Raw genomic sequence first — 115,343 nt, forward strand, 5'->3', positions numbered from 1 at the left:
CACCTGGGCAACCGACTGGCTGGTCTCGATCCTGTTCGCGCGGCCGGGGCAGATGCTGCTCAGCGGCACCAGCGCATTGTTGCGCTGGCAGCTCATCGCCAAACATGTCGAAGCGCCGGGCGAACCCCCCGCACTCATCCCCGATCCCGCAGTCCGCGCATGGCTGATGGAAGAGTATGGAATACCGCTGCGGCTGTCGGGCAAGGCGCGGTTCGTCGACGTCCTGCCGCCGCTGTCCAACTGGCCGGTCGCCGAAACCGTCGCCAGGCTGCGCCGCGCGTTCGATCGCGGCCTGCCTGTCCTGATGAGCGTGGCCGGGCTCGAAGGGGCGGGCCGGACAAGCTTTGCCGCTCAGGTCGCCGACAGCTTCGGCCTGCACACGATTGCGATCGATCCCGCGACCGACGGCACGCCCTGGACCAGCGACGACACGGTAGTGATCCAGCGCCTTGCACATGTCGCCAACGCCGCTTTGGTGTGGCGCAAGCCGCCTCCAGCGGGCAGCCTCGCGCCCGGCGATCGCGGCCCGCCGCCATTGCAGGCGATCACGCTCGGGCCGGGTGATACGGCGCCACCGCCCGGCAGGCTCGCGCCGTTCGAGGTGATCCTGCCGGCAATGCCACCGGCCGAACGCGCCAGGATGATCAAGAAGCTGGTGCCGACCGCCGAGGGGTGGACGTCCGAGACGCGATCGCTGCTGGCGTCGCGCGCAGCGCTGACCCCGGGTGCGATCACGCGGCTCGGGCAGGTTGCGCCGGAAAACGATGCCGAGGCGATCGCCGCGACCAATGCCACGCAGTCGGCGGTGATGGGTAGCCTGGCCGAGCGGATGACCGGCGAAGTCGGCTGGGACGACCTGATCCTGCCCGGGCAGCTCGCCAGCGACCTGAAGGACCTGGCCTATGAAGCGCGCACGCGCCATGCGGTCTGGGAAAGCGCTGAGATGGCGCGGCTGTTTCCGCGCGAACGCGGGCTGGTCGCCTTATTCTATGGCGCGCCCGGAACCGGCAAGACCATGGCGGCGCAGGTCGTCGCCGGCGAGATGGGCGTCGATCTGTATCGGATCGACTGCAGCTCGGTCATTTCCAAATATATCGGCGAGACGTCCAAGAATATCGCCGCGATCTTCGCCCGCGCGCGGCAGATCGATGCGCTGCTGTTCTTCGACGAAGCCGAGGCGCTGTTTTCGAAACGCACCGACGTCACCGACAGCAATGATCGCTATGCCAATACCGATACGGCCAATTTACTCCAGTTGATCGAAGGCCAGTTCGAGGGCACCGCGTTGCTCGCCACCAATCGCAAGGCGGACATGGATTCGGCCTTTCTGCGCCGCATCCGCTATACGTTCGAATTCCCGCGCCCGACCGAGCAGGCCCGCACCACATTGTGGCAACGGTCGGTAACGGCACTTGCGCCCGACCGTGCAAAGGCACTCGACAATCTCTGGCCAGTACTCGGTGCCGCGCTCGACTTCACCGGCGCGCAGATCAAGACGACCTTGCTTTCCGCGCATTTCGCCGCCGCCCGGCGCGAGGATGTGCTTGGCCCCGAACAGATCCTGCGTGCCGCCGAGCGCGAGCTGATCAAGGACGGGCGGTCATTGGGCAATCGCGACCGCGAAAGGATCAAAAGCGCATGCCCGACCCGCTAATCTATCAGACCGGCTATTCGCGGGCGGGCCGCCTGCTCAACGGCGCGTTCGTGCAGCTGCTCGAAGACGTGGTCGGCTTCCTGCCCAATGTCGTGACCTTCCAGTATAATCCCGAGACGATCACCCGCTCGCTCGAGCCATGGAATCCGATGGCGGTCGACCAGGCCGATCGCGGCAGCCAGGCGCCGACCGTCCAGCCGTTCGACGTGCCGGAGAAATTCACCGGCTTCCAGCTCGAGTTCGACGCGACCGACGGCATGGCGGTCGGTCATCCGGTGTATAATCAGTTCGGGGTCGAGCCGCAGCTGGCGGCGCTGCGCAAGCTGGTTCAGGCCAGCGAGGGGCTGATCGGCGATCTCACCGCGAGTTTCAAGGATCTCGCGCAGGGCGGCGGCGGCGAGGCGAAGCGGCCGACCGTCGCGCCGACATTGCTCGTGCTGGGCAAGCGCATCATCCTGCCGGTGCGCATCACCTCCTTCTCGGTCGACGAGAAGATGCACTCGCCGACGCTCTATCCGATCATGGCGACGGTCAGCCTCGACATGGAGGTGATGACCCCGGATATGTTCCGCTGCTCGATTTCGCCGACCGGCAAGATCTGTACTGCGGCCTATAAGCTCACCCGGCTTCAGGAAGACGCCGCGGCCGTGCTCAACCTCACCAACATGCCGAGCGCGATCAGCGCGCTCGTGCCGTTCTAGGGGGCCGCGAATGTCGGTGTTCGATCCCAAGAGCCGCTATGCCCGCTTCGCGACCGCCTATGAAACGGTCGACGGCCGCGGCCGAAAGGTGGCCGCGGTCGGACCGGCGGCGATCCCCGAGCGGCCGCCGCTCGGCGACCATTTGCTGCGCAGCGAGCAACGGCTCGATCATCTCGCCGCGCATTACCTGAGCGACGCCAACGGCTTCTGGTGGATCGCCGACCATAACCGCCGGCTGCTCCCCGACGCCGCGCTGGCGGCGCCGAGCGTCAAGATCCCGCGGGAGGGCTGATGGGCTTCGATCTCCTCCTTGGCGGCGGCCCCGACAATCGGCTGTTTTCCGACGACCTGCTGTCATGCCTGGTCGAAGTGCGGGTCGAGCAGTCGCTTGACCAGCCGAGCCGGTTCGCGATTCGCTTTCAGGACGATATCGAGGACGGGAAGCTCAAAAAGACCGGCCTGCCCGATCTGCAGATCGGTCAGCTCGTCACGGTGGTCGTCGATCGCGGCGACGGGCATTATACCTGCCTGTGCCGCGGCCCGATCCTCGAGCATGAGAGCCAGGTGACGCGCGGCGGGCCGGGATCGTCGCTGACCGTGCTTGGCCCCGACCGGCGCGATGAATTGTCGCGCACTGTTCGCGACCAGAACTGGTCGGGCCGCGCGTCGGAGGTGGCGCAAATGCTGATCGCGGCCGCCTATCCACTGGTCGAAGTCGATTCGACCGATGAAGTCTATGACCTCAACGGCAATTCGCTGACGCAGCGGGCGAATGACCTCGAATTCCTGACCCGTACCGCTGCCGATAACGGCCTGCATTTCTGGATTGCCTATTCGGACACCACCCAGCTGCCGACCGGCAGCCTGTCGATCACCGAAACCGCGAAGTGGAAGGCATCGCCGCCGCTCCAGACCGGCCTTCCCGCCGGCGTGCCGCCGATGCTGCCGCTGGCCGACGACGCCATCACGCTGCGCTACAATGTGCCGCACGACGAGTGTCCGAACCTGACCAGTTTCGCGCTCAACACCGATGGCGCGCGTCCCTCGGCCGCGGCGGCCACGACCACCAACCTCACTGATGGCGGCACTGACCCGGTGCAGGCGAGCGACCAGGCCGCACCGATGGGCGGGCAAGGCCAGGGACTGGCGCAGCGCGCCCCGGCTCGCACCATGCAGCCGCGGCCCTTGTCCGGCGCGCGCAATATTCGCCGGCGCAGCGAAGCCGCGTTGCGCGATGCCGGCTTCTTTGTGAGCGCCAACATTTCCACCACCCGCTACCTGCTCAAGAACGTGCTCGAACCGCATCAGGTGGTGGCGATGGAGGGCCTTGGCGGCGCCAATGCACGCACCCCGTTCCGCGTCAAAAGCGTCACGCATGTGATCAACGGCATCGGCCATTTCATGGACGCCGTGATCGAAACCAATGTCCAGAACCCGAGCTGAGAGCGAAACATGGCCACCTCCTTCATGCAGCCAGCGGCGGGAACCCGGCAGGACCGGTTCTTCGGCAAATATCGCGGCGTGGTGACGGCCAATACCGATCCGGAATCGCGCGGGCGGCTGCAGGTCAGGGTCCCCGAGGTGCGCGGCGACAGCGTGACCGAATGGGCGCTGCCCGCCAGCCCCTATGCCGGCAGCAGCGTCGGCTTCTTCGCCGTGCCGCCGGTCGGCGCGAATGTCTGGGTCGAATATGAGGGCGGTAATCTGCAGGTGCCGATCTGGGCGGGCTGTTTCTGGGCCGATGGCGAGATCGCGAGCGCCGACGCAGCACCCGAGATCATGTTTCTCAAGACTGCCCAGGCGAGCATCCGGATCGACAATAATGCCGGCGAGGTGAAGATCATGATCCAGGGCACCACGATCACGCTCACCTCCAGCGAAGCGAAGATCGGATCGCCGCAGATCACATTGTCGGCGAACGGCGCCCAGGTTCAGCTGACCCCGGCCGGGTTCGATGCGCTGCAGGGCGCGCTGAAGGTGATGTGAGATGAGCGGAATCGAAAGCCTGCCCACCGGCATCGTCGACGGCACCTCGGTCCCGGCAACCGCCAAGGTCCCGGCCAATTTCCGCGTCACGGCGGGGGGCATGCCGGTCGGCGTGGTCGGCGACGTGATCACCTTCACCGGCGTACCGACGGTCAGCGGCACCTGGGCATCGGGCAGCCTGCGCGTCTCGATCAACGGGCTGCCGGTGATCAACCAGTCGTCGACCGGGGTGACCGTGCTGGCGGTCGGTTCGCCGGGCGGGCCGCCGCGGCTCCAGATTCCCAGCACCCGAGTCCAGGCGCAGTAGATGTTCCACGGCTTCCCCTATCCCTTTCAGGTCTCCAAGGCGTCCGGCCGGATCGCGGTGGAGCGCGATTACGAAGCCTATGTGAAGGGCCTGATCCGCCAGCTGCTGCTGACGCGGCCCGGTGAGCGGATCAACCGGCCGCGCCTTGGCGGCGGGCTCGCCGCGCTGGTCTTTGCGCCCCTGTCGGACGCCAATGCCGCGATCGCGCAGACCGCGATCCACGCCACGCTGACCGAATGGCTCGACGCGATCATCCGGCTCGAGGATGTGCGCATCACCGCGGTGCCGCCGTCCACGCTCGACGTCACGGTCGTCTATCTGATCCGCGCGACCAATGAGCGCACCTTCCTCAACCTGGAGGTGACCGAATAATGGTTGGGCCGGGCCGCCGCGAACTGCTGTGCCACCAGGCCGTGCTCGCGCTGACCGGGCTCGATTTCCTGTGGGTGAACCCGGCCAACCACCGCGAGCTGGCGGTGTTCTTCGTGATCGAACCCGGCGCATTGGTCCGCCCGGTCAATACCGCACTCACAGAGTTTACCGCCACGATCACCGGGCTGGAGGACGGCCGGGTGATTGCGATCGACAGCTATAGCTGGGTGAGCCGGGTCGACGCGACCGGTGCCGCGCGGCTGACACTGACCTTGCTGGCGCATGAGGATGGCGGTTTCCAGACCTACCGGCTCGATGCGATCGACACCCCCGCCGATGCCGGGCCAAGCCGGATCGACCCGTTTTCGGCATCGCTCGACTTCAGTTTCAAGCAGAGCTGTCCATCGCCGTTCGATTGCAAACCCTGTTGCGGCTGCCCGCCCAAGACGCTTGACGATTATCCGGTCGATTATCTCGCGCGCGACTTCGAAAGCTACCGCACCGCGCTTTCGGCATTTGCGCGCGATCGCTATCCCGACTGGGAGCTCGACACGCCGGCCGATTTCGGCGCGATGGTGGCGGAGATGTTTGCCGCGCTGGGTGATGAATTCGCCTTTGTGCAGGACGGCATCCAGCGCGAAGGCTATATCGACACGCTGCGCGAACGACGCTCGTTCAACCAGCTTGCACGGCTGCTCGATTATCGGATCGAGCCCGCGCAGTCGGCAAGCGGGCTGGTCGTACTGCGGCTCTATGCCGGGGATACGCGCCCCCCGGCCCTCCCGGCGAACCTGATCAAGATCCAACCCGGCGCCCGCATCTGGGCCTATCAGGAGGATCGGCCGGCGATCCCGTTCGAAATCGGCGACACGATCGCGCAGATGGTCGCACAGACCAGAACGTGGCCGGCGCATACGCACTGGACCGACCTGGCGGTCTATCAGCCCGATCCCGACACGCCATGCCTGGAGATCGGCGCGCGCGAACTCGTCCTTGCCAATGCCAGCCTGTTGTCGACGCCCTTCCCGGCCGAAGTGATCGGCACCGACATCGCGGGCTATTGGAAGGGCAGGCAGGTGCTGATCGAGACGCGCCCGACCGCACCCGACGAACCGGTGCGGCGTCAGCTCGTCACGCTTGACCGCGCAGTCGTGCAATTGTCCGATCCGCTCACCGGCGCCGGCCCGCTCACGCGCCTCCACTGGCGCGAGCAGGATGCGCTCACCTTCGGGCTCGATCAGGGCAACGCCTTTGTCAGCGCCAATCTCGTGCCGGTCAGGGGCGGCGAGCAGCACACCGCAGACTTCGTCATCGGCGACAGCAGCAACCCGCTCCTGGCGGATGTACCGCGCACGATCGAGCGTCAGGGCGCAATGCAGGCGGACGGCTATCGCCCGGTCATTCATCGTTTTCCGCTCGATGCGACGGCCGGCGACGGGCTCGACTGGATCGGCGCGACCGATGCGGCCGGCGCGGTTACCTATGTGCCCGAGGCCGTGCTGCGCCAGCTTGACCCGTCCACCGCCACTTTCACCACCTGGACATTGGGCGACGTGCCGCTGTCGCTCAATGCGAGCGACGAGGCGGCGACGATCGAGCCCGGCCTGTACGGCGAGGTCGCGCGGTTCGAGCGCAATGGCGAACGCATCGTCCACCGCGACTATATCGGCGATCCCGGCTACACGCTACGCTTCGGCGACGGGATGTTCGGGCGATTGCCCGACGATGGCGATCATTTCTTCCTGGTCTGGCGCAGCTCGCCCGGTCAGGGGTCGAACGTTCCGGCCGATACGATCACTCGCATCGATGCACCGCCGGGCGCCGCGCTATCGCCGATCATTCTGCCCGGCGCGGTCAAGGGCGTGCGCAACCCGTTCCCCTTCACCAATGGGCGCGATCCGCAGTCGCTCGATGTCGCGCGGAGGATCGCGCCGGCCGCGTTCAAGGACATCGTGTTCCGCGCGGTGCGCAACGAGGATTATCGCGCACAGGCGGAGCGACTCGACTGGGTCTCGGCCGCCGGCGCTGTCACGCGCTGGACTGGTGCCTGGAGCACGACCTTCGTCGCCGCCGATCCCAAGGGCGCGTTCGTCATTTCGGACGAGCAGATGGCCGAACTCGACGCGCGGATGGGCGCGGTGCGGCAAGTCGGCCGGCCAGTCATCGCGCGCCAGCCGGTGTTTGTGCCGCTCGACCTGTCGATCGCGATCTGCGTGACGCCCGGCTATGCCTTTGGCGATGTTTCGAAACGCATCCTCAATGCCTTGTCGGCCGCGCCGGGACGCTTCTTCCATCCCGACCGCTTCACCTTCGGCATGCCGCTGCGCCGTCCCGATCTGGAAGCGGCCGTCGCGCATGTCGAGGGCGTGCGCGCAGTCATGCAGGTCGCGGTGCGGCAGCGCGGCCAGACCGGTTGGCGACTGTTCGACACGCCGCAAATCTCCGCCGCCGCCAACCGCATCCTGAAGGTCGAGAGCGATCCCGACCGCCCTGGTCAGGGCTCGGTCCGCGTCTATGACGAAGAACTGCCCGCCTCGCTGGGAGTGGGATCATGACGCTCTGCCGCTGCGATCATCCCGACGCCCCCGTGCTCGCACCGATCGCGCCGGGCCTGATCAAGCTGCCGCGCCAGATCGGTCGGTTCGGGCATTTTCGCGCCGACCTGCTCGCGCGGATCCGCCGCCATCCCGCACTGGCCGACTGGCGCGCGCGCGATGCGGAGGATTTCGGGCTGATGCTGCTCGATTTCTGGGCCTATGTCTCCGACGTCACGGCGTTCTACACCGCCGAATTGTCGCAGGATCTGTATCTCCAGACTGCGCGCGGCGATGCGGCGCTGCGCCACATCGTCGCACTGATCGACCATATTCCCCGCCCGGCGATCGCGAGCGAGGCGATATTGGCGGCGCTGCTCGACGGGACCGATGTGGTGACCGCCCCGGCCGGCGCAGGATTCCTGTCCGACGCGATCGACGATACGCCGCCGCAGCAATTCGAGCTGTCCGAGACGACCGCGCTCGACCCGCTGCGCAATGGCTGGACCTTGCTTCCGCCGCGCGACACGCTGTTCCGGCGCGACGCGCTGCTGATCGACCCGGCGAGCCGCAATATGGCCGAGGGCGGGATGATCGTCATCGACGCCGGCGCCACCTGGCGCAAGGCGACGCTGGTCAAGGCATTGACGAGCGAGACCGCGCTCGACGGCGGCACCTATTTGCGGCTCGACGTGGCCGACCAGACAGCATTGCCGACCGGGGCGTTCGATGTGGCGGCGATCCGCCTCTGGTCATTCACGCAATCGGCGCCGGTCTTCGCGATTTCCGGTACGACCCTGACCCTGACCGGACATTATCCCCAGTTGCGCGAAGGCGATCTGGTCGTGGTCGAGGATACCGGGCTCGAGTCCCCGCACGCGCCGGAGGTCGGTGCGGTCGGATCGGTCACGCTGGGCTATGGTGCGTCGGCCACATCGGGATCGGGCACGAGCGCCGTCACCGTGCCCGGACCGCCGATCACCACGCTGACCCTGTCCTGGAGTTCGGCGATCACCGCCGCCCGCGCACGGCTCCATTCCGGTCGCACGCGCGCCGGCCAGCTCGCCGCGCCGTTCAAGCCGTTCGTGACGGGGAACGACTTGCTGGTGCCGCGGCCACTCAAGCTGCCGGCGACCCCGCCCAAGCTTTCCGGGACTGGCGAAGTGCTGGTCAAGGGTGTCGCCGATGCCGGCCTGCGCGTACCCGGTGAGATGCAGATCGACCCGGCAACGGGGCGCGGCAAACTGCTCGCCGGCGCCTCCTTTGCCGGTGGTGATCTCGCCATGCAGGCGCCGATCGTCGCGCATGGCAATGTCCTGCACGTCACGCGCGGCAAGAGCGTCGAGGAAGTGCTCGGTTCGGGCCAGGGGCCGGCAGTATCGTTCCAGACATTCACGCTGACCAAATTCCCGCTGACCTATTTGCGCGACAGTAGCGCCAAGGGCGGGCGGCGTTCGACCCTGCGGCTATGGATCGATGGGATCGAGTGGCGCGAAGTGACCAGCATCTTCACCGCGGGCCCGGACGATCGCGTATTCACCGTCCGGCTTGACGCCGCGGGCAAGGCAACCATCACCACTGGCGGCGGCGGGTTCGGCCGCGCCGCGCCGCTTGGCGTGCGGAATGTCTATGCATTGTACCGCTTCGGATCGGGCGAGCCGGCACCGGGCCCCAACCATATCCGCCAGGTCGCCGGGCCGGTCGCAGGGCTGCGCCGTGTGTTCAACGTCACATCGGCATTCGGTGGCGCGCCGGGCGATCAACCCGAGGACATCCGTTTCAACGCGCCGGCGACCTCCGCCGCATTCGACCGTGCGATCTCGGCCGCCGACTTTGCGGCACTGGCCTGCGATTGGGGCGTGCTCGCCGCCAGCGCCGTGACCGAATGGGTGCCGCGCGCCATGCGCGAGGGCATCGTCGTGACCGCGATCTTCGCGGCCGACGCCGCGCCCGAGGACCTGATCGAACTGCAGGCGCATCTCGCCGCCCGCGCCGCCGAAGCGACACCGATCCGGATCGTCGCGGCTATACCCGTCACCGGCACATTGCGGCTGGCCTATCAGGTCGCCGACGATGCCGATCCCAAGGCAGTCAAGGCAGCGCTGGACTCGGTGTTCAGCCATCCCTTCACCGGCCTGCTCGCGCCGCGCCGTGCCGAGGTCGGCGGGCCGGTGTTCCGATCGCGCATCGTCGGCATGGCGGCGCTGCCCGGGGTCGCCCATATCCTGTCGCTCGACTGGAACGGCGCGACCATGCCGGTGCGGCTCAGTCTGCCGGCACATGGCTATTTCGCTCCCTCGCTGGTGCTTGAGGCGGTGGCGCCATGAGCCAGGAGCTGCGCCTCTCAACCCCACCGCGCGACGGCTATGATGTCTATTATGCGGAAAAGCTCTGGTCATGGGTGCCCGAGATGTACCGCACGCTGGACGCATTGCCGCCCGCGAACGGTGCATTGCGGGCGCTGGTCGAGATCGTCGCGCAGGAAGCGGCGATCCTGCGGCGCGACATCGACCGGTTGTGGGACGATCAGGCAATCGAGCTGTGCGACGATTGGGCGGTCGCCTATCTCGGCGCGCTGGTCGGCGCCAAGCCACTGTCGCGGGCCGATCCGCGCGGATCACGATTGGCGGCGGCGCGGGCGATCGCCTATCAGCGCCGCAAGGGCACGCTCACCGTCATCGGCATGGCGATCCGCGATATCGGCGGCGTCGAGGGTGTCGGCGTCGAGGCATTTCGCCGGCTCGCGCGCTTTCCGCACCGACTGGATAGCGACGCCATTGCGCGCGGCGCGGTGACACGCAGCCCCGGCGGCGGCTTCGCACGGATGACATCGCCGCGGATCAGCGGCCTGATCGACACTGCGTTCGACGAATTTGCGCACTTCCCCGATCCGCGCCGCCTGCGCGGTCCGCTGGGTCGTTATGGGCTGCGCAAATGCAATCTTCACCTCTACGCATTGCTGTCGCAGCCGATCGACCTGCCCACCCCGCAGCGCATCGGGCCGAACAGATACACGCTCGATCCGTCGGGTCGCGAGGTGCCGTTGTTTCAGCGCGGCCAGGCATCGGATCGCCCGCCCGATGCGATCCGCGAGACCGATCTGCCGCTGCCGATCCTGTGCCGCCGTTTCAACGCAACGGCGCATCGCATCACGGCGGAAGCGCTCGCGCTGATCAACGATCCCGGGCTCGATGTCGCGCTCGCCCCGTTGCTCGGCATCCGTTTCGACAGTGGCGCGGTGTTCCGCCGGCTGGTCGCATCGCGCCTGACCGCGGGCCAGATCACGACCTTCATGGGACGGTTGCTCGACGTCACATTGCTGCCCGAGGCGCCCAAGGCATTGCTGTGGGAAGACAGTCTCGCGCTGGTCAACGATACCGAACATACGCTGTCGCCCTTGCCGCCAAGCGCCGTCTGCTCTGCCAGCCTTACCGACTGGCAGGCCGGGCTGACGCTCGATCCCTATATCGCGCTTGCGATCGATCCGGACAGCGGCCGGATGGTGCGCGGCGCGGCGATCACCGCCAACCCGGTGTTCACCACCAGGCTGCATCTGGGCTATTTCGATGCGATCGGCGCGATCGGCCTGCGCCATGAACCGCAAAAGCTGCCCACGCCCAATCTGGTGGTTTCGCCCGGTGCGACCGGCCCCAATGCCGGCTTCACCAATCCGGGACCGGTCGGGATGACCTTCCCCGCGCCACTGGTCGGCGTGACGCGCTTCACCACATCGCGCACCTATCGCCCGATATTGCCGGCCGGCCGTAATTTTTCGGGCATCACCCAGGCACGGCTCGACGCCGAGCAGGGCGCGCGGCCTTTTGTGCGGTTCCTGGCCGACAGCGCCACGCTCGACATCACCTTCACCGCCGCACCGGCGGTAGCGGGGCAGACCCGCAGCCTGATCATCGACGGGCTGTGGATCGGCCTGCTCGCATCGACCGTCGTGCCTGAAGTGCTGGCGGATGCGGGCGACGCCGCGACGCCGATCCTCTCCAGGATCATCCTCGACGGCGATTTCGACGAAGTCATCATTCGCAACGCGACGCTCGACCCTGGCGGCGAGCGCGCGCGCTCAACCCCGCTGAGCGCCGTCGCGATCCCGATCGTGCGGCTCGAGATCGAGGGCCAGGTCGACCGGCTGCTGATCGAGCGCTCGATCGTCGGGCCGATCTGGGAAACAAACAATAACCCGGCGCTGTGCAGCCCCGGCAGCATCGAGATTTTCGACAGCATCGTCCAGTCGATCGACCCTGCGATGAACGCGATCCAGACGCGCCTGTCGCGCCTGAGGCTGGTCCGCTCGACCGTGTTCGGCGGAGTCGAGGTCGCGCGGCTCAATGCGACCGACTCGATCATCGTCGGGCGGACCCGCGTGACCGACAGCCAGCATGGCTGTTTCCGCTATTCGGCGACCAACAAGCAGGGCGCGGTCCTGCCACCACAATTCGAATCCTTCGTGCCCGATAGCGGATTGCCAGTCGACTGGTTCCAGTCGCGCCGCTTCGGCGACCCCGATTTCGCGGTGCTGTCGGCAATCGCGCCCGAGGCGCTGAGCGCGGGCGGCGAGAATGGTGCCGAGATGGGCGCGTTCAACGCACGCGCGCTGACCGTGGCGCGCGCCGATCTCGCCACCATGGTGCGCGACCTGCTGCCCGTCGGGCAGACCCCGCAATTCATTCTTGCACAACCAGCGTTTCGGAAGGGAAGCCAATGAAGGGCGACATCTCTGCGGACTTCCACGCGCCGGCCAAGCGGTTCTCCGGGGTCCGCGCACAGGCCGGACGCGTGCTCACCGATGCGGATTTCAACGCCGCATTCGACGTGCTCGACGACACGCTCGAGACATTGGTCAGGACATTGCTGTGCGCTGCCGGCTCACCCGATAGCGGCCTCAAGATCCTGGCGGCCTCACCCGCGAGCGTCGCGCTGCCCAATGGCAGCAATGCCGACACCTATGAGGTCGACCTCTCACCCGGGACATTCGTCCTGGGCGGCCGTGCCTCGGTACTGAGGATGCCGATCGCCTCGCTCGATCAGATCGACTGGCTCTCGCAGCCGCTCACGCCCGACGTTCTGCCGCCCAAGCCAGTCAACGGACGCACCGACCTGGTCTGGGTCGAGCAGGTCGAGGCGCCGGTCTTCATGGTCGAGGATCGCGAACTGCATGAGCGCGCGCTCGGATCGGCCGACACCACCACGCGGTTGCGGCCACAGATCCGCATCCGCGTGCTCGACGATGTGCCACCGGAATGCGGACCTGCCGCGGAAACGCTGGTCCAGACGCTCGCGCTCGGCGGCCATCAGATGAGCGACGACCATACCGAGACGCTGTCGGCCGCCCGCCTCGGCATCGCATTTGTGTCGGGTGGCCCGAACCTGGACCCGTGCGCGCCCGCCGGGGCGGCCGGGTATCTGGGGGCCGAGAACCAGACGCTGCGCATCATGCTGACCGCGCCCAACCGGTTCGTCTGGGCCTATGACCATGGGACACCGCTCTACCGCGTGAACATCGATGCGGCGAGCGGCGAGGTCGAGTTCCTGACTGAACCGCCCGACCCGGTGCTCTTCCCGCTGCCCGGCCAGGTCATCGAGATCCTGCCCTGGGACGTGCTGCTGCCCAATCGTGAAAAGGCGGCGGCGCCGCTCGGCCATCTCGCGCGGCTGACCGGCCATTATGATCCGGCATCGCGGCGCATCGCCTATGACGGATCGATGCCGGCCGCCTGGCAGACCTGGCTGAACGCCATGCCGCCGATCGCGCTGGGCCGCGAGGACGATCCGCCGCGCTTCTTCTTCGCGCGCGTCTGGCAGCCGCCTGTTTCCGGCGCAGGCCCCGATCAGGCGACGGGCATCAACATCGTCCTGCCCGAAAGCGGGATCGCACTGCATTTCGCCGGACAGGGATTGCCGGGCGATTACTGGACCGTCGCGCTGCGCCCCAATGCGCCCGAGCTCATTCAGCCATGGAACCTGATGATCGAACCCGCGATCGGTGAAGTGCCGGTGGCGCCGCCGATCGGCCCGCGCCGCTTCCATGCGCCGCTCGGCCTTCTGACCTGGTCGGTATCGGGCGCTGGTGTGGCGACCGCCGAAATCCACGACTGCCGCAACCGCTTCCGCCGGCTCTGCAAGATCAGGGGCTGCTGCACCTATCATGTCGGTGACGGGCAATCGAGCTTCGGCGACTACCAGAATATCCAGGAAGCCATTGATGCCCTACCGCCGGAAGGTGGTGAGCTGTGCCTGCTGCCTGGTACCCATCATGGCCGTATCGACCTGCGGGGACGGCACGATATCAAGATTTCGGGCTGCAGCCGCCGCACCAGGATCGAAATCGATGCCGATCCGGCGCATCCGCACCGGCCTTGCGTATGGCTCGACGGTGCCAAGGCTATTCGCTTTTCGGACTTCAACATCACCGGCGCCGGCGGCCCGGTGTTCGGTGCCCACGACCTGTGCGAGGATATCAGCTTCGAACGGCTGCATATATTGGCGCGCGACAGTGCGGCGATCGCCCTGGCCCATGCCGATCGGATCTGCGTAGCGCACTGTGTCATTCGCGCCGACAAGCTGGCCGAAGCACTGACCGAAGACATGCTCCTCGCCCTGCTCCCCCTGATCTATCTCGCGGGTGAGGAACTGAGCATCCAGCACAACGACATCATCGCCGACCATGTCGCCCAGAACCGCAACCGCATCGCACTGGGCGGGATCCAGATCGGCGGCGACAGCCGCAACGTGCGGATCGAGGACAACCGGATCGAGGGCGGCAATGGCCATGGTATCACGCTCGGTTCGATTATTCCGGGCGGCAAGCAGCCGGGCGGCGATGTCGTGATCTGGTTCCCGCCCTGGGTCGTGGTCGACAAGGACGGCTGCATCAAGATCAAGCCGGGCGGCACCACCACCATCCCCGGCCCCGATGGCGAGAAACCGCCGCAGAGCGCAGGCCCGGTCCGCACGCTACGCATCCGCGGCAATGCGATAACCGAGCATGGCGGAAGCGGCATTTCCATCGCGCACTGGTTCATGGCCGACCCGAACGCCAAGATCGAGGAGCTGGACGATATCGAGGTCGAGGACGCGAAGATCGACGATAACCGCATCCATCGTTGCTCGCTGATCGATCTCGTCTCGGCGCTACCGGTCGATGCGGCGTTCAGTTCAGGGTTTGGCGGGATTGCGCTGGCGGCCACCGCCGATCTCGTCATCGACGATAATGACATCCGGGAGTGTGGTGGCGACGGACGGTCGCCGATCTGCGGCATTTATATCCGCTTCGCCGAGCGGCTGCGCATCACGCGCAACCGGATTTCGGACAATGGCCGGCCCGCCAGCCTCACCGATCCGCTGCTGGTCGGCAATATCGGCGGCATCGTGATCAGCCATGCCGATGGCGTCGAAGAAGCCGCGGGATCGGCGGTGCGGGAAATCCCCGCAGCGTTCATCGCCGAAAATCACGTCGTCAGCCCTGAAGGCCGCGCGCTCGAACTGCTCGGCACCGGCACGATGATGGTCCAGGAAAACAGCCTGACCTCGCACGGCAACAATATCGTCGGGCTGATTCTGCAATTGCTCGCCAGATTGCTCGTCCCGAAGGACGATGTCGGCGGCAAGCTTGCTGCGGACGAGGAGCTGAAAGGGCAGCTGCGCGCCGTGCTGGCGCAGATTGGCGGGTCAGCGGTGCTGATCCTCAATACCGGCCGCAACCCCAATCTCGCTGCCTTTGGCTACGCCACGACACCGCTCACCGGCGAACCTGTCACGCATAACAAGCCGCCCCCGCCGGCACCCGTCGCGCAGCCCGCAGCGGCGCCCGCTGCCACAGGGGTCAGCACGCAGCCGGTCGACGGCCCGGTACAGCTTGAGCCGGTGGTAGTGGTCGGATCGAAGCGCCGCAACGAGTCGGTGCTCGGTGCCATGGGTGTCAACAACCAGGGCGCGGCCCCGTTGCCGCCAGGCGGCCAAGTCTCGTTTAGCGACAATATGGTTGCGTTCGACGCCCGGTCGACCGCGATCACCATCTCGCTCTGCTCTGTGGCGATCCTGTCTTTCGACGATGTCGGGATGCACGACAATGTTTGCTCGGTCGACCTGATCGACGACTTCGTGCTGATCAATGCCCTGGTGTTCGGCTTCGCCTCATGCCGGACGATCGGCAATCGCTTCCGCGAGACGATCAAGGAAAACGGGGTCGGCGGTACGGGCATCGCCCCGACCTTCCTGTCGGCGCTGACCTTCGGCATCCTCAACGCGACCGAACTCAACCAGGGCGATTATTGCTTCCTGGTCCTGGGCAAGAAGAAGCCGCGCGTGCTGATCGACACAACGGCAGCGGGCACGGTCGCCTATCTCGACACCAACCGTCACACCATCGACGAAGATTATTGCGCCAAGTTCCAGCGCATCAACTTCGACTATGGCACCGATTTGAAGGAGCGTTTGCATGGCTAGCGACATGGAGTCACGGCTCCTCGACCTGCTGAACGATTCCGCCGCGGCGGCGCTGCAAACCGATATGGCTCAGGCAGTGGCGCTCCGGCATCAGCAGTTGCTGCTGCGTCAGCGGGTCGGCGCGGCGGCGGCGCGATTGCGCCGCGCCACGGAGGATGGTGCGCCGCCCGATCAGATCAGCGCGCTCGAGGCGCAAGTTGCGCGGCGCAGCGGGCGCCTGGACGCGACGACCCGCATCGCCGAGGCCGCCGATATCCGCCGGCCGCCGCCGGCACCGAACCAGGCGCAGATTTTCGGCCGCGCGACTGGATCTGTCGAGAAGCCGCCGGTCACCGCAGCGGTGCTGGCGGCGTCGGGCACGATATTGGCGCGCGCCGCCGCCAACGCCGACGGGGTCTTTCATCTGTCGGCCGATGGCGCGCTGGAGGATGTCATGCTCCAGCTGTCCGACAAATCGCGCCGCATCCTCTATCGCTCGCCCGAGCCGTTCAACGTCGCGGCGGGGGCGGTCCTTCAGATCGAGGTCACGCTTGGCAAACCGGACCCCAAACCGGGCCACGTCCCCGACAAGCCCTTCATGCCCGATCTGATCGGACAGAACGAACGCGTCGCGCTGGTGCTGCTCGAACGGCTCGGGCTGAAAGCCAAGGTCAAGGATGCCCAGGGCGAAGGTGACGCCGATATCGTGATCGAGCAGGCGCCCGAAGCAGGGCACGCCGTATCACCCTCGACGGCGGTCACACTGACGGTGCGTCGCGTCAAGCCGCGCAAGACGATGCCCGTTACGAAGACCGAAACCAATACGGCCGACTTGCCCGACATGGCCGGAGCGCCGCTCAAGGAAGCACGCGACATCCTGCGGCGGTTGAAGCTGAAAGTTGTGGTCGAACGCAGAGCCCATCGCGGCGCCGCCGATATCGTGATCGAACAGGTTCCTGGCAAAGGCACGCCGGTCGACGGGTTGAAGGAGGTCCGGCTGGTGGTTTCCAAAGCGGCTCAGCCGGCAGTGAAACGACGCGTCGCCAAGGCGCCTGCCCGCCCAGCGGCGAAGCGATCATGATCCCGCCTGCCTCTCTCCGGAGGATCATGGTCTGATGGGCTATGCGGCGCCGATCCGTAAGGCGGCCGCAACGCCGGCTCCCGCGGCCGCCCCGGCGCGACCGCGAGCACGCCCGGCATCCACCGGGTCGGGCGCCAGATCGGGCGCCGGCATCCTCCAGGCGAAGTTCGCGCTTGGCCCGCGTGCCGACGCATTCGAACGCGAGGCCGACAGCGCCGCTGCGCATGTCGTGGGTGGCCAGGCTGGCGTACCGAGCCTGTCGCCGCTGTTCGCCAGTACCGCGCTGACGCAACGCGCCTGCGCCGCCTGTCAACTGGGCGACGATGACACGCACGGCGCCATCCAGCGCAAATGCGCCGGCTGCGGTGGATCGGGGGGCTCGTGCGGGTGCAACGACAAGAAGCAAGAGGAAGATCCGCATCCCGAACTGCAGATCGATCGCGCCGCGAAACGCTCCAGCGACGGTGATGGCAGCGCGCTTCGTGCGGTCGAGAGCGTCATCGCAACACCGGGCCGGCCACTGCCCAATGCCGTGCGCGGCGATATGGAACAGGGGTTCGGCCGCGACTTCAGTCAGGTACGCGTTCATGATTCGCCGCGCGCCGCCGCATCGGCCGAAGGGATCGGCGCGCATGCCTATACGGTCGGCAATCACATTGCCTTCAACCAGGGCCAGTTTCGCCCAGACACCAGCAGCGGGCGCTTCCTGCTGGCGCACGAACTGGCGCACACCGTCCAGCAGGCCGGCGCGCCGAGCGCGCGGCCCGACCGGATCAGCCGCCCGGCCGACCGCCATGAGGGCGAGGCGCACCGCGCCGCACATGCCGCCGTCTCGGGCGGGCCGATGCCCGCACTGACGGCTGGCGCCGCACCAGTCAGCCGTTACAGTTTCGACGATTTTGCCAATGACGTGTCCGATGTCGGCGGCGCGGTGGTCGATGGCGTGGTCGATGCCGGCGGCGCGGTGGTCGACGGGGTCGTTGATGTCGGCGGGGCGGTGGTCGACGGCGTGGTCGATGTCGCCGACGCGGTTGCCGACGCGATCAGCGCGATGTGGGACACCGCGATCCAGATCGCCAGCGCGATCGGCGGCGCGGTCTCGCTCGACGGCACCACCATCGTGATCGACGTGCCCCAGTTCGAGCCATGCCCCGAATTCGAGTTCCAGTTTTCGCTCAGCGATATCGGGATCGAGCCGAGCTTCTACTTCCCGATTGTCGCGGGCGCACTGACGATTGGCGTGCTCGACGTGATCGGCACGGCCGGCATCGAAGTCACGGTGGATCCCGGCATCGGCTTCCGGCTCGAAGGCTGCAGCTTCGGCCCGGCGCAGATCCGCATCGACCCGCTGTCCGCCAGCACGACCGTGATGGGCGCCGCGTCGATCACCACCGCGTCGGAGGTCAGCCTGGGTGCGGATCTTGCACTGAAAGCGCAGCTGGTCGGGGTCCTGACCATCCCGTTCGAGCCGCCGATCATCCTGATCGCACCGGTCGTCGGCATCGCCGCGGGCGGTACGATGGCGCTGATGCTGCAGCAACGCGACATCATCGATCATTATTTCAGCGTGACCATGGGTCTTGGCGGTTTCTCCGAATACAGCCACACCTATGCCGAGATCGGCTATGGGCTGGATTTCGCTTATGGCTTGTTCGGTGCGGTCGACATCATGGGGCTCAACATCTGCCGCGTGGGCTGGCCGCTGGGCAGCCTTCACGAACAGATCGCGGCCGGCCTGACGCTCGACACCGCAATGTCGGTCGGTACCGGCGGGATCGGCTTCTCCTTCTCCGCCAGCGCCGTGCCGCTCGCGCATAATCCGCTCGACGACCTCTCCTTCGCATTCGACCAGTCGCGGCTCGAGGATGATTGTCCGCTGTGCGATTTCTTCACCAGCAATAATCTGATGCCGGGCCAGAACGGCTATAACTGGGCAGCGCACGAGCCGACCCTGCCGCGCTGGGGCGGGCCGTTGTCCGGCATCTATGTCCGCAATCCGGGCATTGCCAGCGGTGCGTCATGCCGCGGAACCTGCGGCGTCGACTGCCCGCCCGAACCAACCTGCGACGCGCCCTATGATCGCACCGTATGCGAGGATGTCGGCGACCGCCACGTCTGGCACGTCTACCGGGGCTATGCGACCTGCGGCACCGCGCGGGGCTGCCGCGATCATGACGCCTGTTACGACTTCGCGGCGATGGAACCGATCTGGGGATTTGGCGGCTATCTGATCGGGCCAATGTACCGCGCCTGCGATCTCGAGGCGATGTGCGGCTACACCTTCAAGCAGGCCGTGACCTGGGCGATGGGCGGCGGCCCGTTTGACGAGGACCGGATGGCCTATGCCGATCAACACGATGTCCTGCCCGGCTGTCTTGGTCCCTGCCCACAGAATACCGCAGCGGCGGGCGAGCCGGAGGTCCAGGAGACATGCCTCGACGACCGCGAACTTTGGCCCGGAGTTCAGACCGAGGACCATTGGGAAAAGCATTTCGGCAACTGGCGGCTGATCCAGGGCTTTGCCGAAGTGCCGTGGATCGGCGGGGTTCATTATGGCGTGGATGCTCAAGCGGACGGCCGGATAGATGTTTTCGGCGAGCTCGGCCCGCTCAATCTCGAAAATGCCTGCCTGACCTATGACGCAGCAGGCCGACTCTATACCGGCTCCGCCGAACTGGCACTGCATTACTATATTGGCGGATCGGCCATGATCCGCGCGGCGCTCGACGGCTGGCTCGCCGATCTGTTCTGCCTCGCGCAGTGGGTGACGCTGCGCGGCACGCTGAGCGCGCTTGCAACGATCGGAATGCCGGGAAATGTCCGTGCCCGCGTGACGCTGGAATGCGTCAATGGCGAGTTGCGGGTCATTCCCGATCTCTCGCTCACGACCTGCTTGGACGTGTCTGGCGAGATCATCGCCGCGCTCGACTTCTTTCTGCTCAACGTCAACGTCTGGAGCCAGGAATGGCCGCTGTTCCACAAGGAGATTGAGCGGTGCTGGCAGATCGGACTGGAGTTCGATCCGTTCATCGTCGGCGAACAGCCCAATTTCCGAATGGACAGCAGCTGGCTCGATATCAACGACCTGCTGTTCGATCTCTTCGATCCGGCACAGGTCCGCGACGTCGACCGGGGGTCGCGGCGCAACCCGTTGCCCGACCCAAGCGTGCTGCTGCCGTGCCTGCGTGGAGGAGACGATCCGCCACCGGTGCCCGATGACGACCAGAATTGTCCGACCCGGGCGACCGGCGCCGATGCGAGGCGACTGAAGACCAACCCCGAACGCTTGCCGCGGTTCGGCCCGGTGAGCAATCTGACCATCACCGCCGGCGCCAGCGCCAATGTGGCGAGCTGGATGGAAGCGCCTTTCCTCAGCACACCGCATCCGCCCGGCTCGCCGACCCGCGATGCGGTGCAGCGCGGCATCTATCGCCAGCCGGGCCTTCCCACCCAGGGCTGTGTGCGGTCGGGTTCCAAAAAGAGCCAGGTCTATGCGAAGGGCCATTTGCTGAACGAGAACGTCGGCGGCCTTGCGGAGGAATTCAATCTCTTCCCGATCACCGAAGAAGCGAACAAGGCGCATGAACGTCAAGTGGAACAGGGCGGGCAGAGAGTGGTCCCGCGCGTCGAGGTCGGTGACGAAGTGCTCTACTATAAAGTGACGGTGCAGGATGTGTCCGCGCCGCAGGAAATCATGCGGCGGGACGGCACGGGGACCAATTTGTTCGAAATAAGCTCAACGCTTCACTGCGAAGTCGCCGATTATCAACTCTGCTCGAACGACACGTTGCGGCGCAATCCGATCCAGACGGTCGATGTCCCGTCCGTGTTCAGGTTCCATCCCTCGGGCGGACGGCCGTTCGACGATGTGATGAAGCCCTGCCCGCGCACCTAGAATCTTTTTCGGCTGAGCGGAATCAAACTCTAGGCAGGCGACGGCCCGGCGCTTTCGGCCAGAAACTTGAGCGTGAACAAGGTGACCCGATCAGCGTCGGACACAGTCATCTTCCACGCTTCACAATTCCAGAAACGTTCCGGCATTTCCTTGAGGACCTCGGCCGAATACCGCACCGCCTCCATCCTGGCCGCGGCCAGATCGGGCAATTCCGATCCGTGCAAATCGGGCAGATCCTCACCGTCTGCAATGTCGAAAAAATAATGGGGCATGGCGGCTTTCAAATCCCAGCGGGAGCGCTTCAAAATCTCGGCTGCCCCTTGCCCTCTGCGTAAGAAGGCGATCGCCAGAATCTGCAACAAGGCACCGTTCCGGACAATATAGTGAATTTCCATAGGGACAACTGCAAGAAAAATTAACCATGGTTATCCAGCTTGTTCGTCCCAATACTGGTCACGCTTCGCATGAGGCAGTGATTCGCGGACTATCCAGGCGGAACGAGCCCTGCCGCAAAAGCGATGCGCAATGCCTCGGACAGCGTGCGCACGCGCAGTTTGGTCATTAAATTGGCACGGTAGATTTCGACCGTTCTTGGGCTGATGTCGAGTTCATGGGCGATGACCTTGTTGGCCCGCCCCTCGATCAGTCCGGTCAGCACCTCCCGTTCGCGCGGCGACAGCACGGCGATCTTGGCCACGGCCTGCCGCATATGCGCCGCGCCGGCGCCGTCCTCGGTCAGCTTGGCAAACGCGACCTCGATCGCAGCAAGCAGTTTTTCGGCCTGATAGGGTTTTTCGATAAAGTCGGTCGCCCCCGCCTTCATCGCTTGCACGGCAAGTCCCACATTGCCTTCGCCAGTCACGATGATCACCGCAAACGCCTTGGCGCCCTGGTCGCGAATTGCCTGAAGCACATCGAGTCCATTGGCCCCCGGCATGTGAAAGTCGAGCAGCACAACGCCCGGATCGAGATCTGGCACCTCTGCCAGAAAATGGTCGCCGCTGGGAAAACTGCGCACCACGAGATCGGGCTGCGGCGACAATAGGGTGTGAAGCGACGCGCGCACCGCGTCGTCGTCGTCGACGAGATAGATTGAGTGTGTCATCTCCCTAACTCCTCTAACTCTCCCAGCTCCTCAAATTCCTCCAGTTCTTCGAGCGCCGGCAGCGTGAAGCTGAATTCCGCGCCGCCGCCGATCCGGTCCGTCGCCACCAGCGTGCCGCCATGCGCCTCGACGATGCGCCGCGAGATCGACAAGCCAATGCCCATGGCGGAGCCTGACTTGGTCGTCGCGAACCGCGCGTAAAGTTCATCGCCGATCGACTTGGGCAAGCCGCGGCCATTGTCGCTCACCGACAGCTCGTTCATGCCATCCGCCACCCGGCGCGAGGCAATGACGATCTCGCGCGCGCCCTTGGGCTGCTCGCGCAACGCGTCGACCGCATTGCGCAGGAGATTGACCATCACCTGTTGCACCTGGATGCGGTCGGCGAAGACCATGTCGGCGGCAGGATCGAGGCAATAGCGCAGCTTGATTCCGAACTGGGCGGTGCCGAACAGGACGAGGTCCACCGCCTCCCGCACCGTCTTGGCGAGCGATTCGGCACGCATTTCCGTCTCGCTCTTGGTCAGGAAATCGCGCAATCGCCGGATGATTTCGCCCGACCGCAGCATCTGTTCCTCGCCCATCCTGAGCAAGTCGGCGACCCGCGCGCCGTCTTCACCGCGTTCGATCGCCATGCGCGCCGAGGCGAGAAAATTGGCGGTCGCGCTGAGCGGCTGGTTCAGTTCGTGCGCCAGGTCGGCCGCAACCTCGCTCATCGCGCTTTGACGCGAGATATGGGCCAGTTCGGCATTGAGCTCGCTCAACCGTTGTTCGGTGGCGCGCCGGTCGGAGATGTCGCGAACAATGCCGGTAAACATGCGCTCCCCGCCAAACCAGGCTTCCCCGACATTCAACTCGACCGGAAAGGTCGACCGATCGACGCGCCGGCCGGTCAGTTCACGAGCGGGTCCACCCGCATGCCGTCGACCCGGATCGAGCGCCTGCACGATCGACTGGCCGTGTACCGCGGTAAACACCTCCGGGATCAGCCGTTTGACGTCGCTGCCGATCGCCGCCGCGCTGTCGCAACCGAACATCCGCTCGGCCGCCGCGCTGAAGCTGCGGATCGTGCCGGCCATGTTGAAAACGATCGTCGCGCCCGGCACGACATCGATGATCGATTGCAATTGCTGCGCCGCGTCGCGTTCATTGCGTTCGGTGACATCGACATTGGCCGCAACCACCGAGGCAAGCCGGCCACCCTCCCGATAGATCAGCCGGGCAGTCCCCTCGACCGTGCGCAGGGCGCCGTTCGGCTGCCTGAAGCGATACTGGAAGGTGATCCGTTCATCGTGATTGGCGGCCGCGCGCGCAACCGAGTCCATCACCCCTTTCGCATCCTCCGGCTCGACCAGCGCCTCCCATTGCGCAAAGCTGCTCAGGCTGCCGGGTTCCAGACCCAGCCGCTGCTCCGACCCGGATGACCATTCGAGTTGCCCGGTCATGACGTTCCAGTCGGATATGCCGAGCTGATAGGCCTCCGCGGCAATCGCGAAACGCGCTTCACTGGCGCGCAGTGCCTCCTCGGCGCGGACGCGATCGGAAATGTCCAGCATCCTGACCACGAACAGCGGTTCGTGCCCTGCACGTTCAACCACCTGAGTATGCTGCAGCACCCTGATCCGCGATCCGTCGCTGCACCGCACGCTCAGATCGAGTTCGCCGGCCAGCGGCGTCCGGGGGATCTCGCCGCCAGTCACCCCCATGCTGCGCGGCTGCAGCAAGGCTTCCTTGTTTCGGCCGATCACCTCGCTGGCGGACCAGCCATAAAGCTGTTCGCAGCCGCGCGACCAATGGACGATCTCTCCACTGGGCCGGGTCAGGACGATCGCTGCGACATCCAGCGCGTTGGCGATCTCCTGCGACCTGGCCTGTTGATGCGCGAGCCGGTCGACCGACAGCCGGACCAGCAACCCGATGACGCCGATATTGCAGAGAATGGCGATCAGGTCAGTCGCGAGCGGCGATCCGTGCAGCGTGGCCGGTACCCAGCGCGTGACGACCATGGGCAGGACCGGCAGCAGCACGACCAGCCCGACCAGCGGCCATCTGAGGCGGCTTCGCGCGCGGAAAAGATTCCAGCGCGTTCCCTGGCGCCAGAGCAGGAAGGCGGACGTGAGCAGGATGTTGGCGAGCGCCGCGGGAAAGGGCGAGATGAGGATTTGCATGACGCTATCGCGATCCGGAACGATCGCGAACAGCAGCAGCAGCGAGAAGAGGCCGACACACAGGGACGCCGCGGCAAGCAGATTGGCAAGCCCCGTGCCGGCGCTCATTTTGGCCCCCGTACCGGCCCGGCCGCGATGCGCCGACAGCAGCAAGGCGGTGCCGAGAAACGCGAAGGCAACGATCGAATTGGCCGCCGGCGGTTCACGAAATCCAATGGCGATCCGCAGCCACCCGGTGGGCAGCCTCGCGCCACTGCCCGATAGCCCGCCAACGCCCTGCCCGACCAGCGCGAGCCATGCGATCAGGAGAGGGACGCCGAGCAGCAACGGCGCCGCGCGGCGGCCTCGCAGAGTCGCGATGAAGCCGGCGACGAGGAACAAATAGCCAAGCGCCGCCAAGGGTCCCATTGGGTAGCCGGCAATACCGACCCCCTGAAGCGTCGGCACATCGACCAGCCATCCGGTAAACGCAATACCGCTGATAAGTCCCGCGGCCGTGACAAGGCCGAACACCATCCTCTGCTCTTCGACTGCGGCGTTCGTCCGACGCGCAGCGAGCTGCCGCTTCACATCTTTGCTTTCCTTCCCGCCAGCGCTTCATTGCGGAGTCGAACGCTAACGCAGCAAAGATTTAGAGGCCCGCCCGATTAACCATGGAAGTATTATCTAGTCCGAATCGGCTCTAACCTGCGCAAATCGCCCCGGCGGAGGCGATCTTGGAGCCGGCAGGCTCACCCCATCGGCAGGCGCCGCACGATCTCTCGCCGTGGTTGCCATTCGGTCAGCACGTCGCATAGTCGCCAATAGAGCAGCGCGCCACCGATGCGCAGGGCATCGCCCGGCGGCATGCGGTGCCGGCCGCCGCCCGGCTGCATACCCTTGCCGCCCGGCGCGGGTTGATCGGCAGGCGGCTCGCGCACGACACGAAAGCCGCTTGGCACGATCTTCCATTCAGTTGCCGGCCGCCCCTCGACCGATCGGATCATGTCGCGGCCGCAGCGCCGACAACGACTGAAGGCAAACCCCTGATTGATCTGGGTGTCGGATACCGGCGTGTGGTTCAGCAGTTGACAGAACAGGGACATGGAGCACCTCCTTTCCGATATGAGTGATGAGATGATGGGTCGCGAGCGTGATGAGATCGGAAGGCCCCCGTTTCAGGACGCACACCAGATCCCAGATTTCAAAGCGCTGCCCGGCGGCGACAAGCAGTACCGAATGCCCGATATGCCCGCGCTCCCGCATCAACGCGGGCATCGCCATCATGCCGTCCGGCGCGACCAACGTCGTTTCGACAAAGCCGTAAGCGCGGCGCAGACGATGGGCGTCCGAACGGCCGCCGGCCTCGGCCTCAATCGTGCGCTGCATCGCATAAAGGTGATCGAACGCGACAAGGCATTGCGCCTCCTCATGCAGCCCGATGAAAAGCTTCTGGTCGGTAGAGCGGAGCCGGATGGTTTCGCCGAAGCCAGACGGCAGCTGGATATGACCCCCGCTGGTCACATCACACACAGCGCTGCCGAAAAAAGGTTCGTCCATCGGTGCCCCCATTGCCGCGGTGACATATGGTTAACCGAGCCGGTTCGAGTCGCAGAACTCCGTTAATGTACAATCGTGATATTCCGGACCCGTTATACTACGTAGCCGCCCGTCCATTGAATAGATCCGCCGGTTATTGGGAAATAGCCGCGTGGTATGGTCAAATCCTGCGTCCGATATCTTCATCCGGGTTCGTCGCATGGTTATAGCCAAGCATTTGTCCTTTCTCCCGCGCCAGCTGCTGTCATGGTCTTTGTACCGGGAGCCGGCATCGCGCGTCAGAACTTGAAGCGGATGCCTGCGGTATATTGCCGGCCAATCACGTCATAGAGCTGCCGGGCGGTCTGGAACTGATAGCCGGTGAAGGGCGGGTCGGTGTCCAGCGCATTGGCGATCACGCCGAACAGCGACACCTTGCCACCGCCCGCATTCTTCCAGAGTGCCACCTCCCCTGAAAGGTCGAGATAGACGCGCCCCTTCACGCTATCATAATCGAATGTCACCCCGGGATCGCGGGTCAGCACACCGCCGCTGACATAACGCCCGGTCAGGCTCAGCCGGTACGCATCGGTCGAATAGGTCGCGCTGGTCGTGACCTTCCAGCGCGCCGTGCCGCCGACGCCGTCAAGCAAGGGCTGGTCGGTGTTCCCGGCGAAACGCGTGACCTCTCCGCTGTCGCCGACAAGGTCGAGCTTGTCGGTATAGTTGATCAGCGCGTGCAGATCGATCGATCCGCCGCCCACCCGCATCCGGTATGCCGCCTCGACATCGACGCCGCGCGTGGCGATCTGCTGGAAATTGACCGGCGCGATCAGCAACGCGGAGATGCGGCCATCGCTGCCGCGCGGTGCGAGCAGGCAGAAGGACGCCTGGCCGGCATTGCAGCGGTCCACGAGCGACTGAGCGCCAAGCGACCCGATCGCGCCCTTGATCCGAATGTCGTAATAATCGATCGACAGGCTGAAGCGCGGCAGGAAGCTGGGCGTGAACACCATACCGGCGGTCAGCGTATCGGCGCGCTCGGGCTTCAGGAACGGGTTGCCGCCGGACACCGCATTCACGGTATAGCGCTGGCCGATCGACACGTCGTTGATCGAGAAGAGCAGAGTCTGCCCAACCTGGAAGAGTTCGTTGATATTGGGCGCTCGAATGTCACGCGATCGCGTCGCGCGGAACCGGAAACTGTTGTTGACCGCATAGTTCAGGCCGGCTTTCCAGGTCTCGACCGTGCCCGAGGTGCTGTAATCGGTCACGCGGCCGGCGATGTCGAGATCGATATTCTGCGCCCAGCTCTCATCCTTCGCCAGCGGCACCACCAGTTCACCGAACGCTTCCTTGACCGTGATCCGGCCGGTGAAGGGCTGAGTATTGCCAACCCGGAAGGCGCGGGCGATCGACAGCGGGTCCGAGGTGACGTCGACCGTCTGCCGCCGCCACTGCCCGCCGACCGCGAGCGACACGGGCCCGGCCCAGGTCGAGAAAGGCTCGCCGCGGATCGCGAGGTCCGCTGTCTGCTGCCTGATCTGCCAGTCGCGCACCGAGGTCCCGGTGATATAGTCGATCGCCTGTTGCGACGGCGAACCGACACCGAAGAGATTGAGCGGGACGCAGCCATTGCCCGGATCGGTCAGGGTCGATTGGCAGACGATGCCGCCGGTCACCGGATTGATCACCGCGTCGATCGCCAGCAGCCGCCGGGCATTGATGACATTGCCGGTGAACAAGGTCCGGTTGTGCGTCCGGCCATAGGAATAGGACGCGTCGAAGGTCCATGACCCGCCGAGCTTGCCCCGCACGCCGCCGACCGCCTGCCAGGTTTCGGCCTTTTGCTCGATCTTGCCGATGCCGTAATCGAGATTGCCGCGCCCGAGCGTGAAGCTGTCGAGTCCCTGCGTCACCATGTCGGCCCGCACCGATGCCGGCAGAAACGCATTGCGCCGCAGGATCGTGAAATTGTCATAGCTCGGGATCGAGGCCTCCGAGAAGCTCGACCGGCCATAATCGATGCTGGCATAAGCCGTGACGGCGTCGGTCACATCGAACCGCACCCCGCCATAGGCGCTGCGGCGCTTCAACGGCGTTTCCAGCACATAGGGCGAGGCAAGCGGATCACCGTCCCCGCCGTCCATCGAATTGTCGGGGGTCACCAGGGTGCCGAAGCGGAACGGCATGGTCGTACCGTTCGGCCCGAAGGCGAGACCGCTCAGCGGCCCGGAGAAGATCGCACCGCCGGGGGCCGAATTGGAGGTCCGCGCATCGTTGACATGCAGATACATCGGCGCGCCATTGGTGGCGGTATAGGCCGGGTTGAGGATCACGCCGCGGTTGCCGGCCCAGGCGCGCGAAGACCCATTGGCGATGCCGCCATTCTCGGCCATTTCGCCACCGAGCAGGATATGGCCCCGGCCGCCCGCGAAGTTTGCGCCGAACGCCAGCGACGCCAGATAATTGCGGTGATCGTTATGATCGGTGATCCCGCCCTGGATACTGCCGCGGACACCCTCGAGCTTGTCGTCGAGCTTGAGGTTCACCACGCCGGCGACCGCATCGGACCCGTAAGCAGCCGACGCGCCGCCGGTCACCACGTCCACGCCCCCGATCAGCGCCTGTGGGATCAGATTGGTATTGATCGCCCCTTCCGGCGTGGCCGGAACATAGCGCTTGCCGTCGATCAGGGTCAGCGTGCGCAGATAGGTCAGGCCGCGAAGGTCAAGGAAATTGCCCCCGGCCAGCTTGGACAGATTGCCGACCGATGACGGCGTGACGCTTGGCTTCAGCGCGGGAAGCTGATTCAGGGCATCGGCAAGATTGGCGGCCGAGACACGGTTCAGGTCGGCCGAATCGAGGCTGGTGACCGGGGTCGGCGAGACGAAGCCGGGCCGCGCCACCAATGTGCCGGTGACGATGATGTCATCGGTGGTGGTGTCGGCGTCCGGGCTGTCCTCGGCGGCGGCAGGGACATCCGGCGCAGCCTGCGCCAAAGCGGGTGATGCCGAAACCAGCGCGAAGACGGCGCTCGCGCAGAGCAGTGCCCTGAGTCGCCTGCGTGCTGGCTCCGCGGCAAGATCGCCCGAACTGCCGCCTAAACCGTCGATCGAAAGCCCGGCCGCGTTTCTCAGAATTGCACCGTCAAACATGATCACCCCTTCCCGAAAAGATTAGGCCCGGCCTGCGCGGCATTCTTCTTGCCGGACTCGCTCCGGCAGGAATGCTCTGTGCCGCATCATTCTCCAGGGGGAAATTTATGTCAAGAAATTGTAGAAATTTCTCTGATTGGGATTTTTATGACAATTTCGAAAAGCAACTTTGGGTTCACGAAACGAGGCGGTAGGGCGGGATGAGTGTGGTGCGACTGCGGCACTGCATCATCCGAATCGGTGTGCGCCGTCGGGTTGGGTGCCGTGCGCCGTCATTCCAATTTCCCGTTGCTGCGGGAAATTCTGCGGGAAGATGCTTTTTGAGCGTTCTGCGGGAATCTGCGGGAATTTCTGCGGGAATTTTGATGGAGCGGCGCGGGAATTTTGCCGCTGTGCTGCGGGAATATCGGGGCATGGCGGGCGGTCATCTGAGCGGCTCGATTCAAACCATCTGTCAATTGGGCTTTGATCCACGACGCGCACATCATGTGCGCCAGGAGACCCGATATGACAGCGGCAGAGAGCGAGTTGAATCGCGCCGAGGATACAGCCGACCCCGCAGGTGCGGCCGATGGCGTGGGTTACGGCAAACCGCCGGCCGAGCACCGCTTCAAGAAGGGCAATCGCGCCAATCCGGGCGGCAAGCGCAAGGTGCGCCCGTCCGACCAGGTCATCCCGCAGCTTGCGGTCGAGTCATTCCACGAGATGCTGATGGTCGAGGCGCGGCGGATGGTGCGGGTCAAGGCGGGCGGGCGCATGGTCGAGATCCCGGCGCTGCAATCGGCGTTCCGCGAAGTGGCGTTGAAGGCGGCGCGCGGCAGCCGGATGGCGCTGGCGACGATGGCGCAGCTGGTGATGCGATCCGAGGTGGCGGAACGCGTCGCAGCGGCGGAGCGCGAGGCCGCCAAGGCGCAGGCAAAAGCGAAGGCCGACGCGATAGGCGGCCTGGGATTGAACCCGCCCTGGAACACGCTCTTTGACCTGAACTGGAACAAGCCGGTCAAATTCCCGGCGATGAAGGCGGCGGAAAAATATAAGGCGATCTGGACATTGGTGCTGAGCCGGGCGGCGGCGCTGAATGCGGAGGTTGCCGCACCGGTGCCGCACCCCGACGATATCACGATCGGCCGGGTGCGGGGCACCGCGCACTGGCCGGGGTCAGAGCCGGAGGAGATGCTGTCGCTCGACCAGCTCGCCGCGACGCATGCCGAATTGCAGGCCGACCTGGCGGCACGGCGGCCGGCGATCGAGGCGATGGAGGAGAGTTATGAGAAGACCGTCGCCTTGTGCGAGTGGTTCGCGCTGGACGAGGTCCGCGAGCTGATCGAGGAGCATCTGCCCGAGCAATATGCCGGACAGATCGAGCCCGACACCCGCCCGGCCGATGCGCGGGCGCGCGACACGACGCTGCGCGAACTGACCAAGAGCGACCGCGAGCGGTATGAGTATCAGCACCGCAGGGACGCCATTGACGCCGAGCAGGCGCAGATCGAGGCCGAGGATGCGGCGCGGGCCGCGGCACGGCGGCGTGGGGGCACAGTGCATGGCGGTGGGGTGCACAGCGGCGGGGAGTGGGGCGAAGGCCGTGACGAAGGTGGGGGCGAATGGGCCGGCGCGGCAAGCCCGGGGCAGGCGATGACACCTGCCGCGGAGGCGAGCATCTATCGGGCGGCGTGGCTGGAGATGCTTGAGGCAGCCGAGGATCTGCATGTCAGACTCGAACCGCCGATACCACTCGACGATGTGATCATCGATGCGGAGACGGAGACGGTAAGCTATCGGACGCCACCACCGCGCGGCCAGCACGCGAACCTGGCCAGCCTGCACGAAACACTCGCCAGGCAGAGGGAGATTGCAGGGCTGCACCTCGGCGGTATTGCGCTGGCCACGCATCCGTATCACGCGGCCGTGGCAACGTGCCGGCGCGACGACACCCTGAAGGTGTGTGCGATGATTGAGCGGCATTTGGGTGGGGCGCGAGGAAATGCCCGGCCATAGTTAAAGAGCAATCGCCGGTATCGTTCGGGAATGCACTAACGGCTCAATTGATCCGGACAGTCGCCTACCTCGAAACCGCGCGCTACAACCGGCGAATGCAGTTCGAGGAATTTCAGCCCGAAATCTCATTGCCGTTTGCGGCAACTTGCCGGCGTTATTTTACAGCCAAAACAGTCAAATCACAACTACGGCCCAAGTCGTTCGATAGAGAACAGGAAATAAAGCCATTTTGGATCTTTTCTGAAGAAATGGATAGACATCGACTTCACGATGATCAACATTTCAATCGACTCTTTGGAGTAGTTGGCATTCTCGGCAACCTGAAACGCACAAGCGAGCGCCTTCAGATTCTAATGAGTTTGGAAAGCAACAGGGGAAGTATTATGAACGACGCCTTTAAAGATAATAGCAGCATCACCGATCTCACTGACGAGGAATTGCACTCAGTTTTCGGCGCGGCCGCCGGAGACAGCTACGTCTGTGAGGTTAAAAACAATCAAATTGTAATAAAGAGCTGCAAGAAGGTCGATTAACGTCTTGATGATTAGGAATGGCTATGAATCCGATTATGCAAGAGTCCGAGAGTGTTACTGATCTCACCGATGAAGAGCTGGAGCTCGTGAGCGGAGGCGCAACTTTCACAAAACAATGCCAGATCAAGAAAGATGGCACCGGATGGTGTTTCTTGAAAGAAGACTAATCAAAACCTGGCAATTATAAAATGAATTTTTCAATTGGAAAAACCTATATGGCCCACGGCATGAAAATCGTGGGCCTCTTCTTAATACCCACATTATTCATTTCATCAGCAAATTCCTACGCCTCCGAAAATTCGTTATCTTTTGTCCAAGATTTCGATGGTCTGCTGGGAGCGTTCGCTCCACAGAATCAGGGCGAAAACTCAGGCAAAGTCACTTTAGAAAAGCCAAAATTACCACCGGGGGATTATACTCTCTGTAAACTCCCCCCCAAAATCATCTATCTCAATATGATCGGCGGTCAATCATTATCCCGGACTGTCGTTGATCAGTCTGGGATGAAGTGGCGAGACTATATCCAGCTGATCAAAAGCCATTATGATAAAGTCAGAACACTGAATGTATCTTATCTGGATCAACTGGAAACAGCTGCAAACCTGGATCAAGCTATTCGCAAAGCCATAGGCGACTACGGATTAGAATCGGCTGAGTCCGAGCAGGCGCAGGTTTATCAAGCCTCTCTCTGGGCCGCATCTTGCCTTGTCGACCGCCATAACACCTCTCTGGTGAGAGAGGTGCTGGAGAGGAAGGACTGGCCCGGGGATGGCCGGACGCCGAGGGGCAAGCAGGCATCGAAAAATATGTTTCTGCTCTTCCAGCACGCCGTCTTCGATGATTCCGAAATGCCAAACCTGATGAGGATCGTCGAAAGGGCTTGGTCGAAACGGATTATTGAGCCGTCCGAATATGCGCGATTGAAAGATCGCTATACCGAACGACAGTTTAGTTATCAACTTTACGGCACATCTACGACTTACGAAAGTGGAGGCCCACTCATCGATCACTCGGAAGGGTGCCTGGAAGACTTGAACAACCGTCGTCGCGCGCTCGGAATAGATCCTCTTGGATCAAAAACCGCCGTCAAAACCAGAGAGGGGAAATTGTGTCCCGTCGAGCGCTGACTGAGAGGTCTTTGCTTGTCTACTCTGGTCAGATGAGTAGTTGGTTTTCCGACATGATTCGGCAAGCAGTATTGGGAATCACATTACGCGTTGACACGACCTCCAATCTGGACGTGGAATTCGGACAGATAATGGACCTCGTCTCAAGCTATGACTTGGTATACGCACGATTGTACATGAGGCCGCCGTCTGGCTATTCGTCTGTTGAATTAAACTCGTTCTTCTCGGCACGGGAGTGGTTCAATATCGTGCTGTCGTTTACCGAAATATTGCCGCCCGACAAATTTCTCAATCACCCGATCCGATCCCTGATCGCCGAGTCCAAGCCCCTTCAGCTCGACACGGCTAAGAAAGTGGGTTTCCGAATTCCCGAAACAATATTTACCAACAATCCGGCGGTGATGCGCGAATTCGCGATGAATGTGGGTCAGTGCATCGCCAAGCCAGTAGATACATCGATCACTGCAAATCCGGATAATCCGGAGGATACTCTAATTCTTTTTACCAGAGACATTAGTGCAAGCTCCATCAAGGATTCTGAATCGTACCAATCCACCTCTCCGATGATCCTGCAAGAAAGGATCGACAAGAAATACGAGTTACGAGCGGTCGTATACGGAGACGCAGTCCGATTTATAAAAATCGATTCGCAACGGGATGAACGGACTCGGCTGGATTTTCGCAGGAAACTTTCCGATTCTAGCATGTACTCTATTTCTCAGGACGAATTTTCTCTAGGCAATAAATGTATCGCTTATTGCAGAGCCATGGGATTGGATTCTGGCGTGTTTGATCTTGCCATACCTCTCACGGGCGATCCCGTCTTTTTTGAATGCAATCCCAATGGCCAGTGGGGCGGCATGAATACGTCAGCCGGAGGAGACATCCATCAAATGGCTGCACAATATGTAGCCGATCGGGTTTGCCGTGCTTAAATCGCCTGGAGCTTGCGCGGGGTTGTTCGCACGGTCTTTCCCGGAGCCTGGGAATTCCCTTCTACGGTGCAGGACTCCTCGTCACCCGGCCAGACAGCCGTGAGTGCGCCTCTTTCAACGCTCTTCCGTAAGGAGGTTCTGGAACTACGCCAGTCCCGTCTCCACGGCGATGTTAACCTGGTGACTCCGGTTTCGTGGCAGATCATAGGGTTTACGCTGCTCGGGGCCTTGGTCCTCGCCCTTATTTTCGCGGCCACTGCAACGTACTCGCGTGTGGAGACAGTGTCCGGGATCATCGCGCTTGATCGGGGCTTCGCAACCATCGTTCCATCGCGTTCCGGGACGATTTCAGCCCTCCGCGTTCGCGAGGGAGAGGTGGTTACAGCAGGACAGCCACTGGTAGAAATCCGCTCCGAAGAGGACATGGCAAAGGGGGGAACCGTCCCCGGCAGGGTCGCAGCGGCGCTTGAGACGGAAGATTCCGAACTGAAAGCCCAAAGCAAACTCACGCTTGAGGGGGCAGCTCAAGAGCAATCCCGCCTGATAGCCCAGATGCAGGGTATTCATGAAGAAATCAGCGGCCTGGATGCACAAATTATATCGCAAAGACGCCTGATTGAGGTGGCCGAGAACGAGTTCAGGGACGTGCAGAGCGTGGCCTTGAAAGGCTATATTAGTAAGCGGGATGTGGAGGCAAGAGAGGCGACGCTTATCGGGCGTCGTCAGCAGCTTTCGCAGCTTGAGCAAACGCGATCGGTTAAATCCGCCGACTACGCTCAGGCCCGCCGGACGATCGACGCTACGGTTGCGAATGCGCGCGCGCAGGTTGCCGGGTTGCAATCGAGCCGCGCGCAATTGAGTCAGAAGTTGGCGGAAGTTGCGACGGCCAAAGGCTATACGATCAATGCGCCGATTGATGGAGCGATCACGGCAATGACGGCGCGCCTCGGCCAACCCACAAACCAGCAACAGACTCTAATGATCGTTCGGCCAACGAACGCTATTTCGCGCGCCGAACTCTACGCTCCCAGTCAGGCGGCCGGTTTTCTGGCTCAAGGTCAGGAAGTTCGTCTGGCGGTAGATGCCTTTCCGTTTCAGAGATTCGGGGTCGTGACCGGCAGGATCATCCAGATTTCATCCGTTGCAATTCCAAGAGCCGACAAGGCTGGAGACACCGTTCCCGTCTACCTTGTCGTCGTTTCTCTGGTCAATCCCTCGGTAATGGCTTTTGGAAAGCGACAGCCGCTGCTGCCCGGTATGACTGTAAGCGCAAGAATTGTCACCCAGGAACAAAGTCTGATCGAGTGGCTATTCGAGCCCATTTTCGCGGTACGCAGACGTTGATCCATGACCTTCACCTGGGATTTCGGTCCGACGCCCGGGTCCGCCACGTTCGTCAGACCGAAGTCTCGGAATGCGGTCTCGCATCGCTTGCCATGGTTGCGAATTACTATGGGCTTGACGTCGACATTGGAACGCTGAGGCGGCAATTTGCCCCTTCATTGCGCGGGGCGGCGTTAGGATCCCTTATTTCGGTTGCAGACAGGCTGGGCCTCAACGCCCGCGCGGTTAAACTTCCGCTTGGCGCAGTGGCGGACCTGCGCATGCCCGCCATCCTGCACTGGGATCTCAATCACTACGTCGTGGTGGAATGCACCAAGGGCGGAAAGGCGCTCATTCATGACCCGGCAGGACGCACGCGGTGGCTGGATTTAGAGGAACTTTCAAAGCACTTTACCGGTGTGGCGCTGGAACTCCATCCCGCAGAAAACTTCGAAAAACTAAGCCATCGCGAAAGGCTGAAACTGCCACAGCTCTGGCGCCGGATGACGGGCCTGAAGCGAGCGCTCGTGCAAACGCTCGTCCTAAGCGTGGTGATGCAAGCCTTCGTCCTGGCGCTGCCCTACTATATGCAGGTGGCAATCGACAGCGCACTTCCGGCCCTCGATAAGAATCTGCTTGCCGTATTAGCTCTTGGGTTTGGCCTATTCACGATCATCAATGCCGGCGCTTCATTGCTGAGATCGCAGGTGCTGCTCTCGGCGGGAACGTCGATCGGTTATGGGGTTGCCACAAACATAGCGCGGCGGCTGTTTCGATTGCCCGTCTCCTGGTTTGAACGGCGACATGTCGGCGACATTCTGTCCAGATTTCAGTCAGTCACTCCAATTCAGGAAGCGCTGACCCAAGGCGCCGTCGCGGCAGTGATTGATGGTGCTCTTGCGGGCGTGACGCTGGTCCTGATGTTCTTTTACAGTCCGGCTCTTGCTTTCGTTGCCGTGTTGGCATTTGCGGCATACGCCCTTGTTCGATTTGTGTCGTTTTCATTTCAGCGCGAAGCGCAAGAAGACACAATTGTTCTTCATTCTCGAGAGCAATCGATGCTCATTGAGAGCATTCGGGGGATGGTGACTCTCCGCCTGTTTAATCGTGAGAGCGCTCGCCACGCGCATTGGCAGTCGAAATTGGTCAGCGCCGTCAATGCAGATGTCAGATTGGCAAGAATCGGTATCTGGCAACACAGTGCGAATGCGCTGATCTTTGGTCTTGAGGAAATTATCACCATATGGCTGGCCATTAATTTCGTTATGGGCGGCGGTTTTAGCGTTGGTATGGCATTCGCCTTCATCGCCTATAAGACACAGTTTCTCACACGCGCGAGTTCACTGATCGACCAAGGTATCACATTCAAGATGTTGTCGCTGCATCTTGAACGTTTATCCGACGTTGCGATGGCCGATCAGGATATTAGTTTCGCTGATCCCCTTCCTCCAAAAGTTGAGCTGGCAGGGCGACTGGAGCTTCGTGATATTCGTTTCCGTTATAGCCTTTCCGACCCTATCGTAATTGATGGAGCCTCTATGATCGTGGAGCCCGGAGAGCATGTTGCGATCACCGGCCCATCAGGCGGCGGAAAATCGACGCTGGTGAAGATAATCCTCGGACTTTTGGAGCCCAATGAAGGCGAAGTACTGCTGGACGGGAGACCGCTCGCCCGCTTCGGGCATAAGAATTATCATGATCAGGTATCTGCGGTTTTGCAGGACGACAGCCTTTTCGCAGGGTCGATCGCCGACAATATCGCCCTGTTTGATGATTCCCAGGATATGGAGCGGATCATGGATTCCTCCAAGGCAGCTGCAATCCACGACGATATAATGCGCATGCCCATGGGATACGAAACTCTCGTCGGTGATATGGGTTCGTCGCTATCGGGCGGCCAGAAGCAGCGGGTTTTGCTCGCGCGTGCGCTCTACCGCAGACCCAAGCTGCTGGTCATGGATGAGGGCACAGCCCATCTGGACACCGAGACCGAGCAGCAGGTGAGCTTAGCAATTGCGGCGATGGGGATTACCAGAATTATCATCGCGCATCGCTCAGAGACCATAGCGTCCGCAGATCGCCTGTTCATGGCGGCAGGCGGCAAACTGATCCCGGTGATGATGATAGATGTAAGCAACCCCGTCGAGGAATGAGGCACTTTCCGTTCAGGATATTGAAGAACCTCCGCGAGAGCGCAGAATCCAAGTCCGCCATTATGCACGTACAGGACTCGAGCCCTTCAGATAAGATCTGAATATCATTACCTTAATTCCTAACATCGAAGCCTTCACAAAATAGCTTTCGGTAATAGCTTCGAACCCGCACGCGAAAATCCGGCTGCTCAACACGAACCATCGCCCGGTTGGACAGATCGCCGCAACCAGTGCCCCGGCCGCCAGCCCCGCGCCCAGTGCGCCAGCGCGCGCGACTAAACCTACTCACGATACGCTAGGCGACGCCGACCCGTCATTGGGCGGCTGCGTCATGTTCTGCATGGCGTCGCCCATGCTGCCCAGCGTTTCGAGGCGCGGGGTTGTCCAGGGCAGTTTTGGGTTCGGCGCATCGGGCGTCGGTGCGGTGTCGGGTGTGTCGTTGGTGGTCATTGTCGGTCTCGCAAAAAGGGATCAGGGGCGCAGTGCCGGATAGGCGCCGGCGTTGGGCGCGTTCCAGATCGTGGTGAAGTTCCAGCCGGTATAGTTGAGCGGATCGCGCAGCTGCGCGGTGGTCCGGCCGGCACCGCCCGCGCTGGTCGTCTGGCCGCTGGTGGTCATGTTCCAGTAGGAATTGGTGACGATGCCGCCGTTGCTGTTCTGGCCGATCAGGCCGCCGGCGGTTCGCGATCCGCTGACCAGCCCGGTCGCGTAGCTGTTGGTGAGGCTGCCGCCATAGAAATAGCCGATCAGGCCGCCTGCGGTGCCGTTCGACGCCGTGGCGGCGCCGGTGGCGTAGCTGTTGGCGACGGCCGAGTTATATTGATAGCCGACCAGGCCGCCGACAAAGTTGGCCCCGATCACCGCGCCGGTCGCGAACGACCGGTCGATCGCCGCGCCCGAGGCATAGCCGACCAGCCCGCCGACGTTGCTGGCGCCGGTGACGGTGCCGCTGGCGCTGCTCCGCGTGATGCTCGATCCGTCATTCTGGTTGCCGACCAGGCCGCCGACCAGATTGTTGCCGGTAACGTTGACCGCACTGGTGCTGCCGCTGATGCTCCCGCCGCCATAGAGCATCCCGACCAGGCCACCGACGCCGTTCAGGCCGGTGACGCTGCCGCTCACATTGAGCGCGCTCAGCGTGCCCGAGGACAGGCCGAACAGTCCGACATTCTTGATCGCGGCGCGATTGATGCGCAGGTTCGACAGGGTGAAGCCATTGCCGTTGAGCGTGCCGGTGAAGCCGTAAATGCCGCTGCTGACATTGGCGAGCAGCGAATAGCCGGTGCCGTTCCAGACATTGCCGAGGCCATCGGTGCCGATCGGCACGAAGCCGGTACCCGCCCACATGCCCGAATAAGAGCCGCGCGTGCCGGCGACGATGGCACCGGTTTCGGCCAGATCGATCGTGCCGGCCAGACTATATTGGCCCGACAGGCGCGCCTGATCGTAACCGATCAGCTGCAGCTGATGGCTGTTGGAGATCACCAGGCGGCCGCTGGCATCGGTGGTGGTGGTGAAGCTGGTCGGCACTTCGAAGGCGAGGAATGGCCGCGTGCTGTTGCCGGCGACGAACACGAAGCCGGCCGGGGTCGCGGTACCGATGCCGCTGGCGGCCGCGAGATTGGCATAGGCGCTCGCCTTATAGGCATAGTTCGCCGCACTCGCCTGCAATGGATCAGACGTGACCGCCAGGACGTTGGTCACGCTGCCCGAATTCGCCCCGAAGGCGCTCGCCCGGCCAGTGGAATAGCTGTCCCAATAGGCATTGCTGACCGAGCCGCCCGACTGCCGGCCGATCAGCCCGCCAAGGACGGATTGCCCGCTTACCGCGCCGGTCGCATAGGCGTTGCTGACCGAACCCTGATTCTGGCCCACCAGCCCGCCGGCAGCGGCAAATCCTGCAGATACGGCGCCGGTCGCATACACGCCGATTGCGGTCGCGCCGGCCTCATTATTCCCGATCAACCCGCCCACCATATTGGAGCCGGTGACCTTGCCACTTGCCCAGGACTGCGTGATGGACGCGGGTCCGATTCCGCTATTGAGCCCCACCAGCCCGCCAATCGCAGCGCCGCCGATCACGTCGCCGGTGGCATAGGAATTGCTGATCGCGGCGCTGTTGATGCCCACCAGCCCACCGATGCTTGCGGAATTGCCCGCGATCCCGTTGGGGCTGCCGATGACGCTGGCCGACGCATGGGAATTGTCGATCGTGCCGACATTGTTCCCGACCAGCCCGCCCGTCCATTGCGCCCCGTAAACCGTTCCGGCGGCAGAGGAATTGGTGATGCTGCCGACGTTCGAACCAGCCAGCCCACCGACCTGATAGGCCGTGGCGGTGTCCATGGTGACATTGGCGGACGATCCGTCGACCAAGCCTGCATTCTGCCCGATCAGCCCGCCGATTTCGCTGTTATTGTCGATCGTACCATGAACGGTGCCGGAGACCGACACATTGCGGATGATGGAGTCGGCACTGGATGAGCCGACCAGCAAGCCGACACTATAGGCCCCGGTGACATTGGCGCCGGTGAGACGGAGGTTCTGGATCAGCGTGCCGTTCGCACCGAACAGACCCACGCTGTTCTTGCCCGGCAAGTTGATGGTCAGCCCCGCAATGGTGAATCCCCGGCCGTCGAACGTTCCGTTCTGATAGACATTGCCTAAATCGACACCGCCGATCGGCACAAAGCCTGCGCCACCATTCCAGCCGGCGGTGCCGCTCGCGTCGATATTGCCGGCAAGGATGAAGTTGCTGCTGACGCCGGCATAATATCCTTCGGTCCCGACACCCTGCAGGCCATAGACATCGACCAGCGCAAAAGGATTGGCGGCCGAGCCGTCGCCCGAGGTCGCGCGCATTAACGATGCGCCGGCCGCAACCTGGAAATCGCCGGCAGAGAAAGTCGGCAGGACGGCGGCGACCTGCCGCCAGCTGCCGGCCACCTGCACGAACTTGCCCACGTTGATATTTCCGCCCGCGCTGGCGCCGAGACCGCCTGTCGTGTTCAGCCTCAGGGTGCCCGGAGTGGTGATCGCGCCACCGATCAAGATGTTACGTCCTGCGGTAAACGAGATCGCGTTGCCGCTGCCATTGGCCACGGTGGAAATGGTCGCGCTGGTGTTGATGTCGCGGCCGGCGATCAGCGTCACGGTCTTGGCCGCATTGGCTGTCCCGGTCGCCGTGATTGCCGCATTGACGATGATATTGTTGGCGGCATTGAGCGTGAGGCCGGCATTGCCTGACCAGCTGATCGCCGAATTGACGGTGATGTTGCCGGCTTGCGCGCCCGTCGATCCGGTGGTGATCGTCACATTGGTGCCCGCCGCCAGCGCGTTGGTGATCGAGGTGGCACCGATCTGCGAATCATTGGCGCCGGGCGTGTAGATCCCGCCCGGCAGCGTGCCGCCCGATCCCGCCACGATCGTGACGTTGCGCGGATCGAGCAGCAGCGTGCCCGACCGCGCACCGAACAGGTCGACCGCACCGTTGAACCCGAGCATGCCCTTGCTCGACACTTCCGCCTCGCCACCAGCGCCATTGACCGCGCCGCGTGCGCTGATCGCCCCGGAAAACTGGGTGCGCTCATCCGACCAGAGCATAATCCGCCCGCCGTCCCCCGCTTGCGTCGCATCCGACCGGATCATCGACGCGACATCGACCTCGAGCTCCGTTGCATGGGCGAGCGTACCCGACCCTTGCCAGTCGCCGCCGAGACGGATCGCGCCGCCACCCGTCGCTCCCGACGCATCAAGGGTGGCGCCGACCAGTTGCACGGTGGCGCCGGTGAGCGTGATCATGCCGCCATGGCTGGCGACGCTGGTCGCGTCGAGGACGCCCGAGACATTGACCACCCCCCGTGCCATGTCGCGCGCCGTGCCTGCGGTGAGGACGATGTCGTTTGCAGTGATGCGTCCCGCGACCGTGATGCCGGCCGACGGCACCTGGACCTGAAGAAAGCCGTCGCCGCCAAGGTCGACCGCTTGCTCGCCCGAGGTACCAAGCGACTGCACCCGCGCCTGAACCAGGCCCTTGCCATCACCGCGCATCGCCCCGGCAAAGCCGCCGCGAAGATAGCTGACCTGCCCCGAACGCCCCGCCGTGACGACCGACTCGTCCGCCCCCGCCATGAAATCCTGATCGGCAATATCCAATGTCGAGGCCGTGAAGCCAGCCGCCCGAACCGTCCCGGTCGAGGTGATCAGAATGCCGTTGGGATTGACCAGGAATACGCGCCCATTGGCGGTGATCTGCCCGGCGATCTCGCTGGTCGTGCTACCGGTCACGCGATTGAGCAGCGCCGCCGTCGCGCCGGGCTGGCTGATATCGACGCGCCCACCCGCACCCACGGAGAAGCTCTGCCAGTTGATGATCGCACGGTCGCTGGTCTGGGTGATCTGCATCGCCCCTGCCCCGGGCGTGGTGATGGTGGCCGCTCCGGCCTGGAGCTGGCCGCCGGTCGGCAGTTCCTGCGCGGCGGCAGCGGTGGAAACCAGCGCGGTGGAGCCGAGCAGCGCGAGCGAGACTATGCGATTCATGAGAATTATCCTCGATCAGAAACGGGTGAGAAGCGAAAAAACAGCGCGCCCGGAGCGGGCTCCGTCGCGGTGGACGCGGCCCAGCTCGATGCCTGCCGACAGGCCCGGGGAACCGCGTGCGGCCTGCCCGGCCAGTCGCAGGCCGACGCCATAAGCGACTGCGGTCGTGCTGCGCCGCTCGACGATGGTCGGCTGCATCAGCCGCACCTGCGCCTCGGCGGCAAAGGCATAGGGCGCGACGCTAGCGAGCAGGCCGCGCCGCCCGAACACAAAGGGCGCCCGGGCTTCACCGCGAACGGCATGGCCGGCATCCCCCTGAAGCGTGCCCGAGGACAGAGGCGAGATGGCGTCGAGCGAGGCCACGCCGATCTGCTCCGCATTGCCGAGCGGCCGGCCGAAACTGGTTTGCCCGCGCGCGCGCAGCGCCAGCGCCAGGTGCCGGGCAATGGGCTGATCGACCGCAGCCGACAGCGCGAGCCTGGTGAAATCGGCATCGCTTCCCGCGCGCGACAATGGCAGTATTGCGGTCGCGTCAGCCGCCGACCGGGCGCCAAACCCATTGATCCCGAACGACATCTCGACCCGGCCACTCGCACTGCCGCCGCCGGGGAGATAGGCGTTCACATCCACGCTGGTGCGCATGACCCGCAACCGATCGAGCGACAGCGGCAGAACCGCCGGAGTAATGATTCCGACACGCTCGTCCGCTGCGTCAAGGCGCGCCTCGGCACTGACCGTCAGTGCGCGGCGATGCACGAATGGATAACGGATCGCGAGCGACAAACGGCGAAACCGGCTGGCAAAACCGGGCAGCGCCGCGCTGTGCCGCGGCGCGGTGCGCGCGTCGGTCCCCTCCACCGTGATCGTCAAGCCATTGCTGCCGACCGGGATGATCGCGCCTGCCGCGAGCGCGCGGTTGCGCGGGGTGGAGTCGAGAAAGCTCGTCTCGCGCCCAAGCGTCGGGACGCCGGAGGCGCGCAGATAGATGATCTCGCCCGCCCCGAGTATCGAATTGAGGTCGATGCCGATCCCGAACGCCTCGCGCCCCAGGCTGTCGCCAAGCGTATTGTCGACGGTGGCAAAGCCAGTGACCGGACGCCAGCTGGCGTCGATTCTCAGCACGGTACCGCCCGGCCGCACGCCGGCCGCAAGCGTCGAGCGCAAGGTGAGTCCGGGTACCTCGGCCGCCAGCGTCAAGCGGCGCTCGATCTGCGCCAGCGTCACATCGGTGCGCCCGGTCAGGTCCGCCAGCACTGCGCCGACCCGACCGCGGACCCCGGCGGGCACGCCCGACAAGTCGATCCGTTCGACAAATCCTTCGATCACCGCAAAGCGGATCGTCGCCGCATCGGCGAGATCCTGGCGCGTCACCACGACCCGCAACAGGACGCGGCCGCGCCGTGCCTCGGCTGCCTCAGCCGCACCCGCCGCTGCAAAGACGGCGGCGATGCTAACCCGCTTGCCGACCAGCGTTTCGCTGAGCACGGCCAGGGTGACGGATGACAATACTCCGCCCTCGATCTCGACGCCCCCTGGCGTCACGAACAGCGCCTCGGCGCCGGCGGGCGGTGCCATCAGCGAATCCGCCGGCAGCACCAGTGGCGCTGCCGGCTGCTCCCTGACGGGGGGTGCATAGGTCGGCGGGGTAATCTGGCTGGCGGTCTGCGCCAGTGCCGGGATCCCCGCCGACGCACCCGCCAGCAGCCCGACCCCCGCGACCGCCCGCCGACGCAGTCTATGCCGGACTGCCCTGCGGCCAGCTAGGCTGCCGTCGCATGATAATCCCGCTCGCATCGTATCGCCCCCTCGGCGGTCGAACCGTGACCGGACCAGCTGTCGTCGCGAACTTCATGCGTCCGACGCCCCGTCTCGCGGCCATTTTTACGGTGCCGAAACGAATCCCCATATCGCTATAAATAGCGACACGGAGCCGTAACGAGTTGTGGTAGAACGAGCCCGGGCACGCCGTTGAATGGCGATTTGGCAGGGCATCGCCCACGGGGAAACGGATCGGCCGATGACAGTGACCAACGGCTCGGCTATCTTGCGTGTCGCAATCGTCGAGGACGATCTCTCGTTCCAGGACAGCTTTGCCGCAGCCGTCAGCGCGGCCGGCGACATGGTTCTCGCGGGAACCGCGCATAATGTCGCTCAGGCCTTCAGGCTGCTCGAACGCCCACCGCTGGATATTCTCGTCGTCGATCTGGGTTTGCCCGACGGGTCGGGGATCGACGTGATCCGCGCAGCGCATGTCGCCTGGCCGACATGCGGGATCATGGTCAGCACCACCTTCGCAGACGATCGGCACGTCATCCCCTCGATCGAGGCGGGCGCCACCGGCTATCTGCTGAAGGACAGCTCGGCGCAGAGGATGGCCGAGGAAATACGCTGCCTTCATTCCGGCGGCAGCCCGATCAGCCCGCGTATCGCCCGCCAGATTCTGTTGCGCTTTCGCCCGCACGAGCCGCAGCCCGAGGCGATACCGCCGCTGGCCACGCCCCTGTCGCCACGCGAGCGCGAGGCGCTCCAGCTCATCACCAAGGGCTTCAGCTATGACGAGATCGCCGAACTGATGTCGATTTCCCGCAACACGGTCATGACCTTCGTGCGGCGAATCTACCAGAAGCTCGAAGTGAAATCGAAGGCCGAAGCGATTTTCGAAGCTCGTAGCCATGGAATTCTTTAGGAATTTCCGCAACTACGCGATCGTCGTACTGGCGATCGTCGCCGGCCTGATCGGCATCTTCGCGGTGAGCCGGCCGAGCGGCATCCACCTGACCGAGGCGAACATCCTCGTCCAGAATAGCGATGGCTATGCGCGTCCGCCCCGCACCGTCGATCCAGGCGCAATCGCGGGGAACTGGAATCGCGTCCATTTGCCCTATGCGCCGCACCCCAAGATCCTGCCCAAGCAGGTCATCGATGCCTCGGTCACCCCCACCCAGACGACCTGGTATCATTTCCGCCTGCCCGCCGGCGTCCGCCCTCCAACCGAGGCCTATCTCTATATCCCGCGCTGGAAGAGCGACGGCGAGATCGCGATCTATGTCGACGGCGTGCTCCACTATCAGTCGCATGCCAATCTGCAGTGGAACGGCTCGAACCTGCCGCTCTGGATCGCATTCGACGACACGGCCGAGCAGAAGCCGCCGCATGATATCCTGGTGCGGCTGCGCCATGTTCGCGGCATCGGCGGCGCGCTGTCGAGCCTGTGGGTCGGCAGCTATGCCGAAGTCGGCCCGGCCTATATGGTGCGCAACTTCTTCCAGGCCGAATTTCCCTATATCGGCAGCTGGATCTTTCTCGCCAGTGGCATTTTCGCGCTGTTCGTGTGGTTCGGGCGGCGACAGGACAGGCTGTACCTGCTCTTCTTCGCCGTGACCGTCACCACGTTCATCCGGACCATGCACAATTATGTCGGACTGGATCGGCTGCCGATTTCGGATGCCTGGTTCGGCTGGCTGACCGTCAACTCGATCATGTGGATTATCGTCAACGTCCATCTGTTCCTGATCGGCGTTCACCTCCACCGCCAGCCCCTGCTGACCTGGACCATCGCCGCCGTCACGGCGTTCTTCGCCATTGCAACGCTGCCATTGCTGGGACGGTCGCCGGACGCGACCCTGGTCGCCCCGTTAATGTATCCGGTGATGTTCCTGGTCGGCAATGTGGTGAGCCTGCACGGGCTGTACTGGAGCTGGCGGGTCCGCTCGCTCGAGGGCTGCGCACTCGCCGCTTGGTGCCTGCTCGCCGCGTTGCTCGGCGGGTATGACTGGCTGCTGCAGAATAATTTCGTCAATATCGAGAATGTCTTCCTGTCGGTCTATGCGCAGATCGCGACCATCATCGCATTCTGCCACATCATCCTCAGTCGCTATTCGACCGCAGTTGGCGAGGTGGAGCGCGCCAATATTGTCCTCGCCGAGCGGCTCGCCGAGCGCGAGGCCGAGCTGCTCGCGAGCCACCAGAAACGGCGCGAGATCGAACGGCGCGAATTGATCCATCACGAGCGCCAGCGCCTGATGCAGGACATGCATGACGGGCTCGGCTCGTCGCTGGTCAGCGCGCTGCGCGTGGTGGAGCATGGCAAGATCGACGACACCGCGATCGCCGAACTGCTCAAGAGCTGTATTGACGACCTCAAGCTCACGATCGATTCGATGGAACCGGTGGAAACCGACCTGTTGCTGCTGCTCGGCACATTGCGCTTCCGGCTTCAGCCCCGGCTTGAGGCCACCAATATCCGCCTGCGCTGGGAAGTGACCGAGGCGCCGCCGCTCACCTGGCTCGACCAGCGCCACTCGCTGCATATCCTGCGCATCCTGCAGGAAGCCTTTACCAACGTCGTCAAGCATGCCGGCGCAAGCGAGATCAAGGTCGCGACCCGGGTCGCGGGCGGCGAGGTGATGATCGATATCGCGGACAATGGCCGGGGCTTCGATCCTGCCGTGACGAGCCAAGGCCGCGGCTTGCATAATCAGGCGCATCGTGCCGCGGCGATCGGCGGGCGGGTCGACGTCCGCTCCGGGACCAAGGGCACCCGATTCACGCTCTACCTGCCGATCCGCCAGCCATCCGCTCCTGCCAATCCTTCAGACGCCAATCCAGCGGACATCGACAGTCCGGCCAGCGATCCATCGCCGGACATTGATCGCACGCGCGATGTATCAATCCAGTAAATCCGCCGCCGCGACAGGGGAGCCTCGCATCCACATGACCATCGCTGCCGGCATGGCACGATTGCAGGCCGAGGCAGGGCTATGCGAGGGAGGCGTACCGACGTCCCTGCCCGGCGCGCTGACCGTGACCCCGACTTATGAGATTTCGCACGACGCCTTCCTGCTCAGGCTGCCGACCGGTCTTGCCTTTCATTATCGTCGCGGCGCCGGCACCGTCTATGCCTGCCCCGCCGGCATGACGGACGGCGAGGTGCGGCTATTCTTCGATGGATCGGTCTATGGCGCGATCGCCTGGCTGAACGGCCTGGTCCCGCTCCATGCATCGGCCATATCGCATGACGGTGGGGTCTATGCCTTTACCGGTATATCCGGGGAGGGAAAGTCGACATTGGTCGCGGCCCTCGCCGAGCGCGGCCTGTCGATCTGCTCCGACGACGTGCTCGTCCTCGACCTGAGTGACCCGGACGCAGTGATGGCAGTGCCGGGCCATAAGCGGCTGAAACTATGGGCGGATGCACTGACACTGACCGGGCGTCGGCCGGATGAGGCAGTACGGCCGGGTCTCGACAAATTCTATGTTGCGGATCAGCTGTCGTTCGATGCCGCGCCGCTGCCGATCCGTCGGCTCTATGTGCTGGAAAGCGTGGTCAACGCCGATCCGGGCATCGCGCCGATCACCGGGGCGGACCGCTTCACCGCGCTGCGCTCGTCCTATTATCGCCCGCAATTCTGCAGCGCGATCGCCGAACAGGCCGGCTATTTCGCCACCGCCGCTCGCCTCAGCACCGCAATCGCCATGTCGCGGCTCAACCGCTCGCGCGCGATGGCAGACTTCGCCACCGGCATTTCCATGATCGAGGCCGACATCCGTGGCACCATCGGCTGAGACCTCCCACACTGGCGGCCGCATCGACTGGCTCGCCTCCTATCCCAAGTCGGGCAACACCTGGCTCAGGTTGCTGCTGGCCAATTATTTCTCCGAAACCGACGATCCGCACGACATCAACGCGCCCGGCGTGACCCGGGGCGTGGCCAGGTCGCGCTGGCTGTTCGACAATTTCCTGGGGCTGTCGAGCAGTGACCTGTTGCCGCACGAAGCGCTGGCGCTGCAGCCCCATGCCTATGAGATCATGGCGCGGCGCAATTCGGCGCCGGTGTGGCTGAAGGTCCATGACCGTCAGCAGCGCCTGGACGATGGCGGCTGGCTCTTCCCCCCCGCCGCGTCCGGCGTCGTGGTGTATATCATTCGCAACCCGCTCGACGTCGCAGTGTCGAACGCGTTTCACGATGGCCATGTCGACATGGACCGCGCCGTGGCCAAATTATGCGATCCCGCAATGACGATCGGCGCCCGCACATCCTCACAAATCCCGCAGCTTCTCGGCGACTGGAGCGCCCATGTATCGAGCTGGGTGGATCAATCCGACATTCCCGTCCTTGTCGTCCGCTATGAGGACATGCTGGCCGATACCGCCGATACGCTTGCACGGGTGATCACCTTTGCACGTCCCGAGAGCGTCATTGATCGCCACCGGATCGACCAGGCGGTACGGCATAGCCGGATCGAGGTGCTGCAATCCGCCGAGCACGACCGCGGCTTTCGCGAAGCACCACGCCGCACGACGCCATTTTTCCGCAGCGGACGTGCTGGCGACTGGCCGGCCCATCTTTCGCCCGCGCAAGCCGACCGCATCCGATCGGCGCACCGCGGCGTGATGCTCCGCTTCGGATACGCCGAGGCCGATTGAATGGAGACCGTACAGATGACTTTCCGCAAGACGATCGGGCAATTTCTCGAGACCGAGATCGATGGCGAGGCGGTGCTGATGAAAGCCGATACCGGCCAGTTCAACGCCTTGAAGGACACTGGCCTGGTGATCTGGCAAGCGATCGACGGACAGCGCGATCCTGCCGCCATCGCAGCGCTGCTGGCCGACCGCTATGACATCGCCCCGGATGCCTGCGCCGCCCAGGTCGATACGTTTCTCGGCCAGCTTGAGCGCGCGGGCTTCGTGATCGCCACATGATCGCGCTTTATCTCAACTGGCACGACATGCCGGTCGATCGGGGTATCGTCGATCGCCTTACCCGGTCGCTGGGCGCCGGGATCAATGTGGCAGTCGGGCATCATCGTGCCGATGGCGCGCTGTTCGCGGCGCATTGCGCGACACCTGCCCTGGCGCGGGCATGGCGGCCGGCGGTCACACCGGGCGGATCGTGCATCTTGTTCAACGGCCATCTTGATAACGCCGACGCCTTGCGCCGCGATCTCGGGATCGGTACCCGCGACGCCGCCACGCTCTACGCCGCCGGCTATGCGCGGTGGGGCGACGCGATCGATCTGCGCGCGATCGGCCAGTTCTCGACCATCCTGGTCAGCCGCGGCGGGCGCCGCGTCCGCCTTGCCCGCTCCCCCTTGCAAGCGCCGCCGCTGCATGTCTGGCACGACCACGACCGCGTCATCGTCGCCTCGACCGCCCGGGCCGTGTTCGCCGCCGGCGAGGTTGCACCCCAGATCGACGAGCAGAAGATCGCCGACAGCCTCTACCTGAATTATTTCGAGGAGGAGCGCGGCTGGTACAGCAACATCACGCGCATTCCGAGCGGCGCGCATGCGGCAATCACGCCCGCTCGCCTAACGACACAGCGTTATTATGATTGCGCAATGCTGCCCGATATCCGCCTGAAGCGCGATACGGATTATGTCGACGCGGCGAACGCCTTGCTGCTTGAAGGGACAAAGGCGTCGCTCGACGGTTTTGCCAGGCCGGCGATCAGCCTGAGCGGCGGGCTGGATTCGCAAGCGGTGACCGCTTTCGCGATCGAGGCGACCGGCGGTGACCACCCCCTGCTCGGACTGACCAGCGTTCCCGAAGCTGGCTGGAACGGCATCGATCCTCCATCCTTCTTCGGCGACGAACGCCAGCATGTCGCAGCACTCGCGGCCATGTATCCGATGCTTGAAACCGAGACACTGGACGCTGCCGGCCTGTCATTCGATCACAAGCTGTCCGCGATGTTCCTGATGGCCGGCGCAGCACCACGCAACGCCATGAACCTGCACTGGATCCACGCGCTGCGTGCACGTGCCAGGGCTCGCGGTTGCGATGTCCTGCTGCTCGGCGCGGCGGGGAATCTGTCGTTCAGTTTCGACGGTAAGGGCGCTTTTCCGTCGTGGTTCGCGCGCGGCCGATGGCTGCGGCTGGCGCGCGAACTGAATGCGATGCGCGGCAATCGCTCGCTTGCCCGGGTCTTCGCGTCACAGGCACTGCTGCCGCTCACGCCCGATGCGCTGTATCGACGCTGGGCGCGCGATAGTTGGGCACTCGATGGCTGGTGCCCGCTCGATCCCGATTATGCCCGCGAGATGGGCGTGCAGGATCGCGCCCGCGACATGGGTCATGACATTTCCTTTCGCGCGCGGCGATCGAGCCGCGCCTATCGCGCCGCCGGTTTCGGCAATGCGATGAGTGAGATGGGCGATATCCGGCAGGGCCTCGACCTGATCCATGACATCCCAAGTCGCGATCCGACGGCGTACCGTCCGCTGGTCGAATTCTGCATGGGCATTCCAGACGACCAGTATCTGCGCGGCGGCCGGCAGCGCTGGCTGGCGCGCCGGATGCTGCAAGGCAGAATTCCCGACATGGTGCTCAACGAAACGCGGCGTGGCCGCCAGGCCGTTGACTGGGCAGTCAGGATCGCACGCGACCGCAGCGCATTGATCGGCGAACTGGCGACTTTGGCAAAGAGTCCGACCATGTCGCGCCGGCTCGATCTGCCGAAGCTGCGCACGGCACTGGAGGCCTGGTCACCCGAAACCACCGGGAACGGCGATAATATGAACCTGATTCAACACGCCTTGCCGCGCGCGATCACGGCAGCCCGCTTCATACGGTTTGTTGAAGGTTCCAATCAAATTTAGTGGTTGTCACGACGAACCTGCCGCACCTGAAAGCGCCGGCCGATGGCTGGTCCGGCCGGCATCATGGCCGGATATTCCGCTTCAGCGTAAGCGATGAATCCGTGTTTAGCTGCTGCCGGCACGCCCAGCGCAATGGGTGACGTATGCCCTTGATCTCCAGCTCGGCCTTGAGCCGAAGCCCTTCCCAGCCATAGCCGTGCGGCAGCTCCAGCATCGCCTGATGAATGCCGGTCGGACGCGGGCAACCGGCATCCACACTGCCACTGGTCAAATCGCGGCCTAGCGCGTCCTGCACGGTTAGGCGCACCACGCCCGGCGGAGCGGCCACGCCGGCATTGGCGAGCCCGATCACCAGCCCGGCCCGGCCGTTACGTTCGAACGCCCAGATGAAGGACGGGTAGATGCGGTAGCCGATGCGTCGTGCCGCCTCGTCGATCGGCGCGGGGAAGCGGTCATAATAGCTCAGCACATTCGCCGCGGCTTCATTGTGCCAGTTCCACACCGACCAGTAATTGGCGCCGACCGCCAGCACATGATCGATGATCCGTTCATTCTGCGTCATGCCGTCGTCCAGCCCGAGCTCGGCGGGCGCGCCGGTGGTCATGCCGACTTCGCTGATCGCCGCGGTCCACGACGGACGGTTGCTCAGCGCCTCGATCTGCGTGTTCTCGATGAAGATCGTGTCGCTGCGGATCCAGTTGCCGCTGCGCACCGTGCGGTCGAGCATATCGGCGTTGCCGACATGGTTGAAATCCGGCTGGGTGTTGGTGACGAGCGGCGTTTTGCTCCATGCGGCAAGCTGAATGTCGAGCATTCGCCGCCAGGTCTGCGCGGCGACCAGATCGCTGGGAAACACATGCCCCTCGAACGGCCAGCTATGCCCCTCGCCCCAGAAGCCGTACATCATTGTGTCCATATATTCGACATCGGGGCTGCCGTTCAGCTCGGCCGCCAGCAATCCGTTCAGTTCCTCGAACGCAGCGAGATAGGCCGGGTGATCGTAGCGCGGCAGCGCATGGCGCTTGGCGTAACGCGTCTGCGCCCGGTCGCCTTTCCAGGTGCCTTTCAGACGAACCGACGGCACCTTGTCGATCAGGAAGGCCGGCATCCCCGGCTCGGCGAAATCGGGATTCTCCAGCATGATGCGGAAACCGACCTGCTTGCCGTGGCGCCGGGCGAGATCGAAGCTGATCCGCCACCAGTCCGGCAGGTCGAGCCGGCCCGGGCGCTGCTGCACCTCGCGCCAATTGGGGCGAATGTATATTTTCTGCACGAAGGGCAGCCGAACCAGATCCTCGATCGACTTTTCCAGCGTCTCGCCGGGAATGCGCGGCGGGCCAGTGTCGCCGGAAATATAGACGGTGAGACCCATGCCGCGATTGCGGACGATGTCGCGCGACGGGCTGGTGACCATCACGACCTCGCTGCCCGGCACGACCGCGCCGGCGCCGTATTGCGGGAACGGCCCCTGATAGAGCCGGTCGGGCACCGGCGGGCCGCTGCCCCAATCGAACCCGGCCCAGAGATGTTCCGGCATGCGGGGGACGGCAGACGCGGGCGCAACAGCAAGGCCGGCCCCGGCGGCGGCACCCGCCGCCAAGAAAGCCCGACGATCGATGCCTGCCCCGCTCACTGGATTGGCATCACAAGCGGGTGCGGATGCCGAAGAAGAAGGAACGGCCCGAATATTCGTAGAAGTTCGGCACGTTCTCATAGGTATTGAAACGCTTGATCGCCGAACCGAGCAGGTTGGAGCCCTGCACATAGATCGAGAAATTGTCGGTCAGGTCATAGGACAGGCTGGCCGACATTTCGTGATAGGCATTTTCCTTGACCGGCAGATATCCGAGATTGCCCGACTGGGCATAGGTGTAGCGCGACTGATAGCTGTACGAGACCTGCGCGCCGATGCCGTGCTTCTCATAGAGTAATTTGGTGTTGGCCGAGAAGGGGATCGCGCCGGGCAGACCGGTGGTCACATTGCCGGAGGTGGCGCGCGAATGATTATAGGTCAGGTTCGCCTGAACGCCGAAGCCGTTGTCGAGGAAATACTGGCCGCCGACTTCCAGCCCGTACACCTTGGCGCTGTCGCCGTTGATCACCTGATATTCGACGAAGTTGAAATTCTGCTGCTGATTGGCGGGCTGCGCTGTCGGCGTGATCACGACATCAACGGGCACGGTCGAGACGAAATTGGTGATGTGCTTGTAAAAAGCGGCCGCCGTCAGCGCGAGGCGATTCGAGGGATAATATTCGAACGACACGTCGAACTGGTCGGCACTGGTCGGCTTCAGATTGGGATTGCCGGCATCATAGATGATGAAGGTGCCGGACTGCGCCGAGGTCGCATCCTTGGCCGGCGACAGCTCACCAAAGCTCGGCCGCGAGATCGCTTTCGACGCGGCAAGCCGGACGCGGAAGCCATCGGTGATGTCATAGGCAAAATTGACCGCCGGGAGGAGGCGCAGATAATCGCCGCCGCCATTGATCGCATCGACCGGGTTGAAGTTCACGTCGTTATCCTGCGTGCCGACGCGCGGGATGATGCTGGCGATGCTGGCGCCATAGCCGGTCGACGACACTTTGGTCGACACCAGGCGCAGGCCGATATCGCCGCGCCAACGCGGACCGGCCAGGTTGAACTGCACATAGCCCGCCCAGGTCCGCTCCTTGATCAGATAGGAGGCGGGAAGGTCGGGCTGGATGATCTGAGTCGAGAAGCCGGCGGGATAAGGCGACAAGGTGCAGCCCGGGATCGGCGTACCGGTCGCGTCGAGGCAGCTATTGGGATCGAGGATCGCCGGATTGTTGTCCGCGCGGGGCAGTGCCGCCAGATAGGTATCGATGTCGAAATAAGGGAAGTTGCGCGGGAAATTGCCCGGCAGCTTGGGCAGGATATCACCACTGCCCGGCCGTACCACTGACGCGCCCAGCTGGCCGAAGGTGAAGGGATAGCCGCAATAATTGCACGACGTGGTGTATTGGTTGTCGATCGTCTCCACCGCCTTGCGGCGATCGGTCCAGGCGCCGCCAAAGGTGATCGACTTGAAGGTGTCGTTATCGACCTCATAGGTCAGGTCGAGCTTTGCACCTTGCGTGCGATCCTCGATATTCTGGCCCTGGATGCCGATGTAATGCGCACGGAAATCATCATTGGTCGCCTGGTCGAGCGTACGCCCACCAGGAATCGTGATGTCCAGGTCCGGAATGCCGCCGTCGCGCGCGGCGAAGGTCGCGGATGCGCCAGGGATGCCGGCCACGACGAAGCGATTCTGTCCACCGGTATCGTCACGCGCCTTGCCGTAATAGCCGTCGATCGCAACCTTCAGCCGAGCGGTCGGCTGCCAGTCGATATGGCCGCCGAACTGGTAGGTCTGGCTGTTGCGCGGTTCGTCGGTGGTCAGCACTTCGCTGACCAGGTCATTGACCTTGAAGCCGGTGACGACGTTATTGGAATCGACCTTGATCGACGCCGGATCCCAGCGCAGCGACCCGTCATCGCCCAGCGGGTTGAGATAGTTGGACGAGCGGTAATTGTGCTGCGTGACCTTATACCGGCTGTAAATGCCGTCGATCGTCAGCTCGAAATTGCTGGACGGCTTCCACTGGAACGCGCCTGCCGCGCCGATCCGTTCGCGCTCGCCCTGCACGGTGCCGACGCTGTAATAATCGGGCCAGATATAGGCCGGACCATTGGCGTCGGGATTGACCTGACCGTCGCGGTTGAAATCGACGCCGTAAGCGGCTTCGGTCCCGTCGGTGATCGAATATTCGCCAAGATTGTCGGTGCGGAACTTGTACTTGTTGTAGCTCGCGCCGACCATCACGCCCATCGTGTCGTTGGCGAAGGTTTTGCTGACCACGCCGGTGATCTTGTAGCCGCCCTTGTCAACGAAATCATTATACTGCCCCTCCACCGAGGCGGAGGCATGCAGACCGGTGCGGTCGAGCGGGCGCGCGGTGCGCAGGTTGATGTTGCCGCCGATGCTGCCCTCCAGCTCCGACGAGCGCACGGCCTTCTGCACTTCCGCCCCGGAAATGATTTCCGACGGCAGCACGTCGAACGCGAACGACCGATCAGTACCGTCGGTCGGCAGGATGCGCCCGTTCAGCGTGGTGATGGCGAAATTCTCGCCGAGCCCGCGGACCGTGATCGAGCGCCCCTCGCCGCGGCCATCGCGGCCGACGGTGACGCCCGGAATATTGGCCAGCGCTTCGGCAACGTTGCGGTTGGGGAACTTGCCGAGTTCCTCGGCGGAAATCGCATCGACGATCGTGTCGGCGTTGCGCTTGGCCTGGATCGACCGCAACAGGCTGCCGCGCACACCACGCACGATGATGTCGGGGCCGACGCTATTGTCCGACGCGCCATTGTCCGATGTACTGATGTCGCCGGACTGTTGTGCGGGATCGATCGGCACCGTCGCGGGATCGGTTTCGGCGATCGAGGGCGTGGCGTCGTTGGTTTGCGCCACCGCGGTGGACGCGGTCAGCAGCGCTGCTGCACTGACCCCGGTAAGCACCACATCCCGCCACATGCGTCGTCGCGTCATTGCCATTCCCCTTGATCGCTGCACGATCTCCATTTCCCAAACGGATTCGTGCGATTTATTGCGGTTTGGTATCGCGAACGTAGCGAAACTGTCAAATAGAAAAGAAACGAAACTTGCTAGTTTGTTGTGCGAGCGATTTTAGGCTGATAAGCACAGGCGGAACAGGAGAAGCCCATATGTCCGTCACTCGCGACACCAGCGGCCGGAGACAGCAGATCAGTGCCTTGGTGCGTGAGCGCGGCAGCGTGCAGGTGGTGCCGCTGGCCGAGCGCTTCGGCGTGTCGATGCAGACGATCCGCAAGGACCTGCACTATCTGGCCAAACGCGGCATCGCCGAGCGGGCCTATGGCGGGGCGATCGCCGCCGATGCCGTCAACGTCGCGGCCGAGCCCCCGGTCGAAGCCAAGCGCTCGATCAATGTCGATGAAAAGGCGCGGATCGGCGCGCTGGCTGCCGCCATGGTGGTGCCGGGCGATTCGATCGTGCTCGATTCGGGCACCACGGCGCTGCAGATTGCCTTGCATCTGAGCGATATCGATGACGTGACCGTCCTGACCAACGATCTGGATATTCTCTGCGCGCTGGCGGGTAAGGAACGGATCAACGTGGTGATGCTGGGCGGCGCGCTGCGACGGCGCAATCGCGCTTTCTATGGCGCACAGACCGAAAGCGCGCTCGATGACCTGCATGTCGACAAGCTGTTTCTGGGCGTGGACGGATTCGATATCGAGCGCGGCATCACCACTCATTTCGAACCCGAGGCGGTGCTTAACCGCAAGATGGTCAAGGCGGCGGGGCAAGTGATCGCGGTGACCGACCAGTCCAAGTTCGGCCGCGTCTGCCTGCACCGCATCATGAATGTGGCCGAGATCGACGACCTCGTCACCGATGCCGCAGATGCCGGCATGCAGGCGGCCGCCGAGCGGCTCGGCTTCCGCCTTCACATCGCCTGAGCCCTGTGGTCCATACTCGATGATCGCAACGGTCGTGACGGAGCGGCTTTTAGCGCACGGCTAGGATCAAGGAGGGAGCGATGGCTATTCCATCGTGACCGACGCGCGACACCGTTGTGCGTCAAAAGCCGCTCGCCGCGAAGCGGTCGCCCGGAACAGGCCGCTGGGCAGCGTCGCTTGCTTGCGCGTAGCTCAAGCTACGCGTCTGCGCTGCGCTCCTTGTCAGCAGCGTGTTCCGGGCGATCACGACCATTGCGGTCATCGAGTATGGACCCTAGCCCTTCAGCTTGAAGAAGCGACGGGCGTTCTTCCGGTAGATCTTGTCGATCACCGCGCGGGGCAAATCCAGCCCTTTGGCATCGGCATTGATCGCATCGACCCGCTGGCTGAGCGGGGTCGCCAGATAGCGCCAGTCCGCGCGCCACACCTGATCGGCTTCCTTGGCGAAATCGCCGGTAGCGGGCGGGTTCTGCGCGCGGGCGGCGGGATCGGGCGGGCTGTCCGTCAGGTCGGTGCCGTACAGAATGCGATCCTGATATTTGACGAAAAAGGCACGCACCTTGGCGATATCGGCGTTGGACTGGACCTGCAGGTTGGACATGCGCGCCGCGAGATCCACCACCGTATTGGGATAGCGATCGAAGAAGCGCGCCAGCTCGTCCACGCTCCATTCGAGGCTCGCCATATGCGCGCCGTCAAAGGCGAGCCGGGGATGGCGGGCGACGAAGCGGTCGCGCGCCGCCATCAGCGCCTCGTAGCTCGGCTCCTCGGGATGGAGAAACATGTAATATTCGGGATGTTCCTTGAAATAGGAGCGGTCATTCTCCGTCGTCATCTGGTCGAGCGGCAGCCAGCAATTCTTCGGCTCGGCCTGGTGGGCGATCAGCGGCACGCCACGTTTCTCGATATGCGCCATCACGCCGTCGAAGCGCGGATCGTCGAGGAAGACACGCTTCCCCTGCGCATCGGTCGCGACCATGCCGATATTCTTCCACACCTTCACCGCCACCGCGCCGCGCGCAAACGCGTCGTCCAGTGCGCGGTTGGTGCGCTCTGTCCAGCCTGGCGTACCGAAGCCCTGCATCGAAAGCGTCGTGGCAAAGTGGAAGCGCCTGGCATCACTCGCCTGCATCTGGTGCGCTACCGTCGCTTGCAACGGCAGCGGCGGAAAATCGGGATAATCGACGTTGATCGACAGCAGCTCCATCCCGTCGCGGCGCGCCACGTCCAGGAAGCGCGGATCGTTGACATTGGCATGGACATGCGCGTCGAACTTGGCGACCAACGCGAAATCCGCCTCGCTATAGCCGGGCGCGGGCGCTGCGGCGCCGATCAGCAATGCCGACGTCGCCAGCAGCATGATTGTCTTCAGCGAACGAATCTTCGGTCTCCCTCAATCCAAACGAAACGAAACAAAACGATGCGTTAAATTGCGAATATGGTTTGCGCCGTGCCTGCGGTTCGTGCAACATCTTTCTTCTACGGTCGCTCGTTTGCGTGATCGGCCGATATCAGGGGAGCCCATTGCCATGCTGTCCAACCTCGTCGATCGCCGTGCGCTGCTCGGCCGCCTGATGGCCGGCGCGGCGCTGGTCGCCGGCCCGACACTGACGGCGCGTGCCTGGGCCGCGGCGCCGGCGGGCGTGAAACTCTCCGATGGCACGCTGACGATCGAGTTCGATGCGGCGATGCAATCCCGCGTGTCGTTTGGCGACAAGCCGGTGACGCCGATGGCGGCCGGCGAGGCCCTGTTCCTCACCGATCATCACGCGCTCGATCGCTTCCTGCTGCTCGACCATAGGGAAACATCCGTATCCGGCCCGCACGGCCCGGGCCGCCGACACCAGCTGCGCGCCACTGCCGGCGGCGCAGTGGAGCAGCTGCTCGATGTCACCTTCCTCGATCATTATCCCGGCCTCGCTTTGTACGAGCTGCGCTATCGCAACACCGGCGCGGCACCATTGGCGATCGCCGGCTGGCGCGCCGCGACGCATGATCTGCTGAGCCATCCGGCCGGCGCATGGAGCTTCGCCGGCGCATCCTATCCCGATCGCCGCGACTGGGTGCAGAAGGTCGCGCCCGGGTTCGAGCAGCGCAATTTCATGGGCATGAACGGCTCGGATTATGGCGGCGGCACGCCGGTCGCGGTGGTGTGGCGCCGCGATGTCGGCCTGGCAGTCGGCCATATCGAAACGGTACCGCGGCTGGTCTCGCTGCCGGTCGCGGCGCAACCGGACGGAACGCGCATCGGCCTGTCGGGCGATGAGCCGACCTTGCTCGCCTCCGGCGCCACCTTGACCCTGCCGACCGCTTTCCTGATGGCGCATGGCGGCGATCATTTCCGCCCGCTCGACGCCTATCGCCGCATCATGGCCGAGCGTGGCCTCGCCGCGCCGGCGATCCCCGACTCGAGCTATGGCCCGATCTGGTGCGCCTGGGGCTATGAGCGCAACTTCACCCCCGAACAGGTGTACGGCACGCTGCCCAAGGCGAAGGACATGGGCTTCGAATGGGCCGTGCTCGACGATGGCTGGCAGACGTCCGAGGGCGACTGGAAGCTCGATCGCAAGAAATTCCCACGCGGCGATGCCGACATGAAAGCGTTCGCCGACCGCATCAAGGCGGACGGGATGCGCCCGCGCTTGTGGTTCGCGCCGCTGGCGATCGATCCCGGTACGGACATCCTGCGTGACCATGCCGATATGCTGATCCTCGATCGCGACGGCGCAGCGCAGAATGTCAGCTGGTGGAGCGCCTTCACCATGTGCCCGGCCTATCCGCCGACGATCGAGTTCTTCCGTGCTCAGGTCCGCCGCATCATCGGCGATTGGGGGTTCGAGGGGCTGAAGCTCGACGGGCAGCATCTGAACGGCGTCGCGCCGTGCTACAATCCTGCGCACAACCATGCCCGGCCGGAGGAATCGTTCGAGCGACTGCAGGATTTCTGGAAGGCGATCTATGACGAAGCGATCGCGATCAATCCGCAGGCCGTGATCGAGCTGTGTCCGTGCGGCGACAGCTTCGCCTTCCACAATATTCCGGCGATGAACAACACGCCGGCGTCCGATCCCACCTCATCATGGCAGGTTCGCTCGAAAGGCAAGACGTTCAAGGCGCTGATGGGCCCGTCCGCGCCGTTTTCCGGGGATCATGTCGAACTGAGCGACGGGCGCGACGATTTCGCCTCCACCTACGGGATCGGCGCGATCCCTTCGACCAAATTCACCTGGCCGAAGGACGTGCCCAATCCCGCCGAACCGCTGCCGCCCGGCGGCTTCGTGCTGACCGCGCAGAAGGAAGTGCTGTGGCGCAAATGGATCGATCTGTACCGCGCCAACATGCTGTCGAAAGGGCGCTATCTCGGCGGTCTCTATGATATCGGCTTCGACAAGCCTGAGGCGCATGCGATCGAACGCGACGGCGTGCTGCATTACGCCTTTTATGCCGACACATGGGATGGCCCGCTCACGCTGCGCGGCCTTGGCGCCGGACGCTACACGCTGATCGACAGTTTTACCGGCAGCCCGCTCGGCACCGCCACCGCGACGAACAACAGCATTCAAGCCAAATTCCAGCGCTTCCTGCTGGTGCGGGCGATGCCGGCATCGGGAGGCAAGGCATGACCGGAGCGGTCGCGCCGTCGGGCCGCGCCTGGCTGATCAATGCGCTGGTCACCGTCATTCTGTGGGGCGTGTGGGGCGCCTTTTCCGGCCTGTCCCCGCAGCACGGCTTTCCCGAAACTTTGGTCTATTGCGTCTGGGCGCTGACCATGATCCCGCCCGCGCTGGTGGTGCTCGGGCTGGCCGGCTGGCGGCTCGATACCTCACCGCGCGCGATCGGCTATGGCCTGGCGATCGGGTTGCTCGGCGCGGGCGGGCAGATGGTGCTGTTCTACGCCGTCGCACGCGGGCCGGCCTATCTCATCTTCCCGATCATCTCGCTGTCGCCGATCGTGACGATCGCTTTGTCGTTCGTGCTGATGCGCGAGCGCACCGGGCGGCTCGGCGCGTTCGGCATCCTGCTCGCGCTGCTCGCCCTGCCGACCTTCGACTTCGCCCCGGGGAGCGGCGGGGGCGCTTCGGCGGCCTGGCTCATACCGGCGATGATCGTGATGCTGTGCTGGGGCGTACAGGCCTATTTCATGAAGGCGGCCAACCATATCATGTCGGGCGAAAGCATCTTCGTTTACATGATGCTGTCCGGGCTGGTGCTGATCCCGGTCGCCTGGGCGATGACCGACTTTGCGCGACCGATCAACTGGGGGCTGGACGGCCCATGGCTCGCCGCGCTGATCCAGCTGCTCAACGCAATCGGCGCGCTGACCCTGGTGTTCGCATTTCGCTACGGCAAGGCGATCATCGTTGCCCCACTCGCCAATGCCGGCGCACCGCTCGCCACCGCCTTGCTGTCGCTGGTCATCCTCGGCGTGGTGCCCGGACCGCTCAAGACGATCGGCATCCTGCTGGCGCTCGCCGCCTCGCTGCTGCTGGCGATCGAGCCCGATTCCAAGGATCCGGAGGCTGTCATCGAAACAAAATAGTTTCGTTATATTTCGTTTCGTTGTTTTCGTTTCGATAATGCGATACAGGCGTTCCCGGAAAGGAACCGATGTGCAGGCGATTCTAGAGATGGTGCTTCGGCATAAAGCAGGCGAGCGGATCGGCGTGACGTCGGTCTGCTCGGCGCACCCGCTGGTGATCGAGGCGACGCTGCGCCACGCGCTCGCTACCGGCCAGCCGATCGCCCTGATCGAGGCCACCTCCAACCAGGTGAACCAGGAGGGCGGCTATACCGGCATGGTGCCGGCCGACTACCGCGATTTCGTCCATGCGATCGCCGTCAGGGTCGGCTTCCCGCTTGATCGTCTGGTGCTGGGCGGCGACCATCTCGGCCCCAATGCCTGGACCGCCGCGCCGGCGGCCGAAGCGATGGACAAGGCCGAAGTGATGATTGCGGATTATGTCCGCGCCGGGTTTCGCAAAATCCATCTCGATTGCTCGATGAGCTGCGCCGACGATCCGGTGCCGCTGCCCGAACGCACCATCGCCGAACGCGCGGCGCGGCTGTGCCGCGTGGCCGAGGATGCGTTCCAAGGCGATGCGGCCGACGCGCCGGTCTATGTGATCGGCACCGAGGTGCCGGTTCCGGGCGGCGCGGCCGAGGATCTTGAGGAACTGGCGGTCACCACGCCCGAAGCGGCGATCGCCACGGTCGACATGCACCGCGACCTGTTCCGCGCCTCGGGCCTGGAGCGCGCCTGGGACCGCGTGATCGCCACTGTCGTGCAGCCCGGGGTCGAATTCGATCACGACAAGGTGGTCGATTATCGCCCCGAGCGCGCCACGGCGCTCAGCCATGCGATCGAACCGGTCGAGCATCTCGTGTTCGAGGCGCATTCGACCGATTACCAGACCCCCACGGGCCTCGCTGCGCTGGTGCGCGATCATTATGCGATCCTGAAAGTCGGCCCCGGCGTCACCTTCGCACTGCGCGAGGCGCTGTGGGCGCTGGATGCGATCGAGGCGGAGACCATTCCCGCTCCCGACCGCGCCACGCTGCGCAGCGTCACGCTGTCGCGCATGCACGCCGAGCCGAAGCATTGGCGCAAATATTATCACGCCGCCGACGCCGCGCTTGAATCCCAGCTGCAATACAGCCTGTCGGATCGCATCCGCTATTACTGGCCCGATGCCGCGATCAGCGCCGCGCAGGAGAAGCTGTTCGCCAATCTGCGCCGCACGCCGCCGCCGCTGGCGCTGGTCAGCCAGTATCTGCCGCTCGCTTATGCGGCGGTACGTGCCGGCCAGGCGACGCCCGACCCTGCCGATCTTGCCATGGCGCATATCGCTGCCACGCTCGACGCCTATCATGGAGCTTGCTTTCCCAATGCCTGAACCCCTGCTCGCCCCTGATGCCGGCGGCGTCGATACGTCCTGGACTCGCCGCGAAATCGACCAGCAACCCGAAACGCTGCGCGCCACTCAAGCATTGTTGCGCGACCGCCGGGCCGAGATCGAGGCGTTCATCGCCCCGCTGCTTGCCCGGCCTGATCTGCGCATCATCCTGACCGGGGCCGGCACCTCGGCGTTCATCGGCGAATGCCTCGCACCGTGGCTGTCTGCCGCGCTCGGCCGCCCGGTCGAGGCGATCGCCACCACTGACATCGTCAGCACGCCGTCGCTGTACCTGCGCGCCGCGGCACCGACATTGCTGGTCTCGTTCGGGCGGTCCGGCAGCAGCCCGGAAAGCCTTGCCGCGGTCGATCTCGTCGATGCGACCATCGCCGAGGCCTATCACCTGATCCTGACCTGCAACGCCGAGGGCGAGCTGGCGCGGCGCGGCAGCGGCAACACGCATGTCGTCATCCTGCCGGAGGCGACGCATGACCGCGGTTTCGCCATGACCTCCAGCTTCAGCGCAATGATGCTGGCGGCGCTCGCGATCCTGGGCGGCATCGACGCACTCGAGGCGCGCGGACCGACCATTGCCGCGGCGGTGAGCGACGCACTCACGCGCTGCGAGCCTTTGGTCAGCAACCTCGCAACGCGCGGGTTCAAGCGCGTCGTCTATCTCGGCAGTGGCGTGTTCAAGGGCCTCGCGCGCGAAGCAGCGCTCAAGCTGATGGAGCTGAGCGACGGCGCAGTGGTCACCGCATTCGACACCGCATTGGGCTTTCGCCACGGCCCCAAGACGATCGTCACCACCGACACGCTGGTGGTGGTGTTCGTGTCGAACGATCCGCTCACCCGCCGCTACGATCTCGACATTGTCGCGGAACTGCGCAGCGACGGTCATTGCGGCGCGCTGGCGGTGATCTCCGCCCAGCCCGGCGACGCCGCGGACATCATCATCGCCGGCATGGCCGGGGCGGCCGATGCCGATCTGCTGTTCCCGTTCATCGTACCGGCGCAATTGTTCGGCCTGCACGTCTCGCTCGCGCTGGGTCTGACCCCGGATCGCCCCAATGCCAGCGGCACCGTCAACCGGGTCGTGCAGGGCGTGCGCATCTACGCCGCGCATCCATGACCGGGGGATATTTCCTCGGCGTCGACGGCGGCGGCACCAAGACCGAGTTCGTCTGTATCGACGCTGCTGGCGCGGTCATCGCACGCGCCGTGACCGGTACGACCTATCATCTCGAGGTCGGCATCGACGAGGCCGTACAGCGCCTCGCTCAGGGCATCGCGGCGATCTGCGGCGAGCTCGGCATTCAACCCGACGCGCTCGGCTTCGTCTTTTTCGGCCTGCCGGCTTATGGCGAAGACAGCGTCATCGATCCGCAGCTTCATGCGGCCTGTCGCCGCCTGCTCGGCCATGAACGCTACGCCTGTGGCAATGACATGGTGTGCGGCTGGGCAGGGTCGCTCGCTTGCCAGGACGGGATCAATATCGTCGCCGGCACCGGCTCGATCGCCTATGGCGAACGCCAGGGCAAGGCAGCGCGCGCGGGCGGCTGGGGCGAGATCATCGGCGACGAAGGCTCGGCCTATTGGATCGCGGCGCAAGGCCTGGCGCTCTTCTCGCGCATGAGTGACGGCCGCGCGGCGAAGGGCGTGCTCCACGACCGGATCGTCGAGGCGCTGGCGCTCGGCCATGATCTCGATTTGTGTCAGCGCATCATGGGGCCGGCGGCGATGGGCCGCGGCGAGATCGCCGCGCTGGCCGGCCTGGTGTCGCGCGCCGCGGCCGATGGCGATAGCGGCGCCAGCGCCATTCTGGTGGCGGCGGCCGATGAACTCGCGGCACTGGCGATTGCGCTCCGCACCAGCCTGTCCTTTCCGCCCGGCGAGCGGGTGCCGCTGTCCTGGTCGGGCGGCGTGCTGTTGCAGGAGCCGCTGGTCCGAAATGCCTTTGCCAGAATCATCGATGACACCGGGCTCTTTGCGCTGACCGAACCGCGTCACGCACCAGGATATGGCGCCGCGCTCTATGCGCAGCGGCTGGCGCGTAGCAGCGACGCTTCCTAGGAGATCCGCCCTCGCGCCGCAGCGCGGATCAGGGCTTACTTTCGAAGGCAAGCAGCGCGAAGCTCGCCAGCCAATGCTCGCCCATATAGTCGCCGACGACATGGCTCATCGCAGCCTGCAGATGCTCGTCGGCCGAATTCAGCAATCGCTCGCTGGTGGCATCGTCCGCCAGCGTGGCAGCGATACCGCGCATCGCCCAGGCGCGGCTGAGATTCAGGCCATCGAGATGCGCCAGCTTGCCGTCGCTCCGATCGCTCACCTGCGCGGGCACGAACAGGACCCCGGGCTCACCCTGCGCCAGTTCGGGCAGGAAGCGCGCAAGCCAGGCGGCGAACAGCGCGCCCGGCAGCAGCGAGCGCATCGCCAGCGCCTCGGTCAGCACCGGCGACAGAAAGTCGTCACCACTCGGCTCCAGCGGCTCAAGCGCGCGATCCCGCCCAAACCAGCTTGTGGCGCGCTCGGTCAGAAGCTCAAGCAGCGCGTCATCGCCGACGATGCGCGCGTACCGCGCCGCCAGCACCAGCGCGAAGGCGGTGTTGGCATGCGTTCCGGCGCGCACCGGATAGGTGAGCAGCGGCAGATAGCGGTGGAACGCCTGCGCGAAATCCTCCGCGAACGGCCGCAGGGTCGCGGCATAGGGGCTCGCCGCCAGGTGCAACTCGCCGGCAAGCATCAGCAGCCATGCCCAGCCATAAGGCCGCTCGAAGCCGCGCGATGACGGGCGCGCGGCATAGGCGCGTTCGACCGCGACCTTTTCGGGCGTCAGCGACGCGGCGAACAGCGCATCGATCGCGCCTGCTTCCGCGAGTTCGGGATAGAGCCGCCGCAGCCGCGCCAGCAGCCAATAGCCATGCACGCAGCTATGCCAGTCGAAGCTGCCGAAGAAAATCGGATGAACTTCGCGCGGGATATAGGCGTCGGCGTCGCCCAGCATCACATGGTCGGCCTTGTGCGGATACTCGCGAGTCACATGACCAAGCGCAGTGCGCGCGAAGAGCCCGGCGAGCTCAGCCGAAAGCGAGACGGTCATCGCGGCACTCCCGGAACGATGAAGAATGCCATGATCGCGATGTTCACGATCAGCAACAGGATCGCGGTCGGGGTCTGAACCCGGATCACGGCATAACGGTCGCGCAGCTCGAGCACGGCGGCCGGCACGATGTTGAAATTGGCCGCCATCGGGGTCATCAGCGTGCCGCAGAAACCGGCCAGCATGCCGACTGCCGCAACCGCTGCCGGATCCCCACCGAAATGGTGGATCAGAAACGGAATGCCGATTCCCGCCATCATGATCGGAAAGGCCGCGAATGCATTTCCCATCACGATCGTGAACAGCGCCATGCCCACGCAATAGAGCAGCGTGGCAATCAAGGGCGTATTAAGGGATACAAGGCCCGTCACGCCATCCGCCACGATCTTGCCGACCCCCGCCGCGGCGAAGATGCCGCCCAGCGCCGCGAGCATCTGCGGCAGGACCATCGCCCAGCCGATCGTATCGGCAAGGCGGCGCGCCTCCATCGCCGGTGCGGCGCGCGGCGGCCGGGTCAGCCGGATCGCAAGGGCCAGCGCGACGGCAATCCCCACCACCAGGAAAACCAGCGTGACTTGCTTGGGATCGATGATCGCCACCCCGGCAATCGACCCGCTCGACATCAGCAAGGTGCCGGCCAGCGCGATGGCCGGCACGCACAGCGCCGGCAGGAACAGGCGCATGCCGAAGCGGTCGGTCAGCACCTGCCGTTCGGCGTCATTCGTGGTCGGCACCGGCCCCGGCTTCAGGCCAGTCGTCGCCAGCGCCACCATCAGCAAAACCAGGCCGCCATCGACGACATACGGCAGCCACGGCCCGGCCATCAGCGTCACCGCGAAGGCCCCCCAGAACAGGGCATTGCGCCAGCGCCTGGGCGCGCGCCGGTCAAGGGCATGGTGAAGCGCAACCGTTGCCGGGAGCAGGCCGGCGACGATGCCGAGCGCGTCGAGACCGATCATGATGCCCGCTTCCGCAGGCGCCGGTCGAGCAACACCAGCCGGGTGCCGTGGATAAGGAACGCGGCGATCGCGGTGGGGATCGCCCATAATGCGACGTGAAGCGGCGCGACGACGATTCCGTTCTGCTCCATGACGGCGCGGATCAGCAGGATCGACCCGATCGCGATGAACACATCCTCACCGAAGAACAGCCCGATATTATCGGCCGCCGCGGCATGCGCCCGCACCAGGTCGCGCGTTTCGTCGTCGATCGGCGCCTCCGCCTCCGCTGCTCCCTCCGCCATCGGCGCAACGATCGGCCGCACCATCTGGACGGCGCCGCCCAGCGCGGTCAGGCCCATCGCCGCAGTGATCTGGCGCAGCGCGAGATAGCCGATCAGGACGCGCCCCGCGGTCGCCCGCTGCAGGCGCTGGACCAGCCGCCGCGCCTGACCGCACAGCCCGGACCGTTCGAGCAATCCGATCATCGGCAAGGCCAGCCAGGCGACCGCCATGAAGCGGGCATCGACAAACGCCTTCCCGATCATCGCCACCACTTCGAGCAGTCCGAAACCGGCGGCGAGCGCGCTGGCGAAGGCGGCGAGCGTCACCACCAGCAATGGATGGACGCGCAGCGCGAAGCCAATGACGATGACGGCAATGCCGGACAGGACCAGCATCGCCGCAGCTACAGCGTGGCGGCGGCGCGTGCCGCCTGGTTATACTGCCCCGAAATCCGGCGGAGCAGATCCGCGGCATCGGACAGCGCGGTCTCTCCGGGGCCGTCCACGGCGATCGGCGCAGCCAGGATCCGCTCGCGCACCGCACGATAGGCCTCGCAGAATTTCCGCCCCGCCTCGGTGGCGTCGATCAGCTTCTCCTTGCCGGATCGGCTGGTCCGGACAAGCCCGGCCTTCTCCAGCTTGCGGATCGCGTAGGTGGCGAGATGCGTATCCTCGATATCCAGCACCAGCGTGATGTCGTTCAGCCGCTTGGCGCGGCCGCGATGGCGCACCGTGTGCAGGACCAGTATTTCGAGCGGCGATAATTGCACGCCGGCCGCCAGCGCACAGCGCGCGATCCAGCGCTGATAGGCGGTCGCCGCCAGCGTCAGGCTGAATTCCAGCTCCGACAGCGCCGGTGCCGCGCCATCCGCCAGATGCGCCGAGGAAACGATCGCTCGTCTCGCTTCAGTCATGCCTCTCCTCCTTGTCGGACGGTTGCGCTGGATCGATCCGATGTCAACGTGTATATGTAATTTATCGACGATTTGTCGATAAATTGGAGAAAGCGATGAACGGCTGGCAGTTCTGGATCGATCGCGGCGGCACCTTCACCGATGTCGTCGCGCGCGCCCCGGACGGCACGCTGTCGACCGCCAAGCTGCTGAGCGAGAATCCCGAACGCTATCCCGACGCAGCGATCGCCGGGATCCGCTCGATCCTGGGCATCGCCCCGCACGAACCGCTGCCCGCCGACCGGATCGAGGCGGTGAAGATGGGAACCACGGTCGCGACCAATGCCCTGCTGGAGCGCAAAGGCGCACGCACGCTGCTGATCGTCGATCGCGGCTTTGCCGATTTGCTGATGATCGGCAATCAGGCACGTCCGCGTCTGTTCGATCTCGCCATTCATTTGCCTGAGCCGCTCTATGATGGCGTGGTCGAAGTCGGCGGGCGGATCGACGCCGAGGGACGGACCATCGTCCCGCTGGACGACGATGCGACTCTGGCAATGCTCGCCGACCGCCACGCCGAGGGCTTTGACGCGGTTGCGATCGCGCTCGTGCATGCCTGGGCCTATCCCGCGACCGAACAAAGGATCGCGGCACTGGCGCACGAGGCGGGATTCGCTCAGGTCTCGGCCAGCCATGCGGTAAGTCCCCTGACCGGGCTGGTGGCACGCGGGCGCACGACGGTGGTCGACGCCTATCTCTCGCCGGTGCTGCGTCATTATGTCGACCGCGTCGCCGACGCGCTTGGCCCGACGCCCCTGCACTTCATGCAGTCCAATGGCGGGCTCGCCGCGGCCCGCCAGTTCCAGGGCAAGGACGCGATCCTGTCCGGGCCGGCGGGCGGCGTGGTCGCCGCCGCCCGCACTGCCGAGGCAGCGGGCTTCCCGCAAGTGATCGGCTTCGACATGGGCGGCACCTCGACTGACGTCACGCTCTATGCCGGGACGTTCGAGCGTGTGTTCGATGCGGAGATTGCCGGCGTCGAGATGCGCGTCCCGATGATGGCGATCGAGACGGTCGCCGCCGGTGGCGGATCGATCCTCCGCTTCGACGGCAGCCGCTACCGCGCCGGACCGGACAGTGCCGGCGCCAATCCCGGGCCCGCCTGCTATCGCCGCGGCGGACCGCTCACCGTGACCGACGCGAATCTGATGGTCGGCAAGATCCAGGCCGGCCATTTCCCCGCGATCTTCGGCCCCGGCGGCGACCAGCCGCTCGACCATGCTGTCGTGACGGACCGCTTCACCGCGCTCGCGGAGGAGATCGCCGAGGCCACCGGCAAGACGCAGGATGCCCGCGCCGTGGCTGAAGGCTTCCTCACTGTCGCGGTCGCGAACATGGCCGCCGCGATCAAGCGCGTCGCACTCGAAAGGGGCGCCGATGTCACCGGTTTCGCGCTGCAATGTTTCGGCGGCGCGGGTGGCCAGCAAGCCTGCCGCGTCGCCGAAACGCTGGGAATGCGGACCGTGCTGATCCATCCCCTGGGCGGGGTTCTGTCCGCTTATGGCATGGGCCTCGCCGATCGCACGGCAATCCGGCAGCAATCGGTCGAGCGACTGTTGGTTGCGGCAATTGTGGGGCATCTTGAGGAGCTCGCCACGTCGCTCGGCAACGCGGCCGCCGGCGAATTGGGCGCTGCGGAATCCGGCGAGGGCGAGGTCGTCCGCACCACCGCTGTTCATTTGCGCTACGCCGGCACCAATATGGCGCTCGCCGTCGCACTGGCGGACGAAGCCGCCATGCACGAAGAGTTCGAGCGCGCCCATCGCACGCGCTACGGCTTTATCAGCCCCGGCCGGGCGATCACGGTCGAAAGCCTTGTGGTCGAGGCGGTGCGGCCCGGGCCCGCGATCAGCCTGCCGGCGCTTGCACCGCGCGACGGGGCGCTCCCGCCCCCGATTGACATCGTGTCGCTATGGACCGGAGGCGCGGAGCATGCCGCGCCGGTGCATGACCGCGCAGTGCTCCGCCCCGGCGACCGAATCGACGGACCGGCGCTGATCCGCGAAGCGATCGCCACAACCATGGTCGAGCCCGGCTGGCGTCTCGACATCGGCGCTCAGGGCGAATTGCTACTCACCCATGTCGCGGCAACGCCGCGCGCGGCGCATGACCCCGCTGTGGCCGACCCGATTCAGCTCGAGCTGTTCCACACCCAGTTCATGGGCATCGCCGAGCGGATGGGCGTGGTGCTGCGCAACACATCAAGCAGCGTGAACATGAAGGAGCGGCTGGATTTCTCCTGCGCGCTGTTTGACGCCCAAGGGCGGCTGATCGCCAATGCGCCGCATGTCCCGGTCCATCTCGGCGCAATGGGTGAGAGCGTGCGCACCGTGCTGACGAGCCGGGCCGCCACGCTCAGGCCGGGTGATGCGGTCGCGCTCAACAACCCGTTCAATGGCGGCACGCATTTGCCCGATGTGACCGTGATCTCGCCGGTGTTCGACGAGCATGGCGAGACCATCCGCTTCTTCGTCGCCAATCGCGGCCATCATGCCGATATCGGCGGCCTCACCCCCGGCTCGACCCCGCCCGATTCCCGCACGCTGGAGGAGGAAGGGGTCGTGATCGACGACTTCCTCCTCGTTCAGGGCGGCGACCTTCAGGAAGAGGCGTTTCTGGCACTGTTGCAGGACGCCCGCTTCCCCGCGCGCAGCCCCGAAACCAACCTTGCCGACATCAAGGCGCAGCTCGCCGCCAATGAGACCGGCATCACTGAACTGAGCGCGCTGATCGCGGCCCGGGGCTGGCCGATGGTCGAGGCCTATATGGGCCATATCATGGCCCATGCCGAAGAGAGCATCCGCCGTGTCATCACCAGATTGTCGGATGGCGTTTTCGACTATCCGATGGATGACGGAACGCCGCTGCGCGTGGCGGTCACGATCGATCATGCGGCACGTTCCGCGGTGATCGACTTCGCCGGCACCGGTCCGGCCAGCGCCGGCAATTTCAATGCCCCGCCCGCCGTGACCACTGCGGCGGTGCTCTATGCCTTTCGCTGCCTGGTCGGTGAGGAGCTTCCGCTCAATGAGGGATGCCTCGCTCCCCTCACCATCCGGCTTCCCCAGGACAGTTTCCTGTCGCCACCGCCCGGAAGCGCGGTGGTGGCCGGGAATACCGAAGTCAGCCAGGCGGTGTGCAATACACTGTTCGGCGCGCTTGGCGCGGCGTCGGCCTCACAGGGCACGATGAACAACTTCCTGTTCGGCAATGCCCGCCACCAATATTATGAAACGATCTGCGGCGGCGCAGGGGCCGGCCCCGGTTTTGCCGGCGCGTCGGCGGTCCATACGCATATGACCAACACGCGCATCACCGATCCGGAGATTCTCGAGATGCGCTATCCAGTGCGGCTCGACCGCTTCGCCATTCGGCGCGGCTCGGGCGGGGCCGGCAACTATCCTGGCGGCGACGGCGCCGAGCGTGCGGTCACGGCGCTCGAACCGCTGACGGCAACGATCGTCGCCTCGCGTCGTACCGTCGCCCCCTTCGGGCTCGCCGGCGGCAGCGCTGGCGCCATGGGCCAGCAATATGTCGACCGCGCCGATGGCCGCCGCGAACCGCTGGAGGGGCGCGACCAGGTCGAACTGCAGCCGGGCGATTGCTTCGTGATCCTCACCCCCGGCGGCGGTGGCTTTGGAGTAGCGCACGCCTGAATCGCCCCTGCCCGATATCATTGATATCACATTAAGTGATTGTCATATAATGATATTATCAAATTTCTGCGAAAAAAGATTTGGAACATCCGGTGTCCCATATCTCCCTCGCCTCTGCGAGCAGCCCCTGTCGCTTACGACGATTCAACGCTCACACCGGATCGGGCATGCCACTGCTTACCGGACTGATCCGGCACGCTCATTCCTGTCGTCGAAAACCGGATCGCCACAGCGATTGCCCAACGGCTGACGGAATCGCGGAAGCACTTGCCCGGTGTCATCACATGTGAGATCGATGTATAAGAATCCTGTACAGGACAAAATACACTGGGGAGAAAAATGATGGGCATGAACAGGCGCGACCTGCTGGGACTGGCCGTGATCGGAGGCGTGGCGGCGACCCTGCCCGCCCCGGCGATCGCCGGCGCGACGAAGACACCTGCGACGCTTGCGATCCGCAACAAGTCGGGCCGCGACTATGGCGCGGCGCTGGAGCGGTTGCGCGACTATGCCGCCGCCGAACTCGACGCGGTCGGCCTGCCCGGCATGACCATCAGCATCGTCGATGTCGAGGGGTTCACCGCCTCGCTCAGTGTCGGCTGGTCGGATGTCGACAAGCGCCTGCCGGTGACGCCCGATCAGCTTTTCCAGATCGGATCGATCAGCAAGTCGATCAGCGGGCTGTGGCTGCATGCGGCGCAGGACAAGGGACTGATCGATCTGTCCGCGCCGGTGTCGCGCTATCTCGCCGGCGTGCCGCTGCCTGCCCAGCCAATGACGGTGCACCAATTGCTCAACCATGCCGGCGGCCTCGCGCATGACGCACCGGTCTTTCCGCGCACCCCCGATGGAAAGCTGTGGACTGGCTTCAAGCCTGGCGCGCGCATGTCCTACAGCAATATCGGCTATGCGATGCTCGGGCTGATCATCGGCAAGGTGTCCGGAAAGCCGCATTTCCAGGCGCTCGAGGACGATGTCCTGAAACCGCTCGGCATGACCGGCGCCACCGCGCATATCCGCACCGCCGATCGCGGCCGCTATGCCACCGGCTATGTGCCGATCCGCGAGGATGGCGTGGTGATGAGCCGCGCCGCGCTGATCCCCGGACCATGGACTGAATCCGACAATGCCGCCGGCGCCGTCGCGGCCTCGGCCGACGGCATGGCGGGGTATCTGCGCTATGTGCTCGCGCTTGGCGCAGGCAAGGGCGGTCCGCTGATGTCCGATGCCGCGGCAAAGAAGATGCTCGCCGAGGATATCACCAGCAGTGAATTCGGGGCCGGCGCACGCTATGCCAGCGGCATTGCGACGGTGCAGATCGATGGCAAGCCCGCCCTGCATCATACCGGTGGCATGACGCTTTTCTCATCGGCCTTCCATGCCGATCCCGCAGCGGGCGTCGCCTGCTTCGCCAGCGTCAATGGGCGGCTGATCTCCTATCGCCCACGGCTGACCACAATCTACGCCATTCAGCTCATGCGTGCCGTCGTCGCGGGTACGGCTTTGCCGCCGCCGCCCGATCCGATCGCGTTCCGTCGCGTGCCGACGCCGGAACATTATGCCGGCACTTTTACCGGGCCTGATGGCCGCTCGGTCACGTTGCGCGCCACCGGTACCGGACTGGTGCTGGCGGACAGGAATGGAGTGGGCCGGGTCGAACTTGCCGGCAAGGACTCGCTCGCCACGGATCATCCGGGCTATGCCGCGCATCAGCTCGATTTCGACGGCGATAAGGCGGACCGCTTCTGGTGGGGCGACATCCTGTTCGGCCGTGGCGCGGCACTCCCGCAACCCGTCGCCGCCGCGGCGCTCAAGCCTCTGACCGGAGAATATAGCTCGAGCGACGGCACCTTCGTCGTCCTGGCGCGGGGCAGCGCGCTGGTTGCCGAGGGGGCGGGCGAGTTCGTCCGGCGACCTGGCGGCTTCTGGTCGCCCAAAGAGGATGCTGGCGGTGTCACGCGAGTCTGGTTCGACGGAGCGGTAAACGGCGTCCCGTCGCGGCTGATCTTCTGCGGCATGGATTTCACGCGAATCAGCTGAGGGCGCCTGCTTGCGATTGAGGGGGACCTGACCAATTAACTGCTGCTTTTTTGGCCATGGTTCTATAATAGGACATAAAGGGGACGCTGAGGTCAGCCGCAACCCCGAGAGGGAAGAGGATGGGGCAACCTATTTCGGGGCCGCCGGACGGCGATTCGGGTGCTGTGAAGCGCTTGATATCCATCGGCGTATCCGAGTCCAAGGACGATCGCATCGAGGCCAACCCAAGGTGGCGTTTCGATGAGGAGCGCATCGAGCAGCTGATTCAAGCGTTTTCCCGCGCGATCGGTCCGATCGTTTTTTTCGTGGCGCTGGGCGGCCTTATCTGGCTCGCGATCCGCTTTCTCTAGACCGGTTGACGCTACGGCAGCGGTTATGCTGCTTTGCGGTGCAATCGGGCACGTCCTGCAGCTTGTCATACATCCTGGCTTGGCTCAGCGAGCCTCTCTGAAAGCACGGATCGTCCCATAAGCGCCCGATCCGGCCGGACGGAGGGTTGCCCCGCATCGGCGGTTATGTTCCTGTTGCATTGCAGCAAGACCTTGGAAGCGGCGCCCGGTTTTCCTCTAACCGTGTGGGCGTCGTGGATACAGGCGGGACTAAGGGGTAGCGCGTGTCGAAAATTGACCTGGCAATCCATGGGTTTCCCAGCAGCCAGCCCTCGGCGGCCATGGTCTATCGCAATGCCCGCATCTGGCTTTGCATGGGACTGGTCGTGGCCGATTGCGTGGCGATCGCCGCCGGGTTCGCGGTCGGCGCCGGCGTCGCGCCGACGGGGACCGTTTTCCCGGACTTCTGGACCTCGCTGAGCGCGGCGCTGCTCGCCTATGTCATCGTCGCCTTCAACAACCAGGCCTATAATCCGCGCTGCCTGACCGGCAGCATCGTGACCAGCCGCAGCGCGATCGCCGCGATCGCGGGCACCTTGCTGGTCTTCTTCCTCGTGGTGTTTTCACTCAAGGCGACCAGCCAACTCTCGCGGTTGGCGCTGTCGGCCGGGATCGTCTCGGGCAGCGTGCTGCTGCTCGCGCAGCGCGTGCTGATCGCGCGGACGACGCGGAGCAAGTTCGGCGACAATCTGATGGCGGAGCTGATGATCGTCGATGGCGGAATGCCGCCGGCCGACTGTACCGGGATCGACCTGATCGACGCACAGCGCGCTGCGATCACCGCCAATCTCGACGATCCCTACATGCTCCACCGGCTTGGCACGATCCTGCGCGATTATGACCGGGTGATCATTTCCTGCCCGCCGGATCGCAAGGCGGACTGGGCGCAGATGCTGAAGGGCGCCAATATCCTGGGCGAGATCATCGTGCCGGAAATGGAGCCGCTCGCACCGCTGGCGGTGCAGAATTATCGCGGGTCGGCGACATTGGTGGTGGCGCGTGGGCCGCTGAACCTGGCCAATCGCGCCAAGAAGCGCCTGCTCGACATCGCCATCACCGTGCCGGTGCTGATCCTGTTGCTGCCGCTGATGATCGCGCTGGCAATCGCCATCCGGCTCGATTCACCCGGCCCGGTCTTCTTCCGCCAGGAGCGGATGGGGCGCGGCAACCGCATCTTCAGGATCCTGAAGTTCCGCAGCATGCGCGTGGAGCAGAGCGACCTGGCCGGCAATCGATCGGCGAGCCGCGACGATGACCGCATCACGCGCGTCGGCCGTTTCATCCGCAAGACCAGCATCGACGAATTGCCGCAGCTGATCAACGTCCTGCTCGGCGAGATGAGCCTGGTCGGCCCCCGCCCGCATGCGCTGGGATCGATGGCGGGCGACGAATTGTTCTGGCGCGTCGATCCGCAATATTGGCATCGCCACGCGCTGAAGCCGGGCATCACTGGCCTCGCGCAGATCCGCGGTTTCCGCGGCGCGACCGAGCATCGCGACGATATTCTCAACCGGCTCGAAGCCGATCTTGAATATCTCCATGGCTGGAGCCTGTTGCGGGACATCGCCATTCTGGTGATCACGGCGCAGGTCGTGGTCCACAAGAATGCCTATTAAGGGCATACCGATGCAGGCCCTGATACCAGGTTTGCGACCAGCCGTGGCGTCGCGCACCCTTCCGATAACTTCGCGTAAACCATTTGTAGCGCAGGGAAACCGCCACAATTGGACCAGCGGGAAGGTTGCAGGTGGCGGACAGGAACGGGGTTTTGAGGAAGCAGGCCGGGGTGTCTGCCAAGCCGACCGGCGCCGTGGACGAACGGCGCGCGCGCGCACCTCAAGCGGTCGACGGTATAACCGAGCGCGGGATTCAGTTGGTGTCCCGCTGGGCCGGGATCGTGGTGTTTGCCGCGGCGTTGGCCGGAATCGGCTATTTGATCTTCTGACCGCGCGCTGCGGCCGGCAGCAATCCGCCCTCAATATCGATCGTCTCGCGCGATTGCCGTTTCGGCGCCGGCGCCGGTTGCCGATGGCGATGCAGCGAGCCGTGCCATTGATACGACCAACCGCCCGAGCGGCGGTGTGTTTCGCCAAACAAACCGTCTAGCATGACTTTATTGCTGCAATGCAATAAGGGTAAAAGCGTTTGTATAGCTCTGTACTTTCCAGGTTTAGGGCTAATTATTTTGCACCTGCGAAAGGTGCGAGGCCTCGAACTCATAGCGCCGTGGCGGCCGCCATTGGCAGCGTGATTGCCTGTGCCGGAGTGACGTCTCCGGCGCATGCGGATGATGACGACAGTCGCGCCAAGACACTTGGGCTGCACATCGTGCCGTCGATCGACATCAGTTATGAAGACAATATCTACCGCGTTGACCGGCGGGTGGAGGATCCGATCGGCGATGTGATCGTCTCGCCCTCGATCGAGGCCCAGTTCGACAAGGCGATCGGGCGCCATGACCTCAATCTGCGCGCGCTGCTTGGCTATGACCAGTTCGTGTCGCAATCGCAGCGCAGCAAGCCGCGGATCGAAGCCGGCGCGACGGGCGCTTTCCGGTTCGGGACGGCCTGTTCGATCACGCCGGCCGCATCCTATCGCCAGCAGCGCGCGGATTATGGCGACATCAATCGCGCGACCGAGAATCTGCAGCATTTCTCTACCGTGTCCGCCGATCTCAGCTGCGACCGCACCGCCGGATTCTATCCATTGGCGCGCTATCGGCGCGACACCACGCGCAATGCCGACGCGTTCGATTATGCCGATCAGACCAGCGACACCTATCGTGCCGGGCTGGGCTATCGGCGGCCCAGTCTTGGCGCGATCAGTCTCTATTATGAGCATGTGACGAGCGACCGCGGTGCGCTGGGCATCAGCAACAGGAGCAATGCGGCGGGCGTGACGTTCCAGCGCGCGGTGTCGCCACTGACCTCGATCGATGTCGATCTGCGCTGGCTCGACGTGTCGAGCAGCTCGGCCGTGATCGGGCGTTATCGCGGGCCGGGCTGGACGGTCAGCGCGTCGACATCGATCATTCCGCGAGTCAAGATCACCGGCTTTACCGAGCGCGCAATCGTCAATGACAGCCTGATTGCCAGCGGGTTCGCGATCCGCTCAAGCTATCGGCTGACCGGCGAAATCGGCCTGAGCGAACTGACCTCGATCAGCGTGTTCAGCGAGCTCGAGCGGCGCCGGTTCCGCCAGGACGCCGCCCTCAGGCCATTCAGTTACACAGCGGACCGCACCAACGAGTTCGGCGCCGCGCTGCGCCGCAAGCTCAGCGAGCGGACCGAGTTGCAGTTCGTCGCGAGCCGATATGATCGCCGCACCGACAGCAGCGTCGCCAATTATCGCGGCATCCGGCTGACGCTGGGCGCGACAGCGAGGTTTTGAACATGACGGGAGTTTCTCTGATGGCAAAAAGGACCATCTGGCGACTTGTCCTGCCGCTCGCCATGGTGCCCGGCACCGCCCTGGCGCAGACAAGCGGGACAATTGCGCCCAGTGCGACGGCCCCTGCCCTGTCCGCCGGTCAGGCTCAGGCCGATCGCGGTTATCTGCTCGGCCCGGACGACGAGATCAAGATTTCGGTGTATAATCAGGCCGATCTGTCGGTGACCACCCGGGTCAAGACCGACGGCACGGTGATCCTCGCCTTTCTCGGCGCTGTCCCGGCGACAGGCAAGACGACCGCGCAGCTCGCCGCGGAACTGGCCGCCGCCTATGCCAAGGGCGGCTATCTCATCAACCCGTCGATCAATGTCGAGGTCAGCCAGTTCGTCAGCCGGTTCGTGACCGTGCTCGGCAACGTGCCGCAAGCCGGCAATTACCCGCTCGACCGATCCTATACGCTGGCATCGATGCTGGCCAAGGCGGGCGGCGCGACCACCAATGGTGCGAATGCGGTCATATTGACGCCGGCGGACGGCAGCGGCGCGGTGCGCATCTCGCTGGTCGAAATGGGTCCGGGCGCCAACCGTCAGCTGATGCCGGGCGACATCCTGTTCGTCCCGCCGGCCGAGAAAGTTTATGTCTACGGCCAGGTGCAGCAAGCCGGCGCATTCACCTTTGTCCCGGGACAAACATTCCGCCAGGCGCTGGCGCTGGCCGGCGGGCCGACGCTCGCCGGGTCGACGCGGCGGATCAAGGTACGACGCGGCGGCAAGGAACTGGAGACCGTTACGCTCGACGATCCAGTTCAGCCGGAAGACGTGCTGATCATCCGCGAAAAGCTGTTTTGATCATGTCCGGGCGCTATTCCACCATGAACCAGGCATCGGCTGACCGCCGGGGCGGCGGGCGCCTGTCAGTGCTGATCCGGTCGGTCTTCACCTGGATCGCCGGCAGACCGGCGCAGCGCCGTATTCCCGGGCCGGTCGATGATAGTTCCCCACCCGCTTGGGCCAGCACTCGGGATGACTGGGCAGAGGCGCCGCTGTCGATGGGCGCGGCGTCGCCAAACCCTCGCGTGCTGCGGCGCGGGGCGATCTTCTCCGCCTTCAACGCTGCGCTGCCGGTCACCGATCGGCATGGCCTGGCCGGGCGCAGCGTCGAACTCGACCGGCTGATCGAGGCAGTCGTACGGCAGCACAAGCATGCGATCATCTTCGGCGCGCGTGGGTCGGGCAAGACATCTTTGGTCCGGGTGTTCGGCGACCTGGCCGATGAGGCCGGCTGCGTCGCGCTCTATGCCTCGGCGAGCAGCGACGCGTCGTTCGAGGATCTTTTTCGCCCGTTCCTCGCCGAATTGCCGATCGGCGCCAGCGGCAAGACGCAGGCCGATCGGCTGGCGGTGGGCGGGTTCGATGTCGCGCAATTCGCCAATCTGCTGGTCGCGGAGATTCGTCCCCGCACATTGCTGATCATCGACGAATTCGACCGGATCGAGTCGGCCAAGGTGAAGCAGGATGTCGCCGCGCTGCTCAAGCTGCTGACCGACATATTGTCGCCGGTGCAGATCGTGCTGGTCGGCATTGCCGGCGATGTCGAGGGATTGATCGCAGCGCACCCATCGCTGCGCCGCCACCTGACCACGCAACAGGTCAAGCCGATCGCGGGCGAGGAGTTGGCCGCGCTGCTGCACGGATGCGCCAACCAGGTCGGGCTGTCGGTCGGCGCGACCGCGATGGACTCGATCGTCGCCGCGGCCATGGGGTCACCCTATCATGCGCGTCTGTTCGGTATGCACGCGGCGCTGGCCGCGGACGCCGCCGGGCATGACGAGATCGGCGACGCGGACGCAACCGCCGGCCTCGCCAACAGCCTGAGCGAATGGGCCGATGTTGCCGGCAATACCCATGAGGTTTTCGCCCATGCGCTCGATACGCATGACGATGCCCGCCGCATGGTGGCGCTTGCCGGGGTGGTCGCCGCGCAATTGTCGGTCGTCTCGGCCGACCGCCTGACTGCAATTGGCACCGATCTGTTCGGTTCCGAAGACGAAGCACGGCGGGCGGCGACGGAGGCACTGGCGCGGCTCGATCCGGCGCTGAGTGCGGTCACGGGCGGGCGGGATCATCAGTTCGAGGATTCACTCGCACCGCAGTTCCTGGTGCTGATGGCGAAGAATGCGGTGGCCAGACCGGCCGCCGGCACGCCGAACCGCAGTGCCGAAATGAGATCACTGCTTCAGGGAGTAGCAGGGCTATGACCATCAATGCCGGCGATATGATCGCAGCGCTGAAGGCGCGCTGGCTGCTGCTGGCGACAGTGTGCGGCGTGGTTTTCCTGGCTGTGGCGGTGGCCGCGATGATCCAGCCGCGAACCTATCTCGCGACCTCGTCGCTGCTGCTCGATCTCTCGCAGACCGATCCGACCGACAATAATCAGCAGCAACAGGCCAGGATCGACACCGACAGCGTTATCGCGACGCAGACCGATGTGATCCGCAGCGCCAAGGTCACCAATGCGATCGCGCGCGAAGTCGGCTTCGTCGCCGCGACGCCGGCCGATCTGTCGCCCGAAGCACGCCTGCAACAGGCTGCGGCACGAGTCCGCGCCGGGCTCAGCGTCACCACCGGGCGCCAGAGCAACGTCCTCCAGCTGCAGTTCCTCGATGCCGATCCGGCCACCGCGGCGCGCGTCGCCAATCTCGCGGCGAAAATCTATATGCGCGAGCAGGTCGAGCTGCGCGCCTCACCCGCCCGCGGTTCGGCGCAATGGTTCGATTCACGAACCGCCGATGTGCGGCAACGCTATGAGATAGCGCAGAAGCGGCTGTCCGATTTCCAGCGCGCCAACGGCATCATCGGTGTCGACCGCATGGATCTCGAGGGCGAGAAGATCAAGAATCTGTCGGTCCAGCTGGTCCAGGCGCAGGCCGACGCCGCAGCTGCGCAGTCGAAATCCGGTTCAGCCAAAGTGTCGGAAGTCGCCAGCTCGGTGGTGGTGCAAAGCCTTGAGGAAGAAGTGGCCAAGGCGTCCGCCCATGTGTCGGAACTGGCCAAGACACTTGGCCCCAACCATCCGCAAATGACCGCGGCGCTGGCGCTGCAGCGCGAGCTGGAGACCAAGCTGGGCTCTGCCCGCAATACCCAGGCGCAGTCGATGACCGCGAACAGCGTCGCCGCCTCACGGCGCGAAGCCGATCTGAAATCGCGCATGGCGCAACAGGAAGGCCGGATGATCCGCATGTCGAGCGTGCAGGATCAGTTGATGATCCTGCAGCGCGATGTCGATGCGACACGCCAGACCTACGACACGGTGCGGCAGCGCTTCAACGAAGCGGCGCTGAAGAGCCAGATATCGCAGCCCAATGCCGGCCTGCTCGACGAGGCATCGGTGCCGCTGCTGCCGGCACGGCCCAATATTCCGCTCTGGCTCGTCGCAGGGCTGGCGCTGGGGCTGATGATGGGCGTCGCGGTGGTGGTCATAGCCGAAATCCTAAAACCACGGGTTCGCTCGGCGACCGGTCTTGAGCGGGCGACCGAGGTCGACGTGATCGCCGACCTGTCACCAGTCCATCGATCACGCACGTCATGGTTCGCACATCGGCAGGAGGCAGCATGAGATTACGCTCCACCGCGGGCGTCAGCCCCGAACGGGCCGGTAGGACCGCCTTCGCCCCGCGATCGCGCAAGCGCGACGATCGGGCGACGGAGGAGCTCGCCCGCGATCGCCTGCCCGAGGAGACTCGCGCCGCGATCACCGAGCATCAGCGCCAGACCGGATTGTCATTCGCCGACGCAGCGATCGCGCTCGGCAAGCTCGATAGCGACACGCTCGATCAGCTCATTGCGGAACAGGCGGGTCTCAGCCTGCTCTCACCAACCGACACGCGGATCGATCCGCTGGTCGTGGCCGCGTTCGACCCGACCGACTCCTATGCCACCAAGGCGCGCGCGGTCCGCGCGCGGCTGCTTGCGACCTGCGGCGGCCGCAGCGACACGCGCCGGTTGCGACTCGCGATCGTGTCGGCCGATGCCGGTGATGAAGCGGCGATTTTCGCTGCCAACCTAGCGGTCATCTTCGCGCAACTCGACGGCCAGATGCTGATCGTCGATGTGGATATCGAACGGCCCTCGCTCGATCGCCTGTTCCGCATGCCCAATCAGGTCGGGCTGGCGGAGCAACTCGCCGGGCGCACCAGCCTGTTGCCGGTCGCGCGGACTGCGATCGACCAGCTCTGGCTGATGACGACCGGACAGGCGAGCGGCAGCGCGATCGGCCTGGTCGAGCGTGGCGCGCTGGTCGACACGGCCAATGGCTGGCCGCTGCCTGACGCGGCGATGCTGTTCTATCTGGCCGAACGCCGCGGCGAACATACCCCGTTCGGCAGCATCCTGGCCGGGTTCGATGCGGTCGTGATCGTCGCGCGGCGCGGCGCGACGGCGGTCGCCGACATGCGCCGGATCATCGATGATCTCGATCGCAACAAGGTGCCGATTGCCGGGACGATCCTCGCATGACGGCCGATCGTCTCGCGGGAAGCCCGAGCGCCCGATATGACGGCGCCGACCGTGGCGGACCGGGTCAGGCCGGCACGCCAGCCGAAACCGTGCGCGTCGGTGGCGTGCCCGTCTCGACGCTGTCGCTCGATGCGCTGATCGAGCGCATGCTGGTCGATGCACCGGTCCGGCGCGTTTCGGGCCGGCATACCTGGCTGGTGTTCGATTGCAATGGCCATGGGCTGTCGCTGAATGCATCGGACCCGAAGTTCCGATCCGATCTTGCCAAGGCCGACCTGGTCCATGCCGACGGCCAGGTGATCGTCGCCGCGTCGCGCTGGCTGGGGGCAGCACCGATTGCCGACCGGTCGAGCACCACGGACATGTTCATCGACAGCCTGCCGCGCGCTGCCGCAGCGGGGGTCCGCTATTATCTGCTGGGCGGTACGGAAGAGGTGAACGCGCAGTGCGCGACCCTCATCACCGGCACCACACCGGGCCTGGAGCTGGCCGGTCGCCGCAACGGATTCTGGCGGCGCGAGGATGAGGAGCAGGTGATTGCCGAGATAAATGCGTCGGCCCCCGACGTATTGTGGGTCGGCACCGGCAAGCCGCGCGAGCAGGATTTTTGCGTTCGCAATCGCGATCGGCTGAAGGTCGGCTGGATCGTCACCTGTGGCGGCCTGTTCAACTATGTGACGGGTGATTATCCGCGCGCACCGCGCTGGATGCAGCAGGCCGGCCTCGAATGGCTGCACCGCATGGCGACCAACCCGCGGCATCTCGCCTGGCGCTACATCACCACCAATCCCCATGCATTGTGGCTGATCTGGAAGCACCGCCGTGATTGAGGGACAGGCCGTGGTGGCGGCGCCGAGCCGGTGGCGTGGCGTGGGCCGGTTCGGCCTGGCGAGCGTGTCGTCGGCGGGGGTCTCGATCAGCCATTTGCTGATTCAGCTCGTGTCGATCCACCATCTCGATGCTATCGGCATCGGCACGCTCGCCTTTCTGCTGGTCGTCATCCAGTTCGGCTACAGCCTGTCCAACGCGCTGGTCTCGACGCCCTACACCATCGCCTTCAACCAGGCCGAGGACGCGAATCCGGCGGCGCTGGACTTCTTCTTTCCGGTCAACCTGCTCCTGTCGCTCGCGCAAGGAGTGGTCTGTGCAGCGATCGCCTGGATCATGGTCGGCCCGCTCGCCGCCGCGGCATTCGGTATCGCCGGGGTGCTACAGCTGCTGCGCTGGTTCGGGCGCTCGAATGCCTATGCGCATCACCAGCCGATCGGCGCCGCGCGTTCGGATGTGATCTACGCCGTGACAGTCGTGGCCGGCCTCGCCGCCGGGCTGGTGCTGGGGGTGAGCGTGCCGGGGATCGGTCTGATCGTCGCCGTCGCCGCGCTGGCCGGGCTGCTGCCGTTCGGCGCCCGGTTCGTGCGGCGCCACACCCCGTCCGGTCTCGGCCGCGCCTTTGCCGCCTATCGGCCGGTCTGGCGCGACCAGTCAGCCTGGACGCTGATTGGCGTGATCACCACCGAGGCGACCTCCAATGCGCACAGCTATATCGTCACGTTGATGGCGGGGCCGCGCGCATTCGCACCGATCGCGGTCGGCATGCTGTTCTTTCGACCGGTCAATGTCTGCATTACCGCACTGACTCAGCTCGAGCGGCCACGCATGACCCGCGCCGTCGCGCGCGGCGATCAGCGCTCCGCGATTCAGGCCGAGCGGGTGTTCATGGCGGCGCTGGTCGCGATCTGGCTCGTCACCGCTGCCGCGGTCGCGGTGGTGCTGTGGCGCTTTCCGACGGTCATCATCAGCCCAACGCTCGATCAGCGCACGGTGGCGCTCGCGGTGATGTTCTGCGCGCTCCTGTCGCTGGTTCAGTGCATCCAGGCGCCAATGAGCGTCCTGGCACAGGCCCGCCGTATGTTCCGCCCGCTCGCGGCGGCCAGCGCCTATAGCTGCGTGGTCGGCGTGGTCGGCGTGACGGCGATCACCCTCACCATCGCCCCGGTATTCTCGGTGGCGGGCGTCGTCGTCGCGCAACTGGTGATGATGGCCGGCATCTATCGGCTCGACCGGCGCTGGCAGCGCCAGACCGCCAGCGTTGGGGATTGAGCCGTGGCGAGCGCGCAATGGCATCGGCGGATCGACAGGATCGACACCGACGCAGGGCCAGCGCGCGACGATTCACGACTGCTGATTCCGATCGCCCAAGCGTTCTACTTCCTCTTCCTGATGATGATCTTCATCGGGCAGCAGCCCTTTTCCTCGCGCAACCAGGAAGAGCTGGTGGCGATGGCGGCGAACACCGACGGATCGGATTTCTACAAACAGGCATTCTTCATCATCTCTGCGCTGATCCTCACCGCGCTGTTGCTGATGCGGCGCTATCCGTCGCAATATCGCTTCACCTATTGGCCGCTGGTGGTGATGCTCGCCTGGTTCCTGGTCACCTGCAGCTGGGGCGTCGATCCGTTCGTGTCGTTCAAGCGCACGATGCAGCAGTTGATCGTGATCTACATCACCTTCTCGTCGATGGTGCTGCTCGGGCCGGATCGCCTCTACCGCGTGCTGCGCCTGGCGCTCATCGCGTGCCTGCTGATCTGCTGGATCTCGCTGCCCTTGACTTCAGCGGCAGTGCATCCGCCAAGTGAGAGCGACCATGCGCTGGTCGGTGCCTGGCGCGGCTTCTTCTTCCACAAGAACATCGCCGGCGCGGTGATGGCGCTGACCTTCGTCGTGACCGCCCACGCCTATTTCGACACACGCAAATGGCGGTTCGCGATATTCGCCGTGCTGGCGTTCGTGTTCGTGATCGGCACGAAGAGCAAAACCTCGCTCGCCTTGTGCTTCGTCATCCTGCTGGTCAGTTCGATCTATCGCCTGATGAGTGACACCGTCCCGAAACGCGCCATCCTGCTGCTGGGCCTGGGCATGGGCATGGTTGGCTTCCTTGGTCTCTACATCGCCTATCAGCCGGCGATCGAGCGGCTGTTCGCGGATCCGACCTCGTTCACCGGCCGCGTGTCGATCTGGGAGGTCGATTTCGCCTATCTCCGGGCGCATCCCTATCTCGGCTCGGGATTCGGCGGCTTCTGGCAAGTCGGCGACCTGTCGCCGGCGCGCCTGTACATGAACCAGGCGTTCCAGATGCTGACCGCGCATTCCCATAATGGCTATCTCGAAATTCTCGTGACGACCGGCCCGCTTGGCCTGATCATGCTGCTCATCTCATTCGTGGTCCTGCCCGCCTGGTGGTTCATGACCGGCGCGACGGCGGAGAACCGCACCTTGATGGCGACCTCATTCGCGATCTGGAGCTTCGTACTCTACCAGAACATGCTGGAGACATCCTTTTTCGACAAGGATCGCCAGGTCTGGGTGATCTTCCTGGCGACGCTCGCCATCACTCATGCGTCATTCAAGGCCGCGCATCGGCCGGTGTGGCGACGCCGCCTTGCCCCGGACGACGCACCCGCGCCAGGCCTGGGCCGCGCTGGTCGCCGGCCCGCTTTCGCACAATCCGGAGGAGCACATGGCTGAAGTCGCGATCTGCATTGCTACGTGCAAGCGCCCGGAAGGGCTGAAACGAACACTGGAATCGCTTGCCGGTCTGCACACGGCGCATGGCATCAGGGTCATTGTCGCCGATAATGACGGCGAGCGGCAGCAGGGCCTTGCCACGGTCGAGGCGATGGCCGCCAAAGGATATCGCTGGCCGATCATTGCCATGGTCGTGAAGGAGCGCGGCATTCCCCAGGTGCGCAATGCCCTGGTGGCGCAGGCATTGACCCTGGCCGATCTCGACGCGGTGGTGATGCTCGACGACGACGAGGCCGCCGCCCCCGGCTGGCTCGACGCACTGGTCGCATGCCAGGCCGATACCGGCGCCGACGTGGTGGGCGGCGCCGTGCTGCGCGAGATGGACGGCGACGTCGCGGGCTGGGCCGCGCGCCATCCCCTGCTGCAACCCAAGTCGCGCGGCGGGTCCGGGCCGGTGGCGCTGGTCGACAGCACCGCCAATGTGCTGATCCGGGCGGCGGCGCTCCGCGCCATGGGAGATCGCCCGTTCGACGAGCGCATGGCCCTGACCGGCGGTTCCGACAAGCAGCTTTTCACGCGCATGCAACGGGCCGGCTTTCGCTTCGGCTGGTCGGAAGAAGCGGTGGTGACCGAATTGATCCCGGCCAGCCGGGTCAGCGCGCAATGGCTGCTGATGCGCGGTTACCGCGTCGGCATGACCGACATGCGCATCGCCATCTACCATAGCAGCCGCATGCGCGCGTTGGTGCTGGAGGCGCCGCGGATCGCCGCCGGCCTGCTGATCGGCACGGCCGGCGCGGCATTGTCGTTCGACCGCGGCACGCGGGTGCAGCGACTGGGAAAACTCTACCGCGCCGCCGGCAAGATCGCCGCTGTCGCGGGCGTCCGTTACGAGGAATATCGCGAGGTGCACGGCGCATGACCCCGACAGGCTCCCCAGCGACGCCGACGGCGATACCGACCTTTTCGGTGGTGATTCCGCTCTACAATCGTGCAGAGTTGATTGCCCTGACCATCAACTCGGTGCTGGCGCAGGATTTTAGCGATTTCGAGATCATCGTGGTCGATGACGGCTCGCAGGATAATCCCGAGCCGGTCATTGCCGCGATCGGGGATTCGCGCATCCGCTATGTCCGCCAGGACAATGCCGGCGGCGGGGCGGCGCGCAACCGCGGGATCGAGGCGGCGCGCGGCCGCTACATCGCCTTCCTCGATTCCGACGATCAATTCCTGCCGGGCAAGCTCTCGATCATGGCGGCGGCGCTGCCCGACGACAGCGTGACGGTGCTCTATTCGCAGATGCGGGTGGACCGCGGCGTCGACCGCTACTGGATCCGGCCGGAACGCGGCATTCGCCGCGACGAGGATGTCGGCGAATATCTGTTCTGCGCCAACCAGTTCATGCAGACATCGACCATGGTCGTGCCGACCCTGCTCGCGCAGCAGGTCCGCTTCGACCCGACGCTGAAGCGGGGGCAGGATCTCGATTTCAGCGTGCGGCTGCAAGGCGCGGGCGCGCGTTTCGAGATGATCGAGCAGGCACTGACCATCTGGCTCGACGCCAGCGAAGTCGGCCGGACCTCCTATGTCAAAGGCTATGAGACCTCGCTCGACTGGCTCGAACGGTGCGGACATATGCTGACCGCGCGGGCGCGGCACGGTTATGGCGCGACGGTCCTCGCCTACCACATGGCGCCGATCCGTCCGCTGGCCACCATGCGAGAATTGTTTCTCGGTTGGTCGCGCGGCGGCGTACCACCCCGCGTGGTGGCGCGTCAGGTCCTGCGCTCCTTCCTGCCAAAAGCGTTGTACCGTTCACTGGTCAATGGGTTCGTGCTGCGGTTCGGCCGGGCAGAACCGGTTGGTGGCGTGCGCAAGTGACGACGCCGCTGCCAGCCGGCACCGACATGCCCGATACGGCTGACGCGCCGCTGTTTTCGGTGGTCATTCCGACGTACCAGCGCCGCGATGCCGTGGTGATGGCGGCGCGATCGGCGCTGGGCCAGACGATCGCCGAGATCGAGGTGATTGTCGTCGACGACGGGTCGACCGACGGCACTGCTGATGCGCTGGCGGCGCTGGCCGATACGCGGCTGCGCACGATCGTCCAGCCCAATATGGGCGCTGCCGCCGCCCGCAATGTCGGGGTTGCGCAAGCCCGCGGGCGCTACATCGCGTTTCTCGATTCCGACGACCAGTTCCTGCCCGATCACCTTGCGGATCTGCTGCCGCTGGTCGTTCTGGGTGAGGATGTCGTCGCCTATGGCCAGGTCGTGGTGGACCGGGGCTATGGCCGCCAGTTCCTCAAGCCCTATCGCGCGATCGGCGCGGACGAGCCGGTCGATCGCTATCTGATGTGCGATCGCGGCTTCATTCAGACCAGCAGCGTCGCGCTGAGCCGCAACCTCGCCGGACGGGTCCGCTACCGCGAGGATGTGCAGTTTGGCGACGATACCGATTTCGCGGTGCGCCTGTCGCTGGCCGGCGCGCGCTTCCTGATGGCGCCGCGTCCCGGCACGATCTGGGCCGATCGCCGCACCGATGACCGGTTGTCACAGGTACGCGCCAGCATTGGTAGCCTGGCCTGGCTCAGGGATCTGAAGCCGCATATCTCCGCTCACGCATTCTCGGCCTATATGGGCTGGCACGCGGCGAAGAGCGCCTGGCCGACCGACCGGCGCCGGGCAATGCGCTATTACCTCTCGGCGGTGCGCCATGGCGCCTTCCGTCCGCATATGGCCGCGATCGTGCTGCTGCAGATCGTTGTTCCCGATCGTTTCTATCGCGGCGCCGCCAATCGCTGGATCGCCCTGGCCAATCTGTTCGGGGGGTATCGGGTGTGAACCGGCGCGGTTTCCTTGCCGGCGTCGCCGCCACGCTGCCGACGGTCGCCCTGGCTCAGGCGAAGCCCGGTGGAGCGCCGAGCCCCGGCCTCGCCCAGCACGCCCGGCGCAGCGGCCGTTCCTTTGGCTGCGCGATCCGATCGAGCCAGTTCGCCAAGGACCCGGCCTTCATCGCTGCGGTGGTTCGCGAAGCCAATGTCGTGGTGCAGGAAGGCGAGTTGAAACGCTCCGTCACTCAGCCCGCGCCCGGGCGCTTCAACTTTGCCGGCGCCGACAAGATCATCGATTTCGCCATGCAGCACGGCATGGCGGCACGCGGGCATACGCTGGCCTGGTATGCCGCCAATCCGCCCTGGCTTGAGGGGGCATTGCGCAGCGCGCCGCTGCGCGGGCGGGTTGCGCTGCTCACCGGCTATATCAACGTCGCGATGCGGCGCTATGCCGGCCGGATCAGCGAATGGGACGTGGTCAACGAGGCGATCGAACCCAAACAGAACCGAGCCGATGGCATGCGTGACCAGAGCATGTGGCTGCAGACAATGGGCGAGCGTTATATCGACCTCGCATTCCGCACCGCGCGCCGCGCCGACCCAAAGGCCCGGCTGTTCCTGACCGATTTCGGGCTGGAGCATGATTCACGCCGGTGCGAGCAACGGCGCAACGCCATGCTGCGCCTGCTCGATCGGCTGATGTCGCGGCAGGTGCCGATCGACGCGCTGGGCATCCAGGGGCATCTCAAGCCCTATCGCGAAGGCTTCAACCAGCGCGTATTCGCCGATTTCCTCGAACGGGTCCGCGGCTTTGGCCTGCGCATCGCAATCACCGAATTCGATCTCGCCGATCTGGGCGGCCCGCCCGACATCGCCAAGCGCGATGCGGAGATCGCCGCGGTCGCGCGCGCCTTTCTCGACGTGGCGCTGGCCAGTCCGGCTGTCGATTCGGTCCTCACCTGGGGGCTGTCGGACCGCTATTCCTGGCTGTCGACCTATGACGGCTATCGCTGGCCCGACGGACAGCCGTCACGCGGACTGCCGCTCGACATCAACCTTCGTCGCAAGCCCTTATGGTCAGCGATCGCGGCCGCGTTCGACGGCGCCCCCGCGCGCCGGATGAATGCCGATGCAACTCCATCGCGCGGGAGCTTCATGGCATGAGAATCTCGTCCCTCACCGGGTTGCGCGGCGTGGCCGCAGTCGCGGTGATGCTGTACCACATTCCGCATAACCCGACCTTCGCTGCGTTCGAGATCCCGTTATTCTCGCGTGCCTATCTGTGCGTCGACCTGTTCTTCGTGCTCAGCGGCTTCGTCATCTCGTTTGGCTATTATGACCGCGTGGTGCAGCATTTCAGCAAGGCGAGCTATGGCGACTTCCTGATCAATCGCGTCGCGCGGGTCTGGCCGCTGCATCTCGTCGTCGCACTGGTCTTCATGCTGCGCATCCTGCTCAACGTGTCGGGCGAGCAGCCGGTCGCGCTGACCACGGCGAATGTCGTCGCCAACATCCTGATGGTGCAGACCTGGGGCTGGGGAACCCAGGCGCTGGCCGGCAACAGCTGGTCAGTCAGCACTGAGCTGGTCGCCTATCTGGTCTATCCGCTGGTCGCGATCATGGCCTTTTCGCGCTGGGCGTGGCTGCAGGCGGCCATTGCGGTCGCACTGCTGCTGCTGGTGGCGCAGTCCGGGCTCGGCTCGCGCGGGCCGCTCGATGTCAACGACGCCAATACCATCCTGCCGGTGCTGCGCTGCCTCGCCGGCTTTTCGCTCGGCGTGATTGCCTTTCGCGTGGCGCAGCGCGATTGGTGCAAGCGCTGGATGGGCGGCTGGCACAGCTTCGAGATCGTGTGTGCCGCGATCGCATTCGCGCTGCTCATTCCCGGCGGCGACGTCGCGGTGGTGCTGCTGTTCCCGCTGCTGGTGATCGCCTGTTCCTATAATGGCCGGACCTCGCGCCTGATCATGGCCAACCCGGTGACCTTCCACCTCGGGGTGATCAGCTATTCGATCTATCTGTGGCACCCGCTGGTGCGCGACGTTTTCGCGCGCATCACCGGCATCGCGCATCGCCACGGGATAACGCAGTGGGACATGGTGTTCGTCATCGCCATGCTGCTGGCGACCTGGCTGGTATGCTGGGTCAGCTATCTGCTGATCGAGGTGCAGGGACACCGGCTGATCAAATGGATGCAGCAGGCCGCGGGACGTCGCGCGGTCGCGCTGCGCGCGGCGCGCCAATGACCGCCACGATCATCGCCATCCCGACCTTCCGGCGCCCCGAGCGGCTGCGTCAGCTGCTGACGTCGCTCGCGCGGATGAAAGTGACCGATGACGCGTCGATCCTGATCGCCGACAATGATGCCGCCGGTCGCGCCGGCGCGACCCTGGCGGAGGCGGTGCGGGCAGGCGGCTACGCCCTGCCGATCGAGATCATCATCGTCGCCGAACCCGGACTATGTGCCGTACGCAACGCGATCGTCGAGACGGCACTGGCGCACCCCGACATGCGCCACCTGGTGATGATCGATGACGACGAATGGCCCGAGGCCGACTGGCTGGGCGAGCTGCTCGCGGTGCAGCGCCGGACCGGTGCGGACGTGGTCGGCGGGCCGGTCTATCCGCATTTCGCCGATCGCAAGCCGGGCTGGGTCAGGGAGACTTTGGTCTTCCGCCCGGAAAGCCGGCCCGAGGGCGCAACCGGGATGCTGTGGGCGAGCAACAACCTGCTCGTCATGCGCCGGGCGCTCGATCGGTTGGACCGGCCCTGGTTCGATCCGCGTTTCGGCAGCAGCGGGGGCGAGGATCTCGATTTCCTCACGCGCCTGCACGAGGCCGGGTGCCGATTTGCCTGGGCGCCGGCGGCGCGGGTGGCGGAATGGGTGCCGGCGGATCGCGCCCGGCTCGGCTGGGTGATGCGCCGGATGTGGCGGATCGGGATCACCGACACGATGGTGCGGCGCAAGCAGGCCGCCGGCGCAGCGCGCGGACTGGCCCTGACCGGCCGCGCCGTGGCGATCCTGGCCGCGCGCACGGTCGCGCTGCCGATGATCCTGTGGCCCGGCGCGCGGCGCGTCGATGTTGCCGGCCAATGGGTCAAATCATGGGGGCGATTGTACGCGCTCGCCGGCGGCAGCGACGCAAGCTACGGTCAGCCGGCAGCGCCGGTTCAGGGCGAAACATAGGTCCGGAATCGGCTGACGATCATGTCGCCGGAGCCGTCGGTATAGGCGCCGTCGGTCTTCACCGCGACGTCCATGATCGGATACCAGCGAAACCCCTGGAACGGGTTGACGCTCTGATAGGTCTCCTTGCCGTCGACGAACCAGGTGATGTAATCGCGCTGGATATCGACCGCATAGCTGTGGAAGCCCTGGGAGAAACCGCTCAGGCCGTAAGCCTGTTCAGCCTGGATGACGGTGCCGCGTTGAAACGACCGCACCCCATCGCTGCCGCCATGGATCGTCGCTCCGATATGGCGGTCGAAATCCCAATAGCTCTGATAGCCAAAGCCCTCATAGACATCGATCTCCGGCGGCCAGCCCGAGGTCGCGACCAGCCAGAAAGCCGGCCATGAACCGCGTCGGTTGGGCATTTTGGCGACCCATTCATATTGACCATAGCCGACCTGCGCGGCCAGGAGATTGCGCGCATTGAGGACGATCGACCCGTAGCGATAGCTCACGCCGTCATACGTGATCGGATTGGCCAGCACCTGAGTGTGCATCACCAGCCCCTGATCGGTGTAGCGCAGCGGCGCTTCGATCCCGGCATAGATCCAGCCATCGACATAGAGGCCGGTTTCGCCATTGGCGGTTTGCGTCCGCCCGAACGGGAATGAGGTGGACCACATATTGGGGCTGCCCTGATCCGACCATCTCGTGCTGCCCTTGACCATGTCATATTGCAGGGTGCCGGTGGGCGCAAAGGTGCGCGGCGCCCGGAACGTGCCGGTCTGCGCCGTCGTCGCGGCCTGGTTGGCGTCGGCCGTGATGGTGGCGGTGGCGACGCCCTGTGTGGCGCCCCATGGTGCCTCGCGCAGCTTGATCGAGAATTGCTGGCCCTGGACTGCGGTGATGATCGGCACGGCAACCGTGCGGCGCAGCGGATCGCCGGGGCGGAAGATCACGATCGTATCGACGGTGGTGTAATTCTTGCCCGACACCAGCTTTGTCGCATCGGCACCGTTGACCGTGATGATCCGGACGATGACCGTATTGGGCGATTCGCGGTCGAGCGTGACCGGCACATAGGCGACACTGGCTCCCGGTTTGAACGTCGCGTTGCCGAGCGACAAGATCGCCTTGTCGGGCAATCTGGTCCCATTGGCATAGTCGAAGCCCGCCAGGCTGGTCGCGGACACCGTCGATGATGCCGCCGCAGACAGAGGTGACAGCGCGGCGGAGGATGCACTGGTCGGCGCGATGCCGGCCGCCGCGGCGCTGGTGGATACCGCGCTTGATCCGGGGACCACCGTCAGCTCGACCGGCGACTGCGCGGACGGATCCGGATCGGTGCGGCACCCGGCGAGCGCGCAAAGCATCAAGGCGCCCGAGATCGGGCGTGTACGACCTGCAAACATGAGAACCCCCCGATGAGTGGTGGGCTACAAACTCGCAGTGTAAGGTAAACAAACGAATATCGTCAGTGGGTTATTGCGATGAGCTGAGGCAATTGAACCAATTCGGTTCCATCTTGAGCATCAAGCGCGTGATCAGACGGATGCCTGACGGCTCAGATCGTGCGCGAGGGCAGCGGCGGGAGATATGGGACACCGGTCGTGTCCGATATCTCCCATTGTCGGCTCGATGAGATTCTTATATATTTCTTTATTTATCAGATGCTTAATATGGAATAGCTGAGCTCAGTCGCCGCCCGGGCATTCCCCGCACAACACGAATCGACCGGACCGAACGCCCGGTGCTTCGGGCAGCGATCTTGCCCGAATCATTCGGCCGCGATGCTCAGGGGCTCGTCCGTCATCGGTCCGGGTCTGCCGATGCTGACATAGCTGAATCCAGCCCGCTCGGCGACATCGGGGCGATAGATATTGCGCAAGTCGACCAGCGCATTGCCCGCCATCTCCGCCTTCAACCGCTCAAGGTCGAGCGCGCGGAAGGCATCCCATTCGGTCACGATGACGACCGCGGCAGCATCCTCGGCCGTGGCATAGGGCGATGAGACGAACTCCACATCACGCAGCATCGTGCGCGCCGCCGACATGCCTTCGGGATCAAAGGCACGGATCACCGCACCGGAATCCTGCAGCGCCTGGATGATCGACAGCGACGGCGCGTCACGCATATCGTCGGTGTTCGGCTTGAAGGTGAGGCCGAGAATGCCGATCGTTTTGCCCCGCACCGATCCGCCGCACGCTGCGATCACCTTGCGCGCCATGGCACGCTTGCGCGCTTCATTGACCGCCACGGTCGTTTCGATCAGCCGGATCGGCGTGCCGGCATCTTCCGCGGTCTTGACCAGCGCCAGCGTGTCCTTCGGAAAGCACGAGCCGCCATAGCCCGGCCCGGCATGAAGGAACTTGCCGCCGATGCGATTGTCGAGGCCAATGCCGCGCGCGACCTGCTGCACATCGGCGCCGACCTGCTCGCACAGTTCAGCGACTTCATTGATGTAAGTGATCTTCATCGCGAGAAAGGCGTTCGCGGCATATTTGATCAGCTCGCTCGTGCGGCGGCCGGTGAACTGGATCGGCGCCTGATTGAGGTAGAGCGGCCGATAGACTTCCTCCATCACCGGGCGGGCGCGTTCGTCCTCCAGGCCGATGACGATGCGATCGGGGCGCTTGAAGTCCTCGATCGCGGCCCCCTCGCGCAGGAATTCGGGATTGGAGGCAACGGCGAACTCGGCGTCAGGATTGACCTCGCGGATGATGCGCTCGACCTCATCACCGGTGCCAACGGGCACAGTCGATTTAGTGACGATAACGGTAAAGCCGTTAAGGGCGCCCGCGATTTCACGCGCCGCGGCATAGACATAGGAAAGATCGGCGTGACCGTCGCCGCGCCGGGCCGGCGTGCCGACCGCGATGAACACGACATCGGCCCGCGCGACCGGGCCGGTGAGATCGACGGTGAAGTCGAGCCGGCCCGTCGCGACATTGCGCGCAACAAGATCCTCCAGCCCCGGCTCGTAAATCGGGATACCGCCCTGCATGAGCCGGTCGATTTTCGCTTCATCCTTGTCAACGCACACCACCTGGTGTCCGAAATCCGCGAAGCATGCGCCCGACACCAGCCCGACATAGCCCGATCCGATCATGACGATCCGCATGATGATGATTCCTTCTTGCTGAATATGGTGCGTGTAGGTCTCAGGCGCGCAGCTGGACGGTGATCACTTCATCGACCAGTTGAACCGCTTCCCGGGGCGCGGGGTGATTGCCGAACAGTTTCCGCGCGAACGCCCCGACTTGCGGGCCGATATCCTCGCGCTGGAGCGCGAAGGCGAGATTGGCCTGAATATATCCGGCCTTGTCGCCGCAATCATGGCGTTCGCCGTCGAACCGCCACGCATGGAATGGCTGGCGGCCGATCAGTTGCGCCATGGCGTCGGTGAGCTGGATTTCGCCGCCCGCGCCCTTTTCCTGAGTCTCCAAGACCTGCATCACCTCGGGCTGCAGGATATAACGCCCCGGGATCATCAGGTTGGACGGGGCAGTGCCGCGGCGTGGCTTCTCGACCAGTCCCCGCACTTCGACCAGTGCGCCATTCTCGATCCCGGGTTCGACGATGCCGTAGCGATCGGTTTCGTCATCCGGCACCTCATAGCCGCAGACGATATTGCCACCAATCTGCTGATAGGCGTCGACCATCTGTTTCATGCAGCCGGGCGTTCCCGCCATCAATTCATCGGCGAGGAAAATCGCGAACGGTTCGTCCCCGACGATATCGCGGGCGCACCAGATGGCATGGCCAAGGCCCATTGGCTCCTGTTGCCGGACATAGGTGACTGCGCCCGGCTTCAGGCGGGTCTGATGGAGCAGCTCCATCGATTTGCCGCGCTCGCGCATCGTCGCCTCGAGCTCATAGGCAATGTCGAAATGGTCCTCGATCGCCGATTTGCCGCGCCCGGTGACGAAGATCATCTGTTCGATGCCCGCCTCCAGCGCCTCGTCGACGGCGTATTGGATCAGCGGCCGATCGACCACCGGCAGCATTTCCTTGGGCATGGCCTTGGTCGCGGGGAGGAAGCGGGTGCCGAGGCCACCGACCGGGAAAACGGCTTTGCGCAATGGCTTGATCATGATGACTGGCCTCCTTGTTGCGTTGCAGCATACCGTGCCTGCTGCAACGCGGCAATTTCGGCCCGCCGTCGCACGACCACGCGCCGCCGCGTTATTGGTGCCCAAGCGCTCGATATTTTCGCATTGGCTCCGCTCGGAATCGCTGTCCCGCAATGCGCGGCGTCAACCAACACGGCGATCTCGGCCGATGCCAATGCGCCCGTGAAAAGCGCCGAGCGAGGCCGCGCCGATCAGTTATAAGGATGACCAGTATAATGCTCGGGCGCGCGTGCCGCTCTCGGGCATGAAGAGCAACAACACCTCGCGCTATGTCGATCGCCGCCTGCCCACGAGATTCCGAAATAGACGTTTAGCAGGCCGATAGCCGGCCAGTCCTTCAGGATTTCATATTTCCAGCATCGTCGGGCGCGCCCAAAGGCTGACTTTCTGCAGCCGGCGCCGGATCGAGCTGGACGGCAAGCCGCAAGGGCAACAGCATATCCTTCGGTGGCGCCGTACCGATCGTGCGACCGACGAGCAGCCCGTCAATGTCCGCGATCGGCCGATCCGGGGCGATCGGGTCCATCTGCACGCGCGTGATGGAGCCCCTGGCATCGATCCACAATCGAAGCGTGAGCGGTGCACTCGACTGATCAGCGGCAGCGCGGGTCGCGTCGAGATCCGCGCGCAAATGCAGCGCCGCCGGATCGCTGCCGCTCAACCAGCCGGTGACCAGCACATTGACCTGTTCGGCATAGGCCAGCCAGGCTGCGGGCGCGGCATTTGCCGCCACCGTACGTTGCACAGGCCCGGCGGCGGCCGGAGAAGCCGGACCAGCCACGCCAAGCACCGTAGCGGCGATGGCGATGACCGCCCCGATGGTGATGTTCGGCATGACTGGCTCCGTTTGAATGCAGGTTGTGTGGTCGCCTTCAGCCCGGGCCGAAGCCGAGGAAGCGAACGTTGAGAATGGTGGGCATTTCGCTGCGCACGGCCGGCCGTGCGCGTTCGGCGAGCCGGGCGGCCTCGTTCACCACCGCCGTCGTCGCGGCCGACGCCGCGGTCAGCGCGCCGGTATTGACCGCCGCCGCGGCCGGAATGCCGGTCGCTTCACCTTGCACGTCGATATTGGCCGCGTTGATGACCTGAAGTGCCGCCAGGTTGATATCACCCGAAACGCGGATGCCCGCTTCACCCGCATCGATCGTGCCCAGCGGCGCGATCAGGTCGATATTGCCCGGTGCGACCTCGGCAATCGGATTGAGCGTGCCGATGCCGGCGCCGCTGGTCGGCACGGTCGGCGACAGATCGACATTGCCGATAATGTCATAGAGCCGTTTGGCGGGCGCGAAGACCACAGTCCCTTTGGCGCCGCGGCCTGCGTTGATGTCACCCCGCGCCGACCACATCGTGATGTCGCCGCCGAACGTGGTGAACACGCGGCTCAGGCCGAGCAGGACGCTGTCGCGGGCAAAAACCTCGATATCGCCCGATCCCTGCGTCAGCAAGCCGGTGGTCGCAGGCGGCGCCACGCCGGTGGCGCCAAGCGTCAGCCCGCCGCCCGGCACGAGGATCTGGATGTCGCCGCCGAAATCGGTGTGCGTGCCGGCCGCCCCCAGATAGGTGATCGACCCCTGATAAGCGATGTCCTGTCCGGTTGCGTCCTTTTCCGGCAGGAGTGCGGCGATCGCGTTGCTGCCGCGCAGATAGCTGGCGAAGCGCCGACTGTCCGGGTCGTTATATTCGCGCCCGCCCTGGCGCAATTCCTCGAAATAGACATGGCGGACGAACACGCCCTGCTGTTCTTCGGGCAGCGCCTGGAAATAGCCGAGTGCACCGGCCGCATCGCCGGCATAGCCGAACCGATCCTTCAGCCAGGCGAGCAATTCGCGGTCATAGGTTTTGACCACCTTGCCCGGCTGGTCCGCAAGCGGCCGTCCGGCATCAGCCAGGTTCGCGGCATTCAGATAGCGTGCCGCGAATCCGGCATAGTCCGGGCCGCCCGCGCCGACACCGGCGATCAGGGCGATGCTCGCGCCGTCTCGCGCGTCGCCGCTCACGATCGGCCCGATGCTGTCGATCGTGCTGCCAGTCGACAGCGCCTGATAGATGTTGCGGCCCGCCGTCACTTCCAGCGTGCCGGGTCCGGCGATCTTCAGCGTGGTATTCAAGATATCGCGGCCGGCGCGGACGATCGAGATATCGTCCGGATCGTTGTTGAGGATCAGACCCTTTGCGAGGATGTCGCGCCCGGCGCGCATCCGGACCGGCTTGGCAGCGACATAGAATGTGCGCGGCTCGCGAACGTCGGGGTCGGTAATGGTGCCGAAATTGAACATGATGTCGCCGTTGACGGCATAGAGCCTGATTGGATCGGTCGCGCCGGCATGCAGGTTGGTTGCGGTATCGGGACCGAAGGTGAACAATGACGCGCCATCAAACATCGGATCATAGGTGTTCGCCTCCGGGCTATACGCGTTGCTGGCATAGATGCTGAAGCCGTCCCCCAGCCCCCAGAGCGGATTTTGCGGCGTCGCAAGATTGTCCGGTGCTGCGCTCGACATGCTTGCGGCACCGAAAAGGCCGTCATGTGCAAGCAGCTCCAGTGCGCCCGTTCGCGACGGGGCGAGCCTCAGATCGGTGCTGATAGAACCGTTCGCCGCTACCGCGGAGAAGCCGGCAGGATCATAGAAGATTTCACCACCGGTGATCTTAGCCGGGACGCTCTGGATGATATCGCCGCCGCCGGCGAACATGGCGATGGCGCTTCGGTCGGTCCAGAGCGTAAAGGACGTGGCACCCAGGCCAGTGACGGAACCGTCGTCTCCGGCCGTGTTCCCGCCACGCAGCGGCACACGTCCGGCGTCCCGGCCTGTCTGCATCACCAGATCGCCGCGCGCGTTCACGCGCGCGACCCCATCGCCGATGACCAGGACAGGGGCGCCGTAGCCGATCCGGTCAAGCGGTGTTCGGGTATCCACCGCACGTGGGTCGCCCGACGCCTTCAGACCATAGCCTGCCTCGAGAGTCTGACCGATCGATCCGGCGCTGATCGCCGTATCGCCCCGAATATTGACGACTTGCCCCGCTCCGGTCTGAGGATCGAGGAGGAGGGTGCGGCCAGTGTTATACCGCCCGCCGATATCCAGTTTCAGCGTACCCCCGCCCGTCTGGCTGAGCACGCCGCGCGGATCCATACGCCCGCTGCCACCGACCATGATATTGAGTCCCGAGGTCGTGAAATATGTTGCGTCCGGATCGGCGTTTCGTGGTAAGCCGGCATCGCCGCCGGCAATCACCGAGACATCACCGCCGCCCAGCGTTCCGATCCCACTAAAGCCGGCTTGCTCGATGCCGCCCAGGACATTGGACCAATATTGACCGAAATTAATGCCCCATGCCGTCTGCTGGTTGAGGCTTGCCCCACCCTGACGCCACAGCCATTTGCCGATATCATCACTCATCAGGCCACTATTGGTGTTGACCTGGATAAAGCCTCGCACATCGCCCTGTGCGGCGAGCATCAGATCGCCGCCGCCTTCTGTGAAGAACATGCGCTGCGGGTTCAGCGTCGCTTCGTAAGCGGCAAAGTCGAGCCCCAACACCGATCCGTCATAGGTGGTGCCGCGCGCAAGATTCCAGGCATCGCTGCCGGCAATCTGAGTCCCGGCCGTATAGACGCCGAACAGCGAGTTCTGGCGATAGTCGCCGCCCGCCAGCACATCGAGATAGCCCGTGCCGGTGCGGACGACCGAGATCGCGGCATAGCCCCCCGGCCCGGCGGTATGGGCATCGTCGAGCAGCACGTCGCCCCCCTCACCCAGCGTCGATTTCGCAGCCAGCGTACGGCTGTCGGCGGAGGAGAGGTCGCCACCGCCGACCAGCCGCATCGACCAGGACAGCATCCCCGGTGCCAGCATATCGGCCATGGCGACCATTTGCCCCTGCCGCCCGTCCGGCCCCGGCTCGCGGTTCAGCCAGCCATTGTCGTCGGGTGTTTCCGGCGGCGGCGCGAAGCCATCGGAAATGCTGCCGTTGATCGTCAGTGTGCCGCCGGCGCGGATCGTCACCACGCCCGGCTCCCCCGACCCGCGCAATGCCGGATCGGCGCCCGGGCCATAGCGATAGCCCGAGAAATCGAGCTCGCGGCTGACCGTCAGATCGCCAGCGCTACGGATCTCGACCCCGGGGCGCAGATGGAAGGCGGTGCCGTATGACTTCAGGCCGGCAAGCCGGGCCGTGACCGCTCCATTGGCGTTCGCCGCATCGATAAAGGCGGTGCTGTCGACATGGAGCGTATCGAGATAGGCCTGATCGATAACGCCGTTGGCGGGCGTGTAACTCGCAAATGCATTGACCGCGATGCTGTCGGCACCGTTCACCACCAGGCCCGATACGGCGTTGACCGCGACATCATTGCCACCCAGGCGCGGCGCGTTGATCTCCAGCCGGCCGCGCGCAACGCCATCGGCCGAACGCAGGTCGATCGTCGCACCGCGCGCGAGATTGATGCTGCCCGCCATACTGGTTAGTTCGACCTCGCCACGGTTCGACGCCTCGATCGCGGCGCCATAGGAATCGGTCGCCAGCACTGTTCCGTGGGTGTCGAGCACTGCGCCGGCGGCGAGCGTCAGGTCGTCGCGCGCGGCGAGGCGGATCGTGCCGACATCGCGGCCGCCGGCGTCGATCCGGCCATTGACCGTCAACGACCCGCCATCGGCAGAGATCGTGACGCGCTGTGCCCGCACCTCGTCACCGACAATCAGATCGCCGGTCTTGACGACAAAGCCGCGCGCCTCGAACAGGCCGCCGGTGTTGAGCCGGTGGTTGAGTCCGGCAAAGTCGGACAATGCCCGCGCGCGAATGTCGATCGCGCCGGAATCGAAGCCAGCGGTGCCCGTGCCGGTGATATTGCCGGCCAGATCGACCAGCCCCCCGGTACCGGTGGCGGTGACCTTGATCGCACCGGCGACATTGTTGATTGCCGAGATATCGATCGTCGAGCCGGCCGCCTGAGTGACGCCACCATAGACGGATTCCATCACCAGATCGCCGCCCCAGCTATATTTGGTCGCATCGAAGAAACGGACCGCGCGGCCCGACAGATCGATATCGGCGCGATCGGTCAGGGTAATGGCGCCAGCCGCGTCGATCACCAGCCGCCCGCTCGGCAAGGCAACGGCGCTGTCGACCGTCACTGATCCGCCGGCGAGCCGCACTTCGGCACCCAGCGCGCCGATCGTCGCGGTATCGAAAGCCGCCCCGGCCGGCGCTGTAACAGTCAGTGCGCCACCGCTGCGATAGGCCATGAACGATCCGGCCTCGCCGGTCAGCACTGGCGCGGTGATGTTCAGCGTGCCGCCGGCATAGCTGGCGGCATCCGTACCGGTCGCATACACCGCCAGCGTGCCGCGATTGTTGGCGGTTACCCGCTCGCTCGCATTGAGGTTGACGGTCGAAAAGCCGAGCGCGAGCCGGTCGAGCGCGGCCTGATCCTGCGCGCGGGCGAGCGGATCATAGCCGAACTCGATCCGGCGCGCGTCGATGGTCAGCGCGCCGCTTCCCGTCCCGGCACCTCCGGGTGTGACCGCGCCCGGAGGGCTGCTCGCAAAGGGACTGGCGGGAACACCGGAACCAGTCGCGATTCCGTTCCAGATCAGCGTGTCGGTGCTGATTCGCGCGACATTACCCGCATTGCCCCAGCCATAAAGCGCCGGCGTGTTGAGGACGAGCGCCGCGCCGGTCCCGCCGCTGGTGGCACGCAGGTCGATCGCCACATTGCCGAACAGGTTGATCGATCCGCCGGCGGTCAGGCTGATCCGCTCGACCGCCATCTGCCCCGGCACTGTCGGGCGCAGCAGGCGCTCAAGCAGGCCCTGACTCAGCCGGACGCCAGCGCCGAGCACTCCTGCCGCTTCCGCATCGGCGAAGGATTTGGCCGTGCCGATGTTCAGCGTCGGCACCGCCAGCGCAAGATAGCGCGCGTTGAATTCCGCCTCGCCCAGCGTGACCGGGCCGTTAGTCGAAAAGCCGATCGTCCCGAGCGTGCGCAAGGCAGCCCCGTCCTCGACGGTGATCGACGTCACACCGTGCGTCGAGCTCACCAGCGGAGCGGTGAAATCGATAAACCCGTTGGCGACGGTCAGGATCGCACCGCCAATGGCGTCGCGATTGTTGTAGGTATCCGAAAAGACATAACCCAATGTCGAGCTGATACCGTTGGTCGGCCCGTGCGTCGTGTCGAGCACTGCACCGGATTCGACCAGCACGTCGCGCCCGGTCAGAAAGATCTGCCCGGCCGACAGCGTCGCGCCATCCCGTACGGCGACCGTCTGAAGTCCCGATTCGAACGTGATCCTGGGCCCCAGCGGGTTGCCGCCAAAGTCGGGCGCATTAACCGCGTCGATCAGCGCGAGTGTTCCGCCGACGACCAGCGTGCCGGCGTTGAACTTGCTCAGGTCGCTGGCGTCGATCGAGGTGAAGCCGGCGGTCGAGGTATCGCCGCTGGCCTTCACCTCGATCGCATTGTCGCCGGTAACGAAGAGCGTCCCCGATGTACCCCCCTGCGCGGCGCCGAGGTTCGCGGTGCCGTTGAAATCGAGAACCTCGCCAAGAGAGCGACCGAAATCGATCTGCAGCACCGATGCGTCGCGTTCCAGCCTGGGACGCAGCGCGCCGAAGGTCGCGGCATTGGCGATCGCGAAATCGGCATAGCTCGTCTCATTATATTGCGAGAAGGTTCGCACCTTATTCGCCGGGGTCACGGTGATCCCCGTCGGCAGAATATCGCGGGCCGAGGTGTTGGCGACGCCGAGATACCCTCCCGAGCGGAACGACCCGTCGGGTAGCGCGACCGTCGGCCCTTCCGCCAGGCCACCATCGCCCAGTTCGACGCGGAATGCGCCCGGCAACAGCGCGAAGGTTGATGGCATCAGGGTATAGGTTCCCGCCGGCAGGCCGCCGACCGGATGATCGAACGTGATTTGCCGACCGATCCCCGGCGCGCCGAAGCCGCTATCGGGCTGCACCGGCGCATAATCGCCCGCATAGCCGGGAACGATGGCATAGACCTGACCGCCGCGGTTGCCAAAAAAGGCAGGATTGGCATTGGCCAGCGTGGTGCGCAGTACATCGACCGAGCCGCCACGCCCGGTGAAGAATCCCGCCCCGGTCAGCTTACCTCCGCCCGACAGATCGAGCAGCGATCCGGTCTCCGCCGTCAAGTGCGCCCGCCCGAACAGCATGCCGCTCCTGAGCGCGCCGATATAATAGTCGCCCTCGGCCAGTCGCGCCAGATCGAGGAAGCTGACCTGCTGACCATTGTAAAGATAGGTCAATCCATCAGCGGTGCCGCCATAGGGCAGGGTCAACCCATCGGCGCTGACCGATGTGACGCTGCCGGCGCGCAATATGACATCGAACGCTGTGTTGCGGATCGGGTTGAAGATGCCCGGCTCGACGCCGAACAGCATCCTGCCAAGCGGGGCGCGAATGATGCCGCCCTGATCGATCGTGGTGGCTATCAGCGTCATCTTGCCGAACACCGACAGCGGCGCGGCGGGCGCTGGTCCGCCCTGGCCCCGGATCGTCAGGACGCTGTCCGGATCGTAATAATAATCATTCCTTACAGGATCGTATCGCCGCCCCACACCGATCGACCCCCATGCGCCGGTGGTCGGATAAAGCTGCGCGGCGGTCAGGGTCATATCGCCCGCGCTGGCCAGCCCGCCATCGGTGAAGCGGATATCGCTGCTGCTGGCGAGATCGACCGATGCAAAACCGGCGAAATCGACCAGCGTGCCCTCGACCTGGAAATTCGGCAGGCCGCGCTGAAACGCCCCGGATGCGCCGAAGAGATTCCGGCCGCGCACGTCGATCAAATCCGCCCGAACGGTCAGCAAGCCCGCATTGCGCAGCGACGGATCATATTCGAGGTTATCGCCGTAACGGCCGCCGACGATCAGCCCCGGCAGAATTTCCTCCGGTTCCGGATCTACCCCCACTTTGCCGTGCAGCAGCACATAAGGTGCGGCAAGCGATACCCGCGCCGTCGGGGTCAGGTCCGAAACCGACAGGACGCCGCGACGCAGGATCAGGCTTTCGCTCATCGTCAGATCGACATTGCCGGCAAAGCTGAACGCGTCGCGGCTCCACAGGTCGAGCGTTCCGAACCCGCCGGCGGCGATTTCCTCCACGCTGAGCCGCGCCGTGCCGAAAGCGAGCAACGGATCGGCGACGCCCGGCGCCAGGCCATCGGACAAACCGCCCCCGGTCCGGTGCTGACCGATCGTCAGCACACTCACGCCGTACGCCCCTGGTAGATTCTCCAGCACGAGATTGAGCGTGCCGCCCGCGGCACTGCCACCGCCGGACGCAGCGCGCATGGCGCCGTCATTGATGATTCCGTGCGCGGAGCCGATGCGGATCATCCCGCCATTGCCGGCGATCCGTGTGGCGCGCACGGCCCCGGGGACACCACCCGCCGCAACGTCGATATCCGCCACCGCGCCCGACCCATTCAGCGTCGCACCGTTGCGAATCACGACATGCGCGCGCGTCGCGCCGAGAAAGTCACGGTCGACCGGCGTCATGTCATTGACCCCGATGCGGATCGATCCGCCGTCCGGCGCGATGCCGTAGCGGCGACCATTGCGATCAAGCGCAGTGACGGCGCGACCGGTCGCGTCGAGCGCGGCGTGCTCGCCGATCCAGATCGAGGTACCCGGCTTTATGCCCTCGATCGCGGCATCGGCAACGCCGACCGATTCGCTCAGAATAGCGATCGTCCCACCGGGCGCGGTGATCGAGCCGTTGATGGTGATCTGCCCGGCGGCGGCCAGACGCACCTCGGACCCGGGATCGACCGTGATGCCCGATCCCGCCGCCATGCCCAGATCGACCGCGCGCAACGACAGATTGGCACCGGCACGCCTGGTCAGCCGCCCATGCGCCGGATCTTCGAGATAGACCGGCGGTGTCCAGCTTTCGAGCGCCGCCAGGGGATCGCCGCCAGTCGCGACGGTGCGCGCCGCCGCCGCCAGCCGCAGGACCGGAACCTCTGGTCGCAGCGCGACGCCTTCGGTGATCTGCAACCCGCCCAGGCTGGTCACGCGATAATCGGAAAAGCCGCTGCGCAGGATCGATGGCGCGATGTTGAGTGCCGGCTCGAACGCCACATCTTCGGCGAAACGGACTCCGCGCGTGACCAGCTGTCCCGCGTCGTACCGCAGCGTTATCGGGGTAATCGCGCCGGCCGCGAGGCTGAGATTATAGTTTTGAACCGATATGCCATGGGAGAATACCGTCGACGGCAATACCGTGCCCTGCGGGATGTTGCCGCTGAAACTGGCGATCGTGCTCCCCCCGGGCAAGCGAGAGCCGGGGGAGAAAAATCGCCCGTCGGTCGTCGTCAGCGACACACCCACCGGCAGCGTCCAGTCCGCCCCGGTCACGATCGGCGTCCGATTGGTCGGGAAGACATAGGTCGGCAGAGGAAAATCCTGGAAGGTAACGTCCAGTTGATCGGTCCGGCCGATCGGTACGACCCCGCCGACCGGAATGGTCACCCCCCGCGCCAGGATCAGGGCGGTCGGCGCGGCCGTGCCGACCGGCAGCACACCGCCGGCGAGGAAGGAATCCTCGCCGAACACCACCGTTGTCGGCGATTGCAGCATCAGCTTGCCGCCACCAACGACACCTTGCGCGCGAATATCGCCGTCCAGTGTCAGGCGTACGCCGCCCGGATTCTGCTCCGGCGCGGTATCGAGGCTGGCGCCGGCGATCAGGCTGACATTGCCGCCGCGCCCGCCGGTCAGGCTGGCGTCGGCGAACAATGTCGCGCCGGACGAGACGTCGACCATGCTGCCCCGGGCAAGGGTGATCGAACCGCGCGCCATCCGCACCGACAGATCGCCGCCATTAACCAGCGCGGTCGACGGCCGGTCCGCATTGTCGAGGCTGTTGGTCCACACCCCGCGCAGATCGAGCGTCGCGCCCTGATTCAGGGTAAAGCTGGACGTACCGTCGCGCGTGAGTATCCGGCTTACGCCGCCAATCGCACTGGCCGGTGCGAGATTGCCGACCGTGATGCTGCCGCCGCGCGCAGTCACATCGGCATTGATCGTTGTGACCGCCGCCGTCACGGTCAGTGCACCGCCATCGGCAAGCGTCAGGGCGCGGTCGATGGTGACGCTGTCCCCGGTGGTGATGCTCAGGCCGCCGAGCCTGGAACGGCTGAGTCGGTCGGCATCCAGCAGCACGGTGTTGATCCGCTCCGCCGGCAGCGCGCCGGTCGCGGGCGCGCCAGTGATATCGGCCACCGCTCCGATCACGACCTCGCTGTCGAACGCGTCATCGGCGCCAAGCCCGCCGATCCGGCCGATCGCCAGGGTTCCGGCCCGCGCGACCACATCCTGGCTCAGCTTATAGCCGTCGGTCACCCCCGCCGGCCGGGCCAGTGTCTGGCGATTGCCGCGAACTACATCGGCGAGGATATCCGCCTCCAGCACCACGGTCGGGGCAGCGATGATCAGCTTGCCGGCGTCGCGACCGACCGTATAGCCATCCTCCCAGCGCGCCGAATTGCCCCGGCTGAACAAGGGGTTGGAGTATATTTCGGTATAGTGCGCGCCCCACCGCGCATGTTTGACGACCTGGGCATTGCCGACCGCCAGAAACTGAGTGAAGGCCGAGGCGTCACCAATGTCACGCAGCCGGCCATCGGCATCAAGCAACCGGCTGAACGGCACGCTTCCCGCCGCATAATTCAGCGACCCGCCGGAAATATCGAATGTCGCGCCGCGCTCGGCAACGACCTCGCGCGCCTGCAGCGTGATCGTGCCGCCGATTGCCGCCCATTCGCCGATGCCATGCTGCTGCAGGCCGAGCGACCCGCCGACTTCAAGCAATCCGCCCGGCGTATAATAGCGCTCACCGCGATAGCCGCCGACGCCGTCCGGGACGTAGATCAGGTCGCGGACATCGACCCAGACATTCTGGTTGTTGAGCAGCGCGCCTTCGCGATTGGCCGGCGAATCGCGCAGTTCATTGCCCTGGATATTGACGCGTATCGCATTGCTGCTCGGATCGAGCATCACGTCGCGCACGCCCGATACGTTGATCTCCGCACCGCTCTGCACCTGCACGCGGGATACGGCGGAAACCGACACCTGCCCGCCTTGCGCCAGGGTGATCGAATCGCCTGCGAATACTGCATTGCCGCCGGTGACGATCTCGACGCGCGATTGATCGCGGCGGTCGGACAGGCGGCTGAGATTGTCGAACTGGGCCAGATTGTCGCGGCCAGTGATCACGGCATTGGTCCGCGCCAGATCCTGCTTCGCCGAATCCGCGATCAGCGCGTCACGCTGCGTATTCACCGCGGTTTCCGTACTCGCCAGTTCGGGCAGGATGGTGGTCAGGCTGCCGGCGGCGAGGGTGACCGATCCGGTCGCGTCGCTCGCCGAGTTGAGCAGGTGGATCGTCCCGCGCTGGTTGACCGATGTGGTCGACAGCGCCACGCCCGCCTGAGTGACGGCATGGCCGGTCAGGGTGATATCCCCCCGCGCCGCGCTGATCAGGCCGCTATTGGTGACGGCGCCCGACAAGCTGCCCGTACCGCGCAGCGTATTGACCTCGTTACCGCGGGTGGAGGAATATTGGTTGGCATCGGTCGACAGGCCGGGCCGCACCAGAAAATCGTCACCGGCAGCGAGCAATGTCTGGCCGCGATTGGTGGTGATGCTGCCGGCATTTTCGACATTGGCGCCGAGCAGCAGCACATATCCGCCGCCCTGGGTAACGCTGGCCGGGTCGCGCGTGGTGATCTGCGCACCCGCCTCAACCCGGACATCGCCGCGTGCGGCGGTGAAGCTGGGCATGAGCCGGCCGAATTCCGACGCAGAATAGATGCCGCGCGTCAGGAACTGATCATTGCTGATATTGGCTGCGGCGGCGACCAGATTGCGAGTGTTGACCTGCGATGAGCCGCCAAAGATCACGCCGTTCCGGTTGAGGATCAATACAGTGCCGTCGGCGCGAATGCTGCCGAGGATTTTCGAGGGATCGGCATGGACGTCGGTGACGCGGTTCAGCGCGACCCAGTTCGTATTGCCCTGCTGGTTGAAGGTCAGGTCGGTTTCGCGACCGATGTTGAAGCTATCCCAGGTCAGGATCGCTTTGGCCTGGGTCTGGCCAATCTGGACTTTGGTGCGACCGTCGCTGCCCTGGCTCTGGGTCGGGCCGCCGGCGCCAATCCACAGCGACGGGTCGGTTGAAACCCCATTAGCGACCTGCAAACCGCCTGCACCAAGCCCGTTTGGCACGGTCGATTGTGCGGCCATCGCGGCAGCGCGGGCGGCCGCCTGTGCCGCGTCCATACGCTGGCGCACGGCCGAAGCCCTGGCAAAGGCCTGGATTGTGCGCTGGGTCGCGGTGGTGATCGCCCGGTTCCGGGTTGCTGCCTGTGCGGCAGCCTGGGACGCTTGTTGCGCGCCGGTGCGCGGCGCCTTGCGGAACATGTCCTGCGCCACCGCCGACGTCCCCGCAAGCATCAGCGCGGTGGCGGATACACCAAGGAACAGGCGATTGCGGGCCGAGGGACGGATCATCGGAGGAACTCCAGCGTAACGGGGGGTAGCGTGCGGCGATGACAATGGTGCGAAAGGATTTTCGCGCTCCGGCGGCTCATGCCAATCATGGCTTGCCGCCACCGGGCGGGGCCGGCTGCGACGGCCGTTGCGGGCGGACACCCTTGCCGAAGCGATTGCCCATGCGTTGGCGTGTCGCGGTGCGGCTGGCCACGCCGGTGACGATGTCCGCCGACGTGGCAGATGGAACGCCAGGATCGGGCGCGTTTGCGGCACGGGCCTGTGCCGCCTTCGCGGCAGCGTCGAGCGCTGCCGCGGCGCAATCGACATCTCCGGCCTTGTTACCGGCGATATCGATCTTCACGCAGGGGCCGGACGCGGGTGCGCCACCGACGCGTATTGGCGCCCGGGCTTCGACCTTTGCCGGCGGCAGCTCGATCCGGCCCTGGCTGGGGGCAGGGTTGGTCTGCGCAGCGGTGACCGTGCCGCACCCCATCAGCGCCAACAACCCGATCGCGAAACAAGTGATACCCGCGGCGGCAGAAAGGGGTACCGCCGCGGGGTCATGACCGGACTGGAGAGGGAAGCGTCCGTCCGCCATGATCAGAATCTGGTTGTCAGGTCGAGCTGGATGACATCGTTGGAATAGGGGATGCCAGTGATCGCATCCGACGACAGCCAGCGCGCCGACAGCGCGGTATCCTTGGCGATCGCATAGCTGCCGCCCAGGATGAAGCCCTTGGCGTTGGTGCCGCCGAGATGGAAATCGCTGTCAGTGAACGCGTCCAGCACGGCGTCGGATTCGATGCGACGATAGCCGATCGAGGCATGCCAGTCGCCGGATTCAGTGAGCTGCGACTTGCCAATAATGAGATTGCCGAACCAGCCCGTGTCGCCGCCCGCCCAGACCCCCGGATTGCCCGGCCCGAGATTATTGACGGCGCGCGCCGCGACAAGCTTACGATCGAAGCCGAGATTCTTGACGAAATCGGCCTCAAGACGAATGCCGACCGGCGCGAAGAAGCCAAGATCGAGTGCTGCGTGCGCGTTGAGTATGCGATATTTCGAGGCGAGCCCGAAATATTGCACCTCGGGAGCTGTAGCGGGATTGGGCGCGCCGGCGAAATCGATATTGCGGATTGGGAAGAGCGAATTGCCGGTCCGGACGAATTGCGGGCGGCTCGCATCGGTGTCGCAGGCGTCCTGATCGAACGGACATGGGCTGGAGACCTCGCCCTGGACATTCTTGAACTCGTAATAGCTGGCGGCAACGGCCAGCTTGACATGGTCGCTGGCGGCGAACTCGACCCCCGCCTGCGCCGCGGCAAGATATTTGTCCTTCGATGAAAAGGCCCCGACATCGTTCGAGCCGAAGTTGAAATCGGTATTGAAGATCGGGAAGGCGCCGAGCGTACCGAACACCGTCAGCTGGCCGTTGAGCGCTGCGCGACCACTGAGCGCGACGCCGTCGAAATTCAGGTCTTCGTCGAATAGCAATTCGCTCGTCCAGAACGGGTTGGCGAAGCGCCCGAGATCGAGCGTCGCGCCCTTGACGGGCTGGAGCCGGATATTGGCGCGGTCGAGCCAGATGGCATATTTGCCAAACTGGCCATTGCCGCCCAGGGTCTGGTTGGTGGAGATCGGCGAATTGTCCCCGCCGGTGGCGACGCGGATTTCGCCGGTGATCCAGCTGTCGATGCGCGCGCGCAGGCCCAGGCGTGCCCGAATGTTCGCGCGCGTGCGGTTTTTCGTGGTGTTGAGATAGGGCGCGCTGACCTGACTGCTCAGGTCATTGATATTATATCCGGCACCGGCGTTGATCGCCTGGAAATTGACGAACGACTGATTGAAATTGCCCTTGCCCATCAGGTCGCCTTCGCCGCGCACGCGAATATCGCCGAACAATGTAAGACGCTTGGTCCATTCGGCGACTTCGCCGGGCTTGGCCCAGCCTTCGGTCGATGCCTGACTGGCCAATTCGGCGCGCAGCTCTGCCTTGATCTGGTTGCGCACGGTCGTCGGAATATACGGAATGGTTTGCGTGTCGCCGACCACGCCGCCCGGCGGGATTGCCGCCTGGACTTGCGGTGTCGGTGCAACCCTGGCCTCCGCGATCATCGCATCGGCTTCGGCACGCGTGACGAGGCCCTTGGTGACCATGATCTCAAGCAGCTTGTTGGGATCGACCTGCGCATTCTGAGCAAAGGCCGGCGACGCCAATGTCAGCGCGACCGTGCCGGCGAGCAGCATCGATCTGAAGCGGCGGAGAATCTTCGGGCAGGTCATCATGGTCCCCTTGGGTGTCGAGACGGCGGCACGGCGGCCGTGCGAAAAAATGGCAGTGACCGGCATCACGCGCCGTTCCTCGTATTGAATTCGATGCGCATGACCGGAAGGCCGGCGGGCGGGCGCCGCGAGAGCTGGAGCCCCATCAGGCGACGTTCGATGGCGGCATCGCGCCGCGTATCGCCCGACCCATCGACGATATTGACCTGCTGGATACGACCATCGCTCGACACACCGACGACCAGCCGCACGGTGTAGCGGCCGCGCGACAATGCAGCATCGCCCTGTGCGGCGCGGCGGATATCGGCGAGCGCGATACTGGCATAGGCCGCAAAGCCGTCGTTACCGCCGGTCTTGCCGCCGATCCGGGTGCCACCGCCATTACCGACCGCGAGGCCGTAATTGGATGGCCCGGCGCCTTCACGTGCGGTGAGCGCGTTATTGCCCTGATCGGGCGCGGCATCCGGAGTTGGCGGCGGCGGTGTTTCGGTCACCGGTTGCTCGATCGGTGCCGGTTTTGGCTCGGGCGGTTTTTCCTCGGGCTTGACCTCGGGTGGCGGGGGTGGGGGTGGCGGCGGGGGAAGGATGACCCGCGTGGTCTTCATCTCATTGGGTCGCTCAGTGACCGTGATGCCGCGCAGGAAGGTGACCGCGACGATCAGCCCGGCCAGCGCAAGGCCGGCGACCACCAGCCAGCGCGCGCCGCGACGGCCACGCGTGCGGCGGCGATGGCCAAAGTCCATCCCGTCAAGGGTAGCGGCGACCATGGCTCAGGCGCCGCCGGGCGGACGCGTCGCGGCCATGCCGAGGCTCGGCACGCCGACCTTCGAACACAGGTCGAGCACCTGCATGATCTGGTCATATTGCACTGCCCGGTCGCCGCGCAGGATGATCGCGAGATCAGGCGTGGTGGCCATGCTCGAGCGCAGCTGCTGCTCAAGCTCGGCCATCGACACCGGCACTGCGTCGATCGAGACCGTGCCGTCATTGGCGACCGCGATCACCCGCGACTTTGGCTGGTCGAGCGTCTTCGCCGCCGAGGCGGAGGGAAGATCGACCTTGATGCCTTGCACCGCCGCTGTGGTCAGCAGGATGAAGATGATCAGCAGCACGAAGGTCAGGTCGACCAGCGGCGTGATGTTGATCTCGTTATACGGCTTCTTGCCCTGGATCTGCATCGCCCGGCCCCCTTATTCGGCGGCAATGGCAGCGGGGGTGGGACCGTCGGTATCCTGCCAGGTTTCCGCGATGCGCTTCTCAAGCTCATCGACGAAGATCTGGTTGTCTGCCGAAATCTCCTCGACCCGGCTGAGAAGGTAATTGTAACCGAACAGCGCCGGGATCGCGACCGCAAGGCCGGCGACCGTCGCGAGCAGCGCCGCGGCGATCCCCGGCGCGATCGCGTTGATGTTGACCTCACCGGCCGCCGCCACGCTGGCAAAGGTGATCATCACCCCGAGTACGGTGCCAAGCAGGCCAATGAACGGTCCCCCTGAGATGGCGATGGTCAGCAGCACCATCTGGCGGTTGAGCCGCTGGCTCTCGCGCACCTGCCCTGCATCGAGTGCCGAGCGGATCGCCGCGATCGACTGCGCGCGGATCGCGTAGCGGCTGCCACTCGCGCGCCCCTCCTTCAGACGACGGTCGAGTTCGCGACGGCCGATCTGGTAGAGCCGGGCAAGGCTCGAGATGCCGGTCCCACCGCCGGCCTTCACATCGCCAAGCCCGTCATGGCCGGTACTGGTGCTGGCGGCCTGTTCATAGGCATCGAGGAAATCGTCATTGGCGGCCGAGACGCGGGCCAGCAGCAGCCCCTTGGCGATCATCACCCAGATCGCGATCGCAAGCATTACTGCCAAGATGCCAATCACGATCCATGCATCGAGCGTCAGTGCTGCAAACAGGATGCCGAAATAATTATGCCCGGCTGCCTCGGTCTGTTCCGCGGTGTTGAAGGTCAGCAGCTTTGCGCCCTGCCCTTCGCTCGCCGCCGCGAGCTGGAACGCCGCCTGCGGCAATGCCGTGCCTGCGACGCGCAGTTCGTCCACCTCGCCGGTCACGCCCTGACCCAGCAACACCGGGCCAGTCGCGGCTGCCGGCGCACCGGTCACTTCGCCAGCCGGCTGGCCGTTGATGAATAGGCTCGTCTTCGTACCATCCGAGCTGAGCGCGAGATGCGCCCAGGTCCCGGCCGCCAGTGGCGCGCCTGCGCTCCGCTTTCCGGCGACATCGATAAACAAGCTCCCGCCAGCGAGCACCAGCGAAGTGCTGCCGGGCACGATCAGGAGCTGGCCGTCCGCCATCCCTGGCTTGACCCAGAAGCTGGTGCTGAGCGGCCCTGCACCGAACAGCGCCGCCGGCAGGCTGACCGCCGTGCCGTCGAGCTTCAGGCTCTGGCCGATCAGCCCGCCGGCATTGCGTCCCTCACCGCCGCTGGCGTTCGCGCCATTGGCGGTCGCATCGCGCGGCGCACCGGCCGCGTCGAAATGATAGACTGCCTTGTAGCCGCCGAACATGCCCGCGACATCCTGGCCGGGCTTTGCATCCTTGTTGCCGTAATAGGCGTAGATCGCCTGGGCGGCACCGGGCTTGATCCCCGACACATCGACCCAGATCAGCGCCTGCTCTTCGCCTGGGCTCCACTTCTCGATCTGGAATTTCAAAGGCGTACGATCGTCACCCGCCACAAAGCGCAGGTCCGACCCGTCCGCCTTCACATCCTTGAAGCTGAAATTTCCGGTGTGCAGCCGCACCAGCACCGGCGCGCGCGCCACCTCGCCCGTGAGCCCCGCCGCGCCCGCGTTCAGGTTGATCTTCGTGCGATACGCATAACCCGGCTCCCACCACGCGGCGGCGGGAGACGCGAACAGGACGAACGCCGCGACGGCGGCGATACCGCCGATGACGCGCTTCTTCAGGCGTGCAGAGTGAAACATCAAAACTCCCCCCAAACTCGAAAGCGTGCAAAAATATTGCCGGTCCTGGAGTCCGGCCCGTTGATCAGCGGCACGCCGACATCGAGCGCGCCGTTGTAAAGTTTGAAGAGCCTGATGCGGGCGCCGCCGCCGACACTGACCAGACGGAACTCGTCATTCTGGCCGATCAGCGGGCGATGGATGCCGGCAATGCCCCAATCGATGAAGCTATGGAGCCGGAATTCATCGAGGATCCCGCCGCCGATCAGCGGCGCAAGCGGCGGCGAGCGCAGCTCGGTCTGATAGGCGATACCCCAGTCGCCCAGCGCCTCGCTCTCGAAATAGCCGCGCACGGTCTCGCTGCCGCCCAGGCTGAAGCCTTCGTTGGAAATGAGCGGGTCGGGCGACCATTGCCCGGTCGCGCTCACATAAATCTGGAAATCGCGCCACATGTCGGCGGTGACCGCCGCCTCACCCTTCAGCGTGAAGAAATTGGGCTTGGCGCCGAAGCGCTTATAGTCGAACCGCTCAAGACCATCGCCCAGCCCGCGCACACCGAACACCGTGGTCAGCGAGGCGTTGGTCTTGCGCCTGGTCCCGGTCCAGTCGCCACGCCAGCCGAGCGTGAACGGGAAATATTTGATCGGCGCGGAATCGCGGTCCGCCCCCAGCCGCACATCCTCCGCGAAACTCTTATAATCCACGCCCGCGGTGAGCGACTGGTAGAAGCCTTCGCTCTGGCTGAGCGGCACAATCAGCCGCACCCCGCCCAGATCGCCCTTACCGACCACGCTGGTGCCGCCGACCACGGCAATGTTGCTGTCCGAATGAACGTAATAGGCCAACAACTGCACGCCACCCAGCCGGGTCAGATAATTGGCCGACAGGACCGTGCCGTCGTCGGTGCGGCGCGGCGCGGTCTGGCTCGAGATGCTGATGCTGTCGCCGCGCCCCCACAGATCGTCGTACCGCAGCGTCGCCGAAGCGCGAAGATCGGTGGTTGCGCCCGAGCTGAAATTATTGAGCTCGACCGAGCCATGAAAAGGCGACTTGTCCTCGACGTTCAGCACGACATCGACAGTGCCCGGCGCCACCCCCGCCTTGACCTCAGGCGTTACCTTCCGGTCCGCGGACTGGTTCAGCGCAACGATATCGCGCTGAACGTCAGTAAAATTGGGCGTCGTCCCTGGCCGCAGCGACGGCGCACGCGACAGCACCCAGGCGTCCGATGTGCGCTTGCCGCCGGCGACCTGGACCATGCCGATCGCCTGCGCCTGCACCTCCAGCCGGATGATCCCGGTCTCCACCGATTGTTCGGGAATGAACACCGAGACCGTCGCATAGCCCTTGTCCTCGAATGCCTTTTGCAGGGCGGCGCGGGCGGATTCGATATCGCCGGGAGTCTTGCCGGGTCCCATGAACGGATAGACGACTTCCTCGACTCGCTCGGGGGGCAGCACCTTGTTGCCAACCACCTGAATCGCACGAACATCGAACCGCGGCGCCGACGCATCCTGCGCCGCCACGGGCGCGGCAAAGGACACGATCAAGGCTGTGCCGAGAACGGTCGCTCGCCATCGACTTAACTCGAACATCGATCCCCCGGGGCCGCATGCGGATTGATGGATCAAACCGAAACGGTTCGATCCCTGACCGGGTCGCCCATTGCCCTTGAGGCTTATATGCCTCAAGCTGTTTGTCGATAACGGTGTCTTAATTTTTGCTTTTGTCTACCAGAAGCCCGATATCGTGTAAGTTAAGTTACAACCCATAATCGGCATTGTAAAAATTCTTGGAATGCGTAATTCCATATATAATTGTGATATCCGCTCATATCATTTGGACGCAAAGGTTTATTACTTTGACTATATGTCAAAGCATACGAAGATCATTACACCCACCGGTTAATCGGTGGATTTTACTCGCACACCCCGCGAAAGGCGTTGGTGCGCGTTTCCGTCGGCGTTTCGCCGAATCGCTGTTTATAGGCACGCGTCAGTCCGCCCGGCGCCGCGAAGCCAAGGTCGACGCTCAGCTGGTTGATCGATCGCATTTCACTGGCGTTGCCCAATCGCTCCCGCGCCCAGTCGAGCCGCGCATTCTGGACGAAGCGGGCAATCGGCGTGTCCAGCCGCTCGCGAAAATTGCGGCGCAACGACGCGAGGGTAATGCCGGCGACCCGGGTCAGGATCGCATCGGAACAATCGCCCGGCGGGTCGGCCAGGATATGATCGACGGCACGTTGCAACGATCCGGGCAACGATCCGGGCAACGACCCGGGAAGATCCCGATTGGCGCAGACCGCCTCCACAAGACGCGGCGCATCAGCCCCGCCGATGCCGGCATATCGATAGGCGGCCGGCCGAGGGTCACCCCCCGTCACCTCGGCGTAGGAGGCACTTTCACGCTGAACAGATGCACCATGCATTCAAATTCCCCTTGCTATGACAGACAGTCGGCGACGCGGAATGCGAAGCACTTTCTTTGCCGCCGATGGATTTCGGCCAATGGTGCATTCAGCGACTGTCATCAGAACGCGATAAAGCTGTCCTATCGCGGCATGATTCGATGACAGCGAAATGACATCCACGTGATGATCCAGAATTTTCCCGCCCGCGCATTCAGCCTTTCGCTGGCGACGACGATGCATCTCGTCATCGGATGGGCATTGATCTCGCGACTCGCTATGGGCGTGCCGGTTCGCGGTGAAGCCGACCGATCGGGCCATGACGCGCTGGTCGTCGAACTCATCCCGCTTGATGCCCATGGCCAGTTGAAGGCGATGGCCGGCGACGCGGCGGGTACGCGACGGGATCATCACGCCCAGCCACAGCCGCTGCTGCAGAATCCGCCGCAAGGAGGGCCTGTGACCCACGATCTTGCGGGCGGCCCCGAGATCGGCGCGCCGATGACGGTCGCCGCAGCGGCCACCCGGGGAAGCGCATCGGCCGATTTGCCCAATGCCGAACTGCTCGCCTATCGCGCCCGGCTCGAGGCGCATCTCGCCCGGTTCCGGACCTATCCCGCCGGTGCCCGCAGCGCCGGGCAGGAAGGTGTCGTTCATCTGCGCTTCCTGATGGATCATGATGGCCGCGTGATCGACGCATGGGTCGAGGCAAGCTCGGGGATCGGCGATATCGATCGCGAGGCACTGG

General features: G+C 64.7%; 79 protein-coding genes (2 of these 79 only partly in view). 51 read left to right on the forward strand and 28 right to left on the reverse strand.

Going from position 1 to position 115,343, the window contains the following annotated elements:
- The 13 genes in view from ACRECS_RS00710 to ACRECS_RS00770 are tightly spaced (at most 34 nt apart) and all read left to right on the forward strand, a layout consistent with a single transcriptional unit that may run on beyond the window.
- Positions 1-1,654, forward strand: the 3' portion of a protein-coding gene (locus ACRECS_RS00710) for an ATP-binding protein (protein WP_431581032.1). It extends 299 nt beyond the left edge of the window; the window shows 1,654 of its 1,953 coding nt (coding positions 300-1,953); its start codon lies off the left edge, out of view; the stop codon is at positions 1,652-1,654.
- Entirely contained in the window at positions 1,639-2,355 is a 717-nt protein-coding gene (locus ACRECS_RS00715; RefSeq protein WP_431581033.1) for a hypothetical protein, read from the forward strand. Before ACRECS_RS00710 ends, ACRECS_RS00715 begins: the two co-directional genes overlap by 16 nt.
- Before the next feature lie 10 nt (positions 2,356-2,365).
- A complete protein-coding gene (locus ACRECS_RS00720; protein ID WP_431581034.1) occupies positions 2,366-2,647 on the forward strand; it encodes a hypothetical protein in 282 nt (93 codons plus the stop codon).
- Positions 2,647-3,798 (forward strand): hypothetical protein, encoded by a 1,152-nt coding sequence (locus ACRECS_RS00725; protein ID WP_431581035.1) that lies wholly within the window; start codon positions 2,647-2,649, stop codon positions 3,796-3,798. The genes ACRECS_RS00720 and ACRECS_RS00725 overlap by 1 nt, the downstream gene beginning before the upstream one ends.
- 9 nt (positions 3,799-3,807) lie before the next feature.
- The gene (locus ACRECS_RS00730) at positions 3,808-4,341 is read left to right on the forward strand and encodes a phage baseplate assembly protein V (RefSeq protein WP_431581036.1); all 534 of its coding nucleotides are present in this window, start codon (positions 3,808-3,810) and stop codon (positions 4,339-4,341) included.
- A 1-nt stretch (position 4,342) separates the two neighbouring features.
- A complete protein-coding gene (locus tag ACRECS_RS00735) occupies positions 4,343-4,648 on the forward strand; it encodes a hypothetical protein (RefSeq protein WP_431581037.1) in 306 nt (101 codons plus the stop codon).
- Entirely contained in the window at positions 4,649-5,020 is a 372-nt protein-coding gene (locus ACRECS_RS00740) for a GPW/gp25 family protein (protein ID WP_431581038.1), read from the forward strand.
- Positions 5,020-7,575: a hypothetical protein gene (locus ACRECS_RS00745; RefSeq protein WP_431581039.1), complete on the forward strand. Its 2,556-nt coding sequence runs from the start codon at positions 5,020-5,022 to the stop codon at positions 7,573-7,575. The genes ACRECS_RS00740 and ACRECS_RS00745 overlap by 1 nt, the downstream gene beginning before the upstream one ends.
- Entirely contained in the window at positions 7,572-9,881 is a 2,310-nt protein-coding gene (locus ACRECS_RS00750; protein ID WP_431581040.1) for a hypothetical protein, read from the forward strand. Before ACRECS_RS00745 ends, ACRECS_RS00750 begins: the two co-directional genes overlap by 4 nt.
- Positions 9,878-12,271 (forward strand): hypothetical protein, encoded by a 2,394-nt coding sequence (locus ACRECS_RS00755; protein WP_431581041.1) that lies wholly within the window; start codon positions 9,878-9,880, stop codon positions 12,269-12,271. Before ACRECS_RS00750 ends, ACRECS_RS00755 begins: the two co-directional genes overlap by 4 nt.
- A complete protein-coding gene (locus ACRECS_RS00760) occupies positions 12,268-16,011 on the forward strand; it encodes a right-handed parallel beta-helix repeat-containing protein (protein ID WP_431581042.1) in 3,744 nt (1,247 codons plus the stop codon). The genes ACRECS_RS00755 and ACRECS_RS00760 overlap by 4 nt, the downstream gene beginning before the upstream one ends.
- Entirely contained in the window at positions 16,004-17,071 is a 1,068-nt protein-coding gene (locus tag ACRECS_RS00765; protein WP_431581043.1) for a PASTA domain-containing protein, read from the forward strand. Before ACRECS_RS00760 ends, ACRECS_RS00765 begins: the two co-directional genes overlap by 8 nt.
- A gap of 34 nt (positions 17,072-17,105) precedes the next feature.
- The gene (locus tag ACRECS_RS00770) at positions 17,106-20,966 is read left to right on the forward strand and encodes a DUF4157 domain-containing protein (protein WP_431581044.1); all 3,861 of its coding nucleotides are present in this window, start codon (positions 17,106-17,108) and stop codon (positions 20,964-20,966) included.
- A gap of 29 nt (positions 20,967-20,995) precedes the next feature.
- Here ACRECS_RS00770 and ACRECS_RS00775 read toward each other — a convergent pair whose 3' ends face one another.
- The 6 genes from ACRECS_RS00775 to ACRECS_RS00800 all read right to left on the reverse strand — a co-directional run bounded on the left by ACRECS_RS00775 (position 20,996) and on the right by ACRECS_RS00800 (position 28,915).
- Complete coding sequence (locus ACRECS_RS00775; protein ID WP_431581045.1) at positions 20,996-21,328, reverse strand: DUF6894 family protein; 333 nt, start codon at positions 21,326-21,328, stop codon at positions 20,996-20,998.
- A 122-nt stretch (positions 21,329-21,450) separates the two neighbouring features.
- On the reverse strand, positions 21,451-22,071 hold the full coding sequence (locus ACRECS_RS00780) for a response regulator transcription factor (protein WP_431581046.1): 621 nt from the start codon (positions 22,069-22,071) through the stop codon (positions 21,451-21,453).
- Positions 22,068-24,755, reverse strand: a complete 2,688-nt coding sequence (locus tag ACRECS_RS00785; RefSeq protein WP_431581047.1) for a PAS domain S-box protein — start codon at positions 24,753-24,755, stop codon at positions 22,068-22,070. The genes ACRECS_RS00780 and ACRECS_RS00785 overlap by 4 nt, the downstream gene beginning before the upstream one ends.
- A 215-nt stretch (positions 24,756-24,970) precedes the next feature.
- Positions 24,971-25,180, reverse strand: coding sequence for a hypothetical protein (locus tag ACRECS_RS00790; protein WP_431581048.1), 210 nt, complete (start codon positions 25,178-25,180; stop codon positions 24,971-24,973).
- Between the two features lie 10 nt (positions 25,181-25,190).
- The gene (locus ACRECS_RS00795) at positions 25,191-25,778 is read right to left on the reverse strand and encodes a division/cell wall cluster transcriptional repressor MraZ (RefSeq protein ID WP_431581049.1); all 588 of its coding nucleotides are present in this window, start codon (positions 25,776-25,778) and stop codon (positions 25,191-25,193) included.
- A 278-nt stretch (positions 25,779-26,056) separates the two neighbouring features.
- Positions 26,057-28,915: a TonB-dependent receptor domain-containing protein gene (locus ACRECS_RS00800; protein ID WP_431581050.1), complete on the reverse strand. Its 2,859-nt coding sequence runs from the start codon at positions 28,913-28,915 to the stop codon at positions 26,057-26,059.
- A 507-nt stretch (positions 28,916-29,422) separates the two neighbouring features.
- Between ACRECS_RS00800 and ACRECS_RS00805 the strand changes: the two genes are divergently transcribed.
- From ACRECS_RS00805 to ACRECS_RS00830, 6 genes are all read left to right on the forward strand, one after another.
- Entirely contained in the window at positions 29,423-30,913 is a 1,491-nt protein-coding gene (locus ACRECS_RS00805) for a DUF5681 domain-containing protein (RefSeq protein WP_431581051.1), read from the forward strand.
- A 95-nt stretch (positions 30,914-31,008) separates the two neighbouring features.
- Positions 31,009-31,446 carry a hypothetical protein gene (locus ACRECS_RS00810; RefSeq protein ID WP_431581052.1) on the forward strand — a complete coding sequence of 146 codons (438 nt, stop codon included), beginning with the start codon at positions 31,009-31,011 and terminating at the stop codon, positions 31,444-31,446.
- Between the two features lie 188 nt (positions 31,447-31,634).
- A complete protein-coding gene (locus ACRECS_RS00815) occupies positions 31,635-32,573 on the forward strand; it encodes a hypothetical protein (RefSeq protein WP_431581053.1) in 939 nt (312 codons plus the stop codon).
- 176 nt (positions 32,574-32,749) lie between these two features.
- Positions 32,750-33,508, forward strand: a complete 759-nt coding sequence (locus ACRECS_RS00820) for a hypothetical protein (protein WP_431581054.1) — start codon at positions 32,750-32,752, stop codon at positions 33,506-33,508.
- A 282-nt stretch (positions 33,509-33,790) separates the two neighbouring features.
- Positions 33,791-34,852 (forward strand): HlyD family secretion protein, encoded by a 1,062-nt coding sequence (locus ACRECS_RS00825; protein WP_431581055.1) that lies wholly within the window; start codon positions 33,791-33,793, stop codon positions 34,850-34,852.
- Positions 34,849-36,984, forward strand: coding sequence for a peptidase domain-containing ABC transporter (locus tag ACRECS_RS00830; RefSeq protein ID WP_431581056.1), 2,136 nt, complete (start codon positions 34,849-34,851; stop codon positions 36,982-36,984). Before ACRECS_RS00825 ends, ACRECS_RS00830 begins: the two co-directional genes overlap by 4 nt.
- A 285-nt stretch (positions 36,985-37,269) precedes the next feature.
- On the opposite strand, the gene ACRECS_RS00835 is transcribed toward ACRECS_RS00830, so the two are convergent.
- Genes ACRECS_RS00835 through ACRECS_RS00845 form a run of 3 tightly spaced genes read right to left on the reverse strand, consistent with a single transcriptional unit; the run spans position 37,270 to position 43,317 of the window.
- On the reverse strand, positions 37,270-37,434 hold the full coding sequence (locus tag ACRECS_RS00835) for a hypothetical protein (RefSeq protein ID WP_431581057.1): 165 nt from the start codon (positions 37,432-37,434) through the stop codon (positions 37,270-37,272).
- A gap of 21 nt (positions 37,435-37,455) precedes the next feature.
- The gene (locus ACRECS_RS00840) at positions 37,456-41,523 is read right to left on the reverse strand and encodes a beta strand repeat-containing protein (protein ID WP_431581058.1); all 4,068 of its coding nucleotides are present in this window, start codon (positions 41,521-41,523) and stop codon (positions 37,456-37,458) included.
- A gap of 15 nt (positions 41,524-41,538) precedes the next feature.
- Positions 41,539-43,317, reverse strand: coding sequence for a ShlB/FhaC/HecB family hemolysin secretion/activation protein (locus ACRECS_RS00845; RefSeq protein ID WP_431581059.1), 1,779 nt, complete (start codon positions 43,315-43,317; stop codon positions 41,539-41,541).
- Positions 43,318-43,540: 223 nt separating this feature from the next.
- Here ACRECS_RS00845 and ACRECS_RS00850 point away from each other — a divergent pair, with 223 nt between their 5' ends.
- Genes ACRECS_RS00850 through ACRECS_RS00875 form a run of 6 tightly spaced genes read left to right on the forward strand, consistent with a single transcriptional unit; the run spans position 43,541 to position 50,127 of the window.
- Positions 43,541-44,209: a LuxR C-terminal-related transcriptional regulator gene (locus ACRECS_RS00850; protein ID WP_431581060.1), complete on the forward strand. Its 669-nt coding sequence runs from the start codon at positions 43,541-43,543 to the stop codon at positions 44,207-44,209.
- Positions 44,196-46,202 (forward strand): sensor histidine kinase, encoded by a 2,007-nt coding sequence (locus tag ACRECS_RS00855; protein WP_431581061.1) that lies wholly within the window; start codon positions 44,196-44,198, stop codon positions 46,200-46,202. The genes ACRECS_RS00850 and ACRECS_RS00855 overlap by 14 nt, the downstream gene beginning before the upstream one ends.
- Before the next feature lie 34 nt (positions 46,203-46,236).
- Positions 46,237-47,088: a hypothetical protein gene (locus ACRECS_RS00860; RefSeq protein ID WP_431581062.1), complete on the forward strand. Its 852-nt coding sequence runs from the start codon at positions 46,237-46,239 to the stop codon at positions 47,086-47,088.
- Positions 47,072-47,950 (forward strand): sulfotransferase domain-containing protein, encoded by an 879-nt coding sequence (locus ACRECS_RS00865; protein WP_431581063.1) that lies wholly within the window; start codon positions 47,072-47,074, stop codon positions 47,948-47,950. The genes ACRECS_RS00860 and ACRECS_RS00865 overlap by 17 nt, the downstream gene beginning before the upstream one ends.
- Before the next feature lie 15 nt (positions 47,951-47,965).
- Entirely contained in the window at positions 47,966-48,229 is a 264-nt protein-coding gene (locus tag ACRECS_RS00870) for a PqqD family protein (RefSeq protein ID WP_431581064.1), read from the forward strand.
- Entirely contained in the window at positions 48,226-50,127 is a 1,902-nt protein-coding gene (locus ACRECS_RS00875) for an asparagine synthase-related protein (protein WP_431581065.1), read from the forward strand. The genes ACRECS_RS00870 and ACRECS_RS00875 overlap by 4 nt, the downstream gene beginning before the upstream one ends.
- A gap of 61 nt (positions 50,128-50,188) precedes the next feature.
- On the opposite strand, the gene ACRECS_RS00880 is transcribed toward ACRECS_RS00875, so the two are convergent.
- Complete coding sequence (locus ACRECS_RS00880; protein WP_431581066.1) at positions 50,189-51,664, reverse strand: hypothetical protein; 1,476 nt, start codon at positions 51,662-51,664, stop codon at positions 50,189-50,191.
- Between the two features lie 106 nt (positions 51,665-51,770).
- Positions 51,771-54,680, reverse strand: coding sequence for a TonB-dependent receptor (locus ACRECS_RS00885; protein WP_431581067.1), 2,910 nt, complete (start codon positions 54,678-54,680; stop codon positions 51,771-51,773).
- Between the two features lie 176 nt (positions 54,681-54,856).
- On the opposite strand from ACRECS_RS00885, the gene agaR reads away from it, so the two are divergent.
- Positions 54,857-55,633: a transcriptional repressor AgaR gene (gene agaR / locus ACRECS_RS00890; RefSeq protein ID WP_431581068.1), complete on the forward strand. Its 777-nt coding sequence runs from the start codon at positions 54,857-54,859 to the stop codon at positions 55,631-55,633.
- A 274-nt stretch (positions 55,634-55,907) separates the two neighbouring features.
- On the opposite strand, the gene ACRECS_RS00895 is transcribed toward agaR, so the two are convergent.
- A complete protein-coding gene (locus tag ACRECS_RS00895; RefSeq protein WP_431581069.1) occupies positions 55,908-56,993 on the reverse strand; it encodes an amidohydrolase family protein in 1,086 nt (361 codons plus the stop codon).
- A 169-nt stretch (positions 56,994-57,162) separates the two neighbouring features.
- Between ACRECS_RS00895 and ACRECS_RS00900 the strand changes: the two genes are divergently transcribed.
- The 5 genes from ACRECS_RS00900 to ACRECS_RS00920 all read left to right on the forward strand — a co-directional run bounded on the left by ACRECS_RS00900 (position 57,163) and on the right by ACRECS_RS00920 (position 63,600).
- Complete coding sequence (locus ACRECS_RS00900) at positions 57,163-59,256, forward strand: glycoside hydrolase family 36 protein (protein WP_431581070.1); 2,094 nt, start codon at positions 57,163-57,165, stop codon at positions 59,254-59,256.
- The gene (locus tag ACRECS_RS00905; RefSeq protein WP_431581071.1) at positions 59,253-60,173 is read left to right on the forward strand and encodes an EamA family transporter; all 921 of its coding nucleotides are present in this window, start codon (positions 59,253-59,255) and stop codon (positions 60,171-60,173) included. The genes ACRECS_RS00900 and ACRECS_RS00905 overlap by 4 nt, the downstream gene beginning before the upstream one ends.
- 70 nt (positions 60,174-60,243) lie before the next feature.
- The gene (locus ACRECS_RS00910) at positions 60,244-61,527 is read left to right on the forward strand and encodes a D-tagatose-bisphosphate aldolase, class II, non-catalytic subunit (RefSeq protein WP_431581072.1); all 1,284 of its coding nucleotides are present in this window, start codon (positions 60,244-60,246) and stop codon (positions 61,525-61,527) included.
- Positions 61,520-62,659 carry an SIS domain-containing protein gene (locus ACRECS_RS00915; RefSeq protein ID WP_431581073.1) on the forward strand — a complete coding sequence of 380 codons (1,140 nt, stop codon included), beginning with the start codon at positions 61,520-61,522 and terminating at the stop codon, positions 62,657-62,659. Before ACRECS_RS00910 ends, ACRECS_RS00915 begins: the two co-directional genes overlap by 8 nt.
- Positions 62,656-63,600: an N-acetylglucosamine kinase gene (locus tag ACRECS_RS00920; protein ID WP_431581074.1), complete on the forward strand. Its 945-nt coding sequence runs from the start codon at positions 62,656-62,658 to the stop codon at positions 63,598-63,600. Before ACRECS_RS00915 ends, ACRECS_RS00920 begins: the two co-directional genes overlap by 4 nt.
- Positions 63,601-63,628: 28 nt before the next feature.
- On the opposite strand, the gene ACRECS_RS00925 is transcribed toward ACRECS_RS00920, so the two are convergent.
- The 4 genes from ACRECS_RS00925 to ACRECS_RS00940 are packed head-to-tail and all read right to left on the reverse strand — an operon-like array spanning position 63,629 to position 66,766.
- Positions 63,629-64,630, reverse strand: a complete 1,002-nt coding sequence (locus ACRECS_RS00925) for a DUF2891 domain-containing protein (protein ID WP_431581075.1) — start codon at positions 64,628-64,630, stop codon at positions 63,629-63,631.
- Positions 64,627-65,589, reverse strand: a complete 963-nt coding sequence (locus ACRECS_RS00930; RefSeq protein ID WP_431581076.1) for a DUF979 domain-containing protein — start codon at positions 65,587-65,589, stop codon at positions 64,627-64,629. The genes ACRECS_RS00925 and ACRECS_RS00930 overlap by 4 nt, the downstream gene beginning before the upstream one ends.
- Positions 65,586-66,248 carry a DUF969 domain-containing protein gene (locus tag ACRECS_RS00935; protein WP_431581077.1) on the reverse strand — a complete coding sequence of 221 codons (663 nt, stop codon included), beginning with the start codon at positions 66,246-66,248 and terminating at the stop codon, positions 65,586-65,588. The genes ACRECS_RS00930 and ACRECS_RS00935 overlap by 4 nt, the downstream gene beginning before the upstream one ends.
- Positions 66,249-66,256: 8 nt before the next feature.
- Positions 66,257-66,766, reverse strand: coding sequence for a winged helix DNA-binding protein (locus ACRECS_RS00940; protein WP_431581078.1), 510 nt, complete (start codon positions 66,764-66,766; stop codon positions 66,257-66,259).
- 95 nt (positions 66,767-66,861) lie between these two features.
- Between ACRECS_RS00940 and ACRECS_RS00945 the strand changes: the two genes are divergently transcribed.
- The 19 genes from ACRECS_RS00945 (at position 66,862) to ACRECS_RS01035 (ending at position 90,342) form a co-directional block, all read left to right on the forward strand.
- Complete coding sequence (locus ACRECS_RS00945; RefSeq protein WP_431581079.1) at positions 66,862-70,461, forward strand: hydantoinase B/oxoprolinase family protein; 3,600 nt, start codon at positions 66,862-66,864, stop codon at positions 70,459-70,461.
- 342 nt (positions 70,462-70,803) lie between these two features.
- Complete coding sequence (locus ACRECS_RS00950; RefSeq protein ID WP_431581080.1) at positions 70,804-72,501, forward strand: serine hydrolase domain-containing protein; 1,698 nt, start codon at positions 70,804-70,806, stop codon at positions 72,499-72,501.
- 119 nt (positions 72,502-72,620) lie between these two features.
- Entirely contained in the window at positions 72,621-72,851 is a 231-nt protein-coding gene (locus ACRECS_RS00955; RefSeq protein WP_431581081.1) for a hypothetical protein, read from the forward strand.
- A gap of 263 nt (positions 72,852-73,114) precedes the next feature.
- Positions 73,115-74,506 carry an exopolysaccharide biosynthesis polyprenyl glycosylphosphotransferase gene (locus ACRECS_RS00960; RefSeq protein WP_431581082.1) on the forward strand — a complete coding sequence of 464 codons (1,392 nt, stop codon included), beginning with the start codon at positions 73,115-73,117 and terminating at the stop codon, positions 74,504-74,506.
- 152 nt (positions 74,507-74,658) lie between these two features.
- Positions 74,659-74,835, forward strand: coding sequence for a hypothetical protein (locus ACRECS_RS00965; protein ID WP_431581083.1), 177 nt, complete (start codon positions 74,659-74,661; stop codon positions 74,833-74,835).
- Positions 74,836-75,116: 281 nt separating this feature from the next.
- Complete coding sequence (locus tag ACRECS_RS00970; RefSeq protein ID WP_431581084.1) at positions 75,117-76,280, forward strand: hypothetical protein; 1,164 nt, start codon at positions 75,117-75,119, stop codon at positions 76,278-76,280.
- Positions 76,281-76,300: 20 nt separating this feature from the next.
- Positions 76,301-77,128: a polysaccharide biosynthesis/export family protein gene (locus ACRECS_RS00975; RefSeq protein ID WP_431581085.1), complete on the forward strand. Its 828-nt coding sequence runs from the start codon at positions 76,301-76,303 to the stop codon at positions 77,126-77,128.
- A gap of 2 nt (positions 77,129-77,130) precedes the next feature.
- A complete protein-coding gene (locus ACRECS_RS00980; RefSeq protein ID WP_431581086.1) occupies positions 77,131-78,537 on the forward strand; it encodes an ATP-binding protein in 1,407 nt (468 codons plus the stop codon).
- Positions 78,534-79,895, forward strand: a complete 1,362-nt coding sequence (locus ACRECS_RS00985; protein WP_431581087.1) for a GNVR domain-containing protein — start codon at positions 78,534-78,536, stop codon at positions 79,893-79,895. The genes ACRECS_RS00980 and ACRECS_RS00985 overlap by 4 nt, the downstream gene beginning before the upstream one ends.
- Positions 79,892-80,794, forward strand: coding sequence for a capsular biosynthesis protein (locus tag ACRECS_RS00990; RefSeq protein WP_431581088.1), 903 nt, complete (start codon positions 79,892-79,894; stop codon positions 80,792-80,794). Before ACRECS_RS00985 ends, ACRECS_RS00990 begins: the two co-directional genes overlap by 4 nt.
- Complete coding sequence (locus ACRECS_RS00995; RefSeq protein WP_431581089.1) at positions 80,791-81,624, forward strand: WecB/TagA/CpsF family glycosyltransferase; 834 nt, start codon at positions 80,791-80,793, stop codon at positions 81,622-81,624. The genes ACRECS_RS00990 and ACRECS_RS00995 overlap by 4 nt, the downstream gene beginning before the upstream one ends.
- Positions 81,617-82,894 (forward strand): polysaccharide biosynthesis protein, encoded by a 1,278-nt coding sequence (locus ACRECS_RS01000; protein ID WP_431581090.1) that lies wholly within the window; start codon positions 81,617-81,619, stop codon positions 82,892-82,894. The genes ACRECS_RS00995 and ACRECS_RS01000 overlap by 8 nt, the downstream gene beginning before the upstream one ends.
- A gap of 3 nt (positions 82,895-82,897) precedes the next feature.
- A complete protein-coding gene (locus ACRECS_RS01005) occupies positions 82,898-84,322 on the forward strand; it encodes an O-antigen ligase family protein (protein ID WP_431581091.1) in 1,425 nt (474 codons plus the stop codon).
- Positions 84,315-85,244: a glycosyltransferase family 2 protein gene (locus tag ACRECS_RS01010; RefSeq protein WP_431581092.1), complete on the forward strand. Its 930-nt coding sequence runs from the start codon at positions 84,315-84,317 to the stop codon at positions 85,242-85,244. Before ACRECS_RS01005 ends, ACRECS_RS01010 begins: the two co-directional genes overlap by 8 nt.
- Positions 85,241-86,203 (forward strand): glycosyltransferase family 2 protein, encoded by a 963-nt coding sequence (locus ACRECS_RS01015; RefSeq protein WP_431581093.1) that lies wholly within the window; start codon positions 85,241-85,243, stop codon positions 86,201-86,203. Before ACRECS_RS01010 ends, ACRECS_RS01015 begins: the two co-directional genes overlap by 4 nt.
- On the forward strand, positions 86,200-87,165 hold the full coding sequence (locus ACRECS_RS01020; RefSeq protein ID WP_431581094.1) for a glycosyltransferase family 2 protein: 966 nt from the start codon (positions 86,200-86,202) through the stop codon (positions 87,163-87,165). The genes ACRECS_RS01015 and ACRECS_RS01020 overlap by 4 nt, the downstream gene beginning before the upstream one ends.
- A complete protein-coding gene (locus tag ACRECS_RS01025; RefSeq protein ID WP_431581095.1) occupies positions 87,162-88,319 on the forward strand; it encodes an endo-1,4-beta-xylanase in 1,158 nt (385 codons plus the stop codon). Before ACRECS_RS01020 ends, ACRECS_RS01025 begins: the two co-directional genes overlap by 4 nt.
- Positions 88,316-89,401, forward strand: coding sequence for an acyltransferase family protein (locus tag ACRECS_RS01030; RefSeq protein ID WP_431581096.1), 1,086 nt, complete (start codon positions 88,316-88,318; stop codon positions 89,399-89,401). The genes ACRECS_RS01025 and ACRECS_RS01030 overlap by 4 nt, the downstream gene beginning before the upstream one ends.
- A complete protein-coding gene (locus ACRECS_RS01035) occupies positions 89,398-90,342 on the forward strand; it encodes a glycosyltransferase family 2 protein (protein ID WP_431581097.1) in 945 nt (314 codons plus the stop codon). The genes ACRECS_RS01030 and ACRECS_RS01035 overlap by 4 nt, the downstream gene beginning before the upstream one ends.
- Here the strand turns inward: ACRECS_RS01035 and ACRECS_RS01040 are convergent.
- The 12 genes from ACRECS_RS01040 to ACRECS_RS01095 form a co-directional block, all read right to left on the reverse strand.
- A complete protein-coding gene (locus ACRECS_RS01040) occupies positions 90,327-91,700 on the reverse strand; it encodes a glycoside hydrolase family 16 protein (RefSeq protein WP_431581098.1) in 1,374 nt (457 codons plus the stop codon). The genes ACRECS_RS01035 and ACRECS_RS01040 overlap by 16 nt on opposite strands.
- Before the next feature lie 404 nt (positions 91,701-92,104).
- Positions 92,105-93,448 (reverse strand): UDP-glucose dehydrogenase family protein, encoded by a 1,344-nt coding sequence (locus ACRECS_RS01045; RefSeq protein WP_431581099.1) that lies wholly within the window; start codon positions 93,446-93,448, stop codon positions 92,105-92,107.
- 40 nt (positions 93,449-93,488) lie between these two features.
- Positions 93,489-94,424 (reverse strand): UTP--glucose-1-phosphate uridylyltransferase GalU, encoded by a 936-nt coding sequence (gene galU, locus ACRECS_RS01050; protein ID WP_431581119.1) that lies wholly within the window; start codon positions 94,422-94,424, stop codon positions 93,489-93,491.
- 373 nt (positions 94,425-94,797) lie between these two features.
- Entirely contained in the window at positions 94,798-95,295 is a 498-nt protein-coding gene (locus ACRECS_RS01055) for a hypothetical protein (protein WP_431581100.1), read from the reverse strand.
- A 37-nt stretch (positions 95,296-95,332) separates the two neighbouring features.
- Positions 95,333-107,008: a filamentous haemagglutinin family protein gene (locus tag ACRECS_RS01060; protein WP_431581101.1), complete on the reverse strand. Its 11,676-nt coding sequence runs from the start codon at positions 107,006-107,008 to the stop codon at positions 95,333-95,335.
- Positions 107,009-107,093: 85 nt separating this feature from the next.
- Positions 107,094-107,588, reverse strand: coding sequence for a hypothetical protein (locus ACRECS_RS01065; protein WP_431581102.1), 495 nt, complete (start codon positions 107,586-107,588; stop codon positions 107,094-107,096).
- Positions 107,589-107,590: 2 nt separating this feature from the next.
- Positions 107,591-109,339 (reverse strand): putative porin, encoded by a 1,749-nt coding sequence (locus tag ACRECS_RS01070; protein ID WP_431581120.1) that lies wholly within the window; start codon positions 109,337-109,339, stop codon positions 107,591-107,593.
- A complete protein-coding gene (locus tag ACRECS_RS01075) occupies positions 109,339-110,040 on the reverse strand; it encodes a TonB-dependent receptor (RefSeq protein ID WP_431581103.1) in 702 nt (233 codons plus the stop codon). The genes ACRECS_RS01070 and ACRECS_RS01075 overlap by 1 nt, the downstream gene beginning before the upstream one ends.
- Positions 110,041-110,043: 3 nt before the next feature.
- The gene (locus ACRECS_RS01080) at positions 110,044-110,451 is read right to left on the reverse strand and encodes an ExbD/TolR family protein (protein WP_431581104.1); all 408 of its coding nucleotides are present in this window, start codon (positions 110,449-110,451) and stop codon (positions 110,044-110,046) included.
- 12 nt (positions 110,452-110,463) lie between these two features.
- The gene (locus ACRECS_RS01085) at positions 110,464-112,209 is read right to left on the reverse strand and encodes a DUF2341 domain-containing protein (protein WP_431581105.1); all 1,746 of its coding nucleotides are present in this window, start codon (positions 112,207-112,209) and stop codon (positions 110,464-110,466) included.
- The gene (locus ACRECS_RS01090; protein ID WP_431581106.1) at positions 112,209-113,783 is read right to left on the reverse strand and encodes a ShlB/FhaC/HecB family hemolysin secretion/activation protein; all 1,575 of its coding nucleotides are present in this window, start codon (positions 113,781-113,783) and stop codon (positions 112,209-112,211) included. The genes ACRECS_RS01085 and ACRECS_RS01090 overlap by 1 nt, the downstream gene beginning before the upstream one ends.
- Positions 113,784-114,106: 323 nt before the next feature.
- Complete coding sequence (locus ACRECS_RS01095) at positions 114,107-114,616, reverse strand: helix-turn-helix domain-containing protein (RefSeq protein ID WP_431581107.1); 510 nt, start codon at positions 114,614-114,616, stop codon at positions 114,107-114,109.
- Positions 114,617-114,781: 165 nt separating this feature from the next.
- On the opposite strand from ACRECS_RS01095, the gene ACRECS_RS01100 reads away from it, so the two are divergent.
- Positions 114,782-115,343 carry the 5' portion of an energy transducer TonB family protein gene (locus ACRECS_RS01100; protein WP_431581121.1) on the forward strand. Its footprint extends 95 nt past the window's final position, so the window shows 562 of its 657 coding nt (coding positions 1-562); its start codon is at positions 114,782-114,784; its stop codon lies off the right edge, out of view.

It is taken from the genome of Sphingomonas sp., assembly GCF_050725575.1.
GTDB lineage: Bacteria > Pseudomonadota > Alphaproteobacteria > Sphingomonadales > Sphingomonadaceae > Sphingomonas.

Excerpts from the sequence above, each read along its gene's own strand:
- ACRECS_RS00980 (WP_431581086.1), top strand. The coding sequence starts at position 77,131 with ATGTCCGGGCGCTATTCCACCATGAACCAGGCATCGGCTGACCGCCGG.
- ACRECS_RS01010 (WP_431581092.1), top strand. The coding sequence starts at position 84,315 with ATGGCTGAAGTCGCGATCTGCATTGCTACGTGCAAGCGCCCGGAAGGG.
- ACRECS_RS01065 (WP_431581102.1), bottom strand. The coding sequence starts at position 107,588 with ATGGCGGACGGACGCTTCCCTCTCCAGTCCGGTCATGACCCCGCGGCG.
- ACRECS_RS00805 (WP_431581051.1), top strand. The coding sequence starts at position 29,423 with ATGACAGCGGCAGAGAGCGAGTTGAATCGCGCCGAGGATACAGCCGAC.
- ACRECS_RS00785 (WP_431581047.1), bottom strand. The coding sequence starts at position 24,755 with ATGGTGTTCGGCCTTGTCACGGCCGCGGGACTTATCAGCGGTATTGCG.
- ACRECS_RS01095 (WP_431581107.1), bottom strand. The coding sequence starts at position 114,616 with ATGCATGGTGCATCTGTTCAGCGTGAAAGTGCCTCCTACGCCGAGGTG.
- ACRECS_RS01045 (WP_431581099.1), bottom strand. The coding sequence starts at position 93,448 with ATGCGGATCGTCATGATCGGATCGGGCTATGTCGGGCTGGTGTCGGGC.
- ACRECS_RS00800 (WP_431581050.1), bottom strand. The coding sequence starts at position 28,915 with ATGTTTGACGGTGCAATTCTGAGAAACGCGGCCGGGCTTTCGATCGAC.
- ACRECS_RS00975 (WP_431581085.1), top strand. The coding sequence starts at position 76,301 with ATGGCAAAAAGGACCATCTGGCGACTTGTCCTGCCGCTCGCCATGGTG.
- ACRECS_RS00750 (WP_431581040.1), top strand. The coding sequence starts at position 7,572 with ATGACGCTCTGCCGCTGCGATCATCCCGACGCCCCCGTGCTCGCACCG.
- ACRECS_RS00990 (WP_431581088.1), top strand. The coding sequence starts at position 79,892 with ATGAGATTACGCTCCACCGCGGGCGTCAGCCCCGAACGGGCCGGTAGG.
- ACRECS_RS00815 (WP_431581053.1), top strand. The coding sequence starts at position 31,635 with ATGAATTTTTCAATTGGAAAAACCTATATGGCCCACGGCATGAAAATC.
- ACRECS_RS01035 (WP_431581097.1), top strand. The coding sequence starts at position 89,398 with ATGACCGCCACGATCATCGCCATCCCGACCTTCCGGCGCCCCGAGCGG.
- ACRECS_RS00810 (WP_431581052.1), top strand. The coding sequence starts at position 31,009 with ATGCAGTTCGAGGAATTTCAGCCCGAAATCTCATTGCCGTTTGCGGCA.
- ACRECS_RS00720 (WP_431581034.1), top strand. The coding sequence starts at position 2,366 with ATGTCGGTGTTCGATCCCAAGAGCCGCTATGCCCGCTTCGCGACCGCC.
- ACRECS_RS00765 (WP_431581043.1), top strand. The coding sequence starts at position 16,004 with ATGGCTAGCGACATGGAGTCACGGCTCCTCGACCTGCTGAACGATTCC.
- ACRECS_RS00855 (WP_431581061.1), top strand. The coding sequence starts at position 44,196 with ATGGAATTCTTTAGGAATTTCCGCAACTACGCGATCGTCGTACTGGCG.
- ACRECS_RS00925 (WP_431581075.1), bottom strand. The coding sequence starts at position 64,630 with ATGACCGTCTCGCTTTCGGCTGAGCTCGCCGGGCTCTTCGCGCGCACT.
- ACRECS_RS01030 (WP_431581096.1), top strand. The coding sequence starts at position 88,316 with ATGAGAATCTCGTCCCTCACCGGGTTGCGCGGCGTGGCCGCAGTCGCG.
- ACRECS_RS00935 (WP_431581077.1), bottom strand. The coding sequence starts at position 66,248 with ATGCTGGTCCTGTCCGGCATTGCCGTCATCGTCATTGGCTTCGCGCTG.
- ACRECS_RS01080 (WP_431581104.1), bottom strand. The coding sequence starts at position 110,451 with ATGCAGATCCAGGGCAAGAAGCCGTATAACGAGATCAACATCACGCCG.
- ACRECS_RS00995 (WP_431581089.1), top strand. The coding sequence starts at position 80,791 with ATGACGGCCGATCGTCTCGCGGGAAGCCCGAGCGCCCGATATGACGGC.
- agaR (WP_431581068.1), top strand. The coding sequence starts at position 54,857 with ATGTCCGTCACTCGCGACACCAGCGGCCGGAGACAGCAGATCAGTGCC.
- ACRECS_RS00895 (WP_431581069.1), bottom strand. The coding sequence starts at position 56,993 with ATGCTGCTGGCGACGTCGGCATTGCTGATCGGCGCCGCAGCGCCCGCG.
- ACRECS_RS00950 (WP_431581080.1), top strand. The coding sequence starts at position 70,804 with ATGGGCATGAACAGGCGCGACCTGCTGGGACTGGCCGTGATCGGAGGC.
- ACRECS_RS00860 (WP_431581062.1), top strand. The coding sequence starts at position 46,237 with ATGACCATCGCTGCCGGCATGGCACGATTGCAGGCCGAGGCAGGGCTA.
- ACRECS_RS01015 (WP_431581093.1), top strand. The coding sequence starts at position 85,241 with ATGACCCCGACAGGCTCCCCAGCGACGCCGACGGCGATACCGACCTTT.
- ACRECS_RS01085 (WP_431581105.1), bottom strand. The coding sequence starts at position 112,209 with ATGTTTCACTCTGCACGCCTGAAGAAGCGCGTCATCGGCGGTATCGCC.
- ACRECS_RS00920 (WP_431581074.1), top strand. The coding sequence starts at position 62,656 with ATGACCGGGGGATATTTCCTCGGCGTCGACGGCGGCGGCACCAAGACC.
- ACRECS_RS00940 (WP_431581078.1), bottom strand. The coding sequence starts at position 66,766 with ATGACTGAAGCGAGACGAGCGATCGTTTCCTCGGCGCATCTGGCGGAT.
- ACRECS_RS00985 (WP_431581087.1), top strand. The coding sequence starts at position 78,534 with ATGACCATCAATGCCGGCGATATGATCGCAGCGCTGAAGGCGCGCTGG.
- ACRECS_RS00755 (WP_431581041.1), top strand. The coding sequence starts at position 9,878 with ATGAGCCAGGAGCTGCGCCTCTCAACCCCACCGCGCGACGGCTATGAT.
- ACRECS_RS00915 (WP_431581073.1), top strand. The coding sequence starts at position 61,520 with ATGCCTGAACCCCTGCTCGCCCCTGATGCCGGCGGCGTCGATACGTCC.
- ACRECS_RS01090 (WP_431581106.1), bottom strand. The coding sequence starts at position 113,783 with ATGTTCGAGTTAAGTCGATGGCGAGCGACCGTTCTCGGCACAGCCTTG.
- ACRECS_RS01055 (WP_431581100.1), bottom strand. The coding sequence starts at position 95,295 with ATGCCGAACATCACCATCGGGGCGGTCATCGCCATCGCCGCTACGGTG.
- ACRECS_RS00740 (WP_431581038.1), top strand. The coding sequence starts at position 4,649 with ATGTTCCACGGCTTCCCCTATCCCTTTCAGGTCTCCAAGGCGTCCGGC.
- ACRECS_RS00745 (WP_431581039.1), top strand. The coding sequence starts at position 5,020 with ATGGTTGGGCCGGGCCGCCGCGAACTGCTGTGCCACCAGGCCGTGCTC.
- ACRECS_RS01060 (WP_431581101.1), bottom strand. The coding sequence starts at position 107,008 with ATGATCCGTCCCTCGGCCCGCAATCGCCTGTTCCTTGGTGTATCCGCC.
- ACRECS_RS00880 (WP_431581066.1), bottom strand. The coding sequence starts at position 51,664 with ATGCCGGAACATCTCTGGGCCGGGTTCGATTGGGGCAGCGGCCCGCCG.
- ACRECS_RS00905 (WP_431581071.1), top strand. The coding sequence starts at position 59,253 with ATGACCGGAGCGGTCGCGCCGTCGGGCCGCGCCTGGCTGATCAATGCG.
- ACRECS_RS00955 (WP_431581081.1), top strand. The coding sequence starts at position 72,621 with ATGGGGCAACCTATTTCGGGGCCGCCGGACGGCGATTCGGGTGCTGTG.
- ACRECS_RS00780 (WP_431581046.1), bottom strand. The coding sequence starts at position 22,071 with ATGACACACTCAATCTATCTCGTCGACGACGACGACGCGGTGCGCGCG.
- ACRECS_RS00840 (WP_431581058.1), bottom strand. The coding sequence starts at position 41,523 with ATGAATCGCATAGTCTCGCTCGCGCTGCTCGGCTCCACCGCGCTGGTT.
- ACRECS_RS00900 (WP_431581070.1), top strand. The coding sequence starts at position 57,163 with ATGCTGTCCAACCTCGTCGATCGCCGTGCGCTGCTCGGCCGCCTGATG.
- ACRECS_RS00795 (WP_431581049.1), bottom strand. The coding sequence starts at position 25,778 with ATGGACGAACCTTTTTTCGGCAGCGCTGTGTGTGATGTGACCAGCGGG.
- ACRECS_RS00760 (WP_431581042.1), top strand. The coding sequence starts at position 12,268 with ATGAAGGGCGACATCTCTGCGGACTTCCACGCGCCGGCCAAGCGGTTC.
- ACRECS_RS00735 (WP_431581037.1), top strand. The coding sequence starts at position 4,343 with ATGAGCGGAATCGAAAGCCTGCCCACCGGCATCGTCGACGGCACCTCG.
- ACRECS_RS00715 (WP_431581033.1), top strand. The coding sequence starts at position 1,639 with ATGCCCGACCCGCTAATCTATCAGACCGGCTATTCGCGGGCGGGCCGC.
- ACRECS_RS01070 (WP_431581120.1), bottom strand. The coding sequence starts at position 109,339 with ATGCCGGTCACTGCCATTTTTTCGCACGGCCGCCGTGCCGCCGTCTCG.
- ACRECS_RS01075 (WP_431581103.1), bottom strand. The coding sequence starts at position 110,040 with ATGGTCGCCGCTACCCTTGACGGGATGGACTTTGGCCATCGCCGCCGC.
- ACRECS_RS00730 (WP_431581036.1), top strand. The coding sequence starts at position 3,808 with ATGGCCACCTCCTTCATGCAGCCAGCGGCGGGAACCCGGCAGGACCGG.
- ACRECS_RS00885 (WP_431581067.1), bottom strand. The coding sequence starts at position 54,680 with ATGACGCGACGACGCATGTGGCGGGATGTGGTGCTTACCGGGGTCAGT.
- ACRECS_RS00835 (WP_431581057.1), bottom strand. The coding sequence starts at position 37,434 with ATGACCACCAACGACACACCCGACACCGCACCGACGCCCGATGCGCCG.
- ACRECS_RS00725 (WP_431581035.1), top strand. The coding sequence starts at position 2,647 with ATGGGCTTCGATCTCCTCCTTGGCGGCGGCCCCGACAATCGGCTGTTT.
- ACRECS_RS00820 (WP_431581054.1), top strand. The coding sequence starts at position 32,750 with ATGAGGCCGCCGTCTGGCTATTCGTCTGTTGAATTAAACTCGTTCTTC.
- ACRECS_RS00930 (WP_431581076.1), bottom strand. The coding sequence starts at position 65,589 with ATGATCGGTCTCGACGCGCTCGGCATCGTCGCCGGCCTGCTCCCGGCA.
- ACRECS_RS00845 (WP_431581059.1), bottom strand. The coding sequence starts at position 43,317 with ATGCGAGCGGGATTATCATGCGACGGCAGCCTAGCTGGCCGCAGGGCA.
- ACRECS_RS01040 (WP_431581098.1), bottom strand. The coding sequence starts at position 91,700 with ATGCTTTGCGCGCTCGCCGGGTGCCGCACCGATCCGGATCCGTCCGCG.
- ACRECS_RS00770 (WP_431581044.1), top strand. The coding sequence starts at position 17,106 with ATGGGCTATGCGGCGCCGATCCGTAAGGCGGCCGCAACGCCGGCTCCC.
- ACRECS_RS00875 (WP_431581065.1), top strand. The coding sequence starts at position 48,226 with ATGATCGCGCTTTATCTCAACTGGCACGACATGCCGGTCGATCGGGGT.
- ACRECS_RS00870 (WP_431581064.1), top strand. The coding sequence starts at position 47,966 with ATGACTTTCCGCAAGACGATCGGGCAATTTCTCGAGACCGAGATCGAT.
- ACRECS_RS00850 (WP_431581060.1), top strand. The coding sequence starts at position 43,541 with ATGACAGTGACCAACGGCTCGGCTATCTTGCGTGTCGCAATCGTCGAG.
- ACRECS_RS00945 (WP_431581079.1), top strand. The coding sequence starts at position 66,862 with ATGAACGGCTGGCAGTTCTGGATCGATCGCGGCGGCACCTTCACCGAT.